This window comes from Roseibium sp. AWQ4_290 (genome assembly GCF_056160985.1).
In genome coordinates this window covers 56,479-171,821 of the sequence record NZ_JBSWYG010000006.1, presented here as the reverse complement: position 1 = coordinate 171,821, position 115,343 = coordinate 56,479, and the positions used below count along the sequence as shown (strand labels likewise).

At 59.4% G+C, this 115,343-nt stretch carries 104 protein-coding genes, 1 tRNA gene and 1 pseudogene (2 of these 106 only partly in view); 33 read left to right on the top strand and 73 right to left on the bottom strand.

The genetic code is table 11. From position 1 onward, the window contains the following. Positions 1-397: the 3' portion of a sugar transferase gene (locus tag ACXAH0_RS08245; RefSeq protein ID WP_475184345.1), read on the top strand. It extends 278 nt beyond the left edge of the window; 397 of the gene's 675 nt are visible here — the last part of the coding sequence; its start codon lies off the left edge, out of view; its stop codon occupies positions 395-397. Between the two features lie 156 nt (positions 398-553). On the opposite strand, the gene ACXAH0_RS08240 is transcribed toward ACXAH0_RS08245, so the two are convergent. The 13 genes from ACXAH0_RS08240 to ACXAH0_RS08180 all read right to left on the bottom strand — a co-directional run bounded on the left by ACXAH0_RS08240 (position 554) and on the right by ACXAH0_RS08180 (position 14,888). Then, the gene (locus ACXAH0_RS08240; protein ID WP_475190217.1) at positions 554-1,477 is read right to left on the bottom strand and encodes an SMP-30/gluconolactonase/LRE family protein; all 924 of its coding nucleotides are present in this window, start codon (positions 1,475-1,477) and stop codon (positions 554-556) included. 11 nt (positions 1,478-1,488) lie between these two features. After that, positions 1,489-2,217 (bottom strand): cytochrome b561 domain-containing protein, encoded by a 729-nt coding sequence (locus tag ACXAH0_RS08235; protein WP_475184349.1) that lies wholly within the window; start codon positions 2,215-2,217, stop codon positions 1,489-1,491. Beyond that, positions 2,214-3,086, bottom strand: a complete 873-nt coding sequence (locus ACXAH0_RS08230) for a carbohydrate ABC transporter permease (RefSeq protein ID WP_475184350.1) — start codon at positions 3,084-3,086, stop codon at positions 2,214-2,216. The genes ACXAH0_RS08235 and ACXAH0_RS08230 overlap by 4 nt, the downstream gene beginning before the upstream one ends. Further along, the gene (locus tag ACXAH0_RS08225; RefSeq protein ID WP_475184354.1) at positions 3,086-4,009 is read right to left on the bottom strand and encodes a carbohydrate ABC transporter permease; all 924 of its coding nucleotides are present in this window, start codon (positions 4,007-4,009) and stop codon (positions 3,086-3,088) included. Before ACXAH0_RS08225 ends, ACXAH0_RS08230 begins: the two co-directional genes overlap by 1 nt. 66 nt (positions 4,010-4,075) lie before the next feature. After that, entirely contained in the window at positions 4,076-5,407 is a 1,332-nt protein-coding gene (locus ACXAH0_RS08220) for an extracellular solute-binding protein (protein ID WP_475190214.1), read from the bottom strand. A gap of 28 nt (positions 5,408-5,435) precedes the next feature. Continuing rightward, positions 5,436-6,527 carry an ABC transporter ATP-binding protein gene (locus ACXAH0_RS08215; RefSeq protein ID WP_475190211.1) on the bottom strand — a complete coding sequence of 364 codons (1,092 nt, stop codon included), beginning with the start codon at positions 6,525-6,527 and terminating at the stop codon, positions 5,436-5,438. A 310-nt stretch (positions 6,528-6,837) separates the two neighbouring features. Then, the gene (locus ACXAH0_RS08210) at positions 6,838-7,833 is read right to left on the bottom strand and encodes a LacI family DNA-binding transcriptional regulator (protein ID WP_475184364.1); all 996 of its coding nucleotides are present in this window, start codon (positions 7,831-7,833) and stop codon (positions 6,838-6,840) included. A gap of 210 nt (positions 7,834-8,043) precedes the next feature. Continuing rightward, positions 8,044-9,183, bottom strand: coding sequence for a substrate-binding domain-containing protein (locus ACXAH0_RS08205; protein ID WP_475184367.1), 1,140 nt, complete (start codon positions 9,181-9,183; stop codon positions 8,044-8,046). A 38-nt stretch (positions 9,184-9,221) separates the two neighbouring features. Next, a complete protein-coding gene (locus ACXAH0_RS08200; protein WP_475190210.1) occupies positions 9,222-10,358 on the bottom strand; it encodes an ABC transporter permease in 1,137 nt (378 codons plus the stop codon). Between the two features lie 9 nt (positions 10,359-10,367). Then, on the bottom strand, positions 10,368-11,126 hold the full coding sequence (locus ACXAH0_RS08195) for an ATP-binding cassette domain-containing protein (RefSeq protein ID WP_475184374.1): 759 nt from the start codon (positions 11,124-11,126) through the stop codon (positions 10,368-10,370). A 150-nt stretch (positions 11,127-11,276) separates the two neighbouring features. Next, the gene (locus tag ACXAH0_RS08190; RefSeq protein WP_475184377.1) at positions 11,277-12,326 is read right to left on the bottom strand and encodes a substrate-binding domain-containing protein; all 1,050 of its coding nucleotides are present in this window, start codon (positions 12,324-12,326) and stop codon (positions 11,277-11,279) included. A gap of 20 nt (positions 12,327-12,346) precedes the next feature. After that, positions 12,347-13,369: an ABC transporter permease gene (locus ACXAH0_RS08185; RefSeq protein WP_475184379.1), complete on the bottom strand. Its 1,023-nt coding sequence runs from the start codon at positions 13,367-13,369 to the stop codon at positions 12,347-12,349. Positions 13,370-13,379: 10 nt separating this feature from the next. After that, positions 13,380-14,888 carry a sugar ABC transporter ATP-binding protein gene (locus tag ACXAH0_RS08180; RefSeq protein ID WP_475184384.1) on the bottom strand — a complete coding sequence of 503 codons (1,509 nt, stop codon included), beginning with the start codon at positions 14,886-14,888 and terminating at the stop codon, positions 13,380-13,382. 143 nt (positions 14,889-15,031) lie between these two features. Here ACXAH0_RS08180 and ACXAH0_RS08175 point away from each other — a divergent pair, with 143 nt between their 5' ends. Beyond that, positions 15,032-16,048 carry a LacI family DNA-binding transcriptional regulator gene (locus ACXAH0_RS08175; protein ID WP_475184388.1) on the top strand — a complete coding sequence of 339 codons (1,017 nt, stop codon included), beginning with the start codon at positions 15,032-15,034 and terminating at the stop codon, positions 16,046-16,048. Between the two features lie 183 nt (positions 16,049-16,231). On the opposite strand, the gene ACXAH0_RS08170 is transcribed toward ACXAH0_RS08175, so the two are convergent. From ACXAH0_RS08170 to ACXAH0_RS08150, 5 genes are all read right to left on the bottom strand, one after another. Beyond that, positions 16,232-17,248 (bottom strand): LacI family DNA-binding transcriptional regulator, encoded by a 1,017-nt coding sequence (locus tag ACXAH0_RS08170; protein WP_475190208.1) that lies wholly within the window; start codon positions 17,246-17,248, stop codon positions 16,232-16,234. Between the two features lie 157 nt (positions 17,249-17,405). Further along, the gene (locus ACXAH0_RS08165) at positions 17,406-17,744 is read right to left on the bottom strand and encodes a hypothetical protein (RefSeq protein WP_475184393.1); all 339 of its coding nucleotides are present in this window, start codon (positions 17,742-17,744) and stop codon (positions 17,406-17,408) included. Continuing rightward, positions 17,741-18,628, bottom strand: a complete 888-nt coding sequence (locus ACXAH0_RS08160) for an NAD(P)-dependent oxidoreductase (RefSeq protein WP_475190205.1) — start codon at positions 18,626-18,628, stop codon at positions 17,741-17,743. Before ACXAH0_RS08160 ends, ACXAH0_RS08165 begins: the two co-directional genes overlap by 4 nt. Beyond that, complete coding sequence (locus ACXAH0_RS08155) at positions 18,625-19,107, bottom strand: gluconokinase (RefSeq protein WP_475184445.1); 483 nt, start codon at positions 19,105-19,107, stop codon at positions 18,625-18,627. Before ACXAH0_RS08155 ends, ACXAH0_RS08160 begins: the two co-directional genes overlap by 4 nt. A 17-nt stretch (positions 19,108-19,124) precedes the next feature. Continuing rightward, positions 19,125-19,892, bottom strand: coding sequence for an SDR family oxidoreductase (locus tag ACXAH0_RS08150; RefSeq protein ID WP_475190204.1), 768 nt, complete (start codon positions 19,890-19,892; stop codon positions 19,125-19,127). A gap of 84 nt (positions 19,893-19,976) precedes the next feature. On the opposite strand from ACXAH0_RS08150, the gene ACXAH0_RS08145 reads away from it, so the two are divergent. Continuing rightward, positions 19,977-20,924: a 2-hydroxyacid dehydrogenase gene (locus ACXAH0_RS08145; protein WP_475190202.1), complete on the top strand. Its 948-nt coding sequence runs from the start codon at positions 19,977-19,979 to the stop codon at positions 20,922-20,924. Positions 20,925-20,932: 8 nt separating this feature from the next. Next, positions 20,933-21,964, top strand: coding sequence for an L-idonate 5-dehydrogenase (locus ACXAH0_RS08140; RefSeq protein WP_475190200.1), 1,032 nt, complete (start codon positions 20,933-20,935; stop codon positions 21,962-21,964). Positions 21,965-22,271: 307 nt separating this feature from the next. Here ACXAH0_RS08140 and ACXAH0_RS08135 read toward each other — a convergent pair whose 3' ends face one another. The 8 genes from ACXAH0_RS08135 to ACXAH0_RS08100 form a co-directional block, all read right to left on the bottom strand. Further along, complete coding sequence (locus ACXAH0_RS08135; RefSeq protein ID WP_475190199.1) at positions 22,272-23,282, bottom strand: DUF7638 domain-containing protein; 1,011 nt, start codon at positions 23,280-23,282, stop codon at positions 22,272-22,274. 661 nt (positions 23,283-23,943) lie between these two features. Next, a complete protein-coding gene (locus ACXAH0_RS08130) occupies positions 23,944-24,360 on the bottom strand; it encodes a GlcG/HbpS family heme-binding protein (protein WP_475190196.1) in 417 nt (138 codons plus the stop codon). Between the two features lie 231 nt (positions 24,361-24,591). Continuing rightward, the gene (gene nqrF, locus ACXAH0_RS08125; protein WP_475184412.1) at positions 24,592-25,812 is read right to left on the bottom strand and encodes an NADH:ubiquinone reductase (Na(+)-transporting) subunit F; all 1,221 of its coding nucleotides are present in this window, start codon (positions 25,810-25,812) and stop codon (positions 24,592-24,594) included. A gap of 12 nt (positions 25,813-25,824) precedes the next feature. Then, a complete protein-coding gene (nqrE, locus tag ACXAH0_RS08120) occupies positions 25,825-26,433 on the bottom strand; it encodes an NADH:ubiquinone reductase (Na(+)-transporting) subunit E (protein ID WP_475184414.1) in 609 nt (202 codons plus the stop codon). Next, a complete protein-coding gene (locus ACXAH0_RS08115; protein ID WP_475190194.1) occupies positions 26,433-27,086 on the bottom strand; it encodes an NADH:ubiquinone reductase (Na(+)-transporting) subunit D in 654 nt (217 codons plus the stop codon). The genes nqrE and ACXAH0_RS08115 overlap by 1 nt, the downstream gene beginning before the upstream one ends. Further along, positions 27,086-27,910: a Na(+)-translocating NADH-quinone reductase subunit C gene (locus tag ACXAH0_RS08110; RefSeq protein WP_475184421.1), complete on the bottom strand. Its 825-nt coding sequence runs from the start codon at positions 27,908-27,910 to the stop codon at positions 27,086-27,088. The genes ACXAH0_RS08115 and ACXAH0_RS08110 overlap by 1 nt, the downstream gene beginning before the upstream one ends. Further along, on the bottom strand, positions 27,903-29,102 hold the full coding sequence (locus tag ACXAH0_RS08105; protein WP_475190192.1) for an NADH:ubiquinone reductase (Na(+)-transporting) subunit B: 1,200 nt from the start codon (positions 29,100-29,102) through the stop codon (positions 27,903-27,905). Before ACXAH0_RS08105 ends, ACXAH0_RS08110 begins: the two co-directional genes overlap by 8 nt. A 3-nt stretch (positions 29,103-29,105) precedes the next feature. Beyond that, entirely contained in the window at positions 29,106-30,449 is a 1,344-nt protein-coding gene (locus ACXAH0_RS08100) for a Na(+)-translocating NADH-quinone reductase subunit A (RefSeq protein WP_475190189.1), read from the bottom strand. 171 nt (positions 30,450-30,620) lie between these two features. Between ACXAH0_RS08100 and ACXAH0_RS08095 the strand changes: the two genes are divergently transcribed. After that, positions 30,621-31,652 (top strand): FAD:protein FMN transferase, encoded by a 1,032-nt coding sequence (locus ACXAH0_RS08095; protein WP_475190187.1) that lies wholly within the window; start codon positions 30,621-30,623, stop codon positions 31,650-31,652. 20 nt (positions 31,653-31,672) lie between these two features. Continuing rightward, positions 31,673-31,903, top strand: a complete 231-nt coding sequence (gene nqrM / locus ACXAH0_RS08090) for a (Na+)-NQR maturation NqrM (RefSeq protein ID WP_475184433.1) — start codon at positions 31,673-31,675, stop codon at positions 31,901-31,903. Positions 31,904-32,009: 106 nt separating this feature from the next. Here nqrM and ACXAH0_RS08085 read toward each other — a convergent pair whose 3' ends face one another. Then, positions 32,010-32,186: a hypothetical protein gene (locus tag ACXAH0_RS08085; RefSeq protein ID WP_475184435.1), complete on the bottom strand. Its 177-nt coding sequence runs from the start codon at positions 32,184-32,186 to the stop codon at positions 32,010-32,012. A gap of 83 nt (positions 32,187-32,269) precedes the next feature. Here ACXAH0_RS08085 and ACXAH0_RS08080 point away from each other — a divergent pair, with 83 nt between their 5' ends. The 3 genes from ACXAH0_RS08080 (at position 32,270) to ACXAH0_RS08070 (ending at position 35,878) form a co-directional block, all read left to right on the top strand. Then, on the top strand, positions 32,270-32,791 hold the full coding sequence (locus ACXAH0_RS08080) for a CBS domain-containing protein (protein ID WP_475184439.1): 522 nt from the start codon (positions 32,270-32,272) through the stop codon (positions 32,789-32,791). A 431-nt stretch (positions 32,792-33,222) separates the two neighbouring features. Next, positions 33,223-34,953 (top strand): thiamine pyrophosphate-requiring protein, encoded by a 1,731-nt coding sequence (locus tag ACXAH0_RS08075; protein ID WP_475190184.1) that lies wholly within the window; start codon positions 33,223-33,225, stop codon positions 34,951-34,953. Between the two features lie 415 nt (positions 34,954-35,368). After that, the gene (locus ACXAH0_RS08070) at positions 35,369-35,878 is read left to right on the top strand and encodes an N-acetyltransferase family protein (RefSeq protein WP_475190183.1); all 510 of its coding nucleotides are present in this window, start codon (positions 35,369-35,371) and stop codon (positions 35,876-35,878) included. Between the two features lie 154 nt (positions 35,879-36,032). Here ACXAH0_RS08070 and ACXAH0_RS08065 read toward each other — a convergent pair whose 3' ends face one another. Next, complete coding sequence (locus ACXAH0_RS08065) at positions 36,033-36,722, bottom strand: aspartate/glutamate racemase family protein (protein ID WP_475190283.1); 690 nt, start codon at positions 36,720-36,722, stop codon at positions 36,033-36,035. A 451-nt stretch (positions 36,723-37,173) separates the two neighbouring features. Between ACXAH0_RS08065 and ACXAH0_RS08060 the strand changes: the two genes are divergently transcribed. Then, positions 37,174-38,304, top strand: coding sequence for a TIR domain-containing protein (locus ACXAH0_RS08060; RefSeq protein ID WP_475190181.1), 1,131 nt, complete (start codon positions 37,174-37,176; stop codon positions 38,302-38,304). A 171-nt stretch (positions 38,305-38,475) separates the two neighbouring features. Here ACXAH0_RS08060 and ACXAH0_RS08055 read toward each other — a convergent pair. Beyond that, a tRNA-Ser gene (locus tag ACXAH0_RS08055) sits at positions 38,476-38,565 on the bottom strand. A gap of 561 nt (positions 38,566-39,126) precedes the next feature. Here ACXAH0_RS08055 and ACXAH0_RS08050 point away from each other — a divergent pair. Then, the gene (locus ACXAH0_RS08050; RefSeq protein WP_475190178.1) at positions 39,127-39,882 is read left to right on the top strand and encodes a DUF930 domain-containing protein; all 756 of its coding nucleotides are present in this window, start codon (positions 39,127-39,129) and stop codon (positions 39,880-39,882) included. A gap of 81 nt (positions 39,883-39,963) precedes the next feature. Here the strand turns inward: ACXAH0_RS08050 and ACXAH0_RS08045 are convergent, their stop codons facing one another. From ACXAH0_RS08045 to fliK, 10 genes are all read right to left on the bottom strand, one after another. Next, positions 39,964-40,203 (bottom strand): hypothetical protein, encoded by a 240-nt coding sequence (locus ACXAH0_RS08045; RefSeq protein ID WP_475190280.1) that lies wholly within the window; start codon positions 40,201-40,203, stop codon positions 39,964-39,966. Between the two features lie 388 nt (positions 40,204-40,591). Next, a complete protein-coding gene (locus ACXAH0_RS08040; protein WP_475190176.1) occupies positions 40,592-41,107 on the bottom strand; it encodes an N-acetyltransferase family protein in 516 nt (171 codons plus the stop codon). A gap of 31 nt (positions 41,108-41,138) precedes the next feature. Beyond that, on the bottom strand, positions 41,139-42,740 hold the full coding sequence (locus tag ACXAH0_RS08035; RefSeq protein WP_475190174.1) for a glycosyltransferase family 39 protein: 1,602 nt from the start codon (positions 42,738-42,740) through the stop codon (positions 41,139-41,141). Between the two features lie 142 nt (positions 42,741-42,882). Continuing rightward, positions 42,883-43,671, bottom strand: coding sequence for a transporter substrate-binding domain-containing protein (locus ACXAH0_RS08030; protein ID WP_475186376.1), 789 nt, complete (start codon positions 43,669-43,671; stop codon positions 42,883-42,885). Positions 43,672-43,707: 36 nt separating this feature from the next. Next, positions 43,708-44,418, bottom strand: coding sequence for an amino acid ABC transporter permease (locus ACXAH0_RS08025; protein ID WP_475190172.1), 711 nt, complete (start codon positions 44,416-44,418; stop codon positions 43,708-43,710). Beyond that, positions 44,415-45,095, bottom strand: a complete 681-nt coding sequence (locus tag ACXAH0_RS08020) for an amino acid ABC transporter permease (protein ID WP_475190171.1) — start codon at positions 45,093-45,095, stop codon at positions 44,415-44,417. Before ACXAH0_RS08020 ends, ACXAH0_RS08025 begins: the two co-directional genes overlap by 4 nt. Positions 45,096-45,327: 232 nt before the next feature. Beyond that, positions 45,328-45,723 (bottom strand): GFA family protein, encoded by a 396-nt coding sequence (locus ACXAH0_RS08015; RefSeq protein ID WP_475190170.1) that lies wholly within the window; start codon positions 45,721-45,723, stop codon positions 45,328-45,330. Positions 45,724-45,726: 3 nt separating this feature from the next. Next, the gene (gatB, locus tag ACXAH0_RS08010; protein WP_475190169.1) at positions 45,727-47,208 is read right to left on the bottom strand and encodes an Asp-tRNA(Asn)/Glu-tRNA(Gln) amidotransferase subunit GatB; all 1,482 of its coding nucleotides are present in this window, start codon (positions 47,206-47,208) and stop codon (positions 45,727-45,729) included. 162 nt (positions 47,209-47,370) lie between these two features. Continuing rightward, positions 47,371-47,676 (bottom strand): EscU/YscU/HrcU family type III secretion system export apparatus switch protein, encoded by a 306-nt coding sequence (locus tag ACXAH0_RS08005; RefSeq protein ID WP_475186362.1) that lies wholly within the window; start codon positions 47,674-47,676, stop codon positions 47,371-47,373. A gap of 10 nt (positions 47,677-47,686) precedes the next feature. Further along, entirely contained in the window at positions 47,687-50,185 is a 2,499-nt protein-coding gene (fliK, locus tag ACXAH0_RS08000; protein ID WP_475190167.1) for a flagellar hook-length control protein FliK, read from the bottom strand. A gap of 263 nt (positions 50,186-50,448) precedes the next feature. Here fliK and ACXAH0_RS07995 point away from each other — a divergent pair, with 263 nt between their 5' ends. Beyond that, on the top strand, positions 50,449-50,700 hold the full coding sequence (locus ACXAH0_RS07995; RefSeq protein WP_475186384.1) for a DUF6455 family protein: 252 nt from the start codon (positions 50,449-50,451) through the stop codon (positions 50,698-50,700). 75 nt (positions 50,701-50,775) lie between these two features. Here the strand turns inward: ACXAH0_RS07995 and ACXAH0_RS07990 are convergent, their stop codons facing one another. Then, positions 50,776-51,078, bottom strand: a complete 303-nt coding sequence (locus ACXAH0_RS07990) for a phosphatidylglycerophosphatase (protein WP_475186356.1) — start codon at positions 51,076-51,078, stop codon at positions 50,776-50,778. Positions 51,079-51,384: 306 nt separating this feature from the next. On the opposite strand from ACXAH0_RS07990, the gene ACXAH0_RS07985 reads away from it, so the two are divergent. Both ACXAH0_RS07985 and ACXAH0_RS07980 read left to right on the top strand, forming a co-directional pair. Further along, positions 51,385-51,639 (top strand): hypothetical protein, encoded by a 255-nt coding sequence (locus ACXAH0_RS07985; protein WP_475190166.1) that lies wholly within the window; start codon positions 51,385-51,387, stop codon positions 51,637-51,639. 326 nt (positions 51,640-51,965) lie between these two features. Next, positions 51,966-52,223 carry a YjhX family toxin gene (locus ACXAH0_RS07980; protein ID WP_475186350.1) on the top strand — a complete coding sequence of 86 codons (258 nt, stop codon included), beginning with the start codon at positions 51,966-51,968 and terminating at the stop codon, positions 52,221-52,223. Positions 52,224-52,340: 117 nt separating this feature from the next. Here ACXAH0_RS07980 and ACXAH0_RS07975 read toward each other — a convergent pair whose 3' ends face one another. Further along, positions 52,341-54,239, bottom strand: a complete 1,899-nt coding sequence (locus tag ACXAH0_RS07975; protein ID WP_475190165.1) for a PhoX family protein — start codon at positions 54,237-54,239, stop codon at positions 52,341-52,343. 196 nt (positions 54,240-54,435) lie between these two features. Then, a complete protein-coding gene (gene soxR, locus ACXAH0_RS07970) occupies positions 54,436-54,954 on the bottom strand; it encodes a redox-sensitive transcriptional activator SoxR (protein ID WP_475190163.1) in 519 nt (172 codons plus the stop codon). Between the two features lie 100 nt (positions 54,955-55,054). On the opposite strand from soxR, the gene ACXAH0_RS07965 reads away from it, so the two are divergent. Both ACXAH0_RS07965 and ACXAH0_RS07960 read left to right on the top strand, forming a co-directional pair. Further along, on the top strand, positions 55,055-55,450 hold the full coding sequence (locus ACXAH0_RS07965) for a VOC family protein (protein ID WP_475186340.1): 396 nt from the start codon (positions 55,055-55,057) through the stop codon (positions 55,448-55,450). Positions 55,451-55,613: 163 nt separating this feature from the next. Further along, the gene (locus tag ACXAH0_RS07960; protein ID WP_475190162.1) at positions 55,614-55,973 is read left to right on the top strand and encodes a cupin domain-containing protein; all 360 of its coding nucleotides are present in this window, start codon (positions 55,614-55,616) and stop codon (positions 55,971-55,973) included. 136 nt (positions 55,974-56,109) lie between these two features. Here ACXAH0_RS07960 and ACXAH0_RS07955 read toward each other — a convergent pair whose 3' ends face one another. The 5 genes from ACXAH0_RS07955 to ACXAH0_RS07935 all read right to left on the bottom strand — a co-directional run bounded on the left by ACXAH0_RS07955 (position 56,110) and on the right by ACXAH0_RS07935 (position 61,979). After that, a complete protein-coding gene (locus ACXAH0_RS07955) occupies positions 56,110-57,351 on the bottom strand; it encodes an HlyD family secretion protein (RefSeq protein WP_475186337.1) in 1,242 nt (413 codons plus the stop codon). 16 nt (positions 57,352-57,367) lie between these two features. Continuing rightward, positions 57,368-57,898 (bottom strand): hypothetical protein, encoded by a 531-nt coding sequence (locus tag ACXAH0_RS07950; RefSeq protein ID WP_475190160.1) that lies wholly within the window; start codon positions 57,896-57,898, stop codon positions 57,368-57,370. Positions 57,899-58,055: 157 nt separating this feature from the next. Next, positions 58,056-58,823: an SDR family NAD(P)-dependent oxidoreductase gene (locus tag ACXAH0_RS07945; protein WP_475186332.1), complete on the bottom strand. Its 768-nt coding sequence runs from the start codon at positions 58,821-58,823 to the stop codon at positions 58,056-58,058. Positions 58,824-58,986: 163 nt separating this feature from the next. Next, the gene (locus ACXAH0_RS07940; protein WP_475190158.1) at positions 58,987-60,360 is read right to left on the bottom strand and encodes an adenylate/guanylate cyclase domain-containing protein; all 1,374 of its coding nucleotides are present in this window, start codon (positions 60,358-60,360) and stop codon (positions 58,987-58,989) included. 440 nt (positions 60,361-60,800) lie between these two features. Further along, a complete protein-coding gene (locus ACXAH0_RS07935) occupies positions 60,801-61,979 on the bottom strand; it encodes a helix-turn-helix transcriptional regulator (RefSeq protein WP_475190157.1) in 1,179 nt (392 codons plus the stop codon). Between the two features lie 981 nt (positions 61,980-62,960). Between ACXAH0_RS07935 and ACXAH0_RS07930 the strand changes: the two genes are divergently transcribed. Next, positions 62,961-63,458: a hypothetical protein gene (locus tag ACXAH0_RS07930; RefSeq protein ID WP_475190156.1), complete on the top strand. Its 498-nt coding sequence runs from the start codon at positions 62,961-62,963 to the stop codon at positions 63,456-63,458. 77 nt (positions 63,459-63,535) lie between these two features. Here ACXAH0_RS07930 and ACXAH0_RS07925 read toward each other — a convergent pair. The 4 genes and pseudogenes from ACXAH0_RS07925 to ACXAH0_RS07910 all read right to left on the bottom strand — a co-directional run. Continuing rightward, positions 63,536-64,157, bottom strand: a pseudogene (locus ACXAH0_RS07925) (IS5 family transposase); the annotation flags it as partial. 930 nt (positions 64,158-65,087) lie between these two features. Beyond that, complete coding sequence (locus ACXAH0_RS07920) at positions 65,088-65,912, bottom strand: MBL fold metallo-hydrolase (protein ID WP_475183149.1); 825 nt, start codon at positions 65,910-65,912, stop codon at positions 65,088-65,090. Positions 65,913-66,164: 252 nt separating this feature from the next. Next, positions 66,165-66,623, bottom strand: coding sequence for a Crp/Fnr family transcriptional regulator (locus tag ACXAH0_RS07915; protein ID WP_475183152.1), 459 nt, complete (start codon positions 66,621-66,623; stop codon positions 66,165-66,167). Between the two features lie 97 nt (positions 66,624-66,720). Then, positions 66,721-69,303 carry an ATP-binding cassette domain-containing protein gene (locus ACXAH0_RS07910; RefSeq protein WP_475190155.1) on the bottom strand — a complete coding sequence of 861 codons (2,583 nt, stop codon included), beginning with the start codon at positions 69,301-69,303 and terminating at the stop codon, positions 66,721-66,723. A 402-nt stretch (positions 69,304-69,705) separates the two neighbouring features. On the opposite strand from ACXAH0_RS07910, the gene ACXAH0_RS07905 reads away from it, so the two are divergent. From ACXAH0_RS07905 to ACXAH0_RS07875, 7 genes are all read left to right on the top strand, one after another. After that, positions 69,706-70,926 (top strand): glycosyltransferase family protein, encoded by a 1,221-nt coding sequence (locus tag ACXAH0_RS07905; RefSeq protein WP_475190153.1) that lies wholly within the window; start codon positions 69,706-69,708, stop codon positions 70,924-70,926. Positions 70,927-70,959: 33 nt separating this feature from the next. Then, on the top strand, positions 70,960-72,180 hold the full coding sequence (locus ACXAH0_RS07900; protein WP_475190151.1) for a glycosyltransferase family 4 protein: 1,221 nt from the start codon (positions 70,960-70,962) through the stop codon (positions 72,178-72,180). Between the two features lie 124 nt (positions 72,181-72,304). Next, positions 72,305-73,438, top strand: coding sequence for a glycosyltransferase family 4 protein (locus tag ACXAH0_RS07895; RefSeq protein WP_475190150.1), 1,134 nt, complete (start codon positions 72,305-72,307; stop codon positions 73,436-73,438). 5 nt (positions 73,439-73,443) lie between these two features. After that, a complete protein-coding gene (locus ACXAH0_RS07890) occupies positions 73,444-74,622 on the top strand; it encodes a glycosyltransferase family protein (protein ID WP_475190149.1) in 1,179 nt (392 codons plus the stop codon). 23 nt (positions 74,623-74,645) lie between these two features. Then, positions 74,646-75,446, top strand: a complete 801-nt coding sequence (locus tag ACXAH0_RS07885; RefSeq protein WP_475190147.1) for a methyltransferase domain-containing protein — start codon at positions 74,646-74,648, stop codon at positions 75,444-75,446. A gap of 20 nt (positions 75,447-75,466) precedes the next feature. After that, a complete protein-coding gene (locus ACXAH0_RS07880; protein WP_475190145.1) occupies positions 75,467-76,249 on the top strand; it encodes a polysaccharide deacetylase family protein in 783 nt (260 codons plus the stop codon). Positions 76,250-76,430: 181 nt separating this feature from the next. Continuing rightward, on the top strand, positions 76,431-76,739 hold the full coding sequence (locus ACXAH0_RS07875) for a DUF3088 domain-containing protein (protein ID WP_475190143.1): 309 nt from the start codon (positions 76,431-76,433) through the stop codon (positions 76,737-76,739). Positions 76,740-76,938: 199 nt separating this feature from the next. On the opposite strand, the gene ACXAH0_RS07870 is transcribed toward ACXAH0_RS07875, so the two are convergent. Next, entirely contained in the window at positions 76,939-77,436 is a 498-nt protein-coding gene (locus tag ACXAH0_RS07870; RefSeq protein WP_475190142.1) for a peptide-methionine (S)-S-oxide reductase, read from the bottom strand. 211 nt (positions 77,437-77,647) lie between these two features. On the opposite strand from ACXAH0_RS07870, the gene nthA reads away from it, so the two are divergent. From nthA to ACXAH0_RS07850, 4 genes are read left to right on the top strand one after another with little or no spacing between them, the layout of a single operon-like run. Then, entirely contained in the window at positions 77,648-78,274 is a 627-nt protein-coding gene (gene nthA / locus ACXAH0_RS07865; protein WP_475190139.1) for a nitrile hydratase subunit alpha, read from the top strand. Further along, positions 78,271-78,930, top strand: coding sequence for a nitrile hydratase subunit beta (nthB, locus tag ACXAH0_RS07860; protein ID WP_475190138.1), 660 nt, complete (start codon positions 78,271-78,273; stop codon positions 78,928-78,930). Before nthA ends, nthB begins: the two co-directional genes overlap by 4 nt. Next, on the top strand, positions 78,917-79,294 hold the full coding sequence (locus ACXAH0_RS07855; RefSeq protein ID WP_475190136.1) for a nitrile hydratase accessory protein: 378 nt from the start codon (positions 78,917-78,919) through the stop codon (positions 79,292-79,294). The genes nthB and ACXAH0_RS07855 overlap by 14 nt, the downstream gene beginning before the upstream one ends. After that, the gene (locus ACXAH0_RS07850; RefSeq protein WP_475190135.1) at positions 79,291-79,743 is read left to right on the top strand and encodes a methyltransferase family protein; all 453 of its coding nucleotides are present in this window, start codon (positions 79,291-79,293) and stop codon (positions 79,741-79,743) included. Before ACXAH0_RS07855 ends, ACXAH0_RS07850 begins: the two co-directional genes overlap by 4 nt. A gap of 318 nt (positions 79,744-80,061) precedes the next feature. Here ACXAH0_RS07850 and ACXAH0_RS07845 read toward each other — a convergent pair whose 3' ends face one another. Beyond that, a complete protein-coding gene (locus ACXAH0_RS07845; RefSeq protein WP_475190134.1) occupies positions 80,062-80,952 on the bottom strand; it encodes a LysR family transcriptional regulator in 891 nt (296 codons plus the stop codon). 128 nt (positions 80,953-81,080) lie between these two features. Here ACXAH0_RS07845 and ACXAH0_RS07840 point away from each other — a divergent pair, with 128 nt between their 5' ends. Then, positions 81,081-81,368: a DUF1330 domain-containing protein gene (locus tag ACXAH0_RS07840; protein ID WP_475183209.1), complete on the top strand. Its 288-nt coding sequence runs from the start codon at positions 81,081-81,083 to the stop codon at positions 81,366-81,368. Positions 81,369-81,581: 213 nt separating this feature from the next. On the opposite strand, the gene ACXAH0_RS07835 is transcribed toward ACXAH0_RS07840, so the two are convergent. The 9 genes from ACXAH0_RS07835 to ACXAH0_RS07795 all read right to left on the bottom strand — a co-directional run bounded on the left by ACXAH0_RS07835 (position 81,582) and on the right by ACXAH0_RS07795 (position 92,926). After that, positions 81,582-82,175, bottom strand: a complete 594-nt coding sequence (locus ACXAH0_RS07835) for a class I SAM-dependent methyltransferase (protein WP_475190133.1) — start codon at positions 82,173-82,175, stop codon at positions 81,582-81,584. 62 nt (positions 82,176-82,237) lie between these two features. Further along, positions 82,238-83,419, bottom strand: coding sequence for an ABC transporter permease (locus ACXAH0_RS07830; protein ID WP_475190131.1), 1,182 nt, complete (start codon positions 83,417-83,419; stop codon positions 82,238-82,240). Continuing rightward, positions 83,416-84,441: an ABC transporter permease gene (locus ACXAH0_RS07825; protein ID WP_475183223.1), complete on the bottom strand. Its 1,026-nt coding sequence runs from the start codon at positions 84,439-84,441 to the stop codon at positions 83,416-83,418. Before ACXAH0_RS07825 ends, ACXAH0_RS07830 begins: the two co-directional genes overlap by 4 nt. A gap of 146 nt (positions 84,442-84,587) precedes the next feature. Then, positions 84,588-86,480, bottom strand: coding sequence for an ABC transporter substrate-binding protein (locus ACXAH0_RS07820; protein WP_475190129.1), 1,893 nt, complete (start codon positions 86,478-86,480; stop codon positions 84,588-84,590). Further along, entirely contained in the window at positions 86,477-88,363 is a 1,887-nt protein-coding gene (locus ACXAH0_RS07815) for an ABC transporter ATP-binding protein (RefSeq protein WP_475190127.1), read from the bottom strand. Before ACXAH0_RS07815 ends, ACXAH0_RS07820 begins: the two co-directional genes overlap by 4 nt. 204 nt (positions 88,364-88,567) lie before the next feature. After that, positions 88,568-90,463: an adenylate/guanylate cyclase domain-containing protein gene (locus ACXAH0_RS07810; RefSeq protein WP_475190126.1), complete on the bottom strand. Its 1,896-nt coding sequence runs from the start codon at positions 90,461-90,463 to the stop codon at positions 88,568-88,570. A gap of 67 nt (positions 90,464-90,530) precedes the next feature. Beyond that, positions 90,531-91,142, bottom strand: a complete 612-nt coding sequence (locus ACXAH0_RS07805) for an NUDIX domain-containing protein (RefSeq protein ID WP_475190124.1) — start codon at positions 91,140-91,142, stop codon at positions 90,531-90,533. A gap of 29 nt (positions 91,143-91,171) precedes the next feature. Continuing rightward, complete coding sequence (locus ACXAH0_RS07800; RefSeq protein ID WP_475183250.1) at positions 91,172-92,362, bottom strand: CaiB/BaiF CoA transferase family protein; 1,191 nt, start codon at positions 92,360-92,362, stop codon at positions 91,172-91,174. 66 nt (positions 92,363-92,428) lie between these two features. Then, positions 92,429-92,926 carry a class I SAM-dependent methyltransferase gene (locus ACXAH0_RS07795; RefSeq protein WP_475190123.1) on the bottom strand — a complete coding sequence of 166 codons (498 nt, stop codon included), beginning with the start codon at positions 92,924-92,926 and terminating at the stop codon, positions 92,429-92,431. Positions 92,927-93,186: 260 nt separating this feature from the next. Between ACXAH0_RS07795 and pepN the strand changes: the two genes are divergently transcribed. Together pepN and ACXAH0_RS07785 are read left to right on the top strand one after the other, a co-directional pair. Beyond that, a complete protein-coding gene (pepN, locus tag ACXAH0_RS07790) occupies positions 93,187-95,832 on the top strand; it encodes an aminopeptidase N (RefSeq protein WP_475190121.1) in 2,646 nt (881 codons plus the stop codon). Positions 95,833-95,989: 157 nt separating this feature from the next. Beyond that, the gene (locus ACXAH0_RS07785) at positions 95,990-98,362 is read left to right on the top strand and encodes a sensor histidine kinase (RefSeq protein WP_475183265.1); all 2,373 of its coding nucleotides are present in this window, start codon (positions 95,990-95,992) and stop codon (positions 98,360-98,362) included. Between the two features lie 120 nt (positions 98,363-98,482). On the opposite strand, the gene ACXAH0_RS07780 is transcribed toward ACXAH0_RS07785, so the two are convergent. The 5 genes from ACXAH0_RS07780 to ACXAH0_RS07760 all read right to left on the bottom strand — a co-directional run bounded on the left by ACXAH0_RS07780 (position 98,483) and on the right by ACXAH0_RS07760 (position 106,171). Continuing rightward, complete coding sequence (locus ACXAH0_RS07780; protein ID WP_475190120.1) at positions 98,483-101,467, bottom strand: bifunctional [glutamine synthetase] adenylyltransferase/[glutamine synthetase]-adenylyl-L-tyrosine phosphorylase; 2,985 nt, start codon at positions 101,465-101,467, stop codon at positions 98,483-98,485. Continuing rightward, complete coding sequence (locus ACXAH0_RS07775; RefSeq protein ID WP_475190118.1) at positions 101,412-102,878, bottom strand: sensor histidine kinase; 1,467 nt, start codon at positions 102,876-102,878, stop codon at positions 101,412-101,414. The genes ACXAH0_RS07780 and ACXAH0_RS07775 overlap by 56 nt, the downstream gene beginning before the upstream one ends. Next, the gene (locus tag ACXAH0_RS07770; RefSeq protein ID WP_475190116.1) at positions 102,862-103,548 is read right to left on the bottom strand and encodes a response regulator transcription factor; all 687 of its coding nucleotides are present in this window, start codon (positions 103,546-103,548) and stop codon (positions 102,862-102,864) included. Before ACXAH0_RS07770 ends, ACXAH0_RS07775 begins: the two co-directional genes overlap by 17 nt. A gap of 189 nt (positions 103,549-103,737) precedes the next feature. Next, on the bottom strand, positions 103,738-105,273 hold the full coding sequence (locus ACXAH0_RS07765) for a Do family serine endopeptidase (RefSeq protein WP_475183280.1): 1,536 nt from the start codon (positions 105,271-105,273) through the stop codon (positions 103,738-103,740). A 250-nt stretch (positions 105,274-105,523) separates the two neighbouring features. Beyond that, positions 105,524-106,171, bottom strand: a complete 648-nt coding sequence (locus ACXAH0_RS07760; protein WP_475183286.1) for a glutathione S-transferase — start codon at positions 106,169-106,171, stop codon at positions 105,524-105,526. Positions 106,172-106,303: 132 nt separating this feature from the next. Between ACXAH0_RS07760 and ACXAH0_RS07755 the strand changes: the two genes are divergently transcribed. Next, a complete protein-coding gene (locus tag ACXAH0_RS07755; RefSeq protein WP_475190115.1) occupies positions 106,304-107,302 on the top strand; it encodes a DUF2336 domain-containing protein in 999 nt (332 codons plus the stop codon). A 162-nt stretch (positions 107,303-107,464) separates the two neighbouring features. Beyond that, positions 107,465-108,544: a DUF2336 domain-containing protein gene (locus tag ACXAH0_RS07750; protein WP_475183292.1), complete on the top strand. Its 1,080-nt coding sequence runs from the start codon at positions 107,465-107,467 to the stop codon at positions 108,542-108,544. 19 nt (positions 108,545-108,563) lie between these two features. On the opposite strand, the gene ACXAH0_RS07745 is transcribed toward ACXAH0_RS07750, so the two are convergent. The 6 genes from ACXAH0_RS07745 to ACXAH0_RS07720 form a co-directional block, all read right to left on the bottom strand. Then, positions 108,564-109,811, bottom strand: a complete 1,248-nt coding sequence (locus ACXAH0_RS07745; RefSeq protein WP_475190113.1) for a bifunctional alpha/beta hydrolase/OsmC family protein — start codon at positions 109,809-109,811, stop codon at positions 108,564-108,566. Positions 109,812-109,934: 123 nt separating this feature from the next. After that, a complete protein-coding gene (locus tag ACXAH0_RS07740) occupies positions 109,935-110,711 on the bottom strand; it encodes an ABC transporter ATP-binding protein (RefSeq protein ID WP_475183305.1) in 777 nt (258 codons plus the stop codon). Then, the gene (locus tag ACXAH0_RS07735) at positions 110,708-111,619 is read right to left on the bottom strand and encodes an ABC transporter ATP-binding protein (RefSeq protein ID WP_475183309.1); all 912 of its coding nucleotides are present in this window, start codon (positions 111,617-111,619) and stop codon (positions 110,708-110,710) included. Before ACXAH0_RS07735 ends, ACXAH0_RS07740 begins: the two co-directional genes overlap by 4 nt. Further along, entirely contained in the window at positions 111,616-112,551 is a 936-nt protein-coding gene (locus tag ACXAH0_RS07730; protein ID WP_475183313.1) for an ABC transporter permease, read from the bottom strand. Before ACXAH0_RS07730 ends, ACXAH0_RS07735 begins: the two co-directional genes overlap by 4 nt. Continuing rightward, entirely contained in the window at positions 112,551-113,612 is a 1,062-nt protein-coding gene (locus tag ACXAH0_RS07725; protein WP_475190111.1) for an ABC transporter permease, read from the bottom strand. Before ACXAH0_RS07725 ends, ACXAH0_RS07730 begins: the two co-directional genes overlap by 1 nt. Before the next feature lie 134 nt (positions 113,613-113,746). Next, positions 113,747-115,343 carry the 3' portion of an ABC transporter substrate-binding protein gene (locus ACXAH0_RS07720; RefSeq protein WP_475183321.1) on the bottom strand. It continues 2 nt past the right edge of the window, so 1,597 of the gene's 1,599 nt are visible here — the last part of the coding sequence; its start codon straddles the right edge of the window (only 1 of its three bases is visible, at position 115,343); the stop codon is at positions 113,747-113,749.

Below are 115,343 nucleotides of genomic sequence, written 5' to 3'. Positions count from 1 at the left end.
GACTGGTGTGCAGCAGACCGTGAAGGATGACCCGCGTGTGACCCCGGTCGGGCGTTTCTTGCGCCGTAGCAATCTTGACGAGCTGCCGCAGATCCTTAACGTTCTGAAAGGCGAAATGTCGCTCGTCGGCCCGCGGCCGCATGTGCCCGGGATGCTCGCCAATGGCGTGCCTTACGAAGAGTTTGACCGTCGCTACCAGTCCCGTCACAGGGTCAGGCCCGGCATTACCGGTCTGGCGCAAGTACACGGTTTCCGTGGCGAGACAAAAGATGCCTATGCGGCTTCCATGCGGCTTCACTATGATCTGAAATATATCGAGGTCCGCTCAACCTTGCTGGACCTCAAGATCATTCTGGATACCGCAATCCACGAACTCTTTCGTGGCAAGGGGTATTAGGGAAAACCCCGTTTCATTGAATTTGCCTTTCGCGTTCTGAAGTCAGAGTTTCAAACGCATGAGGCAAAATCCAGGCAAGATACAAACGGCCACGGAGACCTGTCTCCGTGGCCGTTTTGCATTTTCCGAACAAGCTGACTCGTCCTGTCCGTGCGGTTATTTGACACCGTTCACATTGAGAAAGGCCGAATAGAGCGACGTCGTGCCGGCAATGAACAGCCGGTTGAGTTTCGGACCGCCGAAACAGACATTGCCGACAATCTCCGGAATGTGGATCTTGCCGATCAGGACCCCATCCTGGTTGAGGCAATGCACGCCATCAGCGGCAGAACTCCAGATGCGGCCGTCCCGGTCCAGACGGAAGCCGTCAAACACGCCTTTGGTGCAGGCCGCAAAAAGGCTCCGGTCCGTCAGGCTTTTTCCGTCAGCGCCGACCTTGAACTTTTCGATATGAGCCGGCCCGTCCGCATCATGGGTTGTCCCCGTATCGGAGACAAAGAGCCATTCTTCATCGGCCGAAAAGGCGAGACCGTTCGGCTTGTAAAAGCCGTCCATGACCATCTCGACAGCCCCCGTTTCAGGGTCGGCGCGAAAAAGATGGCAGGCACCGATTTCGCTCTCGGCCCGCTCTCCCTCGTAGTCCATCAAGATGCCGTAGGACGGATCGGTGAACCAGATGGACCCGTCCGACTTCACCACAACATCATTTGGCGAGTTCAGGCGCTTGCCGTTCCAGTGGGAGGCCATGACAGATACCGATCCGTCATGTTCGGTCCTCGTGACCCGGCGGGTCAAATGCTCACAGGAGACAAGACGGCCCTGGGTGTCCACCGTATTGCCGTTGGAATTGTTTGAGCCGATGCGGAACTCAGAAACAGACCCGTCGGTCTCGTCCCAGCGCATCATGCGGTTGTTGGGAATGTCCGACCAGACCAGATACCGTCCGGCGGGAAACCAGGCCGGACCCTCAGACCAGCGCGCGCCGGTCCACAGGCGCTCCACCCGCGCATGCCCGATAAAACAGGCTTTGAATTCCGGCTCGATAACCTCGAAACCGGTTCCTTCCAACACTCCAAACATCATGTCTCCCGTCATTCATAAGACTGATCCGGAAAGACAGGCTGTTTGCCGCCCTCTCCCCGTTTCACCATCCTGTTTCCCGGATGTTCCTGCCCTGGCCCCCAAATGGCCTGGTAGGTACCAACTGCCCTGCCCTGCCGCTGAAAGCACAGGAACAGCGCAACCAGACCCAGCCACCAGAAGACCAGGCTCAGCCCCATCCACCTGGGTGCGTTCGCCTCCCACAATCCGGTTGAGATGACCAAAACGGCGAGCGCCAGGGCAATATAGCCGCAACTCTTGTGGAAGGCTTCAAAAAGGAGACGATGCGGGGTCATGTCATAATGGTCCCCGCGCAGAGACCCATCAGGGCGCCGGTCCGTGGGGCCGCCTTTTGAGCCTCTGAACAGACCGGACACAGCCTGAACAACTGCCAGACCCAGCACGGCGTATCCCAAAACCCGGTGCAGAATGGCCGAACCGCTGTTTTGAGGTGACAGGAGCACCAGGCTCAATCCGACGACCGACAGGACGAGAACCAGCGCCTGCGACATCCAGTGCCACCGCCACCACACTTTGTTATCCAGTTCACGGGGCCAGTCCTGTCCCGGCAGGACCTTGAAGAAACGGGCGATCATGATCGCCAGAGGTGTCAGGATGCCCCATCCGATAACCATAACCCGGGCATGCCACGACAGTATGGCCCCCACATCATGGGGCCTTGCCGGGTCCATCGGAGAGAGCAGCCACTCCAGGATCATCCCTTGACTGCTCCTGCCGTCATGCCGGTGATGATCTGTTTCGAGGCAACAAAGGTGAACAGGATCGGTGGGATCGCCAGCAGCATCCCGGTGGCCATGATCACCCCCCAATTGATGTCATATTCAGTAATTGAATTGACGATGGTGACCGGAACGGTGCGTGTCGAGCGGCCGGACAACGCATTGGCCAGCAAAAATTCGTTCCAGGCGATGCGGAAAGTGAAGATGGCTGCGGCCGCAAGACCGGGCTTGATGATCGGAAGGACGACCAGGAAGAACACCTGGAAAGGATTGGCCCCGTCCATCCGGGCCGCCTCTTCCAGCTGGATCGGGACCTGCACAATGAAACTCTGAAGGATCCAGATCACAAAGGGCAGGTTCATGGCCGTATAGATCAGGATGAGACCCGTATAGGTCTGGTCCAGGCCGAACTGGAACGTCCAGATCCCGAACACCGGCACCAGAAGCACCGCAGGCGGCACCATACGCATCAACAGCGTTGTCATGGACACCGCCCCCCGGCCCATAAAGCGGAACCGCACCAGGGCATAGGCCGCCATGCAGCCGATGGTCAGGGTCAGGCCGGTAGAAATCAGACCGACAATCAGCGAGTTGACGAGCGCGCGCCCAAAGGTCGGGTCGCAATAGTCGACATGAGCCGGTTCGTACCACAGGAAATTGCACAGAACCGTCTCGTAGTTCTTAAGTGTTGGCGAGAAGAAGAAGGCCGGGACCGATGCATCATAGACGTCAACATTTGTCTTGAAAGACGTGGCAAGCATGAGGGCGATGGGGCCAACACTCATAACCACAAGAGCTGCTAAAAGGGCATAGAAAGCTGGATTTTGGTTTTCGCTTCTGACAGCCATTAGCTTTCGTCCTTTTCAGCGGCAACCCGTTGCCGGGCGAGACGGGCTTCCTGCACCCGGTTGTAGGCAAACATTCCAATGGTCAGCGCCATCAGCACCATCAACAGCAGGTTTGACATGGCGGCCGCCTCCCCCAGATCCTGGAATTCCTGAGCGGTCCGGAAAATTCTCAAGGCCAGGATTTCGGTGGACAGGCCCGGCCCGCCATTGGTGAGCACGAGGATCACTTCCAGCACCTTGAAGGCATCGATGAGGCGCAGCAGCAAGGTGACGATCAAAACCGGCATCATCAGCGGCAATTTGATCAGAATGATTTTCTGCCACTCGCTGGCCCCGTCAATCTCCGCAGCCTCCAGCGCGGAGCGCGGCAGGGATTGCATGGCCGCAAGGGCGAGAATGAAAATGAAGGGCGTCCATTGCCAGACATCGGCAATTACGACTGCAATGAAGGACCAGGTGCTGTCGGACAGCCAGGGAATGCCGTCAAGGCCAAAACTCTTCAAGGTACGGTTAAAAATACCCACTGTCGGGTGGTACATGTAGCGCCACATCAGACCGACAACGATCGGCGCAATCATCATAGGCAGGATAAATACTGTCCGCAGCAGGGACATGCCCTTGATATTGCGATCCAGAAGCAGGGCGAGGCCCACCCCGAGGATCATTTCCAGCGTCACAACAACAGCTGCAAACCGGATGGTGACCCAGAAACTTTCCCGGAAGGCTCCATCGCCGAAAAGGTTCACATAGTTGCGGACCCCTATGAACTCGGCCTGTCCGATCCTCTGGCTCGGGCTCCAATCCAGAAAGCTCGCATAGATCATGTATCCGATGGGATAGAGCAGCGCGAAGATCAGAATGATCCCTGCAGGCGCCAGAAACATGTAAGGGGTCAGCCGATTGGCCTTGAACGCAATGCTCATTGCGGCGTGCTTTCACCGGTCTTGGAGGAGCGCCCCGCAGCCATGCTGCGGGGCAAGGGTGTTGGATTACTGGGTCCAGGTGTAGTACCCGGCCTCATCCATGAGGTCTTTGGTGCGCTCTGCAACGCCGTCCAGCGATTCCTGCACCGGAGCGTCTTCCACGATGATCTTGGACAACGTCGTGCCGAGATCCGCGTTGATCTTGCCCCAGACCGGAATGATCGGGCGCCAGTCCGGGTCAGCGTTTTTCAGAGCCTCACCGAAGGTCGCCATATGCGGGAACTTCTCGTTCACATCCGCATCCGCGTGGGTGGAGTATCTGGACGGGTTGCCACCCGCCAGGGCTATGAGCTTGTCCGCCTTCTTGGAGGTCAGCCACTGCATCAGCAGGAAGGCTGCATCCTTGTTCTGGGCGTTTTTCGGAATCGCGATGCCGAAGCCGCCGGTCTGCGAGCCGGCCCGGACACCGACCGGGTGCGGAGCCCAGTCAACCAGTCCGACAACCTTGGACTTCTCAGGATTGTTGACCTGGCCAGCAAACACCGTGGAATCCAGGAACATGGCAGAATTGCCTTGCAGGAACGAGGCACCGGCTTCGGCAAAGCCAAAGGTCTTGGCGCCTTCGGCCCCGCAATCAACAATCTTCTTCAGGGCTTCGGCTGCCTTGACACCGGCTTCATTGTTGACAATCGGCTGCCACTCATCATCGAAGATCCGTCCGCCGAGCGGTGCAAGATGCAACAGGAAGGCATGGCTGGCATGGTGGCCGGAGGCCGCACGCGAGGCAAGACCGCCCATGCCCGGCTCCAGTTCCGGGATCTTGCAGGCAAGGTCCAGAAGCTCGTCATAGGTTTCGGGGACCTTGAGACCATGCTTTTCAAATATGTCTTTTCGATAGCCGAGAATGGAGGTCTCGGACCCGAACGGCAGGCCGAACAGAGACCCGGTCGGCCCCGGAAGGTAGCCCTTCTTGCCGCCTGCAACGCCGATATTGGCCACATAGCCATCAATCAGGTCTTCAGCGTCGTAATTGGGATCTGCCAGTTTCGGGTTCATGAAAAAGCGGGCCAGGTTTTCCAGCTGGTCTGCATAGACATAATCCGCCTTGGAGAAGACCACATAGGCGATCAGGTCATAGTCGCCGCGGTTCTTGGTCAGCTCAAGGGTCTGACGCTCCCGCATCTTCAGGTACTGAAGCTGGTCAACTTCCACCTTGATACCGGTTTCCTTGGTGAATTCCGGCAGAACTTTCATGACCGCATCAAAATGCGGGTGGGCCGGGAAGTTCACGACCAAGGTTTCCCCGGCATGCTCCTCATAAGGATTTGCCAGAGCGGCAGTCGCCCCGAGCGCAAGACCCGCGACAGCACAGACCGTCGTTTTCAAATACTGCAGCATGTATTCCTCCCTCACAGACAAGAGGCCATCACCTGATGGCGTCCTCGGTTTCGCGGTCGAACATGTGAATCCCCTCCCTGTTGACCGCAAATCGCAATGTTTCGCCCAAGGCAATGGGCGTCTCGGATTTCAACTCGACCTCAACCTTCTCGCCACCGCAGTCACACAGGAGCACGGACTGGGCCCCGATATATTCAGAGACGATCACCTTCAGATCGATGGACTCGTGCTCACCGGCACCCGGCTGGTAAGTCAGGTCAGACGGGCGGATGCCAAGGATCACAGAGTTGGAACCAGCAGCTGACAGGGCCGCCTTCTTGTCCTCCGGCAGCGCCAGATCAAAACCGTTGCCACAGACAAAAGGCTGGTCGCCGCGGTGCTGGATGTCCGCATGAAGAAAGTTCATGGGCGGCGAGCCCAGGAACCCGGCCACGAATTTGTTGGTGGGCCGCTTGAACAATTCCTCTGGAGTGCCCTGCTGCTGGATGAAACCGCCATTCATGACCACGATCCGGTCGCCCAGGGTCATGGCCTCGATCTGGTCATGGGTCACGTAAATCATATTCTTGCGCACCTTCTGGCGCATCAGCGCCAGTTCGGCCCGCATCTGACCGCGCAATTTGGCATCCAGGTTCGAAAGAGGCTCGTCAAACAGGAACGTGCCCGCATCCCGGGTAAGTGCCCTGCCCATGGCCACGCGCTGGCGCTGACCGCCCGACAACTCGCCGGGCTTTCTGTGCAGCAGACCGGTCAGACCGAGCATTTCGGCGACTTCCTGAACCTTTTGATCGATTTCCGCACGGGGCCGGCGCTGCAAACGCAGAGCAAACGACATATTCCTGGCCACATTCATATGCGGATAGAGTGCATAATCCTGAAACACCATGGCCAGGTCTCTGGCTTTCGGCTCCAGAGCACTGACCGCGCAGTCACCAATGAAGATTTCCCCATCGCTCACCGTTTCAAGACCCGCAATCATGCGCAGCGTCGTTGACTTGCCGCACCCGGACGGTCCGACGAGCACGGTGAACTCGTTTTCTTCCATATCGAGATTGATTCCGTGAAGGACCTCGACATCGCCGTAGCGCTTGACGAGGTTCTCAAGTCGGATACACGGCATTTTTCCTCCCAAGGCGCCATATCCGGCGCAAAGCCCTGTTGTTACCGGTCACATTATCACGAATGTTACCGGTAACAAGTGAAAAGTTCTCATTGCTTCAAAATTTAATGATTCATGATGAATACATCTGACGGGAAGATTCCCAAAACCTCACGCAAAAGATGTATCAAGACAAAAAGGCACATTATTTCAGAGGATCTTTGCCTGCTTGTGCGCCAAGTATCCTTGGAACCGCAGGAACTCGGCCAGCTCCCCTGCTGCGTCCAGTGTTGCGCAATACACTGATTGCGCCAGCTTCACCTGAAAGCCATCAGCAGCTTTGCCGGAATTCGCTTTCCGCCGGAACATGGACATGCTGCGCCGGACCTGGCGTCTTTGCGCCGGCAAGCAGGATGTCCTTCAGCAGCCTCCCGGCTTCCCTGCCGATGCGTACCGGATCCACAACCACCGTCGACAGGCTCGGCGTTGCAAAGCGCGACACTTCAAAATTGCCAAACCCGGTCAGCGCGATGTCTTGCGGGATACGCAGCCCCCCCGCCAGAAACCGGCTCTGCGCCCCAAAGGCAGCAAGGTCCGACACGCAGAAAACGCAATCGGTATCGGGAAACCGCTCAAGAAGCTGACCTGCTGCCTCAACCCCGGCATCAATCGTCATGGGCGGCACGCCGGACCGGATCATGCGGTGGGCGGACAGGCCTGCCGCAGTCATGGCCTCCACGAACCCCTTGCGCCGCTCCGCACCACGGGTCCAGTCATCCTGTTCTTCCCCCAAAAAGGCAATCCGGCTGTACCCCTTGCCGATCAGTTCCAGGGTCATGGTTCTGGCGGCCTCGAAGTTGGAAAAACCGACTGTGTGCTCAATCGGCTCCTTGGGGGTCTCCCAGATTTCAATCACCGGGACCGCAACGTCCCGCAACAGTTGAAGCGTGCGTTCCGTATGACCGTCATAGGACAGAACGATTGCCTCCGGGCGGCGGCGGAGCATCGTCTCGATGATCTGCTCTTCGCGCTCCGCCGAATAGTCCGTATGACCGAGCAAGATCTGAAGACCGATATGCTCCAGCTCCTCTGTCAGGGCCTGGACGGTCAGCGCAAAGTGGAGGTTGTTGAGAGACGGCAAAAGGGTGGCCACAAAGCCGGATTTCTTGGTCGTCAGGCTGCCGGCCATCTGGTCAGGCACATAGTTCATCTGCCGGACGATTTTCAGGATGTGGTCGCGGGTTTCCGGCGACACAGGGCTGTCCTTGCGCAGAGCACGGGACACTGTCATGCGCGACACGCCGGCGGCTCTGGCAACATCGCGCATTGTGACTTGCCCCTGCTTGATATCGCTCTTTGACAAATCCGGCCTCATGCGAACAGTGAAAAATGTTCAAAGACACTGGGGGCGGCAGCCCCTAAAAATCAAGTCCCGATCATGCTGCGCCGCCACCGGCAGGGATCCTGCCGGTGGCGGTCTGACTGAAAAACAGCAGCGGATGGAGGTGGATGCCGGCCACCCCTGCCGTTCTGAAACTCAGCGGTTCAGCGCTCCAATGCCGGAGAACCGGAACGCTTCCTGCTGCAGAGCATCCAGCTCTTCGGCACTCATCTGGTCATGGGCAACGGTGATCCGGCCCAGGAAGACGAGCGGCAACTCGGCGGCCCGCTCTTCAAGATCCGCCCGGATCGCCTCGGCCGTCGCCGCACCGACATCATCGCCCATCCGCATAGGCGTAGCGTCCAGCTCACCCCGGCGGATGGCATCCAGCTCAAGGCCGGTGCCGCCCCAGCCGGTGGAGAAGATCTCCTTTTCCTTGCCGACGGCGACCTGGGCCTCGACGCTGCCCATGGCCATAGCGGTGTTGGCATTGTGGATGATGGTTGCTTCCGGATAGGCTTGCAGGATCAGGCTGGTGCCTTCATAGCCCCCTTCCTGCTGATACTCGCCATAGTGCTCATAGGCCACTTTCCAGCCGCCCTTTTCCATGACGCAATCCTTGAAGTCACCGGAGCGCTGATTGTCCGTGATACCCGGAATGCCCCGGTTCATTGCCATCGTGACGTCAGTGCCGAGCCGGTCCAGCATATAGTCGCACATGACCAGCGCACCGGCAGCAGAGGAGAAGTCGAACCAGACATCAGGCTGGTTTTTCAGGTCCTTCAAAGGCGTGTGAAAGGCCCAGACATAGGTCCTGAAATCATCATTGCCGGCCAGCTTGTCGATATTGTCCGCCTGGATGGCTAACTCCGAAGGGCCGAAGATCACGTAGTCGTAGATGTCGCCGTCCTGCAGCACCTGGTTGGCGTAGGTGGATTGCAGCGAGTGTTCGATCTGACGGCTGGCGAATTCAGTGGTGTTGTATTTGATGCCAAGCTGATCCAGCCGCTTGGTGAGGGCCAGATAGTTGCGGGCCCAGAAGTCGGACGTATCCGCCGACGGGTATATCAGTGCGATTTCGACAGGCTTGTCCTGCTTGCCGGAGAACGGCACCGCGTCCGCCCCGACGACTGCCTGCAGCGCTTCAAGCTTGCCTTCAGCGTTCACTTCATCCGGCACCCAATGGTCCCGCTCGGCAATGCCCGGCAGCTCCTTGAGCGGCAGCTTGTCCTGTGCGATGGCGGCCGTGCCGCTCATCAGCAGAATGCATAGTGTGGATTTGAGCAGATGTTTCATCATGTCCTCCCTGTTGATGAAAGCAGTGAGTGCGGACCTTAACCGCTGGCCACGGGTGTGCCGGAGGTCAATGCCCCCACGAGCAGCAGACATCCGAGAATGGCTGCCAGTCCGCCCGAAAAGCGGACAAGCCGGAGACTTTCCGGCGTCGTGAGACCGGCCAGAAGGCCCTTGGCCCCGTCCCGGTCTTTTTTCTGCAGCCAGGTGTAGAGCGCGACGGATGAAACTATCACCGCGCCCGAGGCAACTGACTGCCAGAAAAACTCGATGCGCAACGTCACAAGGGCGTTGATCATCATCGACAGCAAAAGAACACCGGCAAAGGAGCCGAGCATCGATGCGCGCCCGCCGAAGAGAGACGTTCCCCCGACCACAACGGCGGCAATCACATGCAGATTGAAATAGGGGGCGGAGGTCGCCTGGATCGCGTTCAGCTTGCCGGTCAGCATGACCCCGGCCAGGGCCGCCGACGCTCCCATGAGCACATAGGCGTAGATCTTGTAGCGGTCGACAGCAACACCGGTCATTTCCGCAGCTTCCGGGTTGGAGCCGATCGCCACCGTGTAGCGGCCGAAATAGGTCTTTTTCAAAAGCCAGTACCCGATCACCATGGTGGCAATGCCAAGCACGACCGGAACCGGGATAAACCCGGGGATCTGTCCGCGGCCGATTTCCGTCAGAAGATCTGGAAAACGTGCCAGCACCAGCCCCTTGGCGATGACAAGCGCAAATCCCCGGTAGACCAGATCCATAGCCAGCGTGCCGATAAGATCCGGCACCTTGAATTTGGTGATCACGAGCCCGTTGATCAGACCGAACAGCGCTCCGATGACAAGCGCTACCAGGATCGCGACGGGCGCAGAAAAGCCGTACTGCTTGATCAGAAAGGCCATGATGATGCTGGTCAGGGCCGCCATCGAGCCGATGGACAGGTCAATGCCGCGCTGGGTGATGACAAAGGTCATGGCCATCGCCATGGGCATGTAGAGCGCCGCATCCAGCAAAATAAGATTGAGGTTGGACAGGCGGAAATACCGCGCCGGTTCCGCAACCCCCATGAACATCAGCACGGCCAGGATCATGACCATGGGGCCAATGATCGCGAGGAACGGTTCCAGACGGTCGGAGAAAGTGACCGGACCGGCCGGTTGAGTGGACTGTTCTGCCGTTGTCATTGGTTCCTCCTAGGCCGCTTCTTCCGCGCCCACGATCAGGGCGAGAACGTCTTTGGGGGTTGACTGGGCGACGTCGACAACCCCGGCGCAACGGCCCCGGCGCTGGACATGAACCCTGTCGGCGACTTCAAAAACATCGTCGAGCGAATGGGAGATCAGGATTACGGCAAGCCCCTGCTCTTTCAGAGCCTTGATCAACTTGAGTGTGCGGGCGGTTTCCTGGGGGCCGAGCGCCGCGGTCGGCTCATCCATGACGAGCACGCGCAGGCCCTCGTGATAGACGGCCCTGGCAATGGCAACCGCCTGCCGCTGCCCGCCCGACAGGCTGGACGTAGGCACATCGAGCGAGCGGAGCCGGACGCCCAGCCGTTCGAACAGGACACGCTCCGTCTCGCTGCGCATCCGCTTGTTGTCCAGCATGGTGATACCCAGGAACGACCAGGTCAGCTCATTGCCCAGAAACATGTTGGCGGACGGGTCAAGGTGATCTGCAAGGGCCAGTGTCTGGTAGACCGCATCAATGCCTTCAGCGATGGCATCGGAATGGCTGTTCATGACCAGCTTGGCGCCATCGATGAACATGTCGCCTTCCGACGGCTGATAGACGCCGGTCAGGATCTTGATCAGGGTGGATTTGCCCGCCCCGTTGTCCCCGACAATAGCAAGAACCTCGCCCTCATAGGCATCGAGATTGACATTCGATAAGGCGGTGACGCCCCCGAACCGCTTGGTAATGTTGCGCATTTGCACAAACGGTGCTTTCGACATGACCGTTTTCCTCATCCTCCTGGCATTTGCCGGTGAGCCAGATACAGCTTCCCCGTTCGCGGCAACGCCCCGTCCCGTTGGATTTTTTGTGCTTTGATTGTCGGCGGGCCGCTGGCGGCTGCAGCCAGCGGCCCGCCTTACACTCCGGCCTTATTTGCCCCAGATGGCGGAGTAAGCTTCCCGGTACGGCGTGTCCGGATCGAAGAAGTTGCTGTCGCCCATCTTCTCAAGTCCCGCCTTGGTGACAAGGGCCGGTGACGTGATGTAGCCGGAGCAGGCTTCGCCCTGCACCGCGCGGTTCAGCTCGTCGACAAGCTGCCATCCCTGGAGATTGAGCGGCTCGGCCACGGTGATGGCCTGATAGCCGCCGGTCCGGATCCGCTGGAAAGCGGCTTCCGAGCCATCGCCTGCAGAGCCCGCCTGGGGTCCGTCTTCCGGAGAGATACCAGCAGAGGCAAGAGCCGGACCCATGAAGTCGAAATAAAGATCGTTGATCGCCAGCGCATGGGTCCAGCTGTCACCGAATTTCTGCAACAGGCTTGTGGTCAGAGGCCCCATGCGGGTGGAGGTGTCGGCAATCGGTGTGTCCACATATTCCAGCACCTTGCCACCGCCAGCTTCAACGGTTTCCTTGATCCGGTCGGCCTTGTCGATGGCGATCTGATAGGTGGAATCGGTGAAGATCACGACCCCGATATCCGATCCGCCATCCTCCAGCGCCCATTTGGCCGCCACTTCGGACACGGTCATGGCATCGGTCGATACATTGACAAAGATACCGCCCGGCGCATCACAGCCGATTTTCGGGCCGGAGTGCCAAGCCACCATGGGGATCTTGGCCGCCGTCACACCTTCCAGGGAAGCCTGCTGCTCGACCGCGTCAAACCCGTTGATGACGATCCCGTCCGGCTGCAGTGCCAGGGCCTGGCCGATTGCTGCCGTGCGGCCCTGGATCGACCCAGCGCCGTCCAGAACGCGCACCTCCCAGCCGATCTTCTGGGCCGCTTCCTCAACCCCGTTGGTCACACCCAGAATCCCGCCATTTTTCAGATCGGCAGCGACCACGACAATGGTCTTGCCATCTGCGGCGGCCGGACCGGTGGTCGGTCCGTCCCAAGGCGTTTCCGCCAGGGCCGGAACCGTCAGGCCAGCCAGCATCGTTGTTGCCAGAACCGTTTTCAAAAAGTCACGTTTGTGCATAGTTTCCTCCCATTGCAACATTACTTCTTCACCGCGCCCTTGCGGCGCTGTGCATACCCGGCGATGCCGATTGCGATCAGCAGCGTGACCCCGTTGAACAGGGGCTCGACCCAGAAGGAGCCGCCGAATTGCTGAATGCCGGAAATGCCCACGGCCAGAATGGCAACACCGACAATGGTGCCCCAGACATTGACCCGTCCCGGCTTGATGGTGGTTGACCCGAGAAATGCCCCGACCAGGGCCGGCAGCAGAAATTCAAGCCCGACACTGGCCTGGCCAATCCGCAGCTTGGAGGCCAGGAGCACCCCGGCCAGCGCCGTCATGGTGCCGGAGGCCATAAATGCCCCGATCACGTATTTACGTGTGGGAATGCCGTTCAGCTGGGCCGCCCGCTGGTTCGCGCCAATGGCATAAAGATAGCGGCCGACCGGCGTGTATTCGAGCAGCAGCCACATGCAGACCGTGATCGCGATCAGATAATACCCGGTTATCGGCAGACCGAAGACAAAGGTCGTGCTCAGGTCGTAAAAGCCTTCCGGCAGCACACCGACCATCTGGCGGCCGCCCGTGTGCCACAACGCTATGGCGTAAAGAACCGTGCCGGTGCCAAGCGTGGCAATGAAGCTGTCGATGCGGGCCACTTCCACCAGCAGCCCGTTGAAAAAGCCGCTCATGGCGCCGAGCAGCAGCACGATCATGACTGCCATCGGCCAGGGCAGCCCCAGCATGGTCTGCAGGCTGATCGCCAGAATGTGCCAAAGCACGATGCCATAGCCCACGGTCAGGTCGATCCGGCCCGCCGCCATGGGGATCATGGCCCCCAGGGACAGCAAGGCGATGATCGCCTTGTCGGAAATGATCGCGCGCAGGTTCAAGAGTGTCGGAAACGTCGTCGGCAGCAGGATCGAAAACAGCAGGATCAAGATCAGTGTCAGGATCACCAGCCCGTAGACCGGCAGAAACCGAAGGAGTTTGGCGCGCGCGGACAGGCCGTCCAATTCCGATTTTGTGGGTTCAAGCGCGTTGGATTCAAGTGATTGCATTCTCAGTTCCTCAAGCGGCTGCGACGTTACTGGCCGACGCGGCCTGAATCAGATTTTCCGTCGATAATTTTGTACCCGACAATTCCCCGACAATCCGTCCCTGGCTGAAGACGATCGCCCGGTGGCAGATGGTGGCGACTTCTTCAAAATCCGTCGACACAAGCAGGATACCGACCCCTTCCAGAAGGGCCTTGTTCAAAAGCGCGTAGATTTCCGCCTTGGCGCCCACATCGACCCCGGCGGTCGGATCTTCGCAGATCAGCAGCTTTCTCTTCGTCGCCAGCCAGCGGGCAATCACCACCTTTTGCTGGTTGCCGCCGGACAAAGCCTCAATGGCCAGGGTCTGGTCGTTCGGGCTGAGGGCAACATTGCGCCCGATTTCTTCGGCCTGTCTGGTTTCCGCCTCCGGCGACAGAACCGAAAACAAGCCCCGGCCAGTGGCGGCCGGATTGAGAAAGGTGTTTTCCCGGATGGTCAGCGGCAAGGCAACAGATTCTTCCGTTCTATCGCGCGCGACCAACCCGATACCGCAATCCAGAGCGGTTTTCGGTGTGCGCAGGTCCGGAGCCCCAACAGCGGCCAGATCGACCGAGCCTGAATGGGGCTCCAGACCATAAAGGGCGCGCGCGATTTCCTCGTGCCCAGCCCCGCGCAACCCGACAAGCCCGACCAGCTCATTCCGGTGCAAGGTGAAATCGACAGGCCCCGCATTGCCCGTCTTCAGCTCCTTGACCGAGAGAACTGGCTTCCCTCGGGGCTCGTCGAGTTTGCTCACCTGCCGGGTCTTGCGCCCGACAATCATATGAACAAGCTCTTCTGCGGTGGTGTGCTGGATTGCCCGCACCCCCACAAGCTCGCCGTCCCGGAGCACGGCCACCCGGTCCGCAATCTGAAAGATCTCGTCCAGCCGGTGGGACACATAGATCATGCCGACACCCCGCTCGCGCAGGGGCCTCAAGGCCTCGAACAAGCGCGACACCTCATCGGCCGGCAGTGAGGCTGTCGGCTCATCGAGAACCAGAAAGTCACACTCGACCGCCAACGCCCGTGCAATCGCCACAAGCGATTTTTCCGTGCGCGACAGATCCTGCACCCGTGTCGAGGGCGAAAAGTCGCAGCCCACCCGGGCCAAAGCCTCTTCGGCCAAACTGTCGGCGTCGCCCCAGTTGATCAGTCCGAATTTCTTGGAAAACCCCAGCGCAAGCGCCATGTTTTCGGCCACGGTCATCCACTCGATCATGCCCAGGTCCTGGTGGATGAAAGCTACCGATTGCCGCTGGCCAAAACCGCCCGGCCGATGCTCGTAAGGGGTGCCGTCGATTAGCACCTGCCCGGCATCCGGTTTGTGAATGCCCCCCAGGATCTTGATCAAAGTCGATTTGCCAGCGCCGTTCTCCCCAAGAAGGGCAACAATCTCACCGCGGTCAATCGCAAGCGAGACGTCGCGCACGGCATAAGTGCCGCCGAAATGCTTTTGGATCCCGTCAAAGAAAAGACGGTTCTTAATACTGCCTGGCACAATTTTCCTCCCAATCGTTACCTTTTCCCGGGCCAGCCTTCCCAAGACTGGACGATAGGTTACCGGTAACGTAGTTTTATCATCCGCCTGACACATATCGGAGTCAACCCAAAAAGTTATCGATAACGTTTCCAGAAGGAATTTTGAAAATAGATAATAAAAACAAATCGATAAGCCTATCTGAGGTCGCCAGGGCCGCCGGTGTGTCAAAAATGACGGCCAGCCGGGTCCTGCGCGGGGACGGCGGCTATTCGGAAAAGACCCGCCAGAAGGTGATGGCGGAGGTGGACCGGCTGGGCTACCTGCCCAACCGCATCGCGACAGTTTTTGGCGGTGACAAGCGCACCACATTTGTTGGCGTCAGCATTCCCGATCTGGGCAATGAAGTCTTCTCCCATGTGCTGGAAGGGATCGACCGCAAGCTGGCCGGATTCAATCACCAGACCGTTCTGGGCATGACCCAGCATGCGCTGGAAGAGGAAGAAAACTGGATCGAGACGGTGCTGTCCTGGCAGCCGGCCGGGCTGATCGTAACCGGGCGGGCGCACACCCCGCGCGCGCTGCAGCTGCTTCGAAGCGCTGCCATTCCCCTGGTGGAAATCTGGGATCTGAATTCCAGCCCCGTCGACATGTGCGTGGGTCTCAACCATTTCGACAGCGGTTATGACATGGGCCGGTTCCTGCTCTCCAGAGGCTATAAGCGGGTTGGGTATGTGGGCACATCCCGCAACACCGCCAATGCGGCCGCTGCCCGGCTGAGCGGATTTTCCAAGGCGGTGTCAGATGGCGGCGGCAAGCTGACCAAACAGCTCTGCCTCAATGACATTCCAGGCTTTTACCCAGGGTTTTACGGCACTGAACAGCTGCTCTCCGCAGAACCGGGTGTGGAGGCCATCTTTTTTCAGAACGACAATATGGCGGTGGGGGCCGTGCAGTTCTGCCAGGCCCAGGGCATTTCCATTCCAGGAGACCTTGGCATTGCAGGCTGGGGGGAGCTGCCGATTGCCTCCGTCCTGCCCTACCGGCTGACAACGGTGGCCGTGAACCACCTGCGCATCGGCCAACTGGCGGCGGAGAACCTGCTGCTGCGGATTGCCGGGGTCACGGCTCAGCCCGTGAACGATGTGGGCTTTACGCTGGTGCCCGGCGACACTGTATAGCAGGATCTCTAGTCACCCTGATCTGCAGTTCGTCTCATGTTCCAGCGAGTTCAGAACGAACTTCACACTCATGAGGGTGACGGGAAAGCCTATCTTTCTAGTGTGGTTTTCGGAATTGGAATACGCTACGGCGCGCGCTGCACAGATGAGGTGTATTTCAATTCAACCACACGAGAGCGCCCTTCAGGCACTGGACCCGCCCGGGCTGAGATCAGGGGCGACGACGATCCGCTCGGCCGCCACGCTATTCCCGCCCTCCCCGCGCAACAGATGGCGGATGAGAATGCCGGTCCTGCGGCCAATCTCGGCCGGATGCGGATCGACAGTCGTCAGCGTCGGCACACAGATGGACGAAATATCATAGGCCCCGAACCCGGCAATCGCGATGTCTTCGGGCACCTTGACCCCCTTGCGCATGCATTCGGTCAAGGCTCCGAACGCGGACAGGTCGGAAACACAGATCACCGCCTGCGTATCTGGATGACCTTCGAGCAGCCGGGCCATGGCGTCCGCCCCTTCGCGCATGGAGATCGGCGGCTCTCCGGCCCCGATCAGCCGCCCGGCCGGCAGGCCCTGTTCTTGCATGGCGCTGACAAAACCCCGGCGCCGGTCGGAGCCACGGGTGTCCCCATCCGTATCCCCGCCGATAAAGGCGATGCGCGTGCGCCCGGTCTCAACCAGATGGCTAACCAGAGACCGCATAGTCTGGGCATTGGAAAACCCGACCACATGCCCGATGGGCTCTTCCGGCAGGTCCCAGGTCTCGACCACCGGGATCTGCGCCCGTTCCAGAAGCTGGCGGGTCTTGGGCGTATGCCGCCCTCCGGTGAGCACAATCGCTTCCGGGCGGCGCTTTAGAAACTGTTCGACAATCTCTTCTTCTTCGTGAATGTCGTAATTGCTATAGCCCAGAAGAACCTGGAGATCCCCTTCCTTGAGTTCTTCAGACAGGGCCCCGACCGTATCGGCGAAGTTGGCATTGTTCAGCGAAGGAATGGCAACTGCGACGAACCCGGTCCGCTGGGAACGGAAGGTGGCTGCGTTGCTGTCAAAGACATATCCCAGCGCATCAGCGATCGCCAGAATCCGCTTGCGGGTCTCTTCCCCCACAGACGCATGCTGCTTGAAGGCCCGGCTGACCGTCATGACGGAGACCCCCGCCTCCTGGGCCACATCCTTCATGGTTACGGCGCGCTGCATTCTGTCTCCGTTCACTTGCCCTTGTCTTCCCCTGCTCCGGGACGGACCAGCCCCTTACCGGTCAGACATAGTCACTTCAGCGCCAAGGCTGCAAATGTCTGACCGGTTGAGACACCGCTCAAACACGGATTTCGGCCCGGCGGCTGCCAGTCCCAGCTCAGGCGCCTGATTTATATTCGCCGGCTTCCGTCACATGGTGGTGGATATGACCATCGAAAAACTCCGCAACAATCTCTCCGGTCACATCCCGCGACCGGGTCCGGGCGTCGCTGACCAGTGCCCCGTCCATCGCGGCCCGGTCCGGATAGGTTATGGCCAGGATCAGGGGAAATTCCGGCGCGCCTTCGTCCCGCTCCTCGCCAAACATGACCCGGACATCGCTGTTGCCGGGAAACTGGCGCCAGAGCGGCACCAGCCGGTCGGTGACAGCTGCACGGAACGCCTCCGTGCGGCCGGGTTTGATGCTGCCTTCAAACAGGGCAAAACGGGTAATCATTTGAACTGCTCCTTGTCCGGTCCCTTGAAAAATTCCATCAGTGCCGCCTGGTCCTCGCCGCCAAGACCGGCTGCCGTCAGCATCCGGTGGACCTCGGCACAGAGCGCGGTCAGGGGCATGGAGGTGTTGCTGCGGCGGGCAAGGTCCAGCGCGCCGTTCAGATCCTTGACCATATTGTCGATCCGGCCGGTGCGCCGGTAATCGCGCGCGACAAAGCGGGGCATATATTCCTGAAGCAAGGCGCTGTCCGCCCTCCCGCCTTTGAGGGCAACCGGGATCTTGGCCGCGTCAACTCCCGCATCCAGCGCCAGCTGGGCGGCTTCCGCCACCGCCAGAAATCCGAGCCCGCACAGAACCTGGTTGATCAGCTTGGTGGTCTGCCCGGCGCCCGCCGGTCCCATATGGGTGTAGTTGGCACTCACATGTTTGAGCACTTTGTGGGCATCAGCCACGTCCTGCGGGGCGCCGCCGGCCATCAACGTCAGCTCCCCTGTCAGGGCCTTCGGGGCTCCACCGGAGAGCGGGCTGTCCACCCACCGAAGGTCCGCCTCAGCCGCCCGTTCGGCGAGCCCCCGTGTTGCGTCCGGATCAATGGACGACATGTCGATGATCAAGGTTCCCGGCCGTGCGCCCTCCGCAACACCGCCGGATCCGAAAACCGCTGCTTCGACGATTTTCGGGGAATTCAAGCTGGTAATCACCGCATCCGACTGCCGCGCGGCCTCAGCCGCACTGGGCGCCGCAACAGCGCCCTTGGCCACCAGCACGGCGACCTTGTCCGGATCCAGGTCAAACACACAGAGCCGGTTGCCGGTTTCCAGCAAGCGGGTGCCGATGGCCCCGCCCATGGCACCAGCCCCGATCAGGGCGACATTTTCACTCATTTCGGCTCCTTTCCGAGCGCTGTCAGAAACTGCGCGACAATCTGGCCGGGCGGTTGATCAATTGAGGCTTTAACCGACCTCTCGTCGGCCGCCGGGGGCTCCAGAGTCGCCAACTGGCTGTCCAGAAGGGCCACCGGCATGAAATGGCCGGTGCGGTGCTGCATCCGCCCGCTCAGCACCTCGCGCGTGCCTTCCAGAAAGAGAAAGGTCACGGGGCGGCCCGCCTTTTCGGAAATCCGCTCCCGGTACACACGCTTGAGGGCAGAGCAGGCAATCACGGTCGGTTCGGTTGCCGCTGCAAAACGGCCGCCGATCCGGTCCAGCCAGGGCGCCCGGTCCGTGTCGTCCAGCGGCTCACCCCGGCTCATCTTCGCGATGTTTTCTTCCGGATGCAGCGAATCCCCGTCGAAGAACGCCGCCCCGATGGCCAGTGAGAACCGTTTGCCGATCTCGCTCTTGCCACAGCCGGACACCCCCATCATCACATAAGCGTCCGTCACAGCGACACCGAGATGCCGCCGTCCACAAAGACCGTGGTTCCATTCACGAAGGACGACGCCTCAGAAGACAGGAAGATGCAGGTGCCAACCAGTTCCTCAACCTTGCCCCAACGGCCTGCCGGGGTCCGTTTTTCAAGCCATGCGCTGAACTCCGGATCATTGACCAGCGCCGCATTGAGCGGCGTGTCGAAATATCCGGGCGCCAGGCCGTTGCATTGCAGGCCGTGTTTGGCCCAGTCAGTGGCCATGCCCTTGGTCAGGTTGGCGACCGCCCCCTTGGTCATGGTGTAGGGGGCAATGCCGGGACGGGCCAGGGCGGTCTGAACGGAACAGATATTGACGATCTTGCCGCGCCCGCGCCCGATCATGTGCCGGGCCACCGCCTGGCCCACATGAAAGACCGAGGCAATATTCGTCTGCAGCAGGCGCTCAAACGCGTCGGCCGGAAAGTCCTCCAGCGGCGTGCGGTGCTGCATGCCCGCATTGTTGACCAGAATATCGATCGCCCCGGTGCCATCTTCAAACCGGTCCACGGCTGCCCGGGCCGCCGCATGATCGGTCACATCAAAGCCGAGTTCATACACCGTGTGGCCCTCGGCCCGCAGGCTTTCGGCTGCCGCCCGCAGTTTGGCCCCGTCCCGCCCGTTCAACACAATTTCCGCACCGGCTTGGGCAAGGCCGCGTGCAAGGGCAAATCCGATCCCCTGGGAGGACCCGGTGATCAAGGCCCGTTTGCCGGACAGGTCGAACAAGGCGAGGCTCATTTTCATTCCTTCACTGCGAAACAATTGACATGGTGATTTGTTATGTTATCGATAACATAACTTGTCAAGCCGAGAGCAAACAAAATGAGCAAAGCTGATATTCTCCAGGTTGGCCCTTATCCCGAGTGGGACCAGGGCCCGCTGGACCAAGCCTTCACCATGCACAAATATTTCGAAGCCGGCGACCGCGCTGCCTTTCTGCAGTCGGTGGGGCCAAGCATTCGCGGGATCGCAACCCGGGGTGAATTGGGGGCGGACCGGGCCATGATCGACGCCTGCCCCAACCTGGAAATCATCTCCGTCTATGGGGTCGGCTTCGACGCAGTTGATCTGGACGCCTGCCGGGAAAAGGGCATCCGCGTGACCAACACACCGGATGTCCTAACCAATGATGTGGCAGATCTGGGCGTCGCCATGATGCTGGTCCAGTCCCGCGGCATGATTGGCGCGGAAAGCTGGGTGCGCAATGGCAGCTGGCAGGAAAAGGGCCTTTATCCGCTCAAATCCAGGGTCTGGGGCAAACGGGCCGGTGTGCTGGGCCTTGGCCGGATCGGATTTGAAGTGGCCAAGCGTCTGGCCGGTTTCGATCTGGAAATCTCCTATTCGGATGTGGCCGCGAAAGACTATGCAAGGGACTGGCGCTTCGTGGCCGATCCGGTGGCGCTGGCAAAAGACTCCGATTTTCTGTTCGTCACTCTGGCCGCGTCCGCGAAGACCCGCCATATCGTCAACAGGCAGGTGATTGAGGCACTCGGCCCTGAGGGCATGATCATCAATATCAGCCGCGCCTCCAATATCGACGAGGACGCCCTTCTGGACGCCCTGGAGGACGGGCGGCTCGGATCGGCAGCGCTCGATGTGTTTGAAGGCGAACCCGCACTCAACCCGCGCTTTTTAAAGCTGGACAATGTGCTGCTGCAGCCCCACCACGCGTCCGGCACCTTTGAAACCAGAAAGGCCATGGGCCAGCTGGTCCGCGACAATCTGACGGCCCATTTTGCAGGCGAGGCCCTGCCCACCCCGGTCTTGTGAGGCACTCCATGAAATCCATCGTCATCTACGCAGCCAGGGACCTGCGCATCGAGGAGCGCGAAGCTGCGCAGCCCGGTCCCGGCGAGGTTCAGATCGCCCTGGCCTCCGGCGGTATCTGCGGATCCGATCTGCATTATTTCAACCATGGCGGCTTTGGCACCGTGCGCCTGAAGGAGCCCATGATCCTGGGCCATGAGGTCTCCGGCCATATCACCGCCCTTGGCGAAGGCGTTTCCGGTCTGACGCCTGGCCAGCTGGTCGCCGTCTCCCCCTCCCGCCCCTGTGGCACGTGCCGCTACTGCCGTGAGGGCCGGTTCAACCAGTGCCTCAACATGCGGTTTTACGGCAGCGCCATGCCATTTCCGCATATTCAGGGTGCCTTCCGGCAGGTGCTGGTGGCCGAAGCGGCCCAATGTGCGCCCGCAGATGGGTTAACCTCCGGCGAAGCGGCCATGGCCGAACCCCTGTCGGTCTGCCTGCATGCCACCCGGCACGCAGGGCCGATGATGGGAAAATCGGTTCTGGTGACCGGCTGCGGCCCGATCGGCATCTTGAGCATTCTGGCCGCCCGGCGCGCAGGGGCCGACCTGATCGTCGCAACGGACCTGAGCGGCTACACGCTGCAAAAGGCCAAGGAAGCCGGGGCCGATCTGACCCTCAACATGTCGCAGACCCCGGACGCGCTTGAGCGCTTTTTCGCCGACAAAGGCACGTTTGACATTCTCTATGAATGTTCCGGCGCGGCCCCTGCCCTGTCCGCCGGGATCATGGCGCTGCAGCCCGGAGGCACCATTCTCCAGCTCGGCCTGGGCGGTGACATGACCTTGCCGATGATGGCCATCACGGCCAAGGAACTGGTCCTGAAAGGCTCGTTCCGGTTCCACGAGGAATTTTTCACCGCCGTCAGCCTGATGCAAAAGGGGTTGATCGACGTCAAGCCGTTCATCACCCAGACCTTTGCGCTGGAGGACGCCGTCACTGCCTTTGAAACAGCCGGCGACCGCAACCAGGCCGTCAAGGCCCAGATCGCCTTCGCCTAGATCAAGTCGCGGTTCATCGCATTTGCCTTTTGCTACCGGACATTAGAAATGCCAGTGCAAAAGACAAAGCGGTTTAACACCTGATGAACCCGACCTGCTCATATAAAAGCACCGGAGAGACCATTGGCCTCTCCAGTGCATTCAGGGTCGAGTCCGGTGGGGGGAGGCAGACTCGTACGATAACGAATGCAGCCATTCGTTTGAGCTGCAGCAAAGATCCGGAAAGAGCCCGAACTGTGCGTCAGGTACGGTGCAGCGAATGGCTGATCTTCGCATTTCTCTTATTTTGGTTTCTGACGTTTGCTCGTCAGGAATCTTTGATTTTCGGGACTTGGATTGATGGTAGATCGTGGCCTTCCGCTTTTGCCAAGGCGTAGTGAGACCAGTTTTCGATCTCTCGCTCGCCATAAAGTGCAATGCGGATCGGTATGTCCTTGCTATCCATGTTCCCACAGTATCGACGCATATGTTCAGGTACGGACTCATAGGCTGTGCGTAGTTCTTCTAGCGTTTCCGTTGTGGCGTTTTCCTGAAACGCTTTGAATGCAGCTACAGTGCGGCTAACTGGTGTCTCTCTGCCAAGTAGACAATCTCGTTCGATCTCCAACTCTGACAGAAAGTCATCTTTGGGGATCGTGAATTCGATAGCGGCGAGCTCAAACGTGCATAGGCCAGAAATTTGAATTTGGTCCCCTTTGCGTGCGGAGGTGAGGCGTTCATCTTCACGCAGTGCGCCGAAAGACATAACCACTTCCTCCCCAGCTCCTGTTATTTGAACTTGATCGTCATCAAACAACGACACCGTCACAACATGGATTTTTCCGTTTGTTCGCCAAAAGGCCTTTTGTGAAACGCCTTTGATGGGTTGAGAAATGAGAGGAATCCGCGAATTTTCTCGCCATGTTGCGTCACTCATGCGATTGACCTTCATGACACCGATTTTTCCTGAACGGTCTGTGTCATCCCCAGCCATGTCGTAGAGGTTGATCATTTTTGGATTCAGAGCCTTGGTGATCGACTTAACGCGATTGGTCAGTGTTCGCGGTGTCATCGACCATTGAGCATTGGCGACTGTCATATTTGCTAGATGGTGGGCCGATAAAACCGCGCCGTCTGGCAGAGATGTTTTCACCCAACCACTTGAAACCTTCTTCTTGAATAGCTTCAGATCAACGCCCCCCCAACAATCAACGATTCCGTCCTCGTAAACACCAATGTCGGCTAGGTAATACGATCCGTTGTGAATGATCGCAGGGAAAGAAACACCCTTTATGGTTCGCGTAGCGCTTCTCAGGGGCAAATCGCTTAGTACTGTCAATTTACGTTCCAGACTGGTTATGATGCGTTGTTGGTGAGCACAATAATGGCTTGGGCCACCCTCGGACAACCCATCGGGATCCCTACTAAGCAAGGCCAACAGGCTTTGCGTAGCTCAGTTGTACATGAAAGCGCTCTAAACAGTGGACATTGACCCAATGACAGGTTTGTCCGCATTGTGTGCGTTCATGCGCCCTGCAGCGAATGGCTGGTGTCCGTTTGTGGCACCCGTTCTGAGGATTTCATCGGTCCAGCTATGAGATACGCTTGAGCGGCAGATTTTTTGCTGTTTTCAGACGTCAGTGTAACTGAACCCTGAACGAGCCCCTTGTGGACACTTATACCAACCTCAATAGATAGAAACCCATCTGATGGCGCTGGTCCGGATTGGCCGGCAAGGCGCGTTGCGCAGGACGGCCTGGTTGGCCGTTCAAGCGGCGCAACGCAGTCCGGCGGGCCGGAGCAGGCCACCGAGGCCGTGTTTGAGGACTGTTCAGCTGCGTCCCAGGTTTTGAACGATAAACCATATCGCCCTGCAACCTGCTCCTTGCCGAACAGTCTCCAAACACGGTCAGATCGGTTCCTATCTAGTGAGGTTGGTATTCCGTACGATCCTGATCCCTACCGGAGCGGACCCCATTTACACTTTCGGCCTCAAAGCCTCAAACATCTGCACCGACCGCTTTCAACGCAGCCTGTGCCACCTCGATATCCTGCTCCCCCGAGCCGGAGCCGATGCCGATGCCGCCCAGATGGCAGCCGCCGAGGGAAATAGGCAACCCGCCGGGCAGGCCTGTAACCTTGCCATCCGTCGCCAGCCCGATAAAGGGGCGCACCGCTTCCGGAATATTTGTGCTTGGGGCGGCAATGGAAGCAGCGGTCAGCGCCTTTGCAAGCGCACTCTTGCGGCTGAGAAACTTGGCGCCGGTCATGCGGATTTCGGCCAGCACCTCCCCGCTCGTATCAACGATCACAATGCATTGCGGCTGGCCAAGCTCTTCGGCGCGCGAAATGGCCGCCGCCAGCATGACCATGGCCGCATGGTGCGTCAGTACTTTTGTGTCCTTGGTATAGTCCATTTATCTCTCCCCCGGTTCAGGTCTGCCGGTCTGTCCAGCTTTTCGCAGCTGTCCTTCAAAGTCTTGACGGCCCGGGCCCATCGCTGATGACTCCTGCCAGAAAAGACCCAAATCACTCAATCAAAAAATCCTCATAACACTATGTTTTTGCGACAAAAAAACCCTCCAACCAAGCCAGACACAGAATGCGCTGGAACTGCGGTTGGAGGGTTTTTGAAGCGTGAAGACCAATCAGCCGCCGAAGTCGTCGAGCATGATGTCTTCCCGGTCCACCCCGAGATCAAGCAGCATGTTGATCACGGACTGGTTCATGATGGGAGGGCCACACATGTAGAACTCACAGTCCTCGGGCGCCGGGTGATCCTTCAGATATTCGTCGTAAAGGACATTGTGAATGAAGCCCGTATAGCCGGTCCACTCGTCTTCGGGCAGCGCGTCGGACAAGGCGACATGCCACTCGAAATTCTCGTTTTCTGCTGCCAGCTGATCGAAGTCTTCCACGAAGAACATCTCGCGCTTGGAGCGGGCCCCGTACCAGAAGCTGATCTTGCGCTTCGACTTGAGCCGCTTGAGCTGGTCGAAGATGTGGCTGCGCATGGGAGCCATGCCCGCACCACCGCCGACAAAGACCATTTCCTTCTCCGTTTCGCGGGCGAAGAATTCGCCGAACGGACCGGAAATCGTAACCTTGTCGCCCGGCTTCAGGTTGAAGATGTAGCTGGACATCTTGCCGGGAGGAATGCCCTCAGAGCCCGGAGGCGGCGACGCCACGCGGACGTTGAGCATGATCATGCCCTTTTCTTCCGGGTAGTTGGCCATGGAATAGGCACGCTCGACAGGCTCGCTGACAGCTGATTCATACTGCCACAGATTGAACCGGTCCCAGTCGCCGCGATAATCGTCTTCCACGTCGAAGTCGGTGTATTTCAGCTTGTGGGCCGGAGCCTCGATCTGAATATAGCCACCGGCCCGGAAATTCACGTCCTCGCCCTCGGGCAGTTCGAGCACCAGCGCCTTGATGAATGTGGCCACGTTCTCGTTGGAGCGGACCGTGCATTCCCACTTCTTGACGCCGAAGACCTCTTCGGGAACTTCGATTTCCATGTCCTGCTTCACGGCCACCTGACAGGACAGCCGGTCGCCGCAAGCCGCTTCACGCTTGGTGATGTGGCTTTCTTCCGTCGGCAGGATGGACCCGCCGCCGGAATGAATCTTCACCCGGCACTGGGCACAGGTGCCGCCGCCGCCGCAGGCGGAGGGAACGAAGAGTTTCTGCTCCGCCAGGGTCTGCAGCAGCTTGCCGCCAGCCGGCACGGAGATGGTCTTCTCCCCGTTGATGCTGATATTGACATTGCCGACCGAGACGAGTTTCGACCTTGCGGCAAGAATGACCGTGACAAGTCCGAGCACGATCAGGGTAAAAAGGAGAATTCCTAGTCCAAACGTTGCCAAAGGGCTCTCCCGTTACAGTTTGACGCCGCTGAAGGACATGAAGGCAAGCGCCATCAGCCCCGCGGTAATGAAGGTGATGCCCAGGCCCTGAAGCCCTTCGGGAATGTCCGAATATTTCAGCTTCTCCCGGACACCGGCCATGGCGGTGATGGCCAGGGCCCAGCCGAAGCCGGACGACACGCCATAGGTGACCGACTCAGCCAGATCGTAGTCCCGTTCCACCATGAACAGCGATCCGCCCAGGATGGCGCAGTTCACCGTGATCAGCGGCAGGAACACTCCGAGGGCGTTGTAGAGAGGCGGGAAATACTTATCGAGCACCATTTCCAGGATCTGCACCAGCGCTGCGATGACACCGATATAGGAGATCAGCCCCAGGAAGGTCAGATCGACATTGCCGAACCCGGCCCAGGCCAGCGCGCCCGGCGCCAGCAGATAGGTCAGGATCAGGTTGTTGGCCGGAACCGTGATCGCCTGCACGATCATCACCGAAATGCCAAGGCCGATGGCCGTGGAAATCTTCTTGGACACGGCGATGAAGGTGCACATGCCCAGGAAGAACGAGAGCGCGAGGTTCTCGACAAAGACCGCTTTAACGGCAAGAGAAATCAGCTGTTCCATTAATGCGCTTCCACCACCTGGATCTTGTATTCAGCTTCCTCGGTCTGTTCCGGCTTCCAGGTGCGGAAGCCCCAGATCAGAAGACCGATGATGAAGAAGGCCGATGGCGGCAGCAGCAGCAGCCCATTGGGCACATACCAGCCGCCATTGTTGACCGTGTTCAAGATGGAGATGCCGAACAGGCTGCCGGAGCCGAACAGCTCGCGGATAATCCCCACCAGCATCAGAATCAAACCATACCCCATGCCGTTGCCAATGCCGTCGACAAAGGAGGCAATCGGCGGGTTCTTCATGGCGAAGGCTTCCGCACGGCCCATGACGATGCAGTTGGTGATGATCAGGCCGACAAAAACCGACAGGGTCTTGGAGACCTCAAACGCATAGGCCTTCAGCATCTGGTCCACGATGATCACCAGCGAGGCGATGATCACCATCTGCACGATGATCCGGATCGCACCCGGGATCTGGTTGCGCAGCATGGAAATGAACATCGAGGAAAAGGCGGTCACCAGGGTCACGGCAACGGCCATCACGAAGGCCACCTTCAGCGAGGACGTCACGGCCAGCGCCGAACAGATGCCAAGAACCTGAAGGGTGATTGGGTTGTTGTCGACCAGCGGATCGATCAACATCTCTCTCTTGGTCTGCGCCATCAGATCTCTCCTGCTTTGAGTTTGGCCAGGAAGGGCCCATAACCAGCCGCGCCCATCCAGAACCGGACCATGTTGTCGACCCCGCGCGAGGTCAGCGTAGCCCCGGCCAGAGCATCGACATGATATTGCTCACCTTGAGGCGGCGCTGTTTTTGACACGGTGATCAGCAGATTGCCGTCCGGTCCTTCCAGCTTCTTGCCCCGCCACAGGGCGCGCCAGCGCGGATTGTCGACTTCCGCCCCGAGGCCCGGGGTTTCCCCTTGAGAATAGAACTGCAAGCCGAAGATATCGTTGCCGTTCGCTTCGAGGGAAATATAGCCCCACATGGTCGACCACAGGCCATAGCCATGGATCGGCAGAACCACCTTGTTCAGGCTGCCATCCGCGTTCCGCAGAAGATAGATGACAACGTATTTTGACTGGCGGCCGATGGAGGCCGGGTCGTCCGTCAAGGCAATGGAGGTCGCGGGGTCAGCTGCCGCCGTCTTTTCATCAAAGGTCGCCGGATCGAACTTGTCGGTGAAGTCGCCGGTCGCCAACTCAAGCACATGGGGCTCGAACTGGGAGAAAGCCTCGGCCACATTGGCCTGCGGGTCGTAGAGCCCGGCCACCTGCAGAATGTTGATCTGCTTGTCCCGCAACTTGTTGGCTTCCTGAAGCGGACGCAGCGACACGGCGGCCGCCGATACGATCATCGAGGCCACAAGGCACAGGGTGACAGCCACGAACACCGTTTTCGGGACGGAATCAGGCGGGAGGTCCAGGAACCGGCGCAACGCACCCTTGCTCTGGCTTTTTTCAATCTGTCCGTTGTCTTCAGCCATTGCGTTTCGCCCTGCGTTTGATGTTTGCCTGGACCACGAAATAGTCGATCAGCGGTGCAAAAACGTTACCAAACAGAATTGCCAGCATCATTCCTTCTGGGAAGGCCGGATTGATCACGCGGATCATGACTACCATGAAGCCAATCAGCGCGCCGTAAAAGTAGCGCCCGAGATTGGTATGGGAGGCCGAGACCGGCTCGGTGACCATAAAGGCCAGACCAAAGGCATACCCGCCAACCACAAGATGCCAGTACCAGGGCATCGCAAACATGGGGTTGGTGTCAGAGCCTATCAGGTTGAGCAGCGTTGAAAAGCCGATCATACCCGCCAGACAACCGACCACTAGGCGCCAGTTGGCGATTTTGGTGATCAGCAGGAAGGCCAGGCCGATCAGGCAGGCCAGGGTCGAGGTTTCGCCGATGCTGCCCTGGATCGTGCCAAGAAAGGCATCCATCCAGGTCACCCCATGGGCCGCCAGCTGCTGATAGCCGTCAGAGGCGGTGATGGACAGGGCGGTCGCCCCGGAGAACCCGTCAACCGGGGTCCAGATCGTGTCCCCGGACATTTGGGCCGGATAGGCGAAATAAAGGAACGCCCTGCCCGTCAGTGCCGGGTTGAGGAAGTTCTTGCCCGTGCCGCCAAACACTTCCTTGCCAATGACAACCCCGAAGGAGATGCCAAGCGCAACCTGCCACAGCGGCGCTGAGGCCGGCAGGATCAGGGCGTAAAGCATGGAGGTGACAAGAAAGCCCTCATTTACCTCATGGCCGCGCACGGTGGAAAAGATCACTTCCCAGATCCCGCCGACCACAAGGGTCGTAATGTAGATGGGCAGGAAGTAGAGCAACCCGTGCGCGATGTTGGCGAAGGGATTGGCCGGATCAAATCCGATTCCCAGAGCCTCGATCACAGCGGCCCGCCAGCCAGACTGGCCGTGAACCGCAATGGCGGCATTGACCTGGAAGCCCACATTGTAGAGGCCGACCAGAATGCAGGGGATCGTTGCGAGGACCACGTAGGTCATGATCCGCTTCATGTCGATATAGGACCGCGCATGGGGCGCGGCGGTGGTCACCGTTTTCGGAGTGTAGAGGAAACTTTCCACCATCTCGTAGAGCGGGAAAAATTTCTCGTATTTGCCGCCCTTCTCGAAATGAGGCTCAACGCGGTCAAAGAAGCTGCGCAAACCCAAGGTCTAGCCCTCCTTTTCGATTTTGGAGAGACAGTCGCGGAGTGCGATGCCATATTCATATTTTGCAGGGCAGGCAAAACCAACCAGCCCCAGATCTTCCTCGTCAAGCTCCAGGGCGCCGAGCGCCTGTGCCTGATCCGTATCCATTACGAGCAGGGCGCGCAACAGCTGAGTGGGCAGAAAATCCTGCGGCATTAGCTGTTCAAACGTGCCGATGGGCACCATCGCCCGGCGCCCGCCATTCAAATTGGAGGTCATCGCATAGAGCTTTTTCGACAGGGCCGAGCCCAGAACCGGCTGCACCGCAAACCGCGAGGGCATTGGACGGATCCAGCCCATCGGCGTCTGTTTATGGTCTTCCTCGATCAGGGTGATCTGACGGGCATACCGGCCGAGATAGGCGCTGGGTCCCTCCCCGAGACGTCCGCTCAGGATTGACCCGGAAATCATGCGGACCGGAGCATCAGATCCCAATTCGTCCGCGCAGAGCTCTTCCATGGAGGCACCGGCAGTGGTGCGGATCAGCCTCGGCTTGGCCGCGAGCGGACCGGCAAGCGCAATCACCCGCTCCGGATCGTATTTGCCCGTTTCCAGCAGCCGGCCAATGGCAATCACATCATGATAGCCGATGGTCCAGACCGTCTTGTCACCGCCTGGAACATCCAGGAAATGGATATGGGTACCGCTGAGACCGGCCGGATGGGGCCCGGAAAACTCGGCGCTCTCCACTCCCTCAATCCCGGCTCCGGGGACCTGCGTTCCGGCCGCATGGCACAGATAGGTCTTGCCGGCGCTCAAGGAGGCAACAGCCGCCAGCCCCTTTTCAAAGGCGGCACCGCTGTCTGCAATGATCAGGGCCGGGTCCGCAGAAAGCGGCTCGGTGTCCATGGCATTGACGAAAATAGCGGCCGGGCGGGCCGCCGGATCAGGCACTTTCGAATAGGGCCGCGTACGGAACGCGGTCCAAAGACCAGAGGCGCACAGGCGCTCTACCAACCCCTCCGTCGTTGTCACATCGCCGACGGCGGAGAAGTCCACTGGCTCGGCGGCCGACGCATCGGCTTCGATTTCCACACTGATCAGCACACGCCGTGCGCCCCGGTTGATTGCCTTGACGCGTCCCGAAACCGGCGACGTTACCATCACGTCCGGGGTGTCCTTGTGGAAAAACACAGGCGCACCAACGCCAATCGGATCGCCTTCCTGCACCACCAGCCTTGGCTTCAGATCGACATAGTCCGCAGCCAGAACAGCCGCATTCCGAATCCCGCCTTTATTTGTGATCTCTTGAACCGGCGCGCCCGACACGGGCAGATCAAGACCTTTTTTAAGCTTAAAGCTATGCACGCATATGGCCTCCAGACTTCATCAAGCCGCCATATGCTACGTTTTTGCTCGGGTAAAAAGTGCTAAATTGCGTGTTGCCTAAATTTTTTTGTTGAATCAGCACTCGAAAGGCAGGAAAAGCCCCCTTGACGCGCGACGATTGTCGCTTTGGACCTTTTGGAGACGGTTACCTTGCCAGCGAACATTAAATTCTCCCGGCGTAGCTTCATTCTCATGTCCCTGTCCTTGGCAGCCTGTAAGGGCGGCTCGGATCTTGTGGAACTTTCCGGTTCGACAATGGGAACGACCTATTCCGTGACTGCTCTTGATCCCGACCGGCGGATCGACGCGGCTGCCCTGAAGGCGGCGGTGGAGAAAAACCTTGCAGCCGTGAATGCCCAGATGTCCAACTGGGATGCTGGCTCTGAAGTTTCCCGCTTCAACGCCCACCGCTCCACTGAACCGATGACCGTGTCCCAATCGCTGGCGCGTGTCGTCGCAGCCGCCAAAGACATCAACCACGCCAGTGAAGGCCAGTTCGACATCACGCTGGGCCCGGTCATCGAAGCCTGGGGCTTTGGTGCCAAATCCACCGGCCATCACGGCACACCGGACCCGGCTGTTGTGGCTGCGGCCTTCAAGACGGCAGGCCGCGACGGGCTGCATGTCAGCGGCAACACGCTGCGCAAGAGCCATCCGGACACGGAAATCTACCTGCCGTCCATCGGCAAGGGCTATGGCATCGACCAGATGGCCGCAGCCGTCAAATCCTTTGGCCTGACCGACTACATGGTGGAAGTTGGCGGGGACATCTATGTGTCCGGCCACAATGCGGACGGCATGAAGTGGCAGATCGGCATCGAGACCCCCGACGCCATGACCCGTCAGGCCTATCAGATTGCCAGTGTGAGCAATATGGGCATGGCCACGTCCGGCGACTACCGGAACTATTTCGAGCAGGACGGTGTGCGCTATTCGCACATCATCGATGCACATACGGGCAAGCCGATCACGCACCACACGGCGTCGGTCACGGTTCTGGCGGAAAACGCCATGCAGGCGGATGCCTGGGCAACCGCGCTGCTGGTTTTGGGCACCGAACGGGGCATGGACCTGGCGAATCAGCGCGATATGCCCGTTTTGTTCATTGATCGGCACGCCGAGGGTACCCATAAAGGGTTTGTATCCTCCGCCAGCAAGCGCTTTACGGCGCTTCAGGCCTGATCATAGGAACGGAAACCGACGTGCTGACCTTTGTTCTTGCATTCGCGCTGCTGCTCACGGTCATCGTGGGCATGGCCATCGGCGTGATTTTTTCAGGAAAGACCATCAAGGGCAGCTGCGGCGGGCTGAATGCGATTGCCGATGCGGACAAGTGCCTTGTCTGCAGCAAGGAGATCGACCCCGACAGCCCGCTGCGCGAGCGGCTTGCCTGCCCGCGGGCACGCAAGATGCTGGCAGAGATGGAAAGCTGACATCAGACCGCCGGACTTCAAGCTTTTGTGACCTGAAAAAAGGCGGTGCTGGTTCAGCCCGCCTTTTTTTCTGGACGCCCTGACACAGCGCCTCCTCAGGCCCGGCTCAATTGAGGGGCACGAAGGCCACCAACCCCAGGCACAGCGCGGCCGCAAGGCCGAACATCCACAATTGCCAGCGTGGCCCCTCGCGCACCCAGACCCGGCGGTACTGATAGCCCGCAAAGCAGGCGGCAACGAACAGGATCGTTGCAATCAACGGCGTAAGACTGACGTCTGACAATTTGGAGTGTTCCTAAAGCCGGCTTTTTTCGGTTAAGCTGGTCCTGCTTTACGTTGGGAGACAAAGCAGGGAGCCAAAAAATCATGCCCAGCTCTTATCAGGCCCCGAGCCGGAAAGACAAGATGCACGTGACCACACACAGCCAGACGCCGCAAACGAACCGGTCGACGGAGGCGGCCACCGTCCGCAAGCTTCTTGAGACCAAAGGCCAGGAGGTGTTCGCACTGCGCCCGCAAAACACCCTTCACGAGGCCGTGGAACTGCTGCGCGACAAGCGCATCGGCGCCGTTCTGGTCAAGGACGCGGACGGCCGTTTGCAAGGGATTTTGTCCGAACGCGATATTGTGCGCCGCCTTGCGGAAACTCCGGGCCAGACCCTGTCGCAAAAGGTGGAAGACATCATGACGCGGGATGTGGAAGTCTGCACCCCAGACGATCCGCTTCTGTCGGTTCTGCGCAAGATGACCGACGGCCGCTTTCGCCATATGCCCGTGATCGAGGATGGCGCCCTTGCCGGCATCATCACCATTGGCGACGTGGTGAATTACCGGCTGAATGAACTGGAATACGAATCGATGAAGCTGAAACAGCTCATCGTCGGCTAGACCGGACTGCATGCCGCCAAATACGATCTGTTTTTCCTGTTGCGTTGACATCTTTGATGTCCGGCGGCGACAGGAAAACCGGGTTGCCCGGGATAAACATCATCCCAGCCCACGGCTGGGCGCCTGCAGGGAATCGATTTTTGCTGGCTGAGATTTTGTCCCCTCCTGCCCTTTTTGCGGCCGGGACGTCGTGGTCCCTATCCGCACGCCCCATCTCACCTTCTTGTCGTTCCTGCGAAGGCAGGAGCCAGGTACACATGGCTGCTCACAGCCCTCCCACCAGCGCAGCCGCCGGAAGCTGCGGCAAAAAAGCATACATGAAAAGCCCATTCCCCTTGGCGTAGGCCTGAAACAAATCAAAACACCATTGAAGATATTCGCCTTTCCTGCTTTGAAGCGGAGAGAGCTGTGAGTGTTTCGAGGAGGACGATATGAGCGCGGCAGACAAGACGGCATCCGTCACCGCAGGTGGGGCCCTGTTTGGCAAGCTGAAGGCGCTCGGGGTGGACTATGTCTTTGCCAATTCCGGCACCGATTTTCCGCCGGTCATCGAAGGCCTGATCGAGGCCTCGCAAAAAGGGCTGGACCTGCCCGAACCGGTCACTGTGCCCCATGAGCATGTGGCCGTCGGCATGGCCCATGGCTACTATCAGATTTCCGGCCGCCCACAGGCGGTGATGCTGCACACCAATGTGGGACTGTCCAACGGGGCCACCGGCCTTATCAATGCCTGGTGCGACCAGATCCCCATGCTGGTCCTGTCCGGACGGACGCCGGTGATGGAGGGTGGCCGGCTTGGCGCCCGCACCGTTCCCATCGGCTGGGGGCAGGAAATGTTCGACCAGAGCGCCCTGGTGCGCGAGGTGACCAAGTGGGACTATGAGCTGCGCTTTCCCGAACAGATTGCCGGACTGCTGGACCGGGGCTGGGCCATTGCCAGTTCCACCCCGAAAGGCCCGGTCTATCTGAGCCTGCCCCGGGAGGTTCTGTGCGAGCAGACACCCGCGAACGGGCTTGGAACCCCTTCCCGGCAAACACCTGTCACAGCCGCCCCCTGCCCCAAAGCCCTTGAGGACGCCGCCCGGCTTCTGGCCGGGGCCAGGAACCCGCTGGTGCTGGCACAGCGCGGCGCCGGATCGCCGGAGGCGTTTGCGGCCCTTTCAGAGGCACTGACTGCCTGGGCCCTGCCGATTTCCCTTTATTGGGCCAATACCCCGGCCGTGCCCCTCTCCCACCCGATGCAGGTGGGTGCGGCGCCGGAAGCCCTGCTGGAAGAGGCCGATGTCATTTTGGTGGTCAACGCGCTCGCCCCCTGGTGGCCGGACAAGGTGAGGCTCCGGGACGGCGCCAAGGTGATCCAGCTGGGTCCGGACCCGCTGTTCAGCCGCACACCGGTGCGCACCTTTCCCGCTGATCTCACCCTTGCCGGGGAAACTTCGGAAACCTTGCTGGCCCTGTTTCAGGCGATGGCGCCGCTGGCCCGGGACGAGACCCTCCTGGCCGAGCGCCGCACCAAGGTCACCCACCTTGCCGCCGCCCGGCGCCGGGACGTTACCGCCCAGGCCGAGGCCGGGAATGCCAGCCCCATGAGCAAGGAGTGGGTGAGCCTGTGTTTGGGCAAGGCGATCAAGGCCCAGGCGGAAACAGGCCGCAAGGCAACGGTCTTTCACGAGCTGGGCTGCCCGCTGGAGCCGCTCGATGCGGACAGTCACAACAGCTATTTCCAGGAACCTCATTCCGGTGGCCTCGGCTGGGGGTTGCCGGCAGCCCTCGGCGCCCAGCTGGCGGACCGGGACCGGCTGGTTTTTGCCACGATGGGCGACGGCAGCTACATGTTCGCCAACCCGGCCGCCTGCCACCAGGTGGCCGAAGCGCTCGAGCTGCCGGTCATCACGCTGGTTCTGAACAATGAGGAATGGGGCGCCGTGCGCCACTCGGTCACCAACACCTATCAGGACGGCCACGCATCCCGGGCCAATGACGTGCCGCTGACAAGCCTCCGCCCGAGCCCGGACTTCACCAGAACCGCCGAGGCGAGCCGCGCCTATACCGAAACCGTCACCGACGGCCCTGCCCTCCCCGGCGCCCTCGCCCGGGCCATTCAGGTCGCCCTAAAGGAAAAACGCCAGGTTCTTTTGAACATCGCGATTGCACGGGTGTGAGAAAGGGAGAAAGGCGCTGTGTCCTGCGGACCTGACTTTCGGCCGCCAACAATCAGCTCTGGCCACCTTGCACCCGGCTTTGAACCAGGGAGATTCGACAAGAAAGAAGGGCCGCGTTCCGGCACGCAAACCATTGGTTCAGGAGGCCAAGTCAACTCTCTCTGCGGCGTAGAATCTAACCCATTTCTCCGGGCGCGGCATTTGGGAAAATGGCGGGCCGAAGCCGACGAAACCGAGAACGATACCTACGCTATAGCCCTAAACACTGATTGACAAACTCGATGTCAGAGCCTCTCGCGACAGTCAAAACTATCAGATCAGACCTCCATGCCCCGCGCGGCGAAAGTCAGGTCCGAGCCCATACCTGAAGAGGAAAACAGCTTTCTCAAAAGCAGAAAGGGTGTCAAACAAGAGCATGGTTCTTCGCGCAGCAACTTACTCCGACGCATCAAGCATCGCAGCTATCTCAATCGAGGTATGGATAGGCACCTACCTGAAGAAAGGCGTGAGTGCATTCTTTGCGGATTATGCACTAGGAGAATTCACGGTTGAAAAGACCAAGAAGCTAATTGGTGACCCCGAACAATTCATGTTGGTTTCTGAGAACGCCGAAGGAATCGATGGCTTCATAAGGGTATCTTCGAACAGCCCTGCGCCAGTAGATGGATGTTCTGACGTAGAGATTTCCACCTTTTACGTTCAGCCAAGACACCATGGGAAGGGTATTGGGAAACGTCTCCTGTCTGCGGCGCTCGATCACTGTCGCGATATTTCTGTCGACTCTGTATGGTTAACAACCAATGCTGAAAATGATCCGGCGATTTCTTTCTATCTTGGGAAAGGCTTTGAACACGTTGGCGAGACACACTTTCTCATTGATGATCAGGGCTATCTAAACAACGTCTATCGCTTTTCCGTGCTCTGAAAAACGCGGTGGGATTAATGGCCGCTTCGTCCGCATCGCGGACGTCTGTTTGAAGCGCAGCAAAGGTCTGCTTGGAGCTCAACCTGCACATTTGTCGGAATGCAGCGAATGACGTATTTCTGTCCAGCGAAACTGCCAACAGAATGCTAAGTTGTCACTTCAATGCCTGATCTATTGCCGCCGCGCAGTGGATGAGTGTCGTGTCGAATACTGGAACCGATACGTTACTTTGATTGAGCAGCATACCAACTTCGGTACAACCGAGGATCAAACAATCCGCACCGGCATCACGGAGGCGGCTTGCAATAAGCTCATACTGAGCTTCACTGCTTGGCGTCGTGATTTCATTGCATAGCTCAGCATATATTATGCGATGCGTTTCTGCCCGGTCGGACGCGTTTGGCAAGACTGGCTCGAGACCAGCGTCCCGTAGACGCCCGGTGTAAAAGTCTTGCTCCATCGTGAATGCCGTTGCCATGAGACCGGGGCGTTCTAACCCAGCATTACGAATTGCCTTTGCGGTCGTGTCAGCAATGTGAAGCAAAGGTATGCCGACACCAGACATCATTTGCTCAGCGAGCTTATGCATTGTGTTCGTCGCAAGGATCAGGACGTCGGCACCGCCGCGCTCAAGAGCTTTGGCCTCATTGTTTAAAATATCGCCAGCACGTGCCCAGTCGCCTCTCACTTGAAGCACTTCTATCTCGGCGAAATCCAGTGAACGAATGAGCAATTGCGGTGAATGCAATCCGCCAAGTCGCTCACGGGTTAGCCTGCAAAGTTCAGCATAATAGAGTTGCGTAGATGCGGCAGACATGCCGCCGAGTATACCAATCGTTTTCAAGCGTACCTCGCTCAGAGCAAACAGTTGTCTATCTGCAAAATACACAAAAGTGGACATGCGGTGAAGGTCGGTTAAGTCCGCACTTCTGACATGGAAATTGGAAATTACTTTTGTCCGTTTCGCTCAGGTTGCCAGCGAATCCGGATAGCAATGGCGCCGCCTTCTGAAGCGCGGTAAACGGCGCTTTATGGCGGAGAGGAAGGGATTCTCTCTTCAGAAATATCTTCCTATATTTTTCAATAGCTTAAGCTAATTTGAGTAGAGATTCTACCCATTTTCTACCCAATTTCTACCCAAATTCTACTCAATTGAGTTGCCATCTTTGCCCCCCTCCGGTTGAGGGGTCATTTCATTGAGATCAAAGACAGTCAGATCTTCTTTAGTGTACCTTTAGTTGCAAGAAGCCAATCGTTTGCTAACCTGAAAACATAGATTCTTTCAGAGGTCTCAAGTGAAAATTTTTCTCGGCTATCCATCGGAGCATGAAGAACGTGCACGAGAGGTGTACAATTATCTTGTTTCGCAAGGTGATGAAGTTTGGTTCGACAAAGTTTCATTGGTCGCAGGAACAGATTGGGATCAGGAGCGAGACCTTGGTCAACGACAGGCCGATCTCGCGGTGCATCTTTGCTCTGCAGCTATTCTCGAAAGAGCAGGTGTCGTAAATCGTGAAATCCGTCAAACGTTGCGACTAGTCGATGATCAACCGCTTGGGTCGCTCTACGTTATAGCCATCAGACTTGAACCGATTCAAATGCCGGTTGAGCTAACTAGATTTCAATATTTTGATTTCGAGGAAGGTTGGGAACAAAGACTTTCTGAAGGAGTGGAACGACGCCGGTCACAATTAGCGCCTGAAAATGCGACGGTATCTAGCTCTTTTGTCAGAGAGCACCAAGAGCCCCAAAAAAGCAAAAAGATCGAATTTGAGGACTCATCACCGACGTACGAATGTCACGGCGAATACATCCAATATGAGGAAGATGGCCTGTATTGGGATTTTATCAATGGGGCGATAGCTTCTAAGGCCCTTGATAGCTTTTTTGGCAACAGAAGTGATTTCCAGAGACTATTCGACAAGGAAGATACGGTTACTGAAGAGGGCGAACAACTTAAACATGTGTGGTCATTTAGCTCTGAAGAATTTTTCCGAGACAAGAGCATGCTCTCCCTCAGGTTTTACGTTTATTTTGGATATGCAAGGGCAGCTCATCCTAATCATTACATCACAACGTTAAACTTTTTTGGGGAGGGCGCTGGTTCAATCAGCATTGAAGGACTTATCGAACACTCGACAAAGAACGCTCAGAAAATTTTGGACTACTGTGAGAAGGTCATAATTGCCGCCTTCGATGGTGAAATTTCAGAGAACTCATTTTTCGATAACTATAGAGATGACGAACAAGTCTGGAAGCTTTTAGCGAATTTCAATTTCAACCAACATGGCATGACATTTAATTTCTCTCCTTACGACGTTCTACCGTATGTTTTTGGGTCACACGAAGTTCACGTACCGTGGAGCTTCTTGGCAGATCTAGTAAGCGAGGATTATCAGGACATCATAAAAGCGCTATCAAATTAGGCGACTAAGAGCGCATAGGACCCAGGGCAGAGCGATAGAAAACTACTCTCCGCCATGGGTAAAAATTCTACCCAGTTCTCTACCCAAATTCTACCCAATTCCTACCCAAAAACGGCAGAAACGCTAGGTTTCTAAGTGAGGTTCGCAGAAAACAGCCAAATTTGGGGTAAATGGCGGAGAGGAAGGGATTCGAACCCTCGAGACCCTTCCGGGCCTACTCCCTTAGCAGGGGAGCGCCTTCGACCACTCGGCCACCTCTCCGGCCCGTCCCGTTTAGAATCCAGTGCCCTGGGACGCAAGCCTTTTTTCAAAGCCGGGTGAGTTTTCCACGCTGCACACCGCTCCAGATCCGCCCAAACAATTGCCGTTTCATAGATTTGACAGGTCAGCCCCCGGGGCTGGGCCGTCAGCAGGCCATGAGCACCCAGGCCCGCCGGAATGACGCCATGTATTACCCGGTCCGGCCGGCAAACCTGCCGGACCACTTGCGGCCGGCCTGGTCCCGGACAGGCCCGTGGTGTGGGCATGGGCGGGCATTTGCTCCGGCCTTAACCCTGACGTTAAGTCACAAAACAGCAAACGGCCGGGCATATTGTTGTTTCTGCCGGTGTCTGGTAAAACGCCTCCGGTTTTGCGCTGGGAGGGCGGCCTTGAGGGGTGCGTGCAGACGGGCCGGCACGGTCCCGGATCTGCCGGCGTCAGCAGTGCCCTCCTCAGGTTTTTCCAGCGTTTCAGGATCGCAGGCAGATCGGTTTCATATTTGCGACACCGTTGTCGGCTTGGGTCTTTGTCTTGGTATTTCGTTTGGCAGGATCGTCAGTAGTGATCAGCGCCGCTGCTCCCGGCATCAACAGGTTCGTTGCGGACAGGATTTCCTGGGTCTGCGCGATCACGCTGCACCTTCTGGCGGCGCTCCTGTTCAGCGGGCTGTTATATCCGCAGCTGTCAAATGTGAACGGGCCGCGCTCCATTTCCATCGAGATCCTGCCGCCAAGTGCCCTGGCCCCGCCGGTCGAGCCGCCGCCGCCACCGCCGCCGCCGGAAAGCACCAAGGGCGATCTGGAAGCGCCCGCGCCGCAGGAACTGCCGGAAGAGGTACAGGCCGCCCTGCCCCAGCCGGAGCAGGAAGTGCTGCCCGAAGAGCAAAGGCCGCAAGAGCCCCAGGAACCGCAAGTGGACGGGAGTGACTGGGGCTGGCAGCGGGCAACCTCGTTTTACGGCGCGCGCGTCCTGGCGGACCCGCGCTCGGCCCAGGCCCGGCAGATGCTCGGTACACTGGCAGGCGACGACCGCAAGGATCAGGTCTGCGCGCTGGAGGCGATGGAACAGGTGCGCCACGCACGGCGGGGCTTCCGGCCCACCCGGGTGGCCCCCCATGCGTTCAAGAACACTCAGCGCGATGGCAATGAAATCTCCGTGCCGGCCGGCGCCCTCAGAAGCAACGGGGTCTGGTATGAGCTGGCCTATCGCTGCGAAGTCGCCTCGGACGGCAAGACGGTGTCCGAGTTTGAATTTGCGCTCGGCCCGGCGATCGACCGCTCCATATGGGACGAACACGGGCTGGCACCGGTCTATTGATCCGGCAAGCGCCGCCTTGTGGACTGCTGCGATGCTGCAAAAGAGGGGCCGGGACACGGCTGGGCTGCCCGGCCGCACCGGTCAATGCATGGACAGCCATTCACGGGCGCAGCGCTGCGCTTCAGCGATCTCGGAGGAGCTCATTTCCCCGGAGATTTCCTTACGGTACTGCGCCGCATCCCTGTTGCCCTTCAGGGCAGCGATGTTGAACCACTTGTGCGCCGTCACAAGATCCGTGGCGCCGTGGCGGCCACTGGCGCTGTCCAGACCCATCTGGAACAGGATGTCGGCGGTGACGGGCTTTTCGCCCAGAGCGGCCATGTCGGCCGAATGCATTTCAAAACGAGCCATGTTGCTCCCCTTGTCTCTGTCTAAGACGTCCAGGGGTCTCCTGTGCCGATTTCCGGCTGGTTCAAGACACCCTGTCCCCAGGTGATCAACACATCCTTTTAAGGCACGACTTGGCCAAGGACAGGCTGATCTTGAAACGAAAGCTTTGTGCAAGCTTTTCCCTTCGTTTCATGGGCTCTACTTGAGCAGGAGCATTTAAAGGGGCGGTAAAAAAACAGGTTTAACGCAATGCGAACAAAGCTTTAAACAAAGCTGAATTTAACAGGCCAGTAAGCATATCGCTTCGAATTGCCCTTTAATTTCAATGATTTTATCGGAAAATTTGACAAGGCCTCTCAACCTTCTGTTCACCATGGCATCAGATCGGCTGCTCAATCAGCATTTTCTTGTAGCCAAGGTGGCTCTGGTCAAAGCCCAGACGGCGGTAGAAGGCATGCGAGCCCTCCCGCTCCCGGTTGGAAGTGAGCTGGATCAGGCAGGCACCGGCCGCGCGGGCCAGATCTTCCGCGTGGGCCATCATGAAACGGCCAATGCCAGCGCCCTGCCGGCTGGCGCACACGTGAACGCTTTCCAGCTCGACCCGCGGCCGCCCGCGAAAGGCAAGGCCTTTCAGAAAGTGGATCTGATAGGTGCCCACCACAAGCTCCGTCTCCGCCTCCCGAAACTCCTGTGCTGCCTGAGGCCGCTGGACTTCCAGCGCCACATAGATATCGGCTTCGGGAGCTGCGCACAGCGCTTCGAATGCAGGCCGGTAGGCTTGCCAGTCGTCAAATTCCCGGCCTGCGCGCGCACGCGTTGCTCCCGCATTGATGATCGCCACAATCTCTTTGAGATGGCCGGGCCCGGCCTTTTCCATACGCAGAGATGTGCTCATGTCCAATTCCTCTTTGTAAGAACGGAAAGCCTCACCGGCACAGAGGGGCGTCCGGCTGCAATTCGGCCACGCCCCACCAGGTGGTGCGCCAGTCAGGCGCTTTCCAAAGATGCGGCCAGCGGCCGGTCAGGTAGGTGGCCGAGACCGGCGTGCCCGGATCGCCAAAGGCCACTTCGGCAAATTGTTGCAGCGCAGGGATCTGGGGGGCTGTGTCCCCCTCTTCCCAGATGAAGAAACAGGCTGCTCTCGGGGGCGTTCTGACCGGGATCGCCTTGGTCACCACCCGCGCGCCGGGAAACAGCACCCGCAGATTGCCGCCCGTATAGCCATTTTCGGCAATCAGGGTCGCCTGTCCCGCACCAAGCGCTTCAAGCGGGGCTTTCAAGTCCGCATAGGGTTTCATGTGGCGGCATTTGCCGCCGCACCAGAACCGGTCCGGCGCCACAATGCCCGGCACCCGGGCCACAAAGACGATAGCGGCCATGGTCATGATGACAGCGGCCAGCCAGCGCCACTGCCGGTCAAAGCCGAACCGTTCCAGATCCGCAAACAGATAGACCGGCAGCAGCAGCATCAGGGGATGCATATGCCGCTCCTTCACATAAGTTGCCCCGGTCAGCACGATCATCAGCGCGGTCAGCACGATCATGGCCAGCACCGTGCGCCCGCACAGGCGCGCAACATCACTGACCTGCAGCGCCAAAGCCTCCTTGCGGCCCAGATAGCGCGGCCAGAATATCAGCAGCAGGACCGGCACCAGAACAACGGAAAATCCCAACAGCCCGAAAGCGAGCTTGCCCAGCCCCTCTCCGGCCCGCGCCAGATGGGACGTCTGGGCGGCTACACCCATGGTCTTGGAGACGGAGGCAAACAGATGCAGGCCCTCGGTGAAAATCCACCAGGCATAGGGGCTGTAGACAAGGGCGGCTGCAACCGGCACCAGGAGGAGCCCTGCCGGGCGGATCTTATGCCGCCAGTGCGGATCGCTGAGCGCGGCCAGACACAGCGCCACCACAAAAATCGGATAGGAATGTTTGCCCAGCAGCCCGGCCCCTGCCGCAGCCCCAAAAGCCAGATAGGCGGCAAGGCGCCCGCTCTCGAGCGCCTTGATGAAGAAAAAGGCGCTGGCCGCACAGGCCGTCGTCAGCACCACGGTGTGGGTGACGCCCTCATGCAGGTTCCAGCCGAACTGGTAATAGAGCGAATAGGAAAATGCGCAGAGCGCGGCCAGACGCGGATCCTTGATGGCCTTGCGCGCAATCAGAAACAGGAACAGGGCCGCAAGTGAGATCAGGATGTATTTGACAAACAGCGCAGCCCAGATGGTCGGGCCGAACACTTGCTGAGCCGACCATAACAACCACTCATAGAGCGGCGGCTGGCGCAGCATGTAGCCGGGCTCCAGCGTCTGGACCAGAACGTTTTCGAACATGTCGTCCGTGCCGAGCACCGGGCTCGACACAGCACGCAGCAGAAGATGTGCAAGGCCCCACAGGGCAACAATCGCCCAGACCCCGAACGGGGTGGCATAGCGGGGCGCCGCCATCTTGGCGGAAGAGGACAAGGTTGGGCCGGTCATGACCAGCGGGATACATGATTTCAGACCGCCTGTAACCCGGTCATCCCCAGTCACGGGCCGTCTCTTGGGCAGTTTTTTCAACGCCAACGCGCACCGCCTCCCGGCCGGAGACGGCAAGGCGGTGCGCGGCGCGCTCAAAACACCCGCCCGTGCCAGACGACTGTCCGGCGCGGGCTCTTTTCCAGTGTCAAAGTCCTCAGAGCGAGGGCAGCGGCGGCAGCGGGGTTTTCAGCCACTTGCGGGACAGGCCGTCCAGCTTGCCGGTCAGCTTCTTGTTGAGCACAAACACATTGACCCATTGCAGCAGGTCGATATTGCCGGTTTTCACGCCGATGAAGGACGGGGAATTGGCGATGACAAATTTGGTTTCCAGATTGTAGTCCGGATGGTCATTGGATATGCCGAGCGCAACCATGTTGCCGGTCACGATCACATCCGCCTGACCGGAAACATAGGCGGCAATGGTCGCCGCATTGTCACCGAAGCGGATGATGTCAGCTCCATCCGGTGCATCTTGTGTGATCGCCAGATCCTCCAGCGTTCCGCCTGTGACCGCGATTTTCTTGCCCGCAAAATCGGCAATGGATTTGACCGCCACATCCGGCTTGGCAAAGGCGCCAGAGAAGAACGGCGCATAGGCGCTGGAGAACCAGATCGACTTGGCCCGCTCCGGATTGGCCCCCAGCGTGGAGACAACCAGATCCACCCGGTCTGTTTCCAGGAAGGGAATGCGCTGTTTGGAGGTCACCGGCACCAGTTCCAGCTCCACACCCAGATCTTCGGCAATCATCTTGGCCACATCAATGTCGTAGCCTTCATATTCCCCCTCCGCGCCAAGCGCGCCAAAGGGTGGAAAATTCTCCGGCACGGCAATCTTGACCTTGCCGGCGCCCAGAATGTCCTTCAATTCGGCCGAGGCCGGTGTGGCAATCAGCAGCGCGGCGGCCAGAAGCGCCCCGCCCGTTGCAAGCAGTTTCTTCCACATTTCAAACATCTCCCCTTAAGAGTATGGACAAAAGGATCAGGCAGCGCTTTTGGCGCTGCCGGACGCCGCAGCAGACCCGAGGCGCTTTTCAAGCCGCCGGGACCACAAGGACAACGGAAAACACAGGGCGAAATAGATGAGCGCCATCAGCGGAAAGATGACGAAGGGCTGGGTGCCGGGAACCGGCGCATTTGCCCAGCGCTTGCCGACGGTCATCAGGTCGTGAAAGCCAATGATATAGGCCAGCGACGTGCCCTTGATAATCTGCACCATGAAGCCAATGGTCGGCGCAACCGCCAGGCGCACGGCCTGGGGCAGGACAATCAGGACCATGACCTGACCCAATGTCAGCCCGAGCGCCTTCCCCCCTTCATGCTGGCCAATCGCAATGGCCGCAATAGCGCCGCACCAGACCTCCGCGAGATAGGCGCTGGTGTAAAGCGTCAGGGCGATGGACGCTGCGGTCCAGGGGTCGACCCGAATGGAAAAGAGATGCGGCACCCCAAGGCCGAGCAGGAACAGCAGCATCAACAGAGGGATGGACTGGAACAACCAGGTATAGGCCGTAGACAGCCTTGCCAGCAGCCGCCCCGGCGCGACACGGGCCGCCGTGACCAACGCGCCGATGGCCCCGCCGCCCAAAAACGCAATCAGCGAAAGATAGACCGTATAGCGGGTGGCATCCAGAAGCTGGAAGAGCACGATGCCGTAGGGCTTTCCCAGAAGCTCGACAAACAGCTCTTTCATCGCACGCCCTTCCACACAAACAGACGGTCATGGAGCAGGCGTAGAGCGCTTTTGAACATCAGCGACATCAGCACATAGATGATGGTCAGAGTGAAGAAGACCTCGAAGGACCGGAAGCTGCGGCTGTCGATGAAGACCCCGGCCCAGGTCAGGTCCGTGACACCGATTTCGGAAATGACACCGGTGGTCAGAAACAAAAAGATGAACTGGCTGTTCAGCGACGGATACATGGCCGCAACGGCCTGGGGCAGGCTGACCTTGAAGAAGCTGAGCCAGCGCGGCAGGCCCAGACTGTCGGCCGCCTCCAACTGGCCATCTGCGACCGAAGCCAGCCCGGCCCGCAGGATTTCGGCAAAATAGGCAGAGAAGTTGACGGTCAGCGCCAGCAGCGCATGGGCCCAGAACGGCCATTGATAGCCAAGCAGCAAGGGCAGACCGAAAGCGATGAAAAACATCTGCACGATCAGCGGCGTGTTGCGGATGAATTCCACATAGGCTGTGGCCACCTCTGCCAGCACCGGAATGCGGTAGTGGCGCATGGCGGCCAGGCAAAGCGCGGCCAGAAAACCAAGTGCGCCGCCCCCCACGGTCAGCCCGCCGCTGACCAGCGCGCCTTGCAACAGCAGCCAGAGATATTCCGGATTTCGGTAAAGCTCAAAAAATCGAAGATCAGCCACCCTGGCCGACCTTGCAACATGCGTTTAGTGTCATGAGGACCCCGGTTCCCGACGGATACCGGGCTTCTGAGCAATCGCCATGCCAAACAGGCAGCCGACCGCAGATGGCGCGGGTCAAAGCAAAGCTGACCTCAGACCCAACGGCAAGCGCCTAAACGTTAGGCAATCAGCCTGCCTTTTTGGCGGTAACGGGTCTGAAGCAAAGCAGGTGTCGGACCGCTGGGCACCGATCTCAATCCAGAAACGACCAGCTCTCAGCACCATCGAAATGCCTGAGACCGATTGCCTCGATGGTTCCAGGCGGGGCCAGGCGAAGATTGACGGCCATGCGCCCGATGCCGTCTCCGGCAATGGTGACGTAGTGGGTGGTGGAGCCGCAGGTCCGGCAGGTGTGGAAAGCGAGATAACGCTCACCGCGCGAATAGGACAGCGTTGCGTCCGGAGCGGCGGACACGGTGATGTCTTGATCCGTTCCATGGCCCCAGACCACGCCAAGACTGCGGCAGATCGAGCAGTTGCAGGCAACCGCGTGGCGGGGCAGCACGCGCATTTCAAACGTGACAGCCCCGCAATGGCAGGCACCACGAAGCGGCAAGGCGGGCCTGGTTGATGTTTCCTGCCCGCCCATGACTTACTCCAGACCGATTTTCTGCTTCAGAAGATCGTTGACCGCCTGGGGATTGGCCTTGCCCTTGGAAGCCTTCATCACCTGGCCGACAAACCAACCAACCAGATTGGGTTTTTCCTTGGCCTGTTCGACCTTGTCCGGATTGGCGGCCATGATCTCGTCGACAACCGCCTCGATGGCGCCCAGATCCGTGACCTGTTTCATGCCGCGCTCTTCAACGATGGCCGCCGGATCACCGCCTTCGGTCCAGACAATTTCAAAAAGATCCTTGGCGATCTTGCCGGAAATCGTGCCGGTCTTGATCAGATCGATGATCGCGCCCAGCTGTCCGGCAGACACCGGGCTGTCGCCAAGGTCCACGCCTTCCTTGTTGAGGCGGCCGAACAATTCGTTGATCACCCAGTTGGCGGACAGCTTTGCATCGCGGCCCGTGGCAACGGCCTCGAAGAAATCGGCAGAGGCCTTTTCGGTAACCAGAATGTCCGCATCATAGGCGGTCAGGCCGTAATCGCTGACAAAGCGGGCCTTCTTGTCGTCAGGAAGCTCGGGCAGATCCCCGGCCAGCCCATCGACAAAATCCTGGGTGAATTCCAGCGGCAGCAGATCGGGATCCGGGAAATAGCGGTAGTCATGGGCTTCTTCCTTGGAGCGCATGGACCGGGTTTCGCCTTTGGCCGCATCAAACAGGCGGGTCTCCTGATCAATCGTGCCGCCATCTTCCAGAATGGCCACCTGACGGCGGGCCTCATACTCGATAGCCTGACCGACAAAGCGGATCGAGTTGACGTTCTTGATCTCGCAGCGTGTGCCGAAATCCCCCCCCGGACGGCGCACGGACACGTTCACGTCCGCGCGCATGGAGCCCTGATCCATGTTGCCGTCACAGGTGCCCAGATAGCGCAGGATCGTGCGCAGCTTGGTCAGATAGGCCTTTGCCTCGTCGGAGGAGCGCAGATCCGGCTTGGAGACGATTTCCATCAAGGCAACGCCGGAGCGGTTCAGGTCCACAAAGGACATGGTTGGATGCTGGTCATGCAGGGATTTGCCCGCGTCCTGTTCCAGATGCAGCCGCTCAACGCCGATCTCAACCTGTTCGTCCGGCATGTCGAGCAGGATCTTGCCTTCCCCGACAATTGGCTGTTTGAACTGGGAGATCTGATAGCCCTGGGGCAGATCGGGATAGAAATAGTTCTTGCGGTCGAAGACCGATTTCAGATTGATGTCCGCCTTCAGCCCAAGCCCGGTGCGGATCGCCTGACGCACGCATTCCTCGTTGATCACCGGCAGCATGCCGGGCATGGCCGCGTCCACAAGGCTGACATTGCCGTTAGGGTCCTTGCCGAATTCGGTGGAAGCACCGGAAAAGAGCTTGGCATCGGACGTCACCTGGGCATGAACTTCCATGCCGATCACGATTTCCCAATCGCCGGTCGCGCCCTTGATGAATTTCTTCGGATCGGGTGTGCGTACGTCGACAATCGTCATAGCCGTCAAAAGTCCTGTTCTGTTCGATTTCGCGCCCGGAGCGGCAGTTCTGGAAGCGGACTGCGGCGCAAAGTTTCAATCGCTTGTTCACCTAGTCGGGAATTGCCGTGCCTGCAAGGTTTTCCTTGCGCACAATCCTGTCTTTCGCACAAGCAGCCACCGCTATTCCTGCGGGCCGGGATGCTGCGCCTGCCCCGTGCGCATGATGAAGCCGATCAGAACCGCCACAGCCTGGTAGAGCTCCACCGGGATTTCCTGATCCACTTCGATCTGGGACAGGGCTTCGGCCATCATCGGGTTCTGTTCGATGGGAACCCCGGCCTCCCGGGCAAGTTTTTCAATTTGCTCCGCCATGGTCCCGGCCCCCTTGGCGGTGACCACAGGTGCGCCTTCATTTTCGTAAGACAGTGCGACGGCCAGTTTCTTCTCATCTGTAGCCGTTTTTTTCGAAGGATCGGTCGGGCTCATCTGGGCGTCCTTATGAATGGCGGTCGATCATGGCGCCGTGCCGAGGCGCCGCCTTGGGCGGCAAGCCCCGCACCAGCCGGAACTCCTGAAGGTCAAGCCCCGCATCGGCAAAGGCCGCTTCCATGGTTTCACGCACGCTTTCCAGACTGGTGAACGTCTCTTTCCGGTCCACCCACAGGCTCACATAAGTGCCCCCGCCCCTGAGACTGACGGCAGCTTCCAGGGGCCCGGTTGCGGTCAGGTCCAGGGCAAAACGCAGCCGCCAGGCAGGCTCGCTGTCCCCCTCCCCGTCCTGGCCCCCGCCATCCCGGCCGATCTGCATCTGCATTATGGCTGTCTCCTGGCCCAGCGCCAGGGGCAATTCCAGAACAAGATCCATCGCACGGGTGGCCGCCGCCTGGGGCCGGTCGTCGCCCGCAAGAGAGCTGTTGACGAGCTGGGTTAAGCGAATACGGGCAAGCGCCGCGTCGGTTTCCTTGCGCAAGGCCTTGAGATTTTCAGACGGCGCGCCCACCCAGAAGCCGCTGGCGGCTTGCTGACTTTGTGCCTGCGCCTGGGGTCCACCTTGCCGGGACGGCATGGCGGGCTGATGAGCCGGACGGGACACATCCGTTTCCGCCCCAAGCCCCTGCAGCAGCGCCTTGAAGGACAGGAGCGCGGATTTAAGGTCTCCCATTGGGGGAGGCATGCCCTTCGGCAGTGCCGCCAGCTGGGCCTCCCGGAACTGCCCCGACAGGCGCACGGCCTGTTGCAGATCAGCCTCTGTCAGCCCTTGCCCCACCCCCGCCCCCTGAGATGGCCCTGATACCGTTCCAGGTACTGTTCCGGGCGTCAGGCGCATGCCAAAAATCTGCTGCATGGCTTTAACCACGGGATCGGGCAGCGAGATCTTGCCCGAGGCCTGCGCGGACAGCATGGTCCCGACCTGGGAAAAAAGGGTTCCCAGCCCCGTCTGCTGTTCTGCGAGCGGTTGCAGGAGCTGGCGGGCAATCTGTCCCGCTGGCGTCTGCGCACCCGCCCCTGCCGCATTTGCAGGCGGCGTCGGCACGTTCCCGGATGGCGGATAAGGCTGGGCCCGGGACTGGATCTGAAACTGGGTTTGAACGGGCCTCTGCGTGTCTGCGGACTGATCCATGGCCTGAAACAGGGAGCCGGCGGAGGTTGTCAGCGCCCCTTGCCCCGCCGCCGGTCCGGAAGGCGCCGACGTGCCAGCAGCCTGTGTTGCAGCGGGCGATCCAGTGGGCGGCTGGGCTGATGTGCCCGGCTGCACCGCCGCTCCCTGCAGCCCCGGCATCTGAGTGCCCGGTCTTTGAGTGCCCTGTATCTGAGTACCCTGTATCTGCGCGCCGGAAGGCGCCCCCGCAGAGAGGGAGGCAGCCGGTCCGGCCTGTGCGGCGGCTCTGGGCAGCGTGTCCAGCGGTCCGCTGGCCAGCTGGCCGCTTCCAGACACGGCGCCCCCAGCGGGAAGCGGCGCGGCAGCTGGCGCAGTCGCAGCGGGATTGGCCGCGCCTGCCGGGCTTGCAGGCGCTCCCGCAGGTGGCGTCGCTGTACCGGTTGCCGCCGGACCGGGAGGCGGCGGCGACGCTGGCCCCAGACCGCCAATCCCGGATGGGCGGCCGCTTGAGGGCACTGGATTTGAAGTTTGGCTCGCCTGCCCGCCGCCTGTCTGCCCCAGCCCGGCGGGGCCCGCCTGAACGCCAGCGGACCCTTGCCCCGCCGGACCGGTGCCTTGCCCTTGTCCGATTGACTGTGGCTGCACCGCCGAGTGCGCCGCTCCAGAAGCCGGTGAGGCAGAAGGGGCAGAGGGAACCGCACCAGACTGGACATTGACCTGCGGCGCGTTGGCAGCTGCACCGGATTGAGAGGAAGAAACCGGCACACCCGCAGATGCGCCCGCCTGCGAAGGTGTCTGGGACGCGGGCGGCGCGGCTGTGGCAGGACCCGGTAAAACGCCAGGAGCAACCGGAACAGCCCCTCCGGCCGCCACCGTAACCGGTGGGCCGCCCGTCTGACTGCCACCTTGCGGCACGGTCTGGGCCACCGTCTGGGACAGCGGCGGCCGCCCGCCCGCCTGATCCGGAACCGTCTGGGCGACCAGTGCGCCGGACAAGGTCAGATTGCCTCCGTTTGCTACCGCTGCTACCGCGGGTGTACTGGACGGCGCGACTTGTGCCGGAGCGCTTGCAACCCCGGAAGAGGCCGCTGATTGAGCTGCGGTCTGCGACGAGGCAGCTCCTGCACCGCCTTTGCCCGCCTGCGCGCCCACCAAAATCTGGATATCGGGCTGCTGCTTGCTGCCGCTCACTGTAACAGTGACCTGACTGCCTTGCGGCAAGGGAGCCTGGACCTTCAGGTCATAGGTCGTGTCCGGTGTCGACAGTCGCACAACACCGCCGGGCAGATTGGCATCCACCCGGGCCGTCAACGCGGTTCCCGGTTCCAGCCCTTGCGGGGCTGCCGCCCCTGCAGAACCTGAGGCGAGCGGCTGTGCCGCTACTGTTTCGACCATCGCACCGCCCCCTTGTGTGCCGTCCCGCCGCGTTCGCCGCCTGCTCCTGAACAAGCCCATGCAGCCCTGCTCCAACCTTGCCAGTATGGCCGGATTCCAGCGCGCTGCCCAGACTTGACCCTAATCAATGCACCTGCACCTCCCTGCTCTAGGCTTCCTGACAGTTACTTTGCGAAGCCTTTCTCCGGCAAACCGGCCCGTCCGGTCTGCCCGGAAGCTGACTTCGGCCTGGCTTTGGAGAGGGAGATCAAACTGTGAACTGGATGGACCGCCTCAATGAGCGTGCTGATCTTATGGGACGCATGCTTGACACGATCGGCGCGATGCAAAAGATCCCAGCCGGTGTGCAATCGGATTTGGCTCTGCGCTCCGCAGCGGTGCGCTGTATCAATTGCCGGAACACAAATGCCTGCAAAAAATGGCTGTCAGAGCACCCGGCAGGCGCCTCCCGCCCGATGGACAGCTGCCCCAATGCGGCGCTTTTCAAGAGCTGGCTCGGGTCTGAGGAGGCTTGAGAGACAGCTCCCGAAGACTGATCGGGCGTTTTTTATGATCATGCTAGACGATTTGGCTTTGGCCTATCGGAGGGGTCAGCTGTTCCGGCTGCGCCGGTTCAGCCAGTAGGTCAGGCTGCCTGCCGCTGCGCCCGCCACAAAGCGGAACGGAAACATCGCCAGGGCTCCAGCGTCCTGAGACACCGGCATGGGGATCTGAAGCAGACCGATGGCTGCTTCAGAAAGCAGCGACAAAGCCGCCGCCGCAAAGCCTGCGATCCAGAGTTTCTGGGCACTGTCGGCCCGCCACCCCAAATAGCCGCCAATGAGAAGGGCGAAGGGATTGAGCAGACCGGAGAGTCCGGCCAGATGCAGCCAAGTATCAGACAGGTAAGTCATGGGTCTTCTATAGCCCGGCCTGGATCAAAACGAAATATGCCAAACCTTCCCCGCATTGAGAAACTGCTGACCATAAACTTTTACTGAGCGGTCAAAATAATTTTTCTTTCCGGTCAAATATTGACCAAACTGAAAATTTATTCATTTCGATTTACTTCCCTCCCCTTAAATTCTTTTCAGATTACCCAACGTCCACAGAAACCAAAAACCAGGCTTTACTTTTTTATCTTGTATGTTATGCTAAAGTCGTAGAGAGAAGTACGCCCACACGCGGCGGCTCATGGGTTTGTTTGCAAGTATTTAATCATGACAATTGTATCCCCCGTTCTGACCGACGACCCGACCCTTGAAACCATGGTCAAGACCGGCCGGCGCCTTGCCATCCGATGCAACCATTGCGGACGGTTCCGCTATATGAATGGGGCCCGCTTTGCCCAGGACAAGAGGGTATCCGCCTTGAGCGAGGTCCTCAGTTGCGGCTCCTGCGGCTCAAAAGATGTCTCGGCCATCGCAGTGTCCCGCAATCCCGAAAACGGCTACTGGCCTGCCGAATACAGCTAACTGCCCAGCCCCTGCGCGCTCTTTCCCAACCTGTACGCCGCCTCCCTGTCTCTGCCTCGTCCCGCGCCCTTGCTGTCTTGTGCGGCAGATTGACAACACTTCGGACGTCACCCATCGCATCCGCACCGGTCTGACGGACTGGCCCGTTGCAGAAGGGGCCAGCCGATGGTATCTGCTGTCCTGTTGATTTGATGAGGGTTTATGTCCGTATCGCAAGAGTCCTGGTAAGACCCGGCCAGAGAAGGCCGGAAACTTACAGAAGCACCGCACGCGCTGAGCTGCGGTGACCGGGTTTTTGTATTCCGACATCAAGGTCCCTTACTTCCATGGACATTTCGAAAGCCGAGCAACGGGTGCTGCACCTGCTTGCTCAAGGCGGCTATATTCTCATTGAAAAAGACGAGAATGGCCGGATCCTCAACCATGAGACCGTCACCCGAGACGGCTGGTTTTGGGGCGGATGCACGCCGCATCTGTTCCGCAAGCTGAAATACAAGCGTCTCATCGCGTCGAAAAACAGCGGTCCCTACCGGATTACCCAATTGGGGCTGAGGCGCGTACGTGCGCAACTGGACAACCGGTAAGCCCCCGCTTCCGACTGCAGGCAGAAGCAGTTCAGGCAAACAGAAAGAGCGCGCCGGGTATCCGGCGCGCTCCAGAAAATGGCAGTCAAAGCCAAATCCGGTGAAACACGGGCCGCTTTAGCCGATCTTGGCGTTGTCCGCACGCTTGACGGCGATCACGGAAGACCGCGCCAGTTTGCCTTCCCCATCCGGGAACGGGGCTTTCGGGTGCTGAATGCCGACAAACAGGGTCTTCTTGTCCGCAGACCAGGTGATGCCTGTGACTTCAGAGCCGTAAGGAACCGTCATGAACCGCTCGATCTGGCCGGTGACCGGATCGCCAACCAGCATCTGGTTGTTGCCCATTCCGGCGAAATCGCCTTCGTTCTTGTAGTTCCCGTCGGTCTCGATCCACAGCAGGCCCGAACTGTCAAACATCATTCCGTCCGGCGAGTTGAACATGTTGCCGGAGTTGACATTGTCAGAGCCTCCGTAGGGCGTACCGGCATGAACTTCCGGGTTGCCCGCCATCACGAACAGGTCCCACTTGAACTTCGGCGCCGTATGGTCATCATTTTCCGGATACCAGCGCACAATCTGACCATAGTGGTTTTCCGCACGCGGGTTCGGGCCGTTGACCGGCGTGTCGTCACCGCCGGCATTCGGCTTGACGGCCCGGTTTTTGTTGTTGGTCAGAGCACAATAGGCTTCGACCGCGACCGGGTTGACCGCAACCCATTCCGGACGGTCCATTGTGGTGGCGCCAACCTTGGACGCGGCCATGCGGCTGAAGATGCAGATTTCGGCCTGGGGCATGCCGGTTGCTTCTTCCGTCAGGGCCAGCCACTCGCCAGCGCCATCGTCGTTGAACTTCGCCACATAGAGCGTGCCGTCATCCAGAAGGCCGTCGGTCGGAGCCCCCGGCGTGTAGACGCCGTTGGAGACGAACTTGTAAAGGAATTCGCCCCGCTCATCATCGCCCATATAGACCACGACACGGCCATCCGGCGCCAGGGTGCAAGCGGCGTTTTCGTGTTTGAAGCGGCCAAGGGCCGTGCGCTTGACCGGCGTGGAGCCGGGATCGCTCGGGTCGATCTCGACAATGTAACCGGCGCGGCGCGGCTCGTTGACATTCTTGGAAATGTCAAACCGCTCCTGGTATTTTTCGTAATCGTAGCGGCTCTCAAGGCCGATGCCGTAGCGCTTGAAGTCGGCGGGCACTTCAAAGCTGTCATCGGTGGATCCGAAATAGCCGTTGAAGTTTTCCTCGCAGGTCAGGTAAGTGCCCCAGGGGGTCTTGCCCGCACCGCAATTGTTGAAGGTGCCGAGGGTTTTGGTCCCGGTCGGGTCCGCGTCGGTTTTCAGAAGGTCATGACCGGCCGCCGGACCGGACAGGCGCATTTCCGTGCGCTGGGTGATGCGGCGGTTGAACGGGCTGTCGACAACAACCTTCCAGTCGCCAGCATCTTCCGTCACTTCCATCACGGTCACGCCCTGGAAGTTCTGCAGCATGGTGACGTCGTCAGCCGATTCCGGCTTGCCGTCATCCGTATGCGGCAGGTTGATCGTTGGGTTCACATATTCGCTGTTGACCGCAATGACCTGCTTGTCGCCAAAGACGAACAGTTCCATGCCGTCGGTGTTTTCGCCGAAGACGCGGTCGGAAGAGGCAACGGGAACGCCTTTTTCCGAATCGAAGTCCGCTGCGTCGGAAAACAGCTTGTCCCCCCATTTCACCAGGATATCCCAGGTGTAGCCTTCCGGCACATGCACGGTGGCATCGGTTGCGACCGGCACCGGGCTGAAGGCGAACCGGCCAGCGCTCTGGGCCTGGGCGGAGGTGGAGTTCAAAAGGCTCGCACCGGTACCGAGGCCCATGGCCGCAGCCCCCGATCCGAAGGCAACAACGCCGCCAAGAAAGCCCCGGCGCGACAGGCCGGCTTCCACGACGCGGTCAAATTCGGTGGTTTCCGGTGTCGGACGGACCAATTCATCCCATTCGTCCCAGGACAGGTCGTCTTTGCTGATGTCACTCATTTTGCTCTCCAATCGGATGGCTACAGGCAAGGCACACAGAGTGCGCCCGTGAGCGTTAACGACACTCAGATTACAGCAATGTGACAGTCGCGTAATGGTTCGGTTACAGGCCTGCCGACAAGCGGCGGCCTCCGGCTCCAATCAAACGTAAACGCTTGTTTTTCTTTCCGCTTGTGGCATTCAGCTTTTCAATGGATCAAAAGTCGGATTTTGCCTTTTCCTGCGTTGAAACCGGCCCGGCACCGCTTTGCCTGTCCGGCTGAGGCTCCGGGCGGTCGCCCAAAAGGTAGCGTGGCCCCCGTCCATGACGGGACGCTGCGTCACCGGCATTGTAGAGCTGGCAGGATTTCATCGACAGGCAGCCGCAACCTATGCAGCCATCCAGTTTGTCCCGCAAGGCCGTCATGCGCGCGATCCTGTCTTCCAGATGCCGCCGGAACCCCTTGCTCAGACGGGTCCAGTCCGCCTTGGTCGGCGCCCTGCCCTCCGGCAGGCTCGCCAACTGCACGGCGATTTCCGAAATCGTGAACCCGAATTCCTGGGCCACAAGGACAAAAGACAGGCGGCGGATGTCCGCGCGCAAAAACCGCCTTTGCCCGCCGCTGTTGCGGATCGGGTGAACCAGGCCCTTGTCCTCGTAGAAACGGATCGCAGAGACTGCAAGGCCGGTCCGCTCGGCCAGGCCGCCAATAGACAAAAGATCATCTGCCTTCATAAGCTTCTTCAAAACAGTCCCTTTTTTCTCTTGACCTCAAGTTTACTTGAGGAATTATCTCTAGTGTCCACGAGGAGTCAAACCTTGAGAGGACGTCGATATGAGCGCTGCATTTCTGGAACATGTAAACGTTACAGTGACCGACCCGGCCGCGACCGCCCGCCGGCTGGAAGACTGGTTCGGCTGGAAAATCCGGTGGAAGGGCCAGTCGCTTGGCGGCGGAACGACCTATCACATCGGCAACGAGACGAGTTACGTCGCAGCCTACAGCCCGCCAAAGGACACCACCCCGGTCGCCGGTGTCAGTTACGACCACCATGGAGGGCTCAACCACATTGCCGTTGTGGTCGAGGATCTCGACGCGGCCGAGGCCAGGATCAAGGCAGGCGGCTACACGACCCACAATCATCAGGACTATGAGCCGGGCCGCCGGTTCTATTTCGATGATGATGACGGGATCGAATTCGAAGTGGTCAGCTACACCGGCAAAAGCTGACCGCAAACGGGTTTTCCGGGACCAGACAAGACTTCTCCCGGAGCCCGCCCTCCGGGCGGCTCTTTTTGGGCACTTTCTTCTGAAACAGTCTCTTCCGCAACGTCCATAGATATTTAAGACTGTCTCCGGAACCAGTGAGTCAGCAAGTTGCCAGGAGGGATGGATGAAGCTTGTGCGCAATGAAGAAGTGGTCTGGATGAACGCATTGGGCTACCGGGAAAAGACCCTGGTCCAGGACAAGGATGTGAATCTGACGGGTGGCCTGGTGCAGCTGGTCGAAGTCCCGCCCCATACGGAGGTGAAGGACCACTACCATACGTCCAGCACCGAAGTGGTTCATGTACTGTCCGGAAAGGGCGTGTTCCATATTGATGGACGGCGGATCGAGCTGGAACCCGGGCAGACGCTTGCCTGCGAGCCCTTTGAGGTGCGCAGCACGGACAACCCTTTTGATTATCCCTTTACCTATATTGTTTTCAGAACCAACTCCGCCAGCAACGACCGTATCTGGTGCGAGCGGTAACACCGGGCAGGTCCGCCCCCCCAGCAGCTTCCGAACTTGTGCTTTGCCAAAGGAGCTTGTGGCCCGGCGGCGGATGGACGGACCGCTCCCGCGCGGCAGAAGGGCTTTGCCGCGCGGGATGAGACGCACTACGGGATCAGTGACCGGTCAGAACCAGTGCCCGGATCGGATATTGCAGGGCCTGGCTGCGCAGGATCAGCGCATGGACCAGCCCGACCGTATCGATCACATGCAGAAAGACAAACTGCCCGGTCGACAGATTGTCGTCCGAATGCAGTCTTTCATGGTTGCTGGTATAGGCGTTGACCGTGCAGCTCGCCCCGGGAGGCAACCGGTCGAGCCCGCCTTCATAAAGCGGCTCAAGCACCGTTGTGATGGTCGCCGTCTTGGAAGCCTTGCCCGCATCCAGAAGCTGGCTTCCGGAGGTCACCTGCCCGCTGGCAATCTCTTCCTGCACATCCGTAATCACCAGCGGAATGATGGTGAACGGAACAGCAGGACAAAAGGCTTCGGCGACCATGCCCGGTTTGAGAACCTGGGCTTCCACCTGGCCGAACCCGGCCAGAATCCGCTGATGCAGGGAATTATCGGGAATGATCACCCCCGCAGGCCGCATCAGGGGTGTCACAATCTCCCCGGGCCGCAGCACGAATTGTGTCACCCGGCCATCCACCTTGGCTGAAACCGTCATCTTGTCCAGTTCGACCTCGGCTTCGGCAAGCCTGGCTTCGGCACTTTTCAGCTTGCTTGGCAGGGCCACGTTGATCCGGGTCTCGGCAAGCTCTTTGTTGGCTTCCGCCGCCGCCAGACCGCCTGCGCGTGTATCGACCGTGTTCTGGAGCTTTTCCAGATCCCGCTCACTGACCACATTGGCGTTGCGGTCAAACAGCTCCTGCCGGGTTTCCAGCTCGTCCTGCGCCTGTTTCAGCGACGCGGCCGCCTGATCCACCTGCGCGGACGCCACCGCCAGTTCGCCCTCGGCCAGGGCTATCTCGCCCTTGATCTCCTCAATCTGCTGCCGGGCGGTCAAAACGTCGGCTTCCTGACGGCTGCTGTCCAGCTTAAACAGCGGATCACCGGTCTTCACATTTGTTTCCAGATCCAGCGGCACAAAGACTTCCTCCACCCGGCCGGTCGCCTCGGGCAGGATGGCCACGGTCCGGAACGTGGACACCGCGCTTTGGGAGGTGGGATGGAAATAGAAGATCAGAGTGATCAGGGTAATGGTGAGCATGAGGCAGGTCACAATGCCGTAGCGCAGCTCGAACCAGACGGAATAGAGCGTGATCTCATGTCCGATCCGCTTGCCCTGCACATAGCGGCGGATCAGATAGTCCGGCAAGATGGTGATCATCGCACTGAAGAGCGTCTCAAACATCAGCTGTCCTTCCGCTCTAGGGGGTCTTGCCCTGATCCGGAGCGGCGGAAGCCGCGCCTTCGAGCTCAGCGGACGCCGGCGCGGCCGGACGTTCAGCACTGGCCGCAATCTTCCCGCTCTGCACGGCACTAGACGTCGCTCCGGGCCCATGCGAGGTCCCCTCGCCATTGGGCCCCTCGCTCCCCTCCCCCGGATCCTCCCCGGTTCCAAAGGCCATCCTGCGGGCCGAGCTGGCAATCGTTTCCAGCGGTGTCATGAAGTCGGGAAGCTGAATGAAGGCCAGCACCAGCGCAGCCACCCAGAAGACCTGATTGTGGGTGAACAGCGCCAAAAGCCCGAGAACCGCCACCAGCTCGAATTGGATGCGCCCGTGTTTATGGGCCAGACGCTCCGGAAGGGAATGCAGGTAGAGGTAAAAGGTGCCAAGCAAAACGACCAGGATGATGAGCGCTATGAGAACATTTCTCATCATCGGATCGCTGCCATCTGCCAATGGAATGAAATACGGCAGATGGTGCGGTGCAAGTTCGTGGATTTTAGCGGACATTGCCACTCCGTGACGCTAAGAAACTTCTTTGCCTTGGAGTAGCCGACCTTACGGAAAATTTAAAGAACAGTCTTCGTAAAAGACACCATTCCCCTGCAGCGCCCCTGCGACAAAGCAGAACCACCATTTCAGGATGCGAGCAAGGCCCTGAGGATCTTTACCGGGGCGCCATGCGAATAGCCCCGTCCAGACGGATCGTTTCGCCATTGAGCATGTCATTCTCGCAAATCGCCTTGACCAGCCGGGCGTATTCGCCTGCCTTGCCGAGCCGGGAGGGGAACGGCACCTGCTGACCAAGGGAGTCCTGAACCTCCTGGGACAGCCCCAGCAGCATCGGCGTTTCGAAGATGCCAGGCGCAATTGTCATGACGCGAACCCCCAGCTTGGACAGGTCCCGGGCGACCGGCAGCGTCATACCGGCCACACCGGCCTTGGAGGCCGCATAGGCGACCTGGCCGATCTGACCGTCGAAAGCTGCAACCGACGCGGTGGAGACGATCACCCCGCGCCCGCCATCCGGCGTGACCGGATCGAGCGTTGCCATGCCGGTCGCGGCCTGGGAAAGACAGCGGAAAGAGCCGATCAGATTGACCGCAATCACCTTTTCAAACATGTCCATAGGATGGGCTTCGCCGCGGGAAGTGGTCTTGGCCACTGGGGCAATGCCCGCGCAATTAACAAGAATGCGTTCTTGCCCGTGGGCACTGCGGGCCACTGCGAAGCCTTGTTCAACGCTGGCCTGATCGGTCACATCCACATCCGCGAACTGGCCGCCAATCTCAAAAGCCACCTCTTTGCCTTGTTCCACGTTCCGGTCAAAAATGGTGACCTTCACGCCTTCTGCAGCCAGCAATCTGGCGGTCGCCGCCCCAAGCCCCGATGCGCCGCCCGTTACGACAGCTGCGAGTGATGAATCCAGTTTCAAGCGAACCTCCCGCTTCATTCAAAATACTGACTTATATCAGTTTTTCTATATATATTGACGAAAACGTCAACACGAACATGCAAAGTGTCCGAGAAACCGCACCGGGTCAAGCGCATTTCGGGCTGCTCAAGCCGTACACACTTTTTTGGCCAGAAAGATCCGGTCAAGCGGGAAATGGCTGCTCACCAGCCAGAACCACCAGATCGACCGGATGGCGGATACCGGCGACATGGACACCCGGGCGCGGCTCTGCGGCCCCAGGCTCGTATCCTTGCTCAAGGGCCAGTTGCCACGTGGCCTGGTCTGTCAGCGCCGCACAGCGCTGGCTCTTGTTTGCGTCTTCCAGTTTCGCAGCCCGGTTGACCGCATCCCCGATCACTGTGAATTCGAGCCGGTTTTTCGAACCGATCACACCGGCCGTGACGGTCCCGGCCGAAACGGCCGTTCCGATGCGAAGCGGCCCCGGCCAGCCTGCGGTTTGGAACCGGTCCTGCTGCACCGCCACACAGGCCACCAGCTTTTCGGCCGCCCGCAAGGCATCCGCAGCGTAGGTGTCTGACGGATGGACAGCGCCGAAAGTAGCCAGGATGCCATCGCCGAGAAACTTGTCCACCCGCCCGCCTTCCTGATTGATCACATCAACTGCAAGGCTCTGATACTGCGCCAGCACCGACAACACGGCCTGTGGGTCCAGGGTTTCTGATGTGGCGGTGAAGCTGCGGATATCGGCGTAAAGAATGGCCGCCTCGCGCAACGTGCCCTCCCCGGCTTCCAGCGCGGTCTGGGCCCCGGTGATGGAGGCAGCCACTTCCGGAGCAAAGAACCGGCGCAGATCCTTGGCGGCCTCGTGGTCTTTCGTTGCCTCAAACAGCATGGACCGGCCCCGGTACAAGGCGGCGGACAAGATGACCGTCACCGTCAGGATGACCATGGTTTTGTCCAGCTCCGCGCCGATCAGGATCGAATTGCCGGTCAGGTATTCCACATAATTGCGGGTCACCCGCATACCGTCCATATCCGCAAAGGCCGCATAAAAGACAAGCCCCAGCCAGCCGCACACAGCCACAAGCCCGGTGGTCAAAACAAATCTCGGGTCAAAACGCAGCGCCCTCAGACCAATGAAAATGAACACATACATCAGGGTGGGCGCTTTCAGGTAGAAGGCGGGATGCTGGTCATATTGAATGTGAAAGGAGAAGATCAGCCCCACCAGCAGCGCCATGTCCACCCCGATGGAAATCAGGAGATACCATTGCGGCAGCTCATAGCGGTAGGACAACATGAGCCGGAGTATGGTGAACAGGAAATAGGCCCCGAGCGCAAAGGGCACAAAGTTGAACCCGGCTGCGCCCTCCGCCCTCGGCGCGATGACATAAAGGGTTGAGAAAAACAGCACGAGCCCCAGCTGAACCCAGCCGATCAGCCGCTCTGATGAGGTTTCCCGGCCGCGGATTTCGGAACGCACCCGCTCCGGCAGCCCGGTCTCCGGCGGCCCGCCCTGAAGGATGTATCGCAAATACTGAGACAATGAGGTCATGACACCCAGTCACCTGACAAGACGAGCGGAGTGTCCTCCGTTGCCCCGGAAGAAGCAACAGAGCTGCGCGCAAAAGTGACCGCTTGTGAAAACGGACCGCAGTCTTGTGCCGACCGGGGAGGAGATCCCGGCCTTTGGCAGTAGGAATGCTCCCAGACGGATGCATCATCGTGGACTTATACCAATCACAATTGATGATGCCCTATTTGATCACGCTTGGAGGGTCTTCGGCCAGGAGCGCGTCGCAGGTCGATACGGGGTATCGGGCCAGACGTGCGACAACGTCCGAAGCCCCTCCAAGCGCGGCCTCCGGTGACCCAATTCCGCCCATCGGACATCGTTGCACCGCTTATCCGGTCAACCAGACCGGGTTTCGCGATGCGACTAGCCGTTGAACGGAATTGGGAAATCAAATAGGGCATCATCAATTGCGATTGGTATTACCAGCCTGCCAGAAGCCGCAGCTGTTCCACCTTGCGCACCAGTTCGCTCTGCCTGCGGCAGCCCGCTTTCGACAGGGCCGCCTTGATCTGATTGCGCACGGTGTAAACACTCACCCTGCGTTTGGCCGCAATCTCGACGGGTGTTGCCCCTTCCGCCAGCAGCAGAACCGACTGGGCCTCAGCCTGGCTCAAGGTCAGGCAATTCTGAAGCTGTTTGACCGGCGACACCTCAGCGGACAGGCGTTTGACCGCAAGCAGCGTGGCCGCACCGGAGACAGTCAGGAACGGACCGAAGGGCGAGCGGTCCAGGTCCCCCAGCCGCAGCCCCATACTTCTGCAGATCCACTCATCTCCGTCCGCGTCGCGCAGCCTGATATTCTTGAAAACCTGGCCGTTTCCATTGGCCTGTTGCCGGAGATGCGTCAGGAAGCCCCCCCGCGCCGCGTCACTTCCGCACTCCAGGCGGCGGAACCCGTCGCTGCCGAACAGCTTGCCGCAGGACAGAAGCGTTTGCCCCAGTGCGCAGGTATACTGGATCGTCAGATCGGCATCGACCACGATCACAGCCGTGCCGCCCCCGAGCAAGTGCTGTTCAGCAGCCCATTTTTCAAAATTCAGCCCCTCAATCATCTGGTTGACCGCCAGCGAGTGCTGGATCACCGGCGTCAGAAGGGCACACAGATCAACCCAGGCCTGTTCAAATTTGTCCTGATCCCGCGCCCGCATGTTGCCGCCAATCAGGAACATGCGGTCCGTATCAAGCGCCAGCAGCACTCCCCCGCCGCAATAGATGTCGCCCTGGGGTTGAAGCAGATCGGCAAAAAAGGCCGTGCGCTTGATGGCGCGCGGATCGCACAGCGCCCCGCTTGGGACCGCTTCGCCAATCCGGCATTTCGGAAAATTCAGCGCATAGGGATTCTTGTCCGCATAATGGTCCTGATAGAGCGCCAGCACATCCGGATCATAGCCGGCCGTATAAGCAAGGGGGGCGGCTTGCGTGGTCTGATCGTAGCCGATCAGCTGGGTTCCGATATAAGTGCCAAGGGCTTGCCCCATGGCGTCCAGAAAATCCCGCCAGCCGTCCGGAGCCATCGCGGCCGCAATTGCAAGGTTTGACAGGTGCCTATACTGCTGCGTCGTTACGGCCACTTCCGCCCCTTTCCGCCTTACGTCCATGGACATATACGCTCTGCCGCAAGGTTCCAAACCCGCAACCGCGACACAACCTATAATAAATGTGCGCCTATAGTCCAATTGGACCATGCCATTAATGCATACAGCCTATAAACAAGATGCAGGTCGTGTTGACCAGCTTGACGCAGCGCTTATTAAAGTTGCAGGGCTGATTCCGGCAGCATCATAGGAATTCCCGCATTCCTGCAACCGGCGAGCGACCTAATTTTTTAAGTATGTTGTTTTTTTCGGCGGCCAATTAGGCCGCCATTTTTTTGGCAAAATTTCGAACCTCTGGATCAAAGGCTCTTTCAAGACCTGCGACAATGAATTGCTCCTGTCACATTTTAGAGCGAATTCTTTGGAAATTTTTTCCTTGAATTTGAGGAGAGAAAAGTACTTTTCTTCTTTTTTTCGAAATTACTGTTTTCAACAGCCTCAATGCAGCTATCGCGAACCTCGCGCCAATAACTTCTGTATGCTGGAAGCAGGCAGGAAATTGAGTGCCTTATACCAAGCGACGAAATTTGAGACTCCTTAGGTTTCCCAAGCGGCTTCGAATATGATTCAGAATGGCAAACATAAGGAGTTTGCCATGGGTGCACCGATCCCGCTTCGCACTGATTGTGATGCTTTGATGCTTTGATGCTTTGATGCTTTGATGCTTCGCCAACGTGCCCGTTTGTCTTCAGATGCAGATCAGACGCGCCGCCTTTTGGCTCTGGCGGCCATCTATGATGGGGGAAAGCTGGCCCCAAGAATCTGAACAGTTGTGTTAAGTGGATTTTTTGCTCCAGATCCGACAATTTTGTCGGCATGAAGGAGTGAAGATGGCAAGACGACCGAGACGAAATCACAGCGCTGCATTCAAGGCCAAAGTCGCATTAGCGGCTTTGAAGGCGAAAGATCCACTTAAGAAGCAGCACCAAACTGTTCAATCAAACGGGGCCACTTCTAATCAGACAACCAGATCGTAGATACCTGTTGCCGCGCCTGGAACAGACTTATCGATCAGCCCTGGACTATCATGTCATTCGGTATGCGGGACTGCGCCCATCGGTTCTGAATAATGTCGGTTGGTATAAACTCCAGGTACTATTCCTGTTCTACCTAGTTGGGGTAAATGAGATGCCTAATTCCAAAGCCTTAGAACTACTCATCGGGCAAGCAATGTTAGGGCAGGCAATGCTTGGAGAGATTTCGTGCTCGCTCATGGAAGCATACATTGAATGGGATATTACGACCCGAAATTGGGAAATAGTTCTGAAGTACGCAGAAAGTGAAGCCAATTCAGGTGAGATGTTCGACGATATCTTATCCGAGTTTTATGTTGATTTCGACAACATGAAGTCCGCAGGGCTTCTCAACTATGTTGACACCTTTAGCTCTAGAATGGAACTGTCCAACATCCTCGCCAATATTGAACCTTTCCGTGAGGGAGATAAAATATTGCGAGGATACTCTTATCGTAAAAGAATTTAATATACTGACATTAATTTCTAGTTTTATTGTCTAAATAGTTCGCCCTGAACACTGTCTAAGAAACCGATTCAAAAAATTTATGAGACTTGACAATAGGTTGCGAGCCTTCGTGTCATGACCCTGATGCTGGCGATGTTGACCCATGTGGTGGCACTTTCGACGGATTTTTCCCAGACCTTTGCCAGCCGGCGGCATCGTCCGAACCATCCGAAGGTGCGTTCCACCACCCAACACCGGGGTAGTACATGTCAGGCGTTTGCGGTATCTGAGCGCTTTTTGATTTCTATGGTCCACACTCCGCAGCCGACCAATGCGGCACGGAGTTTGTCGCTCGCGTAGCCGCCGTCGGCAAAGATGGCGCGGCCAGGGGAACTGGTCCCGGATGGCTTTTAGAACATCGGGCGCACCGTCCCGGTCCTGGATGTCGGCGGCATGAACCAGCACAAACAGCATCAGGCCAAGTGTATCGGTGATGATATGGCGCTTGCGGCCTTTGATCTTCTTGCCCATATCATAGCCTGAAACTCCGCCGCTTTAGGTGGTTTTCACACTCTGCCTGTCGATGACAGCGGCAGAGGGAGAGGCCTCGCGTCGTTCCAGTTCCCGCGTGGCTGCAATAAGGATGGGGTTGATCGTCTGCCAAAGGCCGGTATCGCGCCAGCAATAGAAATAGCCACGCACGGTGGAGGCTAGGGAAAATGTTGCGAACGAACATGAGGTTCTGCACTTGGGGCCGATTCCAAGTAGAACGATTGTGGAAGCCCGTCAGGCGCCGACCTGGCAGGACATGCTCAACTATTGATGCTTCTCTGATGTTAGTTATTTTCTTTGCATCTTGTTTAATTTTTAGCGGCAGCGCATTACCTTTTAAAGGACAAGGTGAGGCAAATGGAGTTTTCGGTATGAGCAACAATAAGTTCGGTATTCGAGATGACATTCGGGACGAGATTGCTAGACTAAATGAAAATCTTCAGAATAGGAAAAGTAGATTTGAGCTAGAAAAAGCTGTTCCGCGCCCCCCTTGGCTAGTCTATCCTGGATTCCCTAGGATCAGTATGAACTGGCGAATTGGGGGGGGGGAGAAGACTATAAGTCGTCATTTATCAAATGGTACATAGGGCTGACTAGCAAAGTTCGTGAAGATTATAGAAAAAAATTTCCAGAACCGACGGACTTTAACGGTTTTTACGATATGCTAGAAGACAAAGTAAGAAGACAAAAGTAATAAAATCAAAAAACCTGGTCGCACAGCATACAAAATCATATTTACGCCCCACGTCGCGTTCTGCGGCTATGGTGTCGCCGAATTTCAGTTTCAGAAACATCGAGCCAGCTGCCCCCGCAAAAACCGAATGATTTGTGTTGCGGCTTGATATTGTAGCCGCTTTCAACTCATCAGATCCGGAATTTTTTCTGAAGACTTCGAGGTATTTTCCCCGGACTTAAAGGCAATGGATGGTCTGGACCGTTTAAGCGGTTCAACGCCCACCTCCTCGCATCGCATGGGCATCTCCGCCGCCAGCAACCTGACGGCCAGCTGTTGCACACTCTTCTTCACCTGAAGCCGCCGGAGCGCCTGATCGGGGGCAAACAGGAGGCCAGAAGGACACTTTTCCTTTCAGCCCGCCCTTAAGGCGTCAGGATCATGCCTTCGCTGGCGATCAGGGTGCCCGGATAGGCGTTCTGGGCGGCAAGGCCGATCTCGTCGAGTTCGTCGTCCGAGCGGCGCGGGTCATGGTGGAAGAGAACCGGGGTTTTCACCTGCCCGGCCCGGGCCAGTTGCAGCGCCTTTTGCCAGGTCGAATGGCCCCATCCCTTGAAGGTTGGGTATTCCTCGTCGGTGAACATGGCATCATAGATCATGATGTCCGCGCCCTTGACGAATTCCGGCAAGGCTGCGTCGATGTCCGGCTCGCCATGTTCATGGTCGGTGATGATGCAGATCGACTTCCCTTGAAAATCGAAGCGGTACCCGCACGCTCCGCCCGGATGATTCAGCTTCGTCGTCCGGATGCGCAGGTCATCCTGGCGGGGAATGTCGTCTCCGGCCGAAAACCGCTTGAAGTCGACCGCTTTCAGGGTCTTGGCGGCGACCGGAAAAATCGGCGGCGACATGATCCGGCTGACAATGTCGATAAGCTGGGTGCCGTCCTGAAAATGGCCTGCCCAAGCGGTTACCTTGAAATTGGGGTCATAGGCGGGCTTGAAAAACGGCAGACCGCAAATGTGGTCAAGATGGGTGTGGGTAAAGAGCAGATCGAATTCGCGCGTCTTGCCGTTACACAGCTCCATGCCGAAATTGCGCGCGCCCGATCCGCAATCCACCAGAACAAGGGCGTCTCCCGCCCGGATTTCGAAACAGGCCGTCTCCCCCCCATAGCGCAGCGTACTGGCCCCCGGTGCGGGAGTGGAGCCTCTGGCACCCCAGCAGCGGAGAAAGAAGTCATCTGCCACGGTTGTCTCCCAAGGCGATGTGACCATGCTGCCGGTATGGTCCGGATCGATCTGGCCGGGACAGAGACATGGCTAGAAACCGGGCCCGGGCAGCGGGACGTGGCATGCCGGTGCCTGCCGCCCGGCGGGACATGGGACGCTGCAGCGGCCCGAAACACTCCGGCGGCATATCACAGACACGCCGCGCGATTCCTTTCCCGTCATATCCCGTTTTATGTCTCACAAACCACGTCTCCAGGTCGTTCCCTTGGCCTAACCGCCGGCATTCTCACGTCTTGCGTCAGCCAGATCCCGGGTCGTCCGCTCCAGGCGCAGCGCAAGTGTCCGCATAACCTCCAGCGATATATCAGGAAATTCTTTCAAGAGTTTCAAGAAGTCGTCTTTTGAGACCGTCAGCACATCCATGTCGCTGGCTGCGACCAGGGTCGCCGTGCGGGGCACGTCGCACAGGATGGCGATTTCCCCAAGGATGGAATTCTCCCCCACCTGGGCGACCTTCTTCTCGCCTTCGGGCGTGTCGACCAGAACATCGGCTGCCCCTGCCAGAATGATGAATGCACAATCGCCCTCCTCCCCCTGGGAGCACATGCGCTCATTCAGGCGGTACTCGGTCCGCTCGCTGATAAAGGCAAGCAGGCGCAGCTTTGTCTCGTCAATCCCGTGAAACAACGGAACTTTTCGAAGGGCTTCGACTTCAGTTTCAAGCGTCATACTCTGCTCCCGGCCTCATCTTCTTCTGGCATATATCCCTCTTGGCATGCAATCGCGTTCGTAAGATCTTACGCCTTTTAAGAACACTTGCACTTATCTACGCATTCTCTGAAATCCGTCCCTGATCCAAGGTGTAGCGCCGGTCGAATTCGGCGGCGATTTCTGCATTTGAAGTTCCATACAGGAAGGTTTTCCCGGACAGGACCTGCCGCAGGGCATTGCGCAGCGCCTTGTCGTCTTCGGTCAGGCCGGTTGCAATGTCATCCAATATGGTGATTTTCGCGTTTTTCAAAAGGCCGCGGACAAGCGCAATCCGCCGTCTTTGACCGGCTGACAGGCGCGATCCGGCCACCCCGACATGATAGCCGAACCCGGCATGAATCACCGGCCGGCGCAGGCCCGTCTCTTCCACGATGGTGCGGATCACCTCGTCTATGCGGCGGCGGGCATCCCGGCGGTCAACGCGGGCCCGGCCGAAGAGAAGATTGTCCTCAATGGTCAGCGGCGGCAGATAAACATCCGGGTTGAAGGTCACGAACCTGTCACTGGGGGCTACGACCCCGTCCAGGAACCGCTTGCGGGCCGCAATGATCTCGTCCCGCAATTCGTCGGTCATGACCCCGAGGCGGTGCCGGGCGGGCACCAGCTTGAAGGCCAGCCCCATGAGCCGGGACCGGTCCGCATCGGTCAAACCGGGTTTCTGCTGACCGGATTTCGCGATCCGAACAATGCGCTCGAATTCCGGCAGTTCATCCTGGTTGATAAAGGAATAGGTTCCCAGAAGACCGCTGTCACCGGAGACGTTGGCAAACAGTTCCAGCATGGTCTCGGCAATCTTCTGCCCCACCTGCTGCAGCTTCTTGTCAAAACCGGTCTCGGCCAGGAAGGTTTTGACCTCCTCCAGATCCGGCACCTGATCCATGGTGATCTCCGGATCGGACGGCACGGCAAAGAACAGGTTCTCCGCAAGGCTGGCGCTGGCATTGAAGCGGTCCGGGCTCCACAATTCCACAAGACCGGCAAGCTTCGGGGTTTCGGCGATCCGGCCAGCCAGGGTCTTGCGGACAGACAGGATCTTTTCCGCAAATTCATCATTCATCGACGGGTCAAGCCGGGATTGCAGCCCGAGCCGGTAGATATCGTTGTCGAGACCAACTGTTTCCAGCAGTTCAAGGGCCTTTTCCTGAAGCTCCGCATCGCTGTCCACCCCGGCTGCAGACAGGTCGTTCCAGTCTGCGGCCATATCGTAGATGGGGTTCTTGGTCAGGCTCGCCTCGCTGACCCGGCGCTTGTAGAGTTTTTCCTCCTCCGCATCCCGTTCGGGCGGCACAAGCGGCCGGTGCCGCAGGCCATAAAGCAGATTGTCCTGGATGGTGCCGGTCCACACATGCACTGCCCCCCCCACATAGGCGATCTCCCGGCCCAAAGTGGCGTCAGTGAGCTTGTCCAGATCATGAGAGCCGATCTCAACCTTGCCGGAGGAGGCCGACACCAGCCCGGCGGCCAATTGCAGCACTTCGGACCGGCCAGAACCGTCCGGCCCGGCAATCGCACAGGCCGTTCCGGCAGGGACTTCAAGCGACACATCCAGGACTTCCTGGCCTGCCGCGCCGCCGGAAAAGCTCACCCGGTCGAATCTCACATCGCCATCCAGCCGGACGCTTTCATCGGAGGTCAGCCGTTCCGTGCCGTGAATGTCCGACGGATCGAAATTCTCCACCACAGTCTGGTACTTGACGCTCACATCCGCTGTCATCTGATAGAAGGACAGGAGCAGCTTCCAAGGTCCGGCCAGATCCTTATAGGCTGCGATGACCGCCAGCAGCGCGCCGATGCTCAAGTTGCCCTCAATCACCAGATACCCGCCGATCAGATAGAAGAAGAACGGCGTCAGCTGGTTCATGAAATTGTTCAGGAACTTGATAAGGAATTTCCGGTTGAAGATCTCGTAGCGGATCTTGAAATTCTCATAAAGCCGGTCGGAAATATCCGCCGAATGCCAGGCCGCCGCGTCATTGGCATGAATTTCAGCCACCCCGGTGATGCTCTCGCCCACCTTGTCCGCGATGACGCGCACATTCTTCACCCGCTTGCGCGACAGCAGCACAACCCGCTTTTGCAGCATAGGAATGACATAACCCTGGATCGGGTAGGAGCTGACTGCAGCCAGCCCCAGAAGCGGGTCCTGCATGAAAATGAAGCCCAGCTGCACAACCAGCATGCCGCCCTGATAGGCCGGAAGCGCAAACGCCTCGCCGATATAGCCGCCGACATCCTCCACTTCTGAGGTGATCATTGGAATGATTTCGCCGGAGCTCACTTTCCGGAAATGCGGCAGGCGGAAGCGGAGCACCCGCTGGAACAGTTCAAAGCGCAAGCGGCGCAGCATGCGCTCACCCAAACGGCCCTTATAGACATTGAGATAGAATTTCAGGCCGTTGGAAACGACCACAAGGCCGAGAAAGGTGCAGCACAACAGCACCAGATAGGGAACCTGATCGAAATCGGCCCCCAGAATGCTGCGCGGAAAATTGTCGCCCTGCACGGCATCGTTGACGATCAGCTTTGGCAGTTCGAGCAGGAAATACACCACCGGATAGGTGAGCACCGTGACCATGAGAATGAAGATCTGCTGACGGGCACTGTATTTCCAAATAAAGCGAAACAGACTTTTTTCCATAAACTCATCCAAACGTCACGAAACAGACGTGCTTTTGCAATTGATTTCAGCTTGTATCAAAGGCAGTTGACGATGACCATGACCTGTTTGCCGGGTCACAGGCCCGCCCCCGCCGGACGCGGCGCATGCGGGCGCCCGCTCACAGGACCAAAGGCGGCACGGGGCCCAGACATCCGCAGAGCGCCCGGACCTTTTAGAACCGGCATCAACACATACCTCAGCAAAATAGGCTTTTTCGATCCTACCTCCCTCAGGCACCAGTGTGCCAGCCCGGTTGATGGTTTGCCACAACGGCATTTCTGCACTTGTTGGATGGACTTCGTTTGCATACACATCAGGGCGTGACAAGTGCCCGGCAATTGAGACATAAACTCATTGGGGAAGTTTTTGTTCAGGTCCAGTATGAGTTCCAAGACGCCGAAAATACTGATCTACAGTCATGACTCGTTCGGGCTGGGCCATCTGCGGCGCTGCCGCGCCATTGCCCATGCCCTGGTCGGCGACTTCGACACCCTGTCTGTCCTGATCCTGTCCGGCTCGCCGATCATCGGCAGTTTCGAATTCCGCTCCCGCGTTGATTTTGTGCGCATTCCCGGCGTGATCAAGCTGCGCAACGGCGAATACACCCCGCTTTCGCTGCACATCAACATCGACCAGACCCTGGCCATACGCTCCTCGATCATCGAGCACACAGCCAAGGTGTTCGAGCCTGATATTTTTATCGTGGACAAGGAGCCGCTCGGCCTGCGCGGCGAAGTGCTGGGAACGCTGGAAGCGCTCAAGCAGACAGATACACGGCTGGTGCTTGGTCTGCGCGATGTCATGGATGACCCGGATGTCCTGCGCGAAGAATGGGACCGCAAGAATGTCTATCCCGCGCTCAAGGATCTTTATGACGAGATCTGGGTCTACGGACCAAAGGACATTTGCGATCCGCTGGAAGGCGTTGACGTTCCTGACTGCGTGACGGCCAAGCTACGCTATACCGGCTATCTCCGGCGGGACCTGCCGGAGCGCGCCCAGGATCACCCCGTCCCCTCTCCCTTTGGTGAAGAGCCCTATATTCTCGTGACCCCCGGCGGCGGCGGCGACGGGGTGGAAATGGTCGACTGGGTGATGCGCGCCTACGAGACCCGCCAGCGTCCGCTGTTTCCGGCCCTGATCGTGCTGGGGCCATTCATGCCTGCTGCCGCAGCGACCCAGTTCAGCGAGCGGGCCGAACATCTGCGCGATGTGGAGATCATCCGGTTCACGCCCCAGATCGAGCCCTATCTGGCCAGTGCCACCGCCATTGTCGGCATGGGCGGCTACAACACTTTCTGCGAGATCCTGTCCTTCGACAAACCGACCCTGATGGTGCCGCGTGTGATCCCGCGCCGTGAACAGGCGATCCGGGCCGAGCGGGCGGAAAGAAGCGGCCTGCTGAAGGTACTGCCGATCGACCGTTATCCCGACTCAGACCTCATGTCCGCCGCCCTCTCCGACCTTCCGTCCCTCTCCTCTCCCTCCTCAGCCGGGGTCGACAATCTGCTCGACGGGCTTGATGTGATTTCCAACCGGGTGGGAGACATTTTCGAGCGTTCAGCGCCCAAAGACACTGACGCCAAGCTGGTCAATTTCTGACCTCCCCTCCCGAACGACAAGAAGACCCGGTCCATGTCCCGTATCGCCGTTGTGGTCAAAGGTTATCCGCGCCTGTCCGAAACCTTTATCGCCCAGGAAATGCTGGGGCTGGAAAGACGCGGTATCGACATCCTGATCGTAGCCCTGCGCAAGCCCTATGACCCTTACATTCATGATCTGCACCGGCAGATCTCGGCAGAGGTTCTCTACCTGCCCGAATATGTGAAGGACGATCCGGCCCGGGTTGCGGCAGCTAAACGATGGGCGCAAAAGCAACCCACCTATGGCGCGGCCAAAGCGCTGTTTGACGCCGACTACCGGCGGCAGCCAAGCGCAGACCGGCAGCGGCGCTGGGCACAGGGCTGCGTCTTTGCCCATGAGCTGCCGGAAGACATCACCTGGATCTACACCCATTACCTGCACACGCCCTGTTCGGCGGCCCGCTACGCCGCGCACCTGTCCGGGCGCAACTGGTCCTTTTCCGCCCATGCCAAAGACATCTGGACCAGCCCGGACTGGGACCTGAAGACCAAGATCGCCGATGCGGCCTGGGGGGTCACCTGCACCAAGGTCAATGTGGATCACTTAAAACGCCTTTCGGACGATCCGGACAAAGTGGAGCTGCTTTATCATGGGCTGGATTTTTCCAGCTTTCCGGAGCCTGACGGCACCGTCTCCCCCCGTGACGGCAAAACCACACCGGTGCAGCTGGTCTCAGTCGGCCGGGCGGTGGAAAAAAAGGGATATGACGACCTTATGGCCGCCCTTGCCCAACTGCCTGAAGACCTTGCCTGGCACTTTACCCATATTGGTGGCGGAGAGCTGTCCGAAACGCTCAGGACCATGGCGAACGGCCTCGGCCTGTCCGACAGAATTACCTGGCGCGGCGCCCAGCCGCGAGAAGAGGTGATCGCGGCCTGCCGGAACGCGGATCTCTTCGTCCTGCCCTCCAAACTTGCCCGCACGGGCGACAGGGACGGCCTGCCGAACGTGCTGATGGAAGCCCAATCCATGGGGCTGTGCTGCCTGTCCACCAAAGTTTCCGCAATCCCTGAACTGATCCTGGATGACGAAACCGGATGCCTTGTGGAGCCTGGCGCGCCGGTGCAGCTGGCGGCCGCTCTTGCGAAGCTGATCAGGGATCCGCAAAAGCGCCATCTTCTGGGTCTGGCAGCGGCAAAACGGGTGCGCAGCGCGTTTTCGACCGATCCGGGGCTTGACCGGCTGGCGGAGAAGTTTCGTAAGGTGCTGTGACGCTCACGGCTCAAACCGCCCGCCCGGACCGCCTGAACGGACCGCCTCCCGGACAGACTGTCCGGACCGCATGCCTGAAAAGCGTATATAAACAGCGTGTCTGGCCACCCTTCAGGGACCGCTTATGAAAATCGCCTTCACCGCTCCAATGAAGCCTTTGGACCATCCGGTTCCCTCCGGAGACAGGACCATGGGACGGCTGATCGTCAGGGCCCTCGAAAGCCTCGGCCACGAGGTGCGCATTGCCAGCCGGTTCCGGTCTTGGCGCAAGGACCCCGCGGACCTAAACAGCGGCCTTTTGCATCGGGAGGCCCTGTCGGAAGCGGAGCGAATTGCCGATCACTGGACCCGGGAGGGCTACCGGCCGGATCTGTTTCTGACCTATCACCTCTACCACAAGGCGCCTGACTGGATCGGCCCGGCACTTGCCGAGCGGTTCGGCCTTCCTTACGCGATTGTCGAGGCAAGCCGGGCGCCAAAACGTCAGACCGGCTCCTGGGCGGCCGGGTTCGCCGCCGCAGACGCCGCCCTGAAGCGGGCGGATGCAGTTGCAGCAATCCACAGCGCCGATCTTGACTGCCTGCGCCCGGTCGTGGCCGAAGACCGTCTTCAAGTCGTCCTGCCCTTTCTGGACGCCAGCCCGTTTCAGGCCGCAGGACTGACGGCCCGCTCGTCAGTGCACACGCCGTTCAGGCTGCTCACAGTGGGCATGATGCGCGAGGGGGACAAAACCGGCTCCTATGAGGTTCTGGCAAGCGCCCTCAAAATGCTCACAGACAGGCCCTGGCATCTGACCCTTGTCGGTGACGGTCCTTGCCGGGACCATATCCTGTCCCTTTTTCCGCAAGATCGGATCACTTTTTTAGGGGCCCTGCCGCCGGAGGATCTGCCAGCCCAGTACGCGGCCCATGATCTTCTGGTCTGGCCAGCAATCCGGGAAGCGTTCGGTCTTGTCTTTCTGGAGGCGCAGGCGGCGGGAACGGCCGTCCTGGCAGGCGCCACATTCGGCGTTCCCGATATTGTGCGCCATGGGGACACGGGGCTGTTGTCACCGGAAGGCGATGTGGAGGCCTTCGCGGCCAATCTGCGCCGTATTCTTGACCACCCGGACATGGCCATGACGATGGGCCGGGCGGCGGCCGCCCATATCGGTGCCCGGCACACACTGGCGGCCGGAGCGGCCCGGCTGGCGTCCCTGCTCCAACGCGCCTGCCGCAATCGCGCCGCAGCGTCGAACTCAGGCACACAAGGAGCGTGAGCACCATGCAATTCAAGGCCTTTATCCATGTGCAGCACCTTCTGGGCACTGGCCATGTGGTCCGGGCTGCGGCCATCGGCAAGGCGCTTGCCCAAAAAGGGATCGCCGTCACACTTGCCAGCGGCAACAAAATCCCGCCCACGCTTGACACGGGCACGCTACAGGTGGTTGCGCTCCCGCCGTGCAAAAGCCCGGATGCACGTTTCAAGCGGCTTGTCACCCTTGAGGGCCAGGATATTGACGAAGCTTGGAAAAAGGCACGTGTTCACGCATCGATTCAAGCCTTCGAAGCCGAGGACTTCGATCTGCTGCTGACAGAGACCTATCCCTTTGGCCGCCGCCAGCTGGATTTCGAGCTGACACCGCTTTTGGAGCGGGCAAAGGCAAAACCCCGCCCGCCGGTGATTGCCACCTCTATCCGTGACATTCTGGTGCGCAAGAAGGAGCTCTGGAAAGAAGAATGGATGGCCGGTCAGGCCCTGAGGTTCTATGACCGGGTGCTGGTTCATTCCGATCCAGATTTCATCCAGCTTGCCGACAGTTTTCCCTTTGCGGACCGCGTCGCGCCGCTTGTGCGCTATACCGGCTATGCCGATGCAGACCGGCAAGCCCACCCGGAGGGAAAGGATGGCACGGATGAGGTGATCCTGTCCTGCGGCGGCGGCGCGGTGGCAGAGGCTCTGTTATCCGCCGCGCTGGAAGCCCGCTCCCTGTCGCGCCGCGCCGGGGATACAAGATGGCGTCTTCTGATTGGCCATGACGTTTCGGAAGACGCCTTTGCACTCTATCGAAGGAACGCGCCAGACGGGGTTTGGGTCGAGCGGGCCCGCCCGGATTTTCCGGCGCTTTTGAAACGGGCCCGCCTGTCGGTCAGCCAGGCCGGATATAACACGGTGCTGGACATCTTGAGCGCCGGTGTTCCGGCCGTCTTCGTGCCCTTTGCCCAGGCCAATGAGACCGAGCAGAGCCAGCGCGCCGAAGCCCTTGCCCGCCATGGCCGCGCCGTCGTGGTCTCTGAGGCGGGCCTCACACCGGAAAAGCTGGCCGCCGCTGTGGACGATGCCCTGCATCTGCCCCGCAAGAGGCACAAAGTCTCGCTGGGCGGGGCGGCCACAAGCGCTGACATTCTGGTAGAAGATCTGAAAGCCCGAGCGGACGGCGGGTCAGCAGGGTTCGCGTCTTAACACTTCTGGAAAGGCAGTGTCCCATGGATTTGCGTCAGTTCAAGACAATGAACGAGGTGCACGAGACCTCCGGCTTTATTGCGGCACTGGAGGCGTTTGACGGCATAACACAGCTGCAGGAGCTGAAAGCCCTCGCCCGCCAGCGCACCGGGATAGCGCACGGCCAGGCGGTTCTGGATGTGGGTTGCGGGTTTGGCCTTGAGACCCTGAGGCTGGCCGAACTCACCGGCCCGTCCGGGCGCTTGACGGGGATTGATCTCAGCCCGGACTTCATTCAGGAGGCTCAAAAGCGGGCCAGAAGCGCCGGACAGGATATCCGCTATCAAGTGGGTGATGCCTGCGATCTGCCGTTTGAGGCCAACAGCTTCGACTGTGTCCGCGCTGAGCGGATGCTGATCTATCTGAAGGACTTCACAACAGCCCTCAGGGAAATGCAGCGGGTGCTGAAGCCGGGCGGGCGCCTTGCCTTGATCGAACCGGATTTTTCCACCAACACCATCAACACCGCCGACCGCCCGCTCATGCGCCGGATCATGGATTACGAAGTGTCCCGGGCGGTGGAGCAGGCCTGGTTGCCGGGGCCGCTGCACGAGGCCTTGCAGGATCTCGGGTTCACGGAAATCGCCATCGCGTCACGGGTCCTGATTTTCCCGCAGGATCTGGGCGCAGGCTATTTTTCGGGGCTTGGAGAAAAGGCGCTGCAGGCAGGGCTCGTGTCCGAAGCGGAGCTGAAAGACTGGCAGAACGAAATTGCAAAGCTGCGCAAAAAGGACCATTTGTTTGCAACGATAGGCTATTTCCTGTTCACAGCCACCTGCCCCTGACCCATCCGGATCCGCGTTCCTTGACCCCTGTTTCCAAATCCGCCGATTCCCAGCGCTTCAAAGACGCGCTTCTTCAGCATCTCGACTGGTTCGCCGAGCGGGGCCGCAAGGTCCGGTTCTGGTGGCGGGACGATGACGCCGTCGCTCCAACGCCTGCCCTGGACCGGCTGCTGGCCCTTGCCAACGCTCATCATGTCGATATCGGCCTTGCCGTCATCCCGAAGGACGCCACCGGGGCGCTGGCGGAGCGGCTGGCAGGCGAAGACCATGCGCTCGTGCTGCAACATGGCTGGCAGCACAAGAATTTCCAGATCAAGGCAAAGCGCGAAAAGGCTGCTGAACTTGGTTCCCGGCGCGACCCGCAGGAACTGATGGCGCAGCTTCAGGACGGCAAGGCCCGGCTGGAGCACTTGTTCGGCGCGCGTTTCGTGCCTGCCATGGTGCCACCCTGGAACCGGATTGATCCGGAGATTTCACGGCGCCTGCCGGAAATCGGCCTGCCGTGCCTCTCCACCTTCACCTTTCACAATTTCCCGCGCGCGCATCAGCTTCAGTGCCATGTCGATATCTTGAAATGGAAACAGCCGGTGCGTTTCATCGGTTGGGAAAGTGCCCGCCTGCGTTTTGACCTGCAGCTCACCCGGCGCCGGAACACACGCTCAGAGCCGCTTGGCCTGTTGAGCCACCATCTTGCCCATGACGAGGCCAGTTTTGCGTTTCTGGAAGACTTTCTGGCCATCGCGGCCCATCACGAGGGCGCAGACTGGCCCGGCGTGAAAGAGCTGTTCGCACAGGCCGCCTGACCACCGCGAAAGACTTCTAGTGTGGTGAATTTAAAAGACGCCTCATTCTAGCAGTCACCGCCGGAGCGTATTTCAAATTCGAAAACTACTCTAAAAACATGAAACTGCTCGTCACCTTCTCGACTCTGAAGTTCGTTTGGAGCGTGGCGGGACATGTGACGAACTTCAGATTCAGGTGACTATGATGAAAGACCGCCTCTATCTCCTGGCCCCCGGCTTTGACGATCCGGCCTATCCGGGCAAGGTGTTTTACTGCTGGCATTGCGCGCTTGTGGAAGGCGTTCTGGCCGCGCGTCCCGATCTTGCGGCAAACCTTGACGTTCACCGGATCGCCTGGACGCGTCCGCGCCGGGAGATTATTGGGCTTTTAGGGGAAGACAACCAAAGCCTGCCAGTGCTGGTCCTACCCGATGGCAGCTTCATCAACGACAAGGACGCCCTGCTGGAGGCGCTATCAAACCGCCACGGCTTTCCCTGGCCCCATCCATGACCCGGAGCGCCGTCCCGGACCTGATCCGGGGCCCCTTGTCCTCCTTAAGATGAAGACGGTGAGTGATACCAAGCGGACCTATTTGATGACCCAAGGGGGATGACCCTGTTCTGCAAGGCTCACACCAAGTTTCGCAGCTTTTCCCATGGGACAATACCGGCAAGGATGCCAGCAAATCTGCGCGGCAGCTCATGGATCCCTATTCCGCAGCCTCGACCGCTGCGCGCAGGGCGCTGGCATAGCGCTGCCGCAACAGGGCCAGTTTCGGGTCGATATAGGTCTTGCAGAAGGGGCGCTCCGGGCCGGAGGCATAATAATTGCGGAAGCGTTCGTCCGACACCCGAAAGGCAGAGAGCGTCAGGATTTTCGTCACCAGCGGCGCCTCAAACCCGTGCTGAAGCGTCCTCAGGATCCGGCCTACCTTCACGCCCGTGCCAGCATCATAGACATAGATGGCCGACCGGTATTTGCTGCGCATCTTGTGCTCCGACGTGCTGGAATGGGTGCGCAGATGGATCTCGATCAGGCGTTCCAGTGGCAGAGCAGCCGGATCGAACGTCACCAGAACCGCCTCCGACCAGCTGTTGTCAGGCCGGTCTGAGCGGATAAAGCCCTGTTCCACATTTGAAATGCCGGACAGCGCCTGAAACACAGCTTCGGTGCACCAATGGCAGCCGCCGCCCAAACCGATTTTCACCTGTGCCTCCAAGATCTGCTGGTTTTCGTCAACTGTGCCAAAGAACCCCGTCTGGCCCAAACGCCTTGGCGGAGATTCCCCCAACGAGATAAAGGCACTGGAAGGCCACCTGCTGCCAGACATACGTAAAACCACCATATGGCTTCTTCTTTTTGTGCCAAACGATTATCATCTGAAAAAATCAGCATAACGCCTTTGCCGGGAGGCCGCCTTGTCCCACGACCACGACCATTCCGAACTCAGCGACATTGACCTGCGCGTGCGCGCCCTGGAAACGCTTCTGACGGAAAAGGGCTATATCGATCCGCCTGCGCTGGACGAGCTGATCGACACCTACGAAACCAAGATCGGTCCTAAGAACGGGGCCAAGGTGGTGGCGGCCGCCTGGGCGGACCCGAATTACCGGGCCCACCTGCTGCAGGACGCAACAGCGGCCATTGCCGATCTCGGCTTTACCGGCCGCCAGGGCGAACACATGGTCGCCGTCGAGAACACGGCGTCCACCCACAATATGGTCGTGTGCACCTTGTGCTCCTGTTACCCTTGGACCGTGCTCGGCCTGCCGCCGGTCTGGTACAAATCCGCCCCCTACCGGTCCCGGGCCGTCCGCGATCCGCGCGGTGTTCTGGCCGAATTCGGCGTGACCTTGCCGGAAACAACCCAAATCAAGGTGTGGGACTCCACTGCAGAGGTCCGCTATCTCGTGATCCCCCGGCGACCGGAGGGAACCGGGGGCTGGAGCGAAAAGGAGCTGGCCAGGCTGGTGACGCGCAACAGCATGATCGGCACCGGGCTTGCGCTTGATCCGGGCACACAGGCGGCAGGAGACGCCCGATGAACGGTGCCCAGGATCTTGGTGGCCAGATGGGCTTCGGACCGATCGAGCTGGAAGACAACGAGCCGAATTTTCATGCCATTTGGGAAGAGCGGACCTTTGCCCTTACGCTTGCCATGGGTGCCACCGGCTCCTGGTCTTTGGATCGGTCGCGCTTTGCCCGGGAAAGCCTGCCGCCGGCCGTTTATCTGTCCTCCAGCTACTATGAAATCTGGACCCTCGGGTTGGAAAAGCTGCTGGTGCAGGCAGGGCTTGTAACTCAGGAAGAACTGGCGGCCGGACATTCCCTTGACGCGCCCAAACCTGTGAAACGGGTCCTGAAAGCGGATGAGGTTGCCGAGACCCTGTCAAAAGGAGCGCCCGCCGACCGGCCCGTGCGCCAGCCCGCCCGCTACCGGGTCGGGGATGCGGTGCGCACCAGACAGATGCATCCGGAACACCACACCCGCCTGCCCCGCTATGCCCGCCATGTGCCCGGCCGGATCGAGGCCGTGCACGGTGTTCACGTCTTTCCCGATACAAATGCGCAAGGTCTGGGGGAACAACCAGCCTGGCTCTATGGCGTTGCCTTCAAGGGAACGGATGTCTGGGGGCCGGACAGCGATCCCCGTCTCACCTTGCGCCTGGACCTTTGGGAGCCCTATCTTGAGCTTGCCTGACCCCTTTGCCTCCTTGCCCCGCCTGCCGCTGGACCAGGACGGCGGGCCGGTGTTCAGCGCCCCCTGGGAAGCCCGGGTGTTCGCCATGACGCTGAAAGCTCATGAGGCTGGCTTGTTTACATGGCCGGAATGGACCGAAGCCCTTGGGGCGGAACTGGCCAAGGACGGAGATGGCAGCGGCGGCATACTTGGCTATTACGATCACTGGCTGACGGCCTTTGAAACGCTGCTCAGCGCCAAGGGCGTGGCCGGGTCCGGTCAGCTTGCCCAGCTGAAAGAGGCCTGGGGCGCGGCTGCAAAAGCCACCCCGCATGGGCAGCCGATTGAGCTGAAAGATCCCCCCCGTGGTGGCGAAGCCCCATGAAACTGAAGGTCCCGCCACCATTGGTCTTTGCAGTTGCGGCCGTCCTGACCTGGGCAGTTTCCGCCCTCTTTCCGGATCTGTCGCTCCGGTTTCCGGGACAGATCCCCCTTGCCGGACTTCTGGTCTGTTTGGGATTGCTGCCGGACATTCTGGCGCTCAAGGCCTTCTGGCAGCGCAAAACCACCGTCAATCCAATGGCCCCCGACAAGACCAGCGCCCTGGTGACCGACGGAATTTACAGGCTGAGCCGCAACCCGATGTATCTCGGCCTTGCCTGCCTGCTCCTCGGGGTCTCCCTCTATTTCGGCAGTCTCCTGTCGCTGGTCCTCTTCCCGGCCTTTCTCTGGTATCTGACCGAATTTCAGATCAAGCCGGAGGAAGATCAGTTGCGGCGCATCTTCGGGGCGGCCTATGAGGACTATTGTCAAAACGTGCGCCGGTGGATCTAGTTTGGTGAATTTGATAAACGCCTCATCTTAGCAGGAACCGCCGGAGCGGATTTCAAATTCGAAAACCACACTAGAAACATAAACTTGCTCGTCACATTCTCGAATTCGAAATTCGTTCGGAGCGCGCCGGAAAATGTAACGAACTTCAGTGTCAAGTGAATAAGAGCCTGTCGTGTTCATCTGGATTCAAACCGGTTCGTCTTTTGCATTGAAATCTCTGGTGTCAGGCATCGAAAGGCAAATCCGAGGAAGCGCCACGCGCTCTTGGACCCTGCTCTAAAATGGCTTCTTTTCAGAATCTTATGCAAAGTTTGGTCTTCAGCCCCCCAGATAGAGCTGACCATTCTTTTTGAAGGCGTCCGCAGCAAAGCCCAGAAAGGCGCGGATGCGGGCGACATTTTTCAGATCTGGATGGGTCAGGACCCAGATGTCGAGATAGCGGGACAGCTCGATCCCCGGCACACGGATCAGCTCCGGATCAAGATCTCCTAAAAAGCACGGCAGCCGGCCGATCCCCATTCCGGTGCGCACCGCAGCGTGAAGCGCGATCATGTCATCCGCCACCAGCCGAATAAACGCGGACGGATAGCGGGTCCGGATCTCTTTCGGCACGCCCCTGCCCCACCATTTGAAGGTGACGCAGGCCAGCGCGTCCCGGGACCGGCCGGTCTCCAGAAGCCCCTGGTGCTGGCGGGCGAAGCTGCGGGCCATATAGTAGCCGCGCCGCTGGCCGGTGGCGAGGCGGCCGAACAGGCTGTCTCCGGGTGTATCGGTCACCCTGACGGCGATATCCGCTTCCCGGCGGTGCAGGCTCAGCTTTTCATTGGCGGCGACCATTTCCAGTTCGATGCGCGGATGGCGCTCTGAAAATTGCCGCATGATTTCCGCCAGTTGCACCTGGAAGAGCAATTGGGCCGCCGTCACCCGCAGCGGTCCTTCCAGCTCCGCATCCTGCGCGGTGATACGGGTATCAAGCGCCAGAATCTCCGCTTCCATACGCCGGGCCGCCGCAACCGCCTCCTCTCCGGCGGTGGTTGGCACGAAGCCCTCCGGCAGCCGTTCAAACAGGCGGGTGGCCATGCGCTCTTCCAGCGCGGACAGGCGGCGGGACACGGTGGAGTGAGTCACCCCCAAGCCGCGCGCCGCCTTGGTCACTGTGCCTGCGGAGGCAATTGCGAGCACAAATTTCAGATCATCCCAATTGTCCATGGCGATCCCAAGCCTTTTTCCTTCTGTGCATTTTTGCACAATGACTTTCGGGAATTGACGAATTTTCCGCAGACCAGCTTCACGATACCGTCAGCTTGTCGAAACGCTTCAGGAAAAGGACCTGCCTCATGCCCATTCAAGCCCTTGCCATGATCACCATTTCCGACAAGGAAAGCCTTGGTGCCTATCGGGAAAAAGCCGCAGAGGCGCTTGCCAAGCATGGCGGCAGCATCCTGGCCGCCACCCCGGATGTGACCGTTCTGGAAGCGGCTGGCACCGCCCCGGACATCGCCGCGCTGCTGTCCTTCCCGGCCCTGGATGCCGCCAAGGCCTGGATCAGCGATCCGGATCTTGCCGATACCCATGCGCTGCGCAACAAGGGTGGCATGTCGACCATCGTGGTCTTGCCGGGGTGAGCGCAGAGTTCAGCCGGTGAGGTTTCCGCTTTCTTTCATTTGCCGGTCGGTTCTATGTATTCAATCTTTGAAATGCGCCCGCGAAACAGAAGCTCTGCATTCTGATAGCTGACGTCTGCAGAGGGAATGTGAGGTGGCTGGCAAGCCCATACCGGGAAGGAGACTGTGATGCCAAAGAAGAGGCCCAGCAACCGAACCATGTCCTGGTCCTCTCTATCCCTTAGGCTTCACCAGACGCATGCGCCAAGTGACGCCTTTTTTGTCTGAGACCAGACGGTAATCGTCGAGAACTTCCCATGTGGCCGCATCATCGGTTGCCGCCCACAGGCTGTTGATCAGCTTGTTGGCACCGGATTCAGGTTTTTTCGGAGAATACATGGACAGGGCAATCACACCGTCTTTTTTCAGGAACGGCACATAGCGGCTGACCACAGCGGCCGGATCGTCGGCAAAATGCAGAACCTCATTGAAGACAATGGCGGAAAAGGTTTCGCCTGCCTCCGGTTCAAAAGCATGCATGTCGCCCGCCCGCAGGCTGGCAATAGCCGGATCCACGTCTGCGATCTGCAGCGAGGCGGGAGAGAGATCGATGCCCACATAGCGTTTGACCCCCATGGGTTTCAAACGCTCATAGAGCAGGCCTTCACCACAGCCGATATCCAGTACCTCGTCCATGGCCCCGGTCAGGCTCAGCCACATGCCGATAATGCCATAGCGCCCGCTTTCGGGAAGCGAGCGCAGAAAGGCCCAGCGCCCGGCTTCATATTCCTCGTCCCAGCCTGCGGCGGTGGTGGCGTTTTTTGACATGGTGTTTCCTGATGGCAAAGGCGGGCCGGAACGGCCCGCCGGACAAATCAAATTCCGGGTCTTCACTTATAGGGATCTGCCGCATCGCGCAAACCATCGCCCAGGAAATTGAACGCCAGAACCACAATGATGATGGGCAGCACCGGGGCCATCAGCCAGGGATAAACGGTTACGACCGAAATATTCTGGGCTTCGTTCAACAGAACCCCCCAGGAAATGGCCGGCCGGCGCAGACCGAGATTGAGATAAGACAGCGCGGTTTCCCCCAGGATCATGGCCGGGATCGACAAGGTGGCGGAGGCAATGATGTGGCTGGTGAAGCCAGGGAGCAAGTGCCGCGTGATCACACGTTTCGGTTTGGCTCCCATCAGCACCGCCGCCTTGGCATATTCCTCCTCGCGCAAGGAGAGCAGCTTGGAGCGCACCGCACGGGCAAGACCCGGCCAATCCAGAAGCCCGAGAATGACCGTGAGGCCGAGATAAATCCAGACTGGGCTCCAGGTGACCGGCAGGGCCGCAGACAGGGCCATCCACAGGGGCAGCTCCGGCAGAGAGCGGATGATCTCGATCATGCGCTGGATCACACTGTCAAGCACCCCGCCGAAATAGCCGGCAATCCCGCCGAAAAACAATCCGAGCACGATCGAGATGGTAACCCCGATCAGGCCCACGGTGAGGGACAGGCGCGCGCCATAGACCAGCCCGGAAAACTGGTCCCGGCCCAGCCGGTCTGTGCCGACCAGAAACAGGGTGCCGCCTTCCGCAGGGCAGAACAGATGGAATTCGGCGTCAAACAGGCCCCAGAACTTGTATTTCGCGCCCCGGCAAAAAAACCGGATGGGCTGAACGTCGTCCGGATCTTCCGTGAAGACCCATTGCAGGGTTTCCATGTCGATCGAGGAGGACATGCCATAAACAAACGGCCCGACAAATGAGCCCTCGTGGAAGAGGTGGACCGACTGGGGCGGCGCAAACAGGTGATCGGCGTCCCGGGAGTTCGGGCTGTAGGGCGCGATGACCTCCGCAAAGGGCACGCACAGATAAAACAGGATCAGGATCACACCGGACCAGACGGCGACCTTATGGCGCTTGAACTTCCACCACATGATTTGCCACTGGGAGGCCTGGTAGAACCGTTCCTGCTCCGCCGTCATGTCTTCCGTCACCGCCGGATTGAACGGTGTCGGATCAACGTAATGCTCCACCTCGCGCACCGGCGCGCCGTCTTTCACATCCCTGCTCATGACGCAGCCCCTCCGCCCAGACGGATGCGCGGATCCAGCACCGCCAGCAACAGATCGGAAATCAACATGCCGATCAATGTCAAAACCGCCACAAAGAGCAGAATGAAGCCGGACAGGAACTGATCCTGGGACTGCAAGGCTGACAGCAGGACCGGGCCAACGGTTGGCAGGCTCATCACCACGGAGACGATCACGGAGCCTGACACCATGGAGGGGATCAAGTTTCCAATATCGGCAATGAACGGGTTGATCGCCATGCGCAGCGGATATTTGACCAGAAGCTGGTTTTCCTTCAGCCCCTTGGCCCGGCCGGTGGTCACATATTGCTTGTGCAGCTCGTCCAGAAGATTGGCGCGCAACCTGCGGATCATGGCGGCAGTTCCCGACGTGCCGATCACGATGGTCGGTACGATCAGATGGGCCATGACCGACATGGCCTTGTCCACACTCCAGGGCTGGTCGATATATTCGGCCGCCATCAGCCCGCCGACCGACAGGCCGAACCACAGATTGAACAGATAAAGAAGGATCAGTGCCAGCAGGAAATTCGGTGTTGCCAGGCCGATATATCCCAGCAAGGTGAAGCCGTAATCCGCCCAGGAATATTGCCGGGTTGCGGAAAAGATCCCGATCGGGAATGACACGACATAGACAAACAGGATGGTCGCGAAATTAAGCACGATGGTCAGTGGCAGCGTTGGCCCAACCACCTGCTCCACCGGTTTGTCGAATTCAAACGACCAGCCCCAATTGCCCTGCAGCAGCCCGTCAAGGCCGTTCGTTCCTGGCCAGAGGCCGATCCAGATCAGATACCGCTCGAAGAACGGCCGGTCGAGCGAATATTCCTTGCGCAGAAACTCCAGCTTGGCGACAGACGATTCCTCGCCAGTGGATTTGAGCGCGGCAATCTGGTTGGAAATATAATCGCCTGCGGGCAATTCAATGATCAAGAAAGTCAGAAAACTGATCACCAGCAAGGTGGGGACCATCATGAAAATCCGGCGTATAATGTAATAGAGCACCTGGTCTCCCCTTAGGCCCGATACGGCTGGCCCGCCCGCCAGCCTGGCTGCAATGCCGCAGCCCTATTGAGTTCATGCCCGCAAGCGCATGCCGTCTCCCTGCAGGCGGCCCGTCAGATCCTGTTCCGGACCTGACGGAGCAGCTTTCAGTCCTCATCATCCATATAGAACTCGTCCATCCGGTGAATGCCAAAATGGGCGCCCGGATCCCAGCCATAGATCCCTTCCAGCGGCACGTTTTCAACCTCTTTGATGACCACGGGTTGACGCACGCCGGAGACAAGGCCGATATGGATGGTTTCTTCCGCATGGATATCCAGTATCTCTTCCCAGATCTTGGCCCGTTCGTCCGCCGTCCTGGAGTTCAGCCAGGCCTTGTAAAGCTCCATCAGGCGGACTGCCGGCGGCCAGTCCGGCTTTTCACCGCCTTCCCCGTGGGTTTCATAATAATCCCCCCAGGCTTGCCAGGACCACCGGTCCCCATGCACCGGGACATAGTCATCCGGCGGCATTTCGGAGGTGGGAATGCCATTTTCAAACCCCCACCAGACGGCCATCACCAGATCGCCGGAAATGGCACGCTTATGCATGTTGTCGCGCTGGCTCGGCTTGGCAAACAGCTTCACCCCCAGTTCACGCCACATCTCGGTCACCAGCTCCAGCGCATCTTCCTGCACCTGGGCTTCACCCGCCGTTTCCACGATGATCTCCAGGGGCCGGCCGTCCGGCATCAGACGGATGCCTTCGTCATTGCGCTGTGTCAGACCGATGTCATCCAAGAGGGCATTGGCCTTGTCCGGATCGTATTTGGCCCATTTGGTGGTGTATTCGGGTTTATAGAGCGGGCTGGCTGGCAGAACCGTGTCATTGCCCGGTGTCGCAAGGCCGAAAAACAGAACCCGGTTGATCAGTTTCCGGTCGATGCCCAGTGACAGGGCATGCCGGAAGCGCGTATCGCGCAGCAATGTGCGCCACACCGGATCCTTGACGGTCAGGTTCGGCTGGATCGAAATTTCAGAGCCCTTGGAGTTGGACCAGAGCGCTGTGGTGTAATCATTGCGCTTTTCGCCCTTTTTCAGGACCGTGATGTCGGAAAAGCTCAGGTTCCGGGCCTGAAGATTGCTCTCGCCCGCCTGGGTCTTGGCCGGGATCAGCTTGCGGTCGGCCACGGTCATGATGACTTCGTCGATATAGGGCAATTGCTGGCCCGTGCTGTCGACCCGGTGATAGAAGGGATTGCGTTCCAGAATGAAGCGCAATTCGCTGTCGTCGCGCTTGCGCACCCAGGGCTGCAGGGACGGCAGATCGGCATTGCGCGCATTATACATGTCGTCTTTTTTGTTGTGCAGCGGCGCCCAGCTGCGCACCTTGACCTTGGCGGCTTCCTTGGCAATGAAATCCGGATCGCCGTATTTTTCGTGAAACTGCTTCAGATAGTGGGCAGGACGGTAGATGAAGGGCGGACGGGCCTTGGCGAGCTCCGGCAGAAACAGCGGATTGGGCGCGTCCCAGGTGAACCGCACGGTGGTCTCGTCCAGCACCTCGAATTCAGGTCCCTTGCCATCCACCATCAAAAAAGGCGGCAGGCCCGACGGTGTCAGATCCTTGTTGCTGACCACATCTTCAAAATAATAGCGGAGATCCTCGGCGCCAAAAGGCTGCCCGTCGGACCATTTGTGGCCCTTGCGGGTGTGCAGGGTGAAGATCCGGCCATCCTCGACCTCCACATCCTTCAGGAGATCTGGCACAAGCTCCAGCTCTTCCGTATAGCCGACCAGCCGGGCATAGCCCCAAACGTTGATCAGGCGCACGTCCTTGGAGCGGCCGATCAAGGTGTCAAGCGCGCCCCCCGGAGTGCCCACGGTCCGGCCCTTGGCTTCCAGGTCGACCACCAGCGGTTCTGCGGGAAGACGCTCTGCCACCGGTGGCAGGGACGGGTCGAGCCCCGGAGTTTCCTTAAACTCAAGCGCGGCCAGGGGCCCCGCCATTATGGCGGCGGTCAGGAACACCCCTGCCCTTGCCAGGTGTTTGAAATTCATGCTGCTGTCCCCTCAAGTGCCCCGGAATTCTTAAGTCCGGGTGCGCAGACAAAATGTTCTGGTTCCATTTCGACCAATGACGGTTCTGTGCCGTCTTCAAGCCTGAACGGCTCCGGCCAAAGCTGCGGCTCGGACGCGCGGTTGGCGTCCAGCGCAGCAAAATCAAGCGGTGCGGACAAGTCCGGCTCGGGAACGGCCGACAGCAGCGCTTTGGTGTAAGGATGCTGCGGATTGCCGACCACCGTGCGGGTTTCGCCCAGTTCCACCAGGCGTCCCCGGCACATCACCGCGATCCGGTCCGCCACATAGTCGACCACCGCAAGATTGTGGCTGACAAAAAGATAGGTCAGGTTCAGGTCCCGTTTGAGATCCTGCAACAGGTTCAGGATTTGCGCCTGTACCGATACGTCCAGGGCAGAGGTCGGCTCATCGCACAAGATGAATTCCGGATTGAGTGCAAGCGCCCGCGCAATGCCGATGCGCTGGCGCTGGCCGCCGGAGAAGGAATGGGGGTAGCGGCGCAGAAACCTGGGGTCGAGCCCCACAAGGTTCATGAGATTGCGCACCCGCTCCGCCCGCTCCTGCGGCGTGCCGATGCCGTGAACCTCAAAAGGTTCCATGAGCGTGTCATTGATGGTCATGCGCGGGTTCAGCGAGGAGAACGGGTCCTGAAAGATCAGCTGAACCCGGCGCCGGTAGTCCATCAGGTCTTCCCCGCTGAGGCCTGCTATGTCTTCCAAACCCTGGCCGCGGTTGTAAAGAACCTCGCCGCCTTCCAGGGTGAGCGCGCGCAAAATGGCTTTGGCCGCAGTGGTCTTGCCCGAGCCGGATTCCCCCACCAACCCCAGGCATTCGCCGCGCCGGATGGTGAAGCTGATGGAATCCAGAGCCGTCATGGTTTTGGCCTTGGAGCTGAAAAGCGAGCCTTTGCGCAGGGAAAAGCACTTGGTGACATTGCGCATTTCCACCAGAGGCTCGCCAGGCGTCACATCGCATTTGGGCCGGTTGCGTGTCAGATCCTCCGACTTCAGCTCAATGGGCCGGATCGGCACCAGACGTTCACTCTTGTCCATGTGGAAACTTGGAACCGCGTTCAAGAGCGCTTTCAGATAATCGTGCTGCGGATTGGAAAAGAGTTGCTGGGCCGTGCCCTTTTCCATGATCCGGCCGTGATAGATGACCGCGATCTCGTCGGCCATGTTGGCGACCACGCCGAAATCATGGGTGATCATCAGCACGGACATGCGCAGTTCGGCCTGAACCTCCCGGATGAGTTTCAGGATTTCCGCCTGGATCGTCACATCCAGCGCAGTCGTCGGCTCGTCGGCAATCAAAAGCGCCGGACGGCAGATCATCGCCATGGCAATCATGGCCCGCTGGCGCAGACCGCCGGACAGTTCAAACGGATAATTGTCCAGCGCCCGGTCCGGATCAGGAAACTGAACGAGGTGCAGCATGTCCCTTGTGAGCTCACGGGCCTCGGCTCCGGAGACATTCCGGTGCAGCAGGGCGGCCTCACCGATCTGGTCGCCAATTGTGTGCAGCGGCGACAGAGAGGTCATCGGTTCCTGGAAGATGATCGCAACCCGGTTGCCGCGCAGATGCCGCATCTGCGGCCCCTTGCGCTCAAGCGCGGCAATGTCGACCGGCGGCTCGGCCCCGCTCGGGTCTGCCAGCAGAACCTTGCCGGCGGTAATCTCGGCGGCCTGGGGAAGCAGGCCCATGATGGTCTGGGAAATAACTGTCTTGCCGGACCCGGATTCCCCGACCAATGCCACTGTGCGGTTTTCGGGAACGGCAAAGGAAACGTCGTCAACTGCCCGGATACATCCTTCGGCCGTATTAAACTCTACCGTTAATCCCTCGATCGAGAGAACATTCACCGCGTTATTCCTTCCCCGGCCAGGATTGTCTGCAAAAAGGCTTACTAAGCCCTTTTTGCGACAGAAAGACAACCAAATTTGCCTTTGGATAGCAATGAGGAATTCTGTGTTGCTGCGCAGTGACCTGAATTACGGCAGTCAGATTCCCCCTATTTTTTCAGAATCTTGCACCTTCTTCCGCCAAGTAATTGATTTTGCGCGGGGCTATTCTGCCGCCGACACTGGACGGCTCGTCTGCGCAGCGCTGTCCTGTTCGGGCACCTCCAGCGAGACCTGGAGCTGCGGATCGATCCAATAGACCTCCATAAGGCCACTGCGCCCACGCAAATGATGAGCCCCAACGGCCCGCTTGCTGACGTCGCCCGGGAGTTTGGCCACCGTGTCCGCACTGGCAAGGATCGTCATCTCCGGCGTTCCCTCCGCTTCCCGCCCGAGGGTCTGAAGCCGCTCGGCCGCGTTCACCGTGTCGCCGACAACCGTATAGTTCCACCGGTCTAGCGCCCCCACATTTCCGACAACCGCTTCGCCCGTGTGAATGCCGATGCGCATGGACATTTCCGGCCGGCCCTCTTCCGCCGCCTTCTTGTTGGAAGCGTGCAATGTCTGCGCAATTCTGCGCGCCGTGCGCACGGCAGCTTCCGCATGGTCGGGACGTGCGTCCGGCGCGCCCCAGAAGGCCAGCATGCCATCGCCCAGAAACTTGTCGACCGTGCCGCCTTCCCGCTCCACGGCCTCGACCAGGATCGCGAAATGGCTATTGAGGAGCCGCGCGGTGTCTGCTGCGCTCAAATGTTCCGAAAGAGCCGTGAAACCGACAATATCGGTGAACAGGACCGTCAGCTCCGCCTGCCGGGCTTCGGCGGCCTGGGCACCGCCGAGCTGCATCAGCTTGGTGAACAGGGACCGGGGCACATAAGGGTTCATGGCCTTGAGCCCTTCGACCATGGAATTGAAGGCTAGCGAGACTTGATCAATCTCCGCAACCCGGCTGCGCGGCATACGCTGAACCTCGTTGAGGGAGAGGCTGCCCACGCGCCGGGACTGAACCGCGAGATTGCGCAGCGGCCGTGCCACCCGGCGGCCCAGCCAGAACGCGATCAGAACCGACACCACAAGCGCCCCGAAGCCGACAAACATGGACCCGGCCAGCCGGCGCACCTCCCGCGAGACAGTGGCGCTCAGGAAGTACTGGCCAATTGTCCAGGGCTGGTCGCTGAAGCCTTCGAGCCGGGTCTTCATGATGATGAAGTCCTTGTCTTCCGTCTCGACCGAAAAAACATTGATGCCCAGGTCCGCAGCCTTTTGAAATTCCTCCAAAGGCTCCTCATCCGCCATGCCCGCCAGAACCGGGTCTCCCACGCGGCTCCACTGGCCGGGAAGATTGTTCTTGATGTTGCCGCCGGTCTGAAGGTGGTTGGCGTCGGAATGCATGATCACCCGGCTGTCCCCATCCAGAATGAAGATGGTGTTGTCGCTGCCATCATCCTGGGCCTTGACCAGCTCGGCAATGTCTTTCATGGAGCTGGCGGCAGTCAGAATGCCCGCCATTTTGCCGTCTTCTACCAGCGGCACGGAAACATTGGCAAAGAGGCCGACGCTGTGCTTCACCAGCGCCCCCCAGGTCGGCGGACTGTCCGGTGTCAGCTCTGGAAGATCGCGCACATCCATGCCCGGCGGCGGCGTATCGGTTTCAATCCGCCATAATTTTCCAGACGGCGCCCGGTAGATCCCGAGCCGCCGGCCATCCGGTGACGTCATCACAAGGGTTGTGAGATCCGCGTTGGATTGCAGGGCAATGGACAGGTCCTGAAGGGTCCGCTCCGGATCGTCAAAGCCGACCTTGCCGCCCTCGAAATAGGGTTTCAGGCCGACAACCGCCTTTTGGACAGACGTGAAATGGGTGCGCAACTGGGTTTCCAGCGCCTCCGTGCTCAAGATCATTTTGTCATTGAGCAGGGAAAACGTGTTTCTGAAATTCGCACTGACGGAAAGCGCCAGCACCAGACCGATGGCAATCGCGACAAACGCACCGAACCCGACGCCGACAATGCTTGTCAGCGGAAGCTTGATGCGGCGGTCCCGTTTGCTGTCTTCGCTCACCAGCTTTGTCCTGTTTTCTGCGATCTTAGCGTTCCGTCCCTTAACGTCAAACTACCTTTAAGGCAGGTCAGGCTGGTGCGCCGGATCCTGTCTTCTTGTCCATCATCTGCCGTAAGGCAAGCTCCTGCAGCAGCATGATCGTCTTGGCGTCGCAAATGTCCCCGGTGCGGGTTTTCAAAAGCGCCTCTTCAAGCGGCACATGAAGAACTTCAATATCCTCGCCCTCATGCTCCGCGCCCCCGCCCTCGCCCGTCTTGTCCTTGAGCCGGTAGGTGCCGGTATAGAAAGACAGATATTCGGTCACTGAGCCAGGGCTCATGAACGCGTCAAAAAGGTGCTCCAGAGCGGGGACTTCGAAGCCGGTCTCTTCCATCAGTTCCGCGCGCATCCGCTCTTCCGGCTTCGCCCCTTCCAACAGGCCGGCAGGCGCTTCCACCAGAAAAGGGTCCTTGCCATTGAGAAACGCTGGCAGGCGGAACTGGCGCGTCAACAGAACGCAGCCGGTCTCCGGGTTGAACAGAAGACAGACAACCGCATTGCCCCGGTCATAGGCTTCCCGGGTCATTTCCTGCCAGCCACCATCCTGGCGGCGGTATTGAAACCAGTAGCGGGTCAACCGGCCCCAGTCATCCGCCAGCACGGTGGAGTCCAGAAACCTCAGATAGTCCGTATTTTTCATACTGCCCGTCCTGCTGTCTGCCGCCCGGGTCACGCCTTGGACGACTTCTCTTCAGTGAGGCCAAGTTCTGCAAGGATCTCAGCGGTATGTTCGCCCAGAGACGGGGCTGCCCGGTCCAGAACCAGAGAGCTGTTCTGAAAGGTGATCGGCGTGCGCACAGAGGAGACAGTGCCGCCCTCAACCCCATCCGCTTTCAGCGTCACCTTCATGCCCCGATGGACCACCTGGGCATCGTTGAACACATCTTTCACCGAATTGATCGGTCCCGCCGGAACCCCTTCCAGTTCCAAGGCAGCCAGAAGATCGTCCCGGGCGCGGACTGCCGTTTCCGCTGCGATCAGCGGAACCAGTTCGCTTCTTGCCGCAACCCGGGCCGCATTGGTTGCAAATTTCGGCTGCTCAGCCAGATTCTGAAGGCCCAGAACCCCGCACATGCGCTGGAACTGGCCGTCATTGCCAACCGCGATGATCAAATGGCCGTCGCTGGCCGGGAACACCTGGTAAGGCACAATGTTGGGATGGGCATTGCCGAGGCGTTTGGGCGCCGTGCCGGAGACAAAATAGTTGAGGGCCTGATTGGCCAGAACCCCCACCTGGGCATCCAGAAGCGCCATATCAACATGCTCGCCCTCCCCGGTCCTGTCCCGGCGCCGGAGTGCGGCCAGAATGCCGACCACACCGTAAAGGCCGGTGAAGATATCGGCAAAGGCAACGCCAATCTTCTGCGGGCCGCCATCCGGTTCACCGGTCAGATCCATGATGCCCCCCATGCCCTGGATCATGAAGTCATACCCGGCCCGGTGGGCATAGGGGCCCTCCTGGCCGAACCCGGTGATGGAGCAATAAATCAGCTTTGGATTGACCTTTTTCAGGCTCTCATAATCGAGACCGTATTTGGTGAGACCGCCCACTTTGAAATTTTCAATCACAATATCCGCACCGGCCACCAGACGGCGCACGATCTCCTGACCTTCTTCGGTCCGGAAGTCGGCCACCACAGAGCGCTTGCCCCGGTTGCAGGCGTGAAAATAGGCCGCATCCCGGTCCTCGCCGTCCGCATCCTTCACAAAGGGCGGCCCCCAGCTTCGCGTGTCATCCCCCTTGGGGCTCTCCACCTTGATCACATCCGCCCCGAGGTCAGACAGGGTCTGCCCCGTCCAGGGCCCGGCCAGAATGCGGGCGAGTTCGACAACCTTAATGCCTTCAAGGGGCGCGGACATGCGTGAGGTTCCTGTTCAGATCGGGAGGAGGAAAAAACGGCACAGATATCAAGAAGGGAGCGCTGCTCAGGCGTCTGCGGTCTTGCGGTAGATATGATATCTGCCGGGATGGATGCCTTGCGGCTTTTCCAGGGCTTCGAAATTCGGCAGATTGAGCGCCAGCGCGGTCAGTACATATCCCCCGACCGCCATGCGCTGGTTCAGCAGCGGCTCAAGCCAATCGACAATTGCAAGATCGTTGGTCGGATCGGCCGAGCCGATATCGATATGGGCAAAGGAGGCCAATGCGCCGACACGCGGGCCGCAAAAGGCAAGTGTGTCGCGGATATCGCCCAGGATCATGTGCTCCGCATCCGGCGCACAGCTCGGATGGCAGTTCATGGCGAAATCGAAGACAAAAATCTCCTTGTCCGGATAGATTTCCCGCAAATGGTCATAGGTGCGGCCGTTCCCGAGCCCCAGTTCCAGAACCGGACCATCGACGGCATTGACCTTGTCGACAAGATGTTCCAGCAGGATTTTCTGCGATGTCATACGGCGGATGAAACTGTCCAGGCGGCTCATTTAGACTTTCCCAGTGACTCAAGACGCCTCTGACATAGTCAATGGCCCGCAGAAGGTCAAAACCTCATCCCCGCAACCAGAATGTGAAAAACAAAACACCGCAAAGGCAAAAGTTGCAAAATCAGGACTTTGCCCCATTTGGTGATCATGTTAACGCGGTTGGGGCACGGCTATGTGTATTGAGCCGTTGCCAAGGCCTGATGCGGGTTAATCGTCCGCGGACAGGCTTTGACATCTGAACAAACTCCCGGGAGACCTCGATGCGATCCGAAACGGCGCCGGCCATTCGGCTGGAAGACTACCAACCGCCTGCCTACCGTATCGACAAGGTTCACCTGACGTTTCAGCTTGACCCGGTGGCCACGAAGGTTATCGCGGTCCTCAGGATTGACCGCCAGCCCGGCACACGGGCCGGGACGCCCCTGTGCCTGGACGGGGACGATCTGAATCTTTTGACAGTGGCGCTGAACGGAACCCTGCTTGAAGAGACCGCCTATTCAGTCACAGCGGACAAGCTGGAGCTTCTTTCGCCGCCGGACGGGGCTTTCGACCTGACGCTGACCACCCGGATCAACCCGGATGCCAATTCACAGCTCATGGGTCTTTACAGATCTTCCGGCACCTTCTGCACCCAGTGCGAGGCTGAAGGCTTTCGGCGCATCACCTATTTCCTCGACCGCCCGGACGTTCTGGCTGTCTACACGACCCGTCTGGAGGCCTCGAAGGCGGACTACCCGGTGCTGCTGGCCAACGGCAATCTTCAGGACACCGGAGAGTTTCCCGGCAGCGGCCGTCATTTTGCCGTCTGGCATGATCCCCACCCCAAACCTTCCTACCTGTTCGCCCTTGTTGCCGGGGATCTGGCGGCCGTTCCGGACCGGTTCACCACCGCATCTGGCAGGGAAGTCGCCCTGAACATCTATGTCGAACACGGCAATGAGCCGCTCTGCGGTTGGGCCATGGATTCGCTGAAACGCTCCATGCGCTGGGACGAAGAGGTGTTCGGGCGCGAATATGATCTGGACGTGTTCAATATCGTTGCTGTCTCCGACTTCAACATGGGGGCCATGGAGAACAAGGGCCTCAACATCTTCAATGACAAATATGTTCTGGCTGATGCGGAGACCGCAACCGATCAGGACTATGCCAATATCGAGGCGGTGATTGCCCATGAATATTTCCACAACTGGACCGGCAACCGCATCACCTGCCGGGACTGGTTCCAGCTGTGCCTGAAGGAAGGGCTGACGGTTTACCGGGACCAGGAATTCAGCGCTGACATGCGCTCGCGCACCGTCAAGCGCATCGCCGATGTCCGGCTCCTGAAGTCCCACCAGTTTCCGGAAGATGCCGGCCCCCTCGCCCATCCGGTGCGCCCGCGCGCCTATCACGAGATCAACAACTTTTACACGGCCACCGTCTATGAAAAGGGCGCCGAGGTCGTGCGGATGCTGAAGACTCTTCTGGGAGCTGACGGCTTCCGCAAGGGGCTTGATCTTTATTTTCAGCGCCATGACGGGGACGCCACAACGATTGAAGCCTTTCTGGCCTGTTTTGAAGAAGCGGCCAGGGTGGATCTTGGCCAATTTGCGCTCTGGTACGAACAGGCGGGCACGCCGGTTGTGCGCGTAAAGCCCCACCATGACGCACAGAAGAAGACCTACACGCTCACCTTGTCGCAGACCATCCCCCCCCTGCCGGGACAAAAGGCCGGCAAACCGGCCGTGATCCCGTTGCGTTTCGGCCTGATCGGACAGGACGGCAAGGATATCGCCCTGCCGGATGCGGCCGGAGCCAGATTGTCGGGGGATGTGCTGGTGCTGGAAGAGGCCCGGCAGGAGATCACGTTTTCCGGCCTGCCCGCCGCGCCGGTCCTGTCCCTTGCCCGGGGGTTCTCCGCGCCCGTGCGGCTTGACCAGCCCCAAAGTCTTGAGGACCTGCGGTTTCTGGCCGCCCATGATACGGACCCGTTCAACCGCTGGCAGGCGGTGCAGACCCTTGCCCTGAAAGATCTTGTGCGCATGAGCGGCCTGATCGGCAAAGGGAAGGAGGCTCAGGCGGATCCCGGCGGTGTGGCCGTCTTTGGTGCGGTTTTGGAGGACCAGGATCTGGACCCCGCCCTGAAGGCCCTGGCCCTGACGCTGCCCAGCGAGCCGGACATTGCCCAGGAGATTGGCAAGGAAGTTGACCCGGATGCGGTACACAGCGCCCGTCAGATCCTTCGCACGGCGATTGCCAGGGGCCATCAGGCCGCCTTCCTGAGAACTGCCGATGCACTTGCGCCTGGCAGCGACTACTCGCCGCAGGCCGGACCGGCCGGAGACCGGGCTCTGGCCAACCGGGCCCTTTACTATTATGCCGCCTCCGGTGCTGCCGGCACCGAAGATCTGATCTGGAGCCGGTTCGCCGCCGCCAACAACATGACAGACCGCCTCGCCTGCCTGACCCTTCTGGTTCATGACCGCATGACACGCAGCAGCGAGGCCCTGGCCGCATTCCTGGACCGCCACCGGAACAACTCTCTGGCCATGGACAAATGGTTCATGACCCAGGCGACCGCGCCCGGCGACGAAACCTTACCCAAGGTAAAAGAGCTTCTCACCCACCCGCTTTACGATGCGGGAAATCCGAACCGGATCCGGTCCCTGCTGCAGTCTTTTGCCACTGGAAATCCGACGCAATTCGCCCGGCGCGACGGGACGGGCTTTGAGTTCATTGCCGAATCGGCGCTCCTGATCGACAGCCGGACCCCCCAGGTCGCCTCTCGACTTCTAACCAGCTTCCGCTCCTGGAGGGCACTTGATCCACAACGCAGTCGACTTGCGGAAGCCGCCCTGTTGAAGATTTCATCAAGCGAAGACCTGTCGAGAGACAGCCGGGATATCGTAGACAGAACATTGCAATAGTGGGCTTTACTGGAAAAGGTTAACAAGTCAGCGGTAAAATTGGCTGCACGTTAACCATTTTCTTCTTCGGCGGGGCTGGACAAAGACATAAGATTTGATTCAAATGGAAGTGATTCGGAGCACGCTCCGATGCGGCGGAACTTGAGGCACACTTCCTATGGCGCGAGCACTGGCGAGCGACGCTTCCACGCGTGGCAGCGACAACGATTCGAACCCGGAACGCCATACCGGCAGCCCGGCCCTCCGCCTTGTGACGCTCTTCGGAACGCTGCGGGACAACCTGCTGCGCCCCGACAGCCTGATGCGGCGCATCATTCCCGGCCTTGCCATTGTCTTTATCGTCATCCTGGCCGTGTTCCGCGCCGGAGAGCTGGCGACAGAACATTCTGACACCGGCCAATCGGCAGAAACCACCCTCAGCCTGATGGCAACGGTTGTGGCCAACCGGCTGAATGAGGCCGAGGCCAGCCTTCCCGAAACCGGCTTCCGCACCACGCTGAAACGCACCCTGGCCGACAGCCTGCCTGCGGGCGCGACCAGCCGGTCCCGGATCTTCCTGATTGTCGATCAGAAAGGCATCATTGCCGCCACTGCCCCGGCCAAACCCGGGCTGGAAAACCGCCCGATCTCCGGCCTTCTGTCCCCCTCCCAGCCCCTGACAGTGTTTGGTGCGCGCGCCGGGGTCCTGTCTGTCCCGGTTGACCTTGGCAACGGCCTGGGCAGTGAGCCCTATCTGGCCACAGTGCATCATCTTGACGGCAAGCTGGGCATGGTCGCCGTCCTGCAGCCGGAGAATGCGGTCTATGCAGACTGGCGCACTGGCCTTTCCGCCAATGTGACCCTTTTTGCCGGCACCTCTCTGGTGCTGCTGGCGGTGATTTACGGCCTCTTCAGCCAGGCGTCCCGGGCCGAACAGGCGGACGACATGTATGCGGCCACACGGGCCCGGATCGACACCGCCCTCACCCACGGGCGCTGCGGCCTGTTTGACTGGGACCTCTCCCGCGGGCGCATGTTCTGGTCATCCTCCCTCTATGAGCTTCTCGGTCAGGAGCCGAAGGACGACATCCTGAGCTTTGCTGAAGTCTCCGCGATCACCCATCCGGACGATATCGACCTGCTGGGACTGGCCGAACACCTGCTTGAGACCGGTGAGACCCTCGTGGATGAAACCTTCCGCATGCGCCACTCCGATGGCAGCTGGATCTGGCTACGGGCGCGCGGGGAAATCCAGTCCGAACCGGGCCGGGCCGAGCCGCACCTGATCGGCATCTGTATCGACATTACCGAACAGCACCAGCTGGCTGAACAAAGCCGGATGGCTGACTTGCGCCTCCGGGACGCCATCGAGACCATTTCTGAAGCTTTCGTGCTGTGGAACGCCCGCAACGAGCTGGTAATCTGCAATTCTAAGTACCAGTCCCTGCACAGCCTGCCCAACGCGGCCGTGAAATCCGGCACCCCTTACAAGGATGTGATGGCAGCCGCTTCAAACGCGGAAGTCGCCCCGCAGCCGGTGACGGTGAACCAGCGCGGCGGCGCGCCTGAAGGGTCCTACGAAGCCCAACTGGAAGACGGCCGCTGGCTGCAGATTTCCGAACGGCGTACGAAGGACGGCGGTTTCGTGTCGGTGGGCACGGACATTACCGCGTTGAAAAAGCACGAAGAAAAGCTGGTGGAATCGGAAAAGCGCCTCAAGGCCACCGTGACCGACCTGCAGAAGTCCCGCCAGACCCTGGAGATTCAGGCCCGCCAGCTGGTAGAGATGGCCGACAAGTATCAGGAAGAAAAGACACGCGCCGAAGCCGCCAACAAGGCCAAGTCCGAATTTCTCGCCAATATTTCCCACGAGCTGAGAACGCCGCTCAATGCGATTATCGGCTTCTCCGACATTATGACCCAGGAAATGTTCGGCCCGATCGGCACGGAGCGCTACAGCGACTATTGCAAGGATATCTATTCCTCCGGCACCTATCTCCTCAATGTGATCAACGACATTCTGGATATGTCCAAGATCGAGGCCGGCCGCATGTCCATAGAGACAGAAGTCGTCAATGCCGCTGATGCGGCTATTGACGCCAGCCGGATCGTGACTGGCGCCGCCACCGAAAAGAATATTTCCGTGACCACCGATGTGGCCGAAGACCTTGCCGTCCACGCGGACAAGCGCGCCCTGAAGCAGATCCTGCTGAATCTTTTGGCCAATGCGGTCAAGTTCACCCCCGACAATGGTGTGGTGGTCCTGAAGGCCCGCCCGCGCGGCGACAAGCTGCGCTTCGAGGTCTCCGATACCGGGATCGGCATTTCGGAACGGGACGTGGAACGGCTGGCACAGCCCTTTGTGCAGGTGGAAAACCAGTTCACCAAAACCCATCAGGGTTCCGGCCTCGGCCTCGCCATTGCCCGTTCCCTGGTGGAGCTTCATGGCGGTCATCTGAAGATCGAGTCGGAAGTTAAAAAAGGTACGACTGTCAGCTTCACCCTCTCGCTTGCCGACAGCGCAGACCAGCCCCGACAGAAAACCGCCTGACGCGGCGCGCGGCGGTCTGTCCGGCCAGCGCACTCAGCCATTTAAAAGATCCTCAAGACGGGAATATGCCGTTCTCGCCTTTCTTCCGGAGGCGCCTTCGCACCGGAGGCATATACTTCTTCAGGCCGTCACCTCACCGACGATGCGGACAAAGGCCGAGCGGACCTTTTGCTGGAGCTCCGCCAGTTCGGTTTCCAGCCGGTTGAAGGTCGGCATGTTCGAGGCCTGGACCAGAAGATCCAGCACGCCGCCCGGCGCGTCTGCAGGAACGAATTTTCCGGACAGGGCCAGCCGCAGAACCTGAGTAAGCCGCTGATACAGGCGCAAGGCCTCCAGAAGGAGTTCCGCATCCGCAGGCCCGAGCGCAGCGGCAGCCCGTAGCCGCTCCAGCGCGTCCTCGGTGCCTTGCGCAAGAACCTCCGGCATTGTCCCCGCATGCACGAGCTGAAGATACTGGGCGATGAATTCGATATCGACGAGGCCACCCGCGACCTGTTTCATGTCCCAGATGTCCTTGGTGCCTTTTTCCTTTTCGATCCGGGCGCGCATGGACCTAACGTCATCGGCGAGTTTGGCCGGGTCCCGTGCCTGTGTCAGCGTGCTGCAGATATTCTGCCGTATCTTGCCGGTGAAGTCCGGCGATGTGGACGCAATCACCCGCGCGCGCGTCAGGGCCATATGCTCCCAGGTCCAGGCATTGTCCTGCTGATAGGCAATGAAGCCGTCCAAGTTGGTCGCCAGCGGCCCCGCATTGCCGGAGGGGCGCAGCCGGAAATCCACCTCATAAAGGGCCCCTTCCGCTGTCGGGGCCGACAGGGCCGTCACAAGCCGCTGGGTCAGCCGGGTATAATATTGGGTGACAGCAAGTGGCCGCTGGCCGTCCGACTGTTTGACCTCATCGCGGGACTCATACAGCAGGATCAGATCCAGATCGGAGGCGGCTGTCATTTCCCGCCCGCCCAGCTTACCCATTGCCAGCACCGCCACATTGCCACCGGGCACCGCCCCATGGGTTTCCCCCACATGAACCATTACCTGCTGCAAGATCCGGTCGACCACCACTTCCGCCAGCCGGGCCAGCGCAAAGCCGACCCGGTCCGCCGACAGCGTGTCAGAAATCAGCCGCAGGCCGATCAGGAACTGCTGCTCCTGTGTGAAGATCCGCGCCCGGTCGAGTGCTTCTTCGTAGAAGCGGGACTGGGCCAGCGTCCGGTCGAGACCGGTGCGGAATTCTTCAACGCTCGGCATAGCCCCGAAAAAGGCCGGGTCCAGCACTGCATCCAGCACATGCACGCGTTTGGACACGGTTTCGGCCATACGCGGCGCGGCGCCCATGGTGGTTGCCAGCAACGTCAACAATTGCGGGTTGGAGCGCAACAGCGAAAAAAGCTGCACGCCGGCAGGCAATTTAGCCAGAAAGGTGTCAAAGGCCCTGAGGGCAGCATCCGCATTGTCGGTGGCAGCCAGGGCGCCGATCAGCGAAGGGTGCATCTCGGTGAGCCGTTCCCGCGATTTGGTGGAACGGGTAGAGGGGTAGCGGCCGAAATGCCAGGACTTGACGATCCCGGCAGCTTCCGAGGGGTTTTTGAACCCGAGCCGCGCCAGAGTTTCCAGCGTGTCCGGGTCATGGTCGTCGCCGGTAAAGACCAGATTGCCCAGCTCGGACGAGAGGCCCGGCTCGTCTTCAAACAACTCAGAATAGTGATGCTGAACATTTCGCATATGACCTAAAAACGTGCTTTCGAACGCGGCCAGCGTGCCGAACCCCATCAGATAGGCAATGCGCGTGCGCCCCTCCTCATCCTTGGGCAGAAGCTGGGTCTGCTCATCATTGAGCATCTGAATGCGATGCTCGACCATGCGCAGGAAAATATAGGCCGCGCGCATCTCTTCCCGGGTCTGCACACGGATCCAGTCGGCCTCACACAGGGCGGCCAGCATGTCGAGCGTGCGCCGCCCGCGCAGAGCCGGATTGCGGCCACCGGCGATCAACTGCTGGGTCTGGACAAAGAATTCCACCTCGCGGATGCCGCCCCGGCCCAGTTTGACATTGTGTCCGGCAACGGCAATGGCACTGTGGCCCTTGTGCATGTGGATCTGCCGCTTGATCGACTGCACATCGGCAATGGCCGCAAAATCCAGATATTTGCGCCAGATGAAGGGCACAATCTCATGCAGGAAGGCGTCTCCGGCGGGAATGTCGCCGGCACAGGCACGTGCCTTCACCAGCGCAGCCCGCTCCCAGTTCTGGCCGAGGGATTCGTAATAGACCAGCGCTGCGGGAACCGACATGGCCAGCGGTGTCGCCCCCGGGTCCGGGCGCAGGCGCAGATCCGTGCGGAAAACATATCCGTCTTCCGTGCGGTCTTGCAGGATCTTGACCAGACGCCGGGTAAGCCGGACGAACTCTACCGGCGCCTCCGCCCCTTCTGCCATGGGCGCCTTGGCCGGGTCGTAGAGCACGATCAGATCGATATCGGAAGAGTAGTTCAGTTCATTCGCGCCATGTTTGCCCATGGCCAGCACAATCAGGCCGCTGCCCACTTCCGGCCGCTCCGGGTTGGCAGGCGTGAATTTGCCCCGCCGGACCAGATCGTTCAGGCAGAACCGTATCGCCGCTGTGAGCGCCGCGTCGGCAAATCCGGCCAGGGCACCGGTAACCTGATCCAGATCAATGACCCCGCCAATATCCGCAAGGCCAAGGGTCAGCGCCAGATCCTGCTTGAACAGCCGGAGCTGGCGCATGAGCCCGGCTTCGTCCTCCGCTCTGAGCTCACGCGCCTGCGCCAACAGAGTGTCCAGACGCTGTTCCGGTGCCGCCGCCAGAAGACTGACGAGGCGCTGCGGGTCGGCCAGCATGAGGTCGCGCAGATAAGGGGAATTGCCGATGATCCCGAGCAGAAAGGGCTCAAGCTCCGGCAGATCGCAGACCATGCAGCTGAGCAAAGGTCCTGCTTGGGGATGATCCAGAAGATCCTTGAGGAACAGGGCCGCCCGCCCCGGCTCGGCGGTGTCCGGCACGATCCGGATGCGCCCGGCCAGTCCGGCGCTAGAAGGTTTTTTGTCCGTCCGGCTGCTCTTCTCTCCCGGATGTTGCGTCTCCATACCCGCTCCCGCTGTTATCCTGTGCGACCGGTGTCAGGTCGATGCGGGCCGAGAGGCCCGGGTCCACATTCTTGAAGCGCAAGTCTCCCCCATGCAAGCGGGCAACGGCCTTGACGAGGCTCAATCCCAGGCCGGTTCCCGGCTCCGATCTGCTTTCTTCCAGACGCACAAACCGGTCAACAACCCGCTCCTGGGCCTCTTCGGGAATGCCGGGGCCGTTGTCGGTGACCGACAGCTCCACCCGGCCGCCCTCTTGGCGGGCCCCAAGGCGCAGGACCGGAACACCATTTTCCGGACGGCCGTATTTCAGGGCGTTTTCGATCAGATTGACCAGAACCTGGCTGATCAGATCCTTGTTGCAGTCCGCCCGCAATCCATCTGGAACATGGGTTTCCAGCAACCCGCCTTCTTCTTCCACCAGCGGTTCGTAGAGTTCGGCAATTTCCGCCACAAGCCGGGTCAGATCCACCGGCTCCATACTGGAGCCCGGAGCCATGGATTCAATCCGCGCAATCTTGAGCAAGGCATTGAAAATACGCAGGAGATGATCGGTTTCAGTGAGCGTGCCTTTCAGCGCCGACCGGTAGCCCGCCTCCCCCTTTGCCTCGCGCAGGGCAGTTTCGATCCGGGTTTGAAGCCGGGTCAGGGGCGTCTTCAGATCGTGAGCGATATTGTCGGTCACATCTTTCATGGAATGCATGAGCACTTCGATGCGGTCCAGCATGTCGTTGAGATTGACCGCCAGCCGGTCAAACTCGTCATTGGTGCCCGCAAGCGGCAGCCGCTGGGACAGGTCTCCATGCATGATCATGCGGCTGGATGCGGAAATGTCATCAATGCGCCGCATCACCCGGCGGCTGACAAACAGCCAGGTGATGACGGCCATCACCACCATCAGGACCAGCCACAGGCGCAACGCGTTGGCCAGAAGATTGGAAAATCTCAGCTGGTCGCCCAGATCCCGGCCGACCAGAAGCCGGAAGCCGCCGCGCAACTCGAACGTGCGGACCATGGCCTGGCGCTCGACATCTTCCTTGCCCTCTCCCAGACGGGTGTAGCGGACCCGGCGCAGGCCGCCATCGGCCTCTTCCAGCACCACTGTCGGCAGACGGGCAATGTTACCGACAAGCGCGTTTCCGGAAAAGTCGACCAGAAGATAAAGACTTGCATCCGGGTGACGGGTGCGGTCGGCAATGGTTTCCACCAGATCGCGGATGCCGCCACGCAAATAGACCTCCGACAGGCCCTTCAGCTCGGAATCAACCGTCTGAACCACCTGTTCGGACATGAGGTTGTCGGTATTTTCAGACACATAAAAGACAATTGCGCCGGACATCACCGTGAACACGGCCATGTAAAGCAGGGACAGCTTGAACGCCGTCGTGCGGACAAATCTAGTGAGCCGCGTCACGGATCGAGTATCCGGCTCCCCGGATGGTGTGCAGCAAAGGCGTTTCAAAGCCCTTGTCGATCTTGCCGCGCAGGCGCGAAATATGAACGTCGATGACGTTGGTCTGCGGGTCGAAATGATACTCCCAGACATTTTCCAGGAGCATGGTGCGGGTCACGACCTGCCCCGCATGTTGCATCAGATATTCCAACAGCCGGAATTCACGCGGCTGCAAGGGAATTTCGGTCTCCCCCCGGCGGCAGGAATGGGCCATCCGGTCAAGGGTCAGGTCACCCACCTGATAGGTGGTTTCCACCTGGGATGCGGATTTCGGACGCCGGGCAAGAGCTTCGATACGAGCCTGCAATTCGGTGAAGGCATAGGGTTTGGGAAGATAATCGTCACCACCCGCTTTCAGGCCCTTGACCCGGTCGTCGACCTGGCCGAGGGCTGACAGTATGAGGACAGGTGTATGATCGCCTTCCCGCCGCAGTTCCTGAATGATCGACAGGCCGTCCAGCTTGGGCAGCATCCGGTCGACAATAAGAATGTCGTATCGGCTGTGCAAAGCCATCTCCATCCCCGTCTGGCCGTCCCCGGCCTGGTCAGCCGTATGGCCCAGCTCACTCAGGCCCTTGACCAGATAGCTGGCTGCTTCGGGGTCGTCTTCGATCACTAAAATCCGCAACATACCCTCCTTGTAGCGTGAGTGATTTGAAAAAGAAATGGCTGGCGGCGGCGATGGATGTGAGGCGCCGCCGCCAGTCAGTATGGGTTTGCGGGTCGCAAACCCATGACGTCAACCGGCCCGTCGGGGTTGGGGCAGAGGGCAAGCCGGTTGCGCCGTCAGGTGCGGTTCATGAGGAACCGTCGCCTGATCTCAGACCACCTTCATGGGCAGAGCCACGAAGCGGGTGGTATCGTTGGTTTCAATCCGGAAGAGCACCGCCTTGCGGCCTTCCTCCTTGGCTTTCTCGATGGCCTTGATCACGTCAGAACCGGTTTCGACTTTCGTTCCGGCAACTTCCAGGATCACATCGCCGCGGGAGAGGCGTTTTTCCGCAGCCGGGCCATCCGGGTCGACGTCGTCAATGACCACGCCCTTGCCTTCCATGCCCAATTCCGCCTTCGTGGTGACAATGATCCCCATGTCGGCAAGCTCCGTTCGGCCGTCTTCCAGCTGGATCTGGGATCCGCCTGCCACCTGCTCCTTGTCCTCAAGCCGGCCAAGCTTGACGGTCACGTCCTGCTTCTTGCCATCCCGCCATATGGTCAGATCCACATTCGTATCCGGATCATAGGCGGCAATCATCTTGGACAGCTCGCGCGGGCCTTCCACATCCGCACCGTCAACGGCGAGGATGGTATCTCCGGAACGCAAGCCCGCCTTCCGGGCCGGACTGTCTTCCTGTGCCTCGGCGACCATCGCCCCATGGGCATGATCAAGGCCGATGCTGCTGGCAATGTCATCCGTCACATTCTGGATCTGCACGCCAAGCCAGCCACGAATAACGGTTCCGTCATCCTTCAACTCCATGATCACGCCCTGGGCGGTGGAGGCCGGAATGGCAAAGGCAATTCCGACATTGCCGCCCGAGGGCGAGAAGATCGCCGCATTCACGCCAATGACCTCGCCATGCATGTTGAAGGCCGGGCCACCGGAATTGCCCCGGTTCACAGGGGCATCTATCTGGATGAAGTCGTCATAGGGACCGGCGCCAATGTCACGCCCACGGGCGGAGACAATACCGGCCGTCACCGAGCCGCCAAGACCGAACGGGTTGCCAATCGCAACTGTCCACTCGCCCACCTGAGGCGCCTCCTTGGCGAATTGCACATAGGTAAAGTCCTTGTCAGCATTGACTTTCAAGAGAGCCAGATCGGTCCTTTTGTCCGCGCCGATCAGGGTTGCCTTGTATTCCTTGCCGTCCTGATCAATCACGGTGAATTCCGTGCCATGATCAATGACGTGCTGGTTGGTCACCACGTAACCGTCCTTGGAGATGAAGAAGCCGGAACCCTGGGACATGCCGTACTGGCGCGGGGACCGGTGCTGACGCTGACCCTGATCTGCGCCCTGACCACCAAAGTCCCGGAAGAACCGTTCAAATGGGTTGCCTTGCGGCAGGCCCTTGAAGAACTCTTCAAGGCCTTCACCATTGCCGCTGTAATTCATCATTTTCGGTTCGGCTGCCTGCTTCACGCGGACACTCACAACAGCTGGGCTGACCGTCCGAACAACTGCCGAAAAATCTGCCGGAACCTTGGCATCCACCCGAACCGGATCCGCCAGAGCCACTTGTGCTGGAACGAAGGTCTGGGCGGTCAAAAGCCCGGCAGCGCCGAGGGCCATGACGCCTGCCAGCAATTTGGCGCGATGGGTCCGAAAGGGAGAGACTGGCCGTTTGGTCTGCATAATTCTTCCTCTGAGCACGTAACTTTGAAGGCCTTTCTGAGAAGCGTGCGGGGTCACTCGCTTCAGGCTTGAGCTCAAACCTAGGCACTCCCGCCTTACCGTTGCCTGTCGGGGGAATTACAAATCTGTTAGGTTGCGGAAATATCCGGTCAGCCGCTTGAGGCAGCCCGCTCAAAAAGCAAAAAAACGCTTGTTTTTTCAGCACTTCTTAAGCAGCAACTATCGCAGCGTTTTTTCCACAGCCCTCATCTCACCCTGGAAAGCGCACTGGCGGGTCGCCTGGCTGCCAGCGGGCCCATTTGGGCATGACACTCAAAAAACGGCCAGACGTCTCGAAGTTCCCAAGCCAGGTCATCAGCGGCTGCCAGTCCTGCCGGTCGAACCAGTCCCGGTCCGTATTGGCAAATTGCCGTACAAACGGCAAAACCGCATAGTCCGCCAGACTACCGGCGGCGCCGAACAGCCAGGCCCGTCCCTCCAGCTTACGGTTCAGCTTCCACAGGAACTGGGAGGCCAGTTCCCGTTCCTGCGTCCGCTGCACGTCCCGATAGCGGGTGTCGTATTTGTACCTGTCCAGATGCCGCTTGAAGGGACCGTCACAGAGTGCGATCAGATCATGCATGTCCGCGCGGCTGCCGTCCCCAGGTATCAGCCAGCCCTCCGGATCCCGCTGTTCAAGCGCCCAAACCATGATGTCGAGGCTTTCATCGAGAACCCCCTCCCCCAGTTTCAGGCATGGCACCGTGGCGCTCGGCGAGGTTTCCAGAAAGTCAGGCGCCTTGTCCCGAAGAACGATCTCACGCAATTCGACGGCAACCCCGCTTGCAGCAATCGCAAGGCGTGCCCGGATCGCATAAGGGCACCGGCGGAAGGAATAAAGGACTGGAAGCGCGCTCATAGGCCATGGCATGGCTCATGGACCCGGAAAGGTCAACAGGCCGTGTGCTGCACCCGGGAGACCCGGATTTGCCCGGCTCTTCACCGGATGTAAAGGTTCTTTCCGTAAGGTCTCCAGGCATAGGTACTTGCGATGACCAATACACTTATTCAACTTGCGAAGGACTGTTCTTCAGAAAAGAAACACAAGCTCGCCGAGCACGTCACCGACTTGCTGTGCGGTCGCGCTGAAGACCATGGCTCCGATGAGACCACCCTCTTGAACGACATGCTCGAAGGGGTCTATGACACTTTGACAGTTGATTTCAGGCGGAAAGTGTCCGAACAGCTTGCTGATGTGAGCGCCACCTCCGCCACTTTGGCCGCAGCCATTGCGAGTGACGACATCACGGTCGCCAGACCTGTGCTGGAAAGATCAAACGCCCTCACGGACGAAACGCTGCACGCTCTGGCCTCCACCAAGGAAGACGGCCATCTGGAGGCGATGGCCAAGCGGGAGCATGTCAGCGAAGACTTAACCAAAATCCTGATCGAACGCGGCAGCAAGGATGTCAAGAACACGATTGCCGCCAATCTGGGCGCGGATATGCGCATGCCGGTGTTTGAGGATCTGGTCAAGCACATTCCCAAACAGCTGGGCGACCGGATGCGGCATTTGCGCAAATCCAATGAAGCGTTGATTGAGGACCTGTTCAAGGACAGCGGCGAGATTGCCGCCGGCACAGAACTGCCCAAACGCCCGTCCAAAGTCAGCCCGAAAGCCTGGATTGCAGGCATTCGTTTGGGCAAGACAACCTTGAGCCGGGCCGTTTACCAGCTCGCCCTGGAACATAATCTGCTGGATGTGGTCGGCTTGCTTGCCGCGATGACCGGGCTTGACATGAAATACGTTCACAACCTGATGGTCCGCTTCGATTCCACCGGCATTGCGACCCTTTGCCGGGCCAGTGGCATCGGGGCTATGGAATATCAGGCCATTTGCAAGGAACGATGCAAACATTTGAAGTTTCCGGAGAGCACCGGCAGCAAGTGGCTCACCAACTATCACATGCTTGACGAAACGGACGCCCGGCGCCTTCTCGCCATCATGAAAATCAAACTAAATGGCCTGTCCCAGGTCCAGGCTGCCTAGAAAAAGCGTAGCAGCCTCAAGCCTCGAACAACTAGTCCGAAATAAATACAGCGAGACCCTGTCAATAATACCTATGTTTTATTAGTTTTTTCGCTTCGCCTTATCCACTTGTAAACGGTCTGCAGTTTACAGTCGCATTCAAAAGAATGGATGGTTTTCGACATGATCAATGATCTTCTCAACTTAGCGCAAGAAAGCACGCCGGAAAAACGGCACAAGCTGGTTGAACATGTCACAGATCTTTTTGTCACTGGGGCCAACAGCTACCAGACCGAGGAAATTTCGCTGTTCAACACTGTTCTGGAGCGTATGCTCCCGACAATGGAAGACGACCAGAAACAAGAAGTCTCCGAACGCCTGGCTCCCATTGATGCGACGTCACGTGAAGTGGCTTACGAACTGGCCAGCGACAAGATCGACATTGCCCGTCCGATGCTGACCCAGTCCAACGCACTGGACTCCGAGGACATTCTGAAACTGGCCAAGACCATGGGCCAGGGGCACCTTCTGGCGATCTCCAAACGCAACCATCTGGAATCAACCGTCACTGATGTGCTCCTGGAGCGCGGGGAAAGCCCGGTCAAACGGTCGGTTGCTGCCAACTCTGGCGCGGAACTTTCCGATTGGGGCGGCCGTCTTCTTGTGAAGCTGGCCGAACAGGATGAAAAAATCCGCGACGCCATGGTTGAACGGTCGGACGTCTCCGAAGACGATTTGGAAAAACTGATTTCCCAGATGCCCAGCGCACAGCAGACCAAGATCCGCAAGATGCGTGAAGACAACGAAAAGCTGGTCCTGTCCCTGTTCCACGAGGCCAGCAAGGTGGTTGCCAGCACCAAACTGGAGCGCAAAGCCTCACGCATCAATGTGAAGGTTGCTCTGAAGGACATCCGCGAAGGCCGGGCCGACATCAACAAGGCGATTAGCCCGCTGGCGATCTCCAACAACCTTTTCGACATCGCCTTCCTGCTGGGTCAGTTGGCTGGCCTTGAGCAAAAATACGTCACCAATGTCATGGTGCGGTACGATGCCACCGGCGTTGCAGTTCTGTGCAAGGCTCTTGGCGTGGACAACAACGCTTACCACGCGCTTTGCCGCGCGCGCGCGACCAATAACAAGCAGCCGCAAACCACCGTGCAGAACTGGGTCAACGACTACCAGAGCCTGACGGAAAAGGACGCCCGGCGTCTCCTGTCCTTTATGAAAATCCGGCTCAACACCCTGGAAGAAAAGGCAGCCTGACCCCCGTCAGACTGCCGTTTCAGCCTTTAGGCTGCGGGTCCACCTCGCGCGTGACAACTGCCGCGCCCGTCTCCAGCGTCCGGTGCACCGGGCATCTGTCTGCAATTTCCAGCATCCGCTGACGGGTTGCCGCATCCAGATCCCCCTCCATAGTGATCAGCCGCTCGAACCGGTCGATCCGGCCGCCCCGTTCCTTCTGGTCCTCGCTGCATGCTTCGCAGTCGGCCGCATGCACCTTGCCATGCAGCACGCGCGTTCCGATCCGCTCAACATCGAGGCCCTTGCGGTCCGCATACATGCGCAAGGTCATCACTGTGCAAGCACCAAGGGCGGCCGATAGAAAGCCATAGGGCGACGGCCCGCTGTCAAACCCGCCAACGGCCACCGGCTCGTCGGCCAGCAGCCGGTGCGGTCCCGTGACCACCATGGCCTGATAGGTGCCCTGCCCTGTTTCCAGCACCTCAACGCCCTCTTCTGCTGCGCTGCTCCGGGCTGGCCGCTCCGGCTCCAGATACCCGCTCGCCCAGCCTGCAATCACGCGGGCTGCGTAGGCGGCATCCTCGCTCCGGGTCAGCAGATGGTCCGCCTTGTCAAGGGAAACGAAACTCTTGGGATGTTTGGCCGCTACAAAGAGGCTGGTTGCATTGTCGATCCCCACCGTCTCGTCCAATGGCGCATGCAGAACCAGCAGGGCCTTGCCAAGGGCGGCCACCCGGTCGCGGACCGAATGTGTTTCAAGATCCTCCAGGAATTCCTTGCGGATGGTGAATGTGCGCCCGGCCAGATCCACCGTCCCGGCTCCGGTCTTGCGGATCTCTTCGACCGATCCCTTGAAATTGTGCAGAACATGATCCGCATCCGCCGGCGCCCCGATCGTGACGACAGCCCGTGCTTCGGGAACGCTCGCGGCCACGGCCAGCATGGCGGCCCCGCCCAGGGAATGACCTATCAGAAGCTGGGGGGCCTGATAATGCTCCCGTAAGAAGGCGGCGGCAGTCTTCAGATCCTCAAGATTGGAGGAAAACCCGGTTGAGGAAAAATCTCCGCCGCTGCCGCCAAGTCCGGTAAAATCGAACCGCAGCACCGCAATGCCTTCAGCAGCCAGTGCTCCGGCAATATGCCGGGCGGCCGGAATGTCCTTTGAACAGGTGAAGCAATGGGCAAACAGGGCAAATGCCTGGATCTGTCCGGCGGGCAGGTCAAGCCGTGCCGCAAGCTTCGCTCCGTTGGCCCCGTCAAATTCCAGTTTCACCGCGCGCTTCGCCATGCCTTTTTCCTCCGGCCCGCTTCCTCGAAGAGGTAATACATAGCGCAGCGCATGCAAGTCACGGATTGGTGTGGCGGGAGTGAATCACACCGTCCGGCGGAGCTTGCCGTAAACCCGTGCGGCTCAGGCAAAGTCCTTGAAGCTTTCCAGCGCGGCCCGATCATACCCTTGAGACGCTGTCCAGAGCTGGCGTGTATAGGCATGGGCAACGTTGCCGGTGCGCATCTGGTCTTCGCTCATTTCCTCCACCATCTCGCCCCGGTTCATGACGGCGATCCGGCTGCACAGATGGCCGACCACCGCCAGATCATGGCTCACCATGATGTAGGTCAGGCCATGGGCTCTTTGCAGGTCGGACAGGAGGTTCAGGATCTCGGCCTGAACGGAAACGTCAAGCGCGCTGGTCGGCTCATCGAGCAGGATCACCCGAGGCTCCAGAATAAGCGCCCGGGCAATGGCCACCCGCTGGCGTTGGCCGCCGGAGAGCTGATGCGGAAACCGGAACCGGAATTCAGGGCCAAGCCCGACTTCCTTCAGGATCTTCAGAACCCGTTCTTCCCGGTTGCCGAGCCCGTGGATCACGAGCGGTTCGCCGAGGGTGTCATCCACCGTGCGCCGGGGATGCAAGGAACCGTAAGGGTCCTGGAACACCATCTGCATATGTTTGCGCGAGGCAATGCTGCGCTTGGGGCTCAGGGCGCTGCCCTGAATGGCGATGCGGCCCGTCCAGTGGGAATAGATCCCGACCATGGCGCGCAGCACGGTCGATTTGCCGGAGCCCGATTCCCCGACAATGCCGTAGCTTTCCCCTTCCGCCACCTTGAAGGAGACGTTCCGGACCGCGCGAATGTGGGTTTTGCCGGTGCCGAAGGCCAGCTCGAGATTGCTGACTTCGATCATGGCGTGCCCCCTTCCCCGGTCGCAGCCGGGCCGGACAGCCAGGCCGGATCACGCTTGAGCACGGGCAGCGCCTCGTGTTTGCCATCCAGACGCGGCAGGCAGTTCAATAAGCCCCTTGTATAGGGATGTTGCGCCTGATCCAGATGCCGGGCATCCAGGCTTTCCATGATCCGACCGCCATACATGACCAGCACCCGGTCGCAGAAACTGGATACCAGGGTCAGGTCATGGCTGATCAGAACCAGTCCCATGCCCCGCTCGCGCACCATGTCGTCCAGCAGCGCCAGCACCTGCATCTGCACTGTCACATCCAGCGCCGAGGTGGGTTCATCAGCGATCATCACCTGCGGATTGGTGATCAGCATCATGGCGATCATGATGCGCTGGCCCATACCGCCGGACACCTGATGGGGAAACAGGGAATAGACCTTGTCCGGCTCCCGGATGCGCACGGTTTCCAGCATGGCCAGCGCGCGGGCCCGGGCTTCCTTTCGGGAGACCTTCTCATGGCGGCGGCAGGATTCGGCAATCTGCGCGCCGACCGTCAGCACCGGATTGAGGGAATATTTCGGATCCTGCATGATCATGGAGATGCGCGAACCGCGTATGCCCCGCATGGTCTTGTCGCTGGCACTCATCAGATCCATGCCGTCAAAGGTCATGCGTTCCGCCTCGATGGCGCCATTGCCGGCGGTCAAGCGCAACAGTGCCCGGCCGGTCTGGGATTTTCCGGAGCCAGACTCCCCGACAATGCCAAGCCGTTCCCGGCCAAGATCGAAGCTGACGCCGCGCACCGCATGAACCGGTCCCTTGGGCGTTGAAAAGCGCACATGGAGATCGCGCACCGAAATCAGGGGGGCTTCGCTGGTATCCGGATGGCCGGGCACTGTCATGGCTTGTTCGCTCATTGTTGTTTCCCTCCCGAACTGCGCGGATCCAGCACGTCCCTGAGACCGTCGCCCAGGAGGTTGAAGCCCAGCGAGACCACTAGGATCGCAATGCCGGGAATGGTCGGCACCCACCATTGGTCCAGGAGGAAATCCCGTCCGGAGGCGATCATCGCCCCCCATTCAGCCAAGGGCGGCTGGGCCCCCAGCCCGAGAAAGCCAAGACCGGCGGCGGTAAGAATGATCCCGGCCATGTCGAGCGTCAGCCGGACAATGGTCGAGGACAGGCACATGGGCATGATATGCGCCACCAGAATGCGCAGCTTGGAAGCGCCCATGATCTCGGCCGCCATAATGAACTCGCTGTTGCGCAGCGTGAGTGTTTCCGCACGGGCCAGCCGGGCATAAGGCGACCATGTGGTGAGCGCAATGGCCAGCACCGCGTTTTCCAGCCCAGGCCCCAGAACCGCCACAAAGGCCAGCGCCAGGATCAGGCGCGGAAAGGCCAGGAAAATATCGGTGATGCGCATCAAGGTGGCATCAACCAGACCGCCGAGAAGACCGGCCGTGGTGCCGATGATCAGCCCGATGGGCATAACAATGATGGACACCAGAAAGATGATGTAGAGCGTTACCCGGGAGCCCCAGACAATCCGGGCGAAAATGTCCCGGCCGAGTTCATCGGTGCCAAACCAGTGTCCGGCACTGGGCGGGGCCAGCCGGTTGGCAAGATCCTGCGTGGTGCCATCGCCGCCCGCCAGAACGGGCGCAAACAGGGCGACGAGGCAGAGAAACAGGACAATTGCCAGACCGAGCATGGCAATTGGATTGGCGCGAAAGGTCAGCCAGCCAAGATAGATACGCTGGCAGCGGGCCTGAAAGGCGGTGGCGGGCGTATCGGCAAGCAGCCAGGAGGCTGCGCCGGACTTTGGGTCAATTGCGCGGTCTGTCATCACTTCGCCCTTGGGTCGGCAATCCGGTAGAGCATATCGGACAGCATGTTGATGAAGACGAAGGAGATCCCGACCACAAGCGTGCCGCCGATTACCGCATTCATATCCGCGTTGAACAGCGAATTGGTGATGTATTGGCCGATCCCCGGCCAGGCGAAAACCGTTTCTGTCAGCACGGAGCCTTCCAGAAGACTGGCATAGGTCAGGCCGATAATGGTGATGAGCTGCACCAGCACGTTTCGGAAAGCGTGATACCAGATCACCGTGCCTTCCTTCAGCCCTTTCACGCGGGCGGTGAGCACATATTCCTGATTGAGCTGATCCAGCATGAAAGAGCGGGTCATCCGGGCGATATAGGCCAGCGAATAGACCGCCAGCATGGAGGCTGGCAGGATGACGTGGGACAGCGCGTTGTGAAAGACGTCCCATTCCCCGGCCAGGGCTGCGTCGATCATGATGATGCCGGTCACCGGATCGACAATCCCGTCATAGAAGAAATCGATCCGGCCGGGTCCGGCCACCCAGTCGAGTTTGGCATAGAAGATCAGCAGCGCCACCATGCCCAGCCAGAAGATCGGGATGGAATGGCCGATCAGGCCAACAATGCGCACAATGTGATCAATCAAGGTGCCCTGGTGGACCGCTGCCAGCACGCCGGCCGGAACACCGATCAGCACCCCGGCAATCGTCGCGATGGTGGCCAGTTCCAGGGTGGCAGGGAAAAAGCGCTTGATGTCCTCGATGACCGGCTGTCCAGTCATCACCGACGTGCCGAAGTCCCCACGCAGAATACCGCCGAGGAAAATCAGATATTGCTGCCAGACCGGCTTATCGAGGCCGAGCTGGATGAACATGGCATCATAAACCTCCTTGGAGGCCCTGTCGCCGACAATGGCGACGACCGGATCATTGGGCATGATGCGGCCAATGATGAACGTGACTGCGGTCAGACCGATAAAGGTGAGAGCCAGCATGACGAGGCCACCGCCGATCTTTCGCGCCACATCCCAATAGGGGCCGAAATCGACTGTGGAGCGCTCCGCTATGGACCTGTCGCTCATTCAGGACGAATCCCTTGATTTTTCTTGGTATTTCAAAAGGCGCATGGCACAGCGCCGTCAGCGCGGCCTTGCGCCTCCCTGTCAGACAGCCGCCCGCGGCCTCCTCAAGCAAGCAGCGGGCGGCTGGAACGGTGTTATTTGGTGACCGTCTTGTAATAGGCCTGATCGGACGTCACACCATTGACGAAGCCCTCGACATTCGAGCGCTGACCAAAGGTGCCGATGGCCTGGAACATGATGGTGAAGGGCGAATCCTCCTGAACCATTTTCTGCAGCTTGGCATAGATGGCTTCCCGCTTGGCCGGGTCGGATTCTGCGGCGGCCTGATCGGTCAGCTCCGTCAGCCCGTCTGCCGGCCAGGCGTTGCGCCAGGTCAGCTTTCCGGTGAGCTTGGCTTCAAAGCTGTTGTCAGGATTATGCGCAAAGGCATCGGCGTTGGAATGCGGATCGGAATAGTCCGGACCCCAGCGCGCCACGATCAGCTCATGCTTGCGAGCCCGGTATTTCGGCCAGAGTGTCGCGCCGTCGGACAGGATGATCTCGGAGTCGATTCCAAGCTCCTTCAGACTTGCCTGAACACTCTGGGCCACTTCCTTGAACGGAGACTTGTTGAGCGTATCGATGGTGATCTTGGTGCCCGGCTCAATGCCAGCATCAGCGATCAAAGCCTTGGCCTTTTCCATATTATGACTGTAGGGGGTGTCCGTTGCCGCAGCCCACATGCCGGACGGCCAGAAGTTCTGATGGATCTTGTACTGGCCATCCAGAAAAGAGCCGACCATGCCATCATAGTCGACCATGTATTTCAGCGCTTCGCGCACCTGCGGCTTCGACAGAACCGGGTGTTCCATGTTGGTCGCCAGATACATCAGATAGCCCTTGGGGTAGCTCTCGGCGGACACATCCGGATTGCCCGCAAGCCCTTTCAGCTGATCGGCGGTCAGTTCCATCGCCGCATCAACATCACCCTTTTCCAGCAGCAGGCGCTGCGCGGAGGGTTCTGCCACATGGCGGATCACCACCCGGTCCATGGCCGGCTTGCCCTGCCGGTAGCCGTCAAAGGCTTCCAGAATGACCACTTCATTCGCCTTCCAGGTCTTCAGCTTGAATGGGCCGGAGCCGGCAGAGTGATCCTTCAGCCAGCCATAGCCCATATCGCCGTCGACCTCGTGAGCCTGGACCTCCTTCATGTCGACAATGTTGGCGACACCGGAGGAGAGCAGGTTCAGGACCAGCGCGGGCGACATGTCGGACAGGATGTTGATTTCCACCGTGCTGTCATCAACCGCAACGACTGCCTCATCCACATTGTCCGCTGTCCAGCCGATCTGCTTGATGATGAAGGCCGGGGTCTTGTCCAGCTTCACCGCACGGCTCAGAGAATAGGCCACATCCGCCGCCGTCACCGGATTGCCCGAATGGAACGTCAGGTCCGGACGCAGCTTGACGGTGATCTTCTTTCCGTCATCTGAGAATTCGTAAGATTCCGCGATGCCCCCGACCAGTTTGGTCAGGTCGTCCGGCTCGAACAGGAACAGCCGCTCATACAGGTTGGCAACAATCCGCCCACCTGTGAATTCGAAGGTTTCTGCCGGATCAAGCGTGATGGCGTCAGCCGTGTTGCGCGCAATAACAAACGTGTTTGCCGGTGTTTCCGCCAGCGCCGGAAAGGCAACGGAGGTTGCCAGAAGGGCTGCAAGCGAAAGACTTTTAAGAACTGGTGTCAGTTTC

Bases quoted from the DNA above. Each gene is read 5' to 3' on its own strand.
- ACXAH0_RS07845 (WP_475190134.1), bottom strand. From the start codon at position 80,952: ATGGACAATTGGGATGATCTGAAATTTGTGCTCGCAATTGCCTCCGCA.
- nthB (WP_475190138.1), top strand. From the start codon at position 78,271: ATGAACGGTGCCCAGGATCTTGGTGGCCAGATGGGCTTCGGACCGATC.
- ACXAH0_RS08155 (WP_475184445.1), bottom strand. From the start codon at position 19,107: ATGGGGGTGTCCGGCTGTGGCAAGAGCGAGATCGGCAAACGGTTCTCA.
- ACXAH0_RS08220 (WP_475190214.1), bottom strand. From the start codon at position 5,407: ATGCTGCAGTATTTGAAAACGACGGTCTGTGCTGTCGCGGGTCTTGCG.
- ACXAH0_RS07950 (WP_475190160.1), bottom strand. From the start codon at position 57,898: ATGTCCGCTAAAATCCACGAACTTGCACCGCACCATCTGCCGTATTTC.
- ACXAH0_RS08005 (WP_475186362.1), bottom strand. From the start codon at position 47,676: ATGAGCCCGACCGATCCTTCGAAAAAAACGGCTACAGATGAGAAGAAA.
- ACXAH0_RS08150 (WP_475190204.1), bottom strand. From the start codon at position 19,892: ATGAGCCTCGCCTTGTTCGACCTGTCCGGCAAACGGGCCTTGATCACC.
- ACXAH0_RS07955 (WP_475186337.1), bottom strand. From the start codon at position 57,351: ATGTTTGAGACGCTCTTCAGTGCGATGATCACCATCTTGCCGGACTAT.
- ACXAH0_RS08230 (WP_475184350.1), bottom strand. From the start codon at position 3,086: ATGGCTGTCAGAAGCGAAAACCAAAATCCAGCTTTCTATGCCCTTTTA.
- ACXAH0_RS08030 (WP_475186376.1), bottom strand. From the start codon at position 43,671: ATGTGGAAGAAACTGCTTGCAACGGGCGGGGCGCTTCTGGCCGCCGCG.
- ACXAH0_RS07760 (WP_475183286.1), bottom strand. From the start codon at position 106,171: ATGAGCGCGCTTCCAGTCCTTTATTCCTTCCGCCGGTGCCCTTATGCG.
- ACXAH0_RS07940 (WP_475190158.1), bottom strand. From the start codon at position 60,360: ATGACCTCATTGTCTCAGTATTTGCGATACATCCTTCAGGGCGGGCCG.
- ACXAH0_RS07980 (WP_475186350.1), top strand. From the start codon at position 51,966: ATGGACATTTCGAAAGCCGAGCAACGGGTGCTGCACCTGCTTGCTCAA.
- ACXAH0_RS07840 (WP_475183209.1), top strand. From the start codon at position 81,081: ATGCCCATTCAAGCCCTTGCCATGATCACCATTTCCGACAAGGAAAGC.
- ACXAH0_RS07750 (WP_475183292.1), top strand. From the start codon at position 107,465: ATGATCAATGATCTTCTCAACTTAGCGCAAGAAAGCACGCCGGAAAAA.
- ACXAH0_RS07795 (WP_475190123.1), bottom strand. From the start codon at position 92,926: ATGAGCCGCCTGGACAGTTTCATCCGCCGTATGACATCGCAGAAAATC.
- nqrE (WP_475184414.1), bottom strand. From the start codon at position 26,433: ATGGAACAGCTGATTTCTCTTGCCGTTAAAGCGGTCTTTGTCGAGAAC.
- ACXAH0_RS07875 (WP_475190143.1), top strand. From the start codon at position 76,431: ATGATGAAAGACCGCCTCTATCTCCTGGCCCCCGGCTTTGACGATCCG.
- ACXAH0_RS08045 (WP_475190280.1), bottom strand. From the start codon at position 40,203: ATGGCCGCTCTGGGCGAAAAGCCCGTCACCGCCGACATCCTGTTCCAG.
- ACXAH0_RS08075 (WP_475190184.1), top strand. From the start codon at position 33,223: ATGAGCGCGGCAGACAAGACGGCATCCGTCACCGCAGGTGGGGCCCTG.
- gatB (WP_475190169.1), bottom strand. From the start codon at position 47,208: ATGACGATTGTCGACGTACGCACACCCGATCCGAAGAAATTCATCAAG.
- ACXAH0_RS07890 (WP_475190149.1), top strand. From the start codon at position 73,444: ATGCAATTCAAGGCCTTTATCCATGTGCAGCACCTTCTGGGCACTGGC.
- ACXAH0_RS07745 (WP_475190113.1), bottom strand. From the start codon at position 109,811: ATGGCGAAGCGCGCGGTGAAACTGGAATTTGACGGGGCCAACGGAGCG.
- pepN (WP_475190121.1), top strand. From the start codon at position 93,187: ATGCGATCCGAAACGGCGCCGGCCATTCGGCTGGAAGACTACCAACCG.
- ACXAH0_RS07905 (WP_475190153.1), top strand. From the start codon at position 69,706: ATGAGTTCCAAGACGCCGAAAATACTGATCTACAGTCATGACTCGTTC.
- ACXAH0_RS07735 (WP_475183309.1), bottom strand. From the start codon at position 111,619: ATGAGCGAACAAGCCATGACAGTGCCCGGCCATCCGGATACCAGCGAA.
- ACXAH0_RS08145 (WP_475190202.1), top strand. From the start codon at position 19,977: ATGAGCAAAGCTGATATTCTCCAGGTTGGCCCTTATCCCGAGTGGGAC.
- ACXAH0_RS08115 (WP_475190194.1), bottom strand. From the start codon at position 27,086: ATGGCGCAGACCAAGAGAGAGATGTTGATCGATCCGCTGGTCGACAAC.
- ACXAH0_RS07900 (WP_475190151.1), top strand. From the start codon at position 70,960: ATGTCCCGTATCGCCGTTGTGGTCAAAGGTTATCCGCGCCTGTCCGAA.
- ACXAH0_RS07805 (WP_475190124.1), bottom strand. From the start codon at position 91,142: ATGAAAAATACGGACTATCTGAGGTTTCTGGACTCCACCGTGCTGGCG.
- ACXAH0_RS08110 (WP_475184421.1), bottom strand. From the start codon at position 27,910: ATGGCTGAAGACAACGGACAGATTGAAAAAAGCCAGAGCAAGGGTGCG.
- ACXAH0_RS07765 (WP_475183280.1), bottom strand. From the start codon at position 105,273: ATGCAGACCAAACGGCCAGTCTCTCCCTTTCGGACCCATCGCGCCAAA.
- ACXAH0_RS08210 (WP_475184364.1), bottom strand. From the start codon at position 7,833: ATGCGCGATGTTGCCAGAGCCGCCGGCGTGTCGCGCATGACAGTGTCC.
- ACXAH0_RS07915 (WP_475183152.1), bottom strand. From the start codon at position 66,623: ATGACGCTTGAAACTGAAGTCGAAGCCCTTCGAAAAGTTCCGTTGTTT.
- ACXAH0_RS07985 (WP_475190166.1), top strand. From the start codon at position 51,385: ATGACAATTGTATCCCCCGTTCTGACCGACGACCCGACCCTTGAAACC.
- ACXAH0_RS08130 (WP_475190196.1), bottom strand. From the start codon at position 24,360: ATGGACTATACCAAGGACACAAAAGTACTGACGCACCATGCGGCCATG.
- ACXAH0_RS07830 (WP_475190131.1), bottom strand. From the start codon at position 83,419: ATGAGCAGGGATGTGAAAGACGGCGCGCCGGTGCGCGAGGTGGAGCAT.
- ACXAH0_RS07820 (WP_475190129.1), bottom strand. From the start codon at position 86,480: ATGAATTTCAAACACCTGGCAAGGGCAGGGGTGTTCCTGACCGCCGCC.
- ACXAH0_RS08235 (WP_475184349.1), bottom strand. From the start codon at position 2,217: ATGATCCTGGAGTGGCTGCTCTCTCCGATGGACCCGGCAAGGCCCCAT.
- ACXAH0_RS07995 (WP_475186384.1), top strand. From the start codon at position 50,449: ATGGACCGCCTCAATGAGCGTGCTGATCTTATGGGACGCATGCTTGAC.
- ACXAH0_RS07770 (WP_475190116.1), bottom strand. From the start codon at position 103,548: ATGTTGCGGATTTTAGTGATCGAAGACGACCCCGAAGCAGCCAGCTAT.
- ACXAH0_RS08225 (WP_475184354.1), bottom strand. From the start codon at position 4,009: ATGAGCATTGCGTTCAAGGCCAATCGGCTGACCCCTTACATGTTTCTG.
- ACXAH0_RS08205 (WP_475184367.1), bottom strand. From the start codon at position 9,183: ATGAAACATCTGCTCAAATCCACACTATGCATTCTGCTGATGAGCGGC.
- ACXAH0_RS07740 (WP_475183305.1), bottom strand. From the start codon at position 110,711: ATGATCGAAGTCAGCAATCTCGAGCTGGCCTTCGGCACCGGCAAAACC.
- ACXAH0_RS08165 (WP_475184393.1), bottom strand. From the start codon at position 17,744: ATGATTACCCGTTTTGCCCTGTTTGAAGGCAGCATCAAACCCGGCCGC.
- ACXAH0_RS08015 (WP_475190170.1), bottom strand. From the start codon at position 45,723: ATGGGCGGGCAGGAAACATCAACCAGGCCCGCCTTGCCGCTTCGTGGT.
- ACXAH0_RS07965 (WP_475186340.1), top strand. From the start codon at position 55,055: ATGAGCGCTGCATTTCTGGAACATGTAAACGTTACAGTGACCGACCCG.
- ACXAH0_RS08025 (WP_475190172.1), bottom strand. From the start codon at position 44,418: ATGAAAGAGCTGTTTGTCGAGCTTCTGGGAAAGCCCTACGGCATCGTG.
- ACXAH0_RS08195 (WP_475184374.1), bottom strand. From the start codon at position 11,126: ATGTCGAAAGCACCGTTTGTGCAAATGCGCAACATTACCAAGCGGTTC.
- ACXAH0_RS07725 (WP_475190111.1), bottom strand. From the start codon at position 113,612: ATGAGCGACAGGTCCATAGCGGAGCGCTCCACAGTCGATTTCGGCCCC.
- ACXAH0_RS07730 (WP_475183313.1), bottom strand. From the start codon at position 112,551: ATGACAGACCGCGCAATTGACCCAAAGTCCGGCGCAGCCTCCTGGCTG.
- ACXAH0_RS07755 (WP_475190115.1), top strand. From the start codon at position 106,304: ATGACCAATACACTTATTCAACTTGCGAAGGACTGTTCTTCAGAAAAG.
- ACXAH0_RS07800 (WP_475183250.1), bottom strand. From the start codon at position 92,362: ATGTCCGCGCCCCTTGAAGGCATTAAGGTTGTCGAACTCGCCCGCATT.
- ACXAH0_RS08070 (WP_475190183.1), top strand. From the start codon at position 35,369: ATGGTTCTTCGCGCAGCAACTTACTCCGACGCATCAAGCATCGCAGCT.
- ACXAH0_RS08140 (WP_475190200.1), top strand. From the start codon at position 20,933: ATGAAATCCATCGTCATCTACGCAGCCAGGGACCTGCGCATCGAGGAG.
- ACXAH0_RS08190 (WP_475184377.1), bottom strand. From the start codon at position 12,326: ATGCACAAACGTGACTTTTTGAAAACGGTTCTGGCAACAACGATGCTG.
- ACXAH0_RS07975 (WP_475190165.1), bottom strand. From the start codon at position 54,239: ATGAGTGACATCAGCAAAGACGACCTGTCCTGGGACGAATGGGATGAA.
- ACXAH0_RS07780 (WP_475190120.1), bottom strand. From the start codon at position 101,467: ATGGAGACGCAACATCCGGGAGAGAAGAGCAGCCGGACGGACAAAAAA.
- ACXAH0_RS07935 (WP_475190157.1), bottom strand. From the start codon at position 61,979: ATGGACGTAAGGCGGAAAGGGGCGGAAGTGGCCGTAACGACGCAGCAG.
- ACXAH0_RS07835 (WP_475190133.1), bottom strand. From the start codon at position 82,175: ATGTCAAAAAACGCCACCACCGCCGCAGGCTGGGACGAGGAATATGAA.
- ACXAH0_RS07910 (WP_475190155.1), bottom strand. From the start codon at position 69,303: ATGGAAAAAAGTCTGTTTCGCTTTATTTGGAAATACAGTGCCCGTCAG.
- ACXAH0_RS08040 (WP_475190176.1), bottom strand. From the start codon at position 41,107: ATGAGCACATCTCTGCGTATGGAAAAGGCCGGGCCCGGCCATCTCAAA.
- ACXAH0_RS08080 (WP_475184439.1), top strand. From the start codon at position 32,270: ATGCCCAGCTCTTATCAGGCCCCGAGCCGGAAAGACAAGATGCACGTG.
- ACXAH0_RS08200 (WP_475190210.1), bottom strand. From the start codon at position 10,358: ATGACAACGGCAGAACAGTCCACTCAACCGGCCGGTCCGGTCACTTTC.
- ACXAH0_RS08170 (WP_475190208.1), bottom strand. From the start codon at position 17,248: ATGCAGCGCGCCGTAACCATGAAGGATGTGGCCCAGGAGGCGGGGGTC.
- fliK (WP_475190167.1), bottom strand. From the start codon at position 50,185: ATGGTCGAAACAGTAGCGGCACAGCCGCTCGCCTCAGGTTCTGCAGGG.
- soxR (WP_475190163.1), bottom strand. From the start codon at position 54,954: ATGAAGGCAGATGATCTTTTGTCTATTGGCGGCCTGGCCGAGCGGACC.
- ACXAH0_RS08185 (WP_475184379.1), bottom strand. From the start codon at position 13,369: ATGCAATCACTTGAATCCAACGCGCTTGAACCCACAAAATCGGAATTG.
- ACXAH0_RS08160 (WP_475190205.1), bottom strand. From the start codon at position 18,628: ATGAGTGAAAATGTCGCCCTGATCGGGGCTGGTGCCATGGGCGGGGCC.
- ACXAH0_RS07895 (WP_475190150.1), top strand. From the start codon at position 72,305: ATGAAAATCGCCTTCACCGCTCCAATGAAGCCTTTGGACCATCCGGTT.
- ACXAH0_RS07960 (WP_475190162.1), top strand. From the start codon at position 55,614: ATGAAGCTTGTGCGCAATGAAGAAGTGGTCTGGATGAACGCATTGGGC.
- ACXAH0_RS07785 (WP_475183265.1), top strand. From the start codon at position 95,990: ATGGCGCGAGCACTGGCGAGCGACGCTTCCACGCGTGGCAGCGACAAC.
- ACXAH0_RS07990 (WP_475186356.1), bottom strand. From the start codon at position 51,078: ATGACTTACCTGTCTGATACTTGGCTGCATCTGGCCGGACTCTCCGGT.
- ACXAH0_RS07850 (WP_475190135.1), top strand. From the start codon at position 79,291: ATGAAACTGAAGGTCCCGCCACCATTGGTCTTTGCAGTTGCGGCCGTC.
- ACXAH0_RS08240 (WP_475190217.1), bottom strand. From the start codon at position 1,477: ATGTTTGGAGTGTTGGAAGGAACCGGTTTCGAGGTTATCGAGCCGGAA.
- ACXAH0_RS08215 (WP_475190211.1), bottom strand. From the start codon at position 6,527: ATGCCGTGTATCCGACTTGAGAACCTCGTCAAGCGCTACGGCGATGTC.
- ACXAH0_RS07885 (WP_475190147.1), top strand. From the start codon at position 74,646: ATGGATTTGCGTCAGTTCAAGACAATGAACGAGGTGCACGAGACCTCC.